Origin of the sequence: Paraburkholderia sp. BCC1884, assembly GCF_900996225.1 — a bacterium.
Lineage (GTDB): Bacteria > Pseudomonadota > Gammaproteobacteria > Burkholderiales > Burkholderiaceae > Paraburkholderia.
Window position 1 is genome coordinate 57,672 of sequence record NZ_CAAJGL010000101.1, and the last position, 113,026, is coordinate 170,697.

109 protein-coding genes, 1 tRNA gene and 1 riboswitch (2 of these 111 only partly in view) are annotated in these 113,026 nt (G+C 63.2%); of the genes, 53 read left to right on the top strand and 57 right to left on the bottom strand.

What is annotated here, in order from left to right:
• Positions 1–86, bottom strand: partial view of a tRNA 2-thiouridine(34) synthase MnmA gene (mnmA, locus tag FQ705_RS22655; protein WP_144144493.1) — the start only. Its footprint begins 1,060 nt before the window's first position; 86 of the gene's 1,146 nt are visible here — the first part of the coding sequence; the start codon lies at positions 84–86; its stop codon lies off the left edge, out of view.
• 121 nt (positions 87–207) lie between these two features.
• A complete protein-coding gene (locus FQ705_RS22660) occupies positions 208–690 on the bottom strand; it encodes an NUDIX hydrolase (RefSeq protein ID WP_144144495.1) in 483 nt (160 codons plus the stop codon).
• A 202-nt stretch (positions 691–892) separates the two neighbouring features.
• Here FQ705_RS22660 and FQ705_RS22665 point away from each other — a divergent pair, with 202 nt between their 5' ends.
• The 3 genes from FQ705_RS22665 (at position 893) to FQ705_RS22675 (ending at position 3,888) form a co-directional block, all read left to right on the top strand.
• Positions 893–2,035: a Re/Si-specific NAD(P)(+) transhydrogenase subunit alpha gene (locus FQ705_RS22665; protein ID WP_144144497.1), complete on the top strand. Its 1,143-nt coding sequence runs from the start codon at positions 893–895 to the stop codon at positions 2,033–2,035.
• Between the two features lie 66 nt (positions 2,036–2,101).
• Entirely contained in the window at positions 2,102–2,434 is a 333-nt protein-coding gene (locus FQ705_RS22670) for an NAD(P) transhydrogenase subunit alpha (RefSeq protein WP_144144498.1), read from the top strand.
• On the top strand, positions 2,434–3,888 hold the full coding sequence (locus FQ705_RS22675) for an NAD(P)(+) transhydrogenase (Re/Si-specific) subunit beta (protein ID WP_144144500.1): 1,455 nt from the start codon (positions 2,434–2,436) through the stop codon (positions 3,886–3,888). Before FQ705_RS22670 ends, FQ705_RS22675 begins: the two co-directional genes overlap by 1 nt.
• Before the next feature lie 34 nt (positions 3,889–3,922).
• Here FQ705_RS22675 and FQ705_RS22680 read toward each other — a convergent pair whose 3' ends face one another.
• The 7 genes from FQ705_RS22680 to FQ705_RS22710 form a co-directional block, all read right to left on the bottom strand.
• The gene (locus FQ705_RS22680; protein ID WP_144144502.1) at positions 3,923–4,663 is read right to left on the bottom strand and encodes a helix-turn-helix transcriptional regulator; all 741 of its coding nucleotides are present in this window, start codon (positions 4,661–4,663) and stop codon (positions 3,923–3,925) included.
• Positions 4,664–4,683: 20 nt separating this feature from the next.
• Positions 4,684–5,067 carry a VOC family protein gene (locus tag FQ705_RS22685; protein WP_144144504.1) on the bottom strand — a complete coding sequence of 128 codons (384 nt, stop codon included), beginning with the start codon at positions 5,065–5,067 and terminating at the stop codon, positions 4,684–4,686.
• 228 nt (positions 5,068–5,295) lie between these two features.
• Complete coding sequence (locus FQ705_RS22690; RefSeq protein ID WP_144144506.1) at positions 5,296–6,588, bottom strand: class I SAM-dependent RNA methyltransferase; 1,293 nt, start codon at positions 6,586–6,588, stop codon at positions 5,296–5,298.
• A gap of 164 nt (positions 6,589–6,752) precedes the next feature.
• Positions 6,753–7,475: a membrane integrity-associated transporter subunit PqiC gene (locus FQ705_RS22695; protein WP_144144508.1), complete on the bottom strand. Its 723-nt coding sequence runs from the start codon at positions 7,473–7,475 to the stop codon at positions 6,753–6,755.
• Positions 7,472–9,133, bottom strand: coding sequence for an intermembrane transport protein PqiB (locus FQ705_RS22700; RefSeq protein WP_144144510.1), 1,662 nt, complete (start codon positions 9,131–9,133; stop codon positions 7,472–7,474). The genes FQ705_RS22695 and FQ705_RS22700 overlap by 4 nt, the downstream gene beginning before the upstream one ends.
• Entirely contained in the window at positions 9,126–9,776 is a 651-nt protein-coding gene (locus tag FQ705_RS22705; protein ID WP_144144512.1) for a paraquat-inducible protein A, read from the bottom strand. The genes FQ705_RS22700 and FQ705_RS22705 overlap by 8 nt, the downstream gene beginning before the upstream one ends.
• Before the next feature lie 7 nt (positions 9,777–9,783).
• Positions 9,784–10,542 carry a paraquat-inducible protein A gene (locus tag FQ705_RS22710; RefSeq protein WP_144144514.1) on the bottom strand — a complete coding sequence of 253 codons (759 nt, stop codon included), beginning with the start codon at positions 10,540–10,542 and terminating at the stop codon, positions 9,784–9,786.
• A 440-nt stretch (positions 10,543–10,982) separates the two neighbouring features.
• Between FQ705_RS22710 and FQ705_RS22715 the strand changes: the two genes are divergently transcribed.
• From FQ705_RS22715 to FQ705_RS22730, 4 genes are all read left to right on the top strand, one after another.
• A complete protein-coding gene (locus FQ705_RS22715) occupies positions 10,983–11,543 on the top strand; it encodes a cytochrome b (protein ID WP_144144516.1) in 561 nt (186 codons plus the stop codon).
• An 8-nt stretch (positions 11,544–11,551) separates the two neighbouring features.
• Complete coding sequence (locus tag FQ705_RS22720; RefSeq protein WP_144144518.1) at positions 11,552–12,115, top strand: YceI family protein; 564 nt, start codon at positions 11,552–11,554, stop codon at positions 12,113–12,115.
• A 76-nt stretch (positions 12,116–12,191) separates the two neighbouring features.
• A complete protein-coding gene (locus FQ705_RS22725) occupies positions 12,192–12,761 on the top strand; it encodes a YceI family protein (RefSeq protein ID WP_144145752.1) in 570 nt (189 codons plus the stop codon).
• A gap of 283 nt (positions 12,762–13,044) precedes the next feature.
• Positions 13,045–14,322, top strand: a complete 1,278-nt coding sequence (locus FQ705_RS22730; protein WP_144144520.1) for an MFS transporter — start codon at positions 13,045–13,047, stop codon at positions 14,320–14,322.
• Between the two features lie 85 nt (positions 14,323–14,407).
• Here the strand turns inward: FQ705_RS22730 and secF are convergent, their stop codons facing one another.
• The 5 genes from secF to queA all read right to left on the bottom strand — a co-directional run bounded on the left by secF (position 14,408) and on the right by queA (position 20,448).
• A complete protein-coding gene (secF, locus tag FQ705_RS22735; RefSeq protein WP_144144521.1) occupies positions 14,408–15,358 on the bottom strand; it encodes a protein translocase subunit SecF in 951 nt (316 codons plus the stop codon).
• Positions 15,359–15,376: 18 nt separating this feature from the next.
• A complete protein-coding gene (gene secD, locus FQ705_RS22740) occupies positions 15,377–17,452 on the bottom strand; it encodes a protein translocase subunit SecD (protein ID WP_144144523.1) in 2,076 nt (691 codons plus the stop codon).
• Between the two features lie 116 nt (positions 17,453–17,568).
• Positions 17,569–17,898, bottom strand: coding sequence for a preprotein translocase subunit YajC (yajC, locus tag FQ705_RS22745; protein WP_144144525.1), 330 nt, complete (start codon positions 17,896–17,898; stop codon positions 17,569–17,571).
• A gap of 198 nt (positions 17,899–18,096) precedes the next feature.
• Positions 18,097–19,287, bottom strand: a complete 1,191-nt coding sequence (tgt, locus tag FQ705_RS22750; protein ID WP_144144527.1) for a tRNA guanosine(34) transglycosylase Tgt — start codon at positions 19,285–19,287, stop codon at positions 18,097–18,099.
• Between the two features lie 111 nt (positions 19,288–19,398).
• Positions 19,399–20,448: a tRNA preQ1(34) S-adenosylmethionine ribosyltransferase-isomerase QueA gene (gene queA / locus FQ705_RS22755; protein ID WP_144144529.1), complete on the bottom strand. Its 1,050-nt coding sequence runs from the start codon at positions 20,446–20,448 to the stop codon at positions 19,399–19,401.
• Positions 20,449–20,597: 149 nt separating this feature from the next.
• Between queA and recG the strand changes: the two genes are divergently transcribed.
• The 7 genes from recG (at position 20,598) to ubiA (ending at position 27,834) form a co-directional block, all read left to right on the top strand.
• Entirely contained in the window at positions 20,598–22,955 is a 2,358-nt protein-coding gene (gene recG / locus FQ705_RS22760; protein WP_144144531.1) for an ATP-dependent DNA helicase RecG, read from the top strand.
• Positions 22,956–23,054: 99 nt separating this feature from the next.
• Positions 23,055–24,014: a hydrogen peroxide-inducible genes activator gene (locus tag FQ705_RS22765; RefSeq protein ID WP_144144533.1), complete on the top strand. Its 960-nt coding sequence runs from the start codon at positions 23,055–23,057 to the stop codon at positions 24,012–24,014.
• Between the two features lie 186 nt (positions 24,015–24,200).
• Positions 24,201–24,341, top strand: coding sequence for a hypothetical protein (locus tag FQ705_RS34185; RefSeq protein ID WP_186307962.1), 141 nt, complete (start codon positions 24,201–24,203; stop codon positions 24,339–24,341).
• 76 nt (positions 24,342–24,417) lie between these two features.
• A complete protein-coding gene (locus FQ705_RS22770) occupies positions 24,418–25,872 on the top strand; it encodes a catalase (protein ID WP_144144535.1) in 1,455 nt (484 codons plus the stop codon).
• Between the two features lie 75 nt (positions 25,873–25,947).
• Positions 25,948–26,109, top strand: a complete 162-nt coding sequence (locus FQ705_RS34190) for a hypothetical protein (protein WP_186307963.1) — start codon at positions 25,948–25,950, stop codon at positions 26,107–26,109.
• Between the two features lie 154 nt (positions 26,110–26,263).
• The gene (locus tag FQ705_RS22775) at positions 26,264–26,752 is read left to right on the top strand and encodes a Dps family protein (RefSeq protein WP_027777895.1); all 489 of its coding nucleotides are present in this window, start codon (positions 26,264–26,266) and stop codon (positions 26,750–26,752) included.
• Between the two features lie 218 nt (positions 26,753–26,970).
• Positions 26,971–27,834 (top strand): 4-hydroxybenzoate octaprenyltransferase, encoded by an 864-nt coding sequence (gene ubiA, locus FQ705_RS22780; protein WP_144144537.1) that lies wholly within the window; start codon positions 26,971–26,973, stop codon positions 27,832–27,834.
• Positions 27,835–27,859: 25 nt separating this feature from the next.
• On the opposite strand, the gene proC is transcribed toward ubiA, so the two are convergent.
• The 6 genes from proC to FQ705_RS22810 all read right to left on the bottom strand — a co-directional run bounded on the left by proC (position 27,860) and on the right by FQ705_RS22810 (position 34,937).
• The gene (gene proC / locus FQ705_RS22785) at positions 27,860–28,675 is read right to left on the bottom strand and encodes a pyrroline-5-carboxylate reductase (protein ID WP_144144539.1); all 816 of its coding nucleotides are present in this window, start codon (positions 28,673–28,675) and stop codon (positions 27,860–27,862) included.
• A 48-nt stretch (positions 28,676–28,723) separates the two neighbouring features.
• Entirely contained in the window at positions 28,724–29,422 is a 699-nt protein-coding gene (locus FQ705_RS22790; protein WP_144144541.1) for a YggS family pyridoxal phosphate-dependent enzyme, read from the bottom strand.
• A gap of 41 nt (positions 29,423–29,463) precedes the next feature.
• Positions 29,464–30,690, bottom strand: a complete 1,227-nt coding sequence (glcF, locus tag FQ705_RS22795) for a glycolate oxidase subunit GlcF (protein WP_144144543.1) — start codon at positions 30,688–30,690, stop codon at positions 29,464–29,466.
• Positions 30,691–30,698: 8 nt separating this feature from the next.
• Entirely contained in the window at positions 30,699–31,787 is a 1,089-nt protein-coding gene (gene glcE / locus FQ705_RS22800; RefSeq protein ID WP_144144545.1) for a glycolate oxidase subunit GlcE, read from the bottom strand.
• A gap of 150 nt (positions 31,788–31,937) precedes the next feature.
• Positions 31,938–33,431 (bottom strand): FAD-linked oxidase C-terminal domain-containing protein, encoded by a 1,494-nt coding sequence (locus FQ705_RS22805; protein ID WP_144144547.1) that lies wholly within the window; start codon positions 33,429–33,431, stop codon positions 31,938–31,940.
• 90 nt (positions 33,432–33,521) lie between these two features.
• Positions 33,522–34,937, bottom strand: a complete 1,416-nt coding sequence (locus FQ705_RS22810; RefSeq protein ID WP_144144549.1) for an FAD-linked oxidase C-terminal domain-containing protein — start codon at positions 34,935–34,937, stop codon at positions 33,522–33,524.
• A 174-nt stretch (positions 34,938–35,111) separates the two neighbouring features.
• Between FQ705_RS22810 and FQ705_RS22815 the strand changes: the two genes are divergently transcribed.
• Positions 35,112–35,666, top strand: coding sequence for a cob(I)yrinic acid a,c-diamide adenosyltransferase (locus FQ705_RS22815; RefSeq protein WP_144145754.1), 555 nt, complete (start codon positions 35,112–35,114; stop codon positions 35,664–35,666).
• Between the two features lie 96 nt (positions 35,667–35,762).
• Positions 35,763–36,968 carry an NO-inducible flavohemoprotein gene (gene hmpA / locus FQ705_RS22820; protein ID WP_144144551.1) on the top strand — a complete coding sequence of 402 codons (1,206 nt, stop codon included), beginning with the start codon at positions 35,763–35,765 and terminating at the stop codon, positions 36,966–36,968.
• Positions 36,969–37,002: 34 nt separating this feature from the next.
• On the opposite strand, the gene FQ705_RS22825 is transcribed toward hmpA, so the two are convergent.
• From FQ705_RS22825 to FQ705_RS22855, 6 genes are all read right to left on the bottom strand, one after another.
• The gene (locus tag FQ705_RS22825) at positions 37,003–37,335 is read right to left on the bottom strand and encodes a helix-turn-helix domain-containing protein (protein ID WP_144144553.1); all 333 of its coding nucleotides are present in this window, start codon (positions 37,333–37,335) and stop codon (positions 37,003–37,005) included.
• Positions 37,336–37,338: 3 nt separating this feature from the next.
• Positions 37,339–37,677: a type II toxin-antitoxin system RelE/ParE family toxin gene (locus FQ705_RS22830; protein ID WP_144144555.1), complete on the bottom strand. Its 339-nt coding sequence runs from the start codon at positions 37,675–37,677 to the stop codon at positions 37,339–37,341.
• A 184-nt stretch (positions 37,678–37,861) separates the two neighbouring features.
• Positions 37,862–38,935 carry a 3-deoxy-7-phosphoheptulonate synthase AroG gene (gene aroG, locus FQ705_RS22835; RefSeq protein ID WP_144144557.1) on the bottom strand — a complete coding sequence of 358 codons (1,074 nt, stop codon included), beginning with the start codon at positions 38,933–38,935 and terminating at the stop codon, positions 37,862–37,864.
• Between the two features lie 332 nt (positions 38,936–39,267).
• Positions 39,268–40,734 carry a metalloprotease TldD gene (tldD, locus tag FQ705_RS22845; protein WP_144144559.1) on the bottom strand — a complete coding sequence of 489 codons (1,467 nt, stop codon included), beginning with the start codon at positions 40,732–40,734 and terminating at the stop codon, positions 39,268–39,270.
• A 101-nt stretch (positions 40,735–40,835) separates the two neighbouring features.
• The gene (locus FQ705_RS22850; protein WP_144144562.1) at positions 40,836–41,699 is read right to left on the bottom strand and encodes a carbon-nitrogen hydrolase family protein; all 864 of its coding nucleotides are present in this window, start codon (positions 41,697–41,699) and stop codon (positions 40,836–40,838) included.
• Between the two features lie 127 nt (positions 41,700–41,826).
• Positions 41,827–46,038, bottom strand: a complete 4,212-nt coding sequence (locus FQ705_RS22855; RefSeq protein WP_144144564.1) for a YhdP family protein — start codon at positions 46,036–46,038, stop codon at positions 41,827–41,829.
• Between the two features lie 186 nt (positions 46,039–46,224).
• On the opposite strand from FQ705_RS22855, the gene glnE reads away from it, so the two are divergent.
• Positions 46,225–49,017: a bifunctional [glutamate--ammonia ligase]-adenylyl-L-tyrosine phosphorylase/[glutamate--ammonia-ligase] adenylyltransferase gene (gene glnE / locus FQ705_RS22860; protein ID WP_144144566.1), complete on the top strand. Its 2,793-nt coding sequence runs from the start codon at positions 46,225–46,227 to the stop codon at positions 49,015–49,017.
• 23 nt (positions 49,018–49,040) lie between these two features.
• Here the strand turns inward: glnE and recN are convergent, their stop codons facing one another.
• Positions 49,041–50,711, bottom strand: coding sequence for a DNA repair protein RecN (gene recN, locus FQ705_RS22865; protein ID WP_144144568.1), 1,671 nt, complete (start codon positions 50,709–50,711; stop codon positions 49,041–49,043).
• An 83-nt stretch (positions 50,712–50,794) separates the two neighbouring features.
• A complete protein-coding gene (locus FQ705_RS22870; protein ID WP_144144570.1) occupies positions 50,795–51,697 on the bottom strand; it encodes an NAD kinase in 903 nt (300 codons plus the stop codon).
• Positions 51,698–52,015: 318 nt separating this feature from the next.
• Between FQ705_RS22870 and hrcA the strand changes: the two genes are divergently transcribed.
• The 8 genes from hrcA (at position 52,016) to pabB (ending at position 61,739) form a co-directional block, all read left to right on the top strand.
• Entirely contained in the window at positions 52,016–53,035 is a 1,020-nt protein-coding gene (gene hrcA / locus FQ705_RS22875; protein ID WP_144144572.1) for a heat-inducible transcriptional repressor HrcA, read from the top strand.
• A gap of 172 nt (positions 53,036–53,207) precedes the next feature.
• Positions 53,208–54,278 carry a ferrochelatase gene (gene hemH / locus FQ705_RS22880; RefSeq protein ID WP_144144574.1) on the top strand — a complete coding sequence of 357 codons (1,071 nt, stop codon included), beginning with the start codon at positions 53,208–53,210 and terminating at the stop codon, positions 54,276–54,278.
• Positions 54,279–54,286: 8 nt separating this feature from the next.
• Positions 54,287–54,694, top strand: a complete 408-nt coding sequence (locus tag FQ705_RS22885) for an RNA-binding S4 domain-containing protein (protein WP_144144576.1) — start codon at positions 54,287–54,289, stop codon at positions 54,692–54,694.
• A gap of 509 nt (positions 54,695–55,203) precedes the next feature.
• On the top strand, positions 55,204–55,779 hold the full coding sequence (gene grpE, locus FQ705_RS22890) for a nucleotide exchange factor GrpE (RefSeq protein WP_144144578.1): 576 nt from the start codon (positions 55,204–55,206) through the stop codon (positions 55,777–55,779).
• Positions 55,780–55,828: 49 nt separating this feature from the next.
• Complete coding sequence (locus FQ705_RS22895; protein WP_144144580.1) at positions 55,829–56,278, top strand: thioredoxin family protein; 450 nt, start codon at positions 55,829–55,831, stop codon at positions 56,276–56,278.
• A gap of 154 nt (positions 56,279–56,432) precedes the next feature.
• Complete coding sequence (gene dnaK / locus FQ705_RS22900; RefSeq protein WP_144144583.1) at positions 56,433–58,397, top strand: molecular chaperone DnaK; 1,965 nt, start codon at positions 56,433–56,435, stop codon at positions 58,395–58,397.
• Between the two features lie 269 nt (positions 58,398–58,666).
• Positions 58,667–59,809 carry a molecular chaperone DnaJ gene (gene dnaJ, locus FQ705_RS22905; RefSeq protein WP_144144585.1) on the top strand — a complete coding sequence of 381 codons (1,143 nt, stop codon included), beginning with the start codon at positions 58,667–58,669 and terminating at the stop codon, positions 59,807–59,809.
• A gap of 25 nt (positions 59,810–59,834) precedes the next feature.
• Positions 59,835–61,739 (top strand): aminodeoxychorismate synthase component I, encoded by a 1,905-nt coding sequence (pabB, locus tag FQ705_RS22910; RefSeq protein ID WP_144144587.1) that lies wholly within the window; start codon positions 59,835–59,837, stop codon positions 61,737–61,739.
• Between the two features lie 78 nt (positions 61,740–61,817).
• On the opposite strand, the gene panB is transcribed toward pabB, so the two are convergent.
• The 7 genes from panB to FQ705_RS22945 all read right to left on the bottom strand — a co-directional run bounded on the left by panB (position 61,818) and on the right by FQ705_RS22945 (position 68,173).
• Positions 61,818–62,633, bottom strand: a complete 816-nt coding sequence (panB, locus tag FQ705_RS22915) for a 3-methyl-2-oxobutanoate hydroxymethyltransferase (RefSeq protein ID WP_144144589.1) — start codon at positions 62,631–62,633, stop codon at positions 61,818–61,820.
• Positions 62,634–62,669: 36 nt separating this feature from the next.
• The gene (locus FQ705_RS22920; RefSeq protein ID WP_144144591.1) at positions 62,670–63,350 is read right to left on the bottom strand and encodes a deoxynucleoside kinase; all 681 of its coding nucleotides are present in this window, start codon (positions 63,348–63,350) and stop codon (positions 62,670–62,672) included.
• Positions 63,347–63,895: a 2-amino-4-hydroxy-6-hydroxymethyldihydropteridine diphosphokinase gene (gene folK / locus FQ705_RS22925; RefSeq protein ID WP_144144593.1), complete on the bottom strand. Its 549-nt coding sequence runs from the start codon at positions 63,893–63,895 to the stop codon at positions 63,347–63,349. Before folK ends, FQ705_RS22920 begins: the two co-directional genes overlap by 4 nt.
• Before the next feature lie 48 nt (positions 63,896–63,943).
• A complete protein-coding gene (gene pcnB / locus FQ705_RS22930; protein ID WP_144144595.1) occupies positions 63,944–65,557 on the bottom strand; it encodes a polynucleotide adenylyltransferase PcnB in 1,614 nt (537 codons plus the stop codon).
• Positions 65,554–66,240 carry an HAD family hydrolase gene (locus FQ705_RS22935; protein WP_144144597.1) on the bottom strand — a complete coding sequence of 229 codons (687 nt, stop codon included), beginning with the start codon at positions 66,238–66,240 and terminating at the stop codon, positions 65,554–65,556. Before FQ705_RS22935 ends, pcnB begins: the two co-directional genes overlap by 4 nt.
• The gene (gene hda, locus FQ705_RS22940) at positions 66,233–67,015 is read right to left on the bottom strand and encodes a DnaA regulatory inactivator Hda (RefSeq protein WP_144144599.1); all 783 of its coding nucleotides are present in this window, start codon (positions 67,013–67,015) and stop codon (positions 66,233–66,235) included. The genes FQ705_RS22935 and hda overlap by 8 nt, the downstream gene beginning before the upstream one ends.
• 81 nt (positions 67,016–67,096) lie before the next feature.
• A complete protein-coding gene (locus FQ705_RS22945) occupies positions 67,097–68,173 on the bottom strand; it encodes an AI-2E family transporter (RefSeq protein WP_144144601.1) in 1,077 nt (358 codons plus the stop codon).
• A 99-nt stretch (positions 68,174–68,272) separates the two neighbouring features.
• Here FQ705_RS22945 and purM point away from each other — a divergent pair, with 99 nt between their 5' ends.
• Complete coding sequence (purM, locus tag FQ705_RS22950) at positions 68,273–69,340, top strand: phosphoribosylformylglycinamidine cyclo-ligase (RefSeq protein ID WP_144144603.1); 1,068 nt, start codon at positions 68,273–68,275, stop codon at positions 69,338–69,340.
• 87 nt (positions 69,341–69,427) lie between these two features.
• Here purM and miaA read toward each other — a convergent pair whose 3' ends face one another.
• Entirely contained in the window at positions 69,428–70,390 is a 963-nt protein-coding gene (miaA, locus tag FQ705_RS22955) for a tRNA (adenosine(37)-N6)-dimethylallyltransferase MiaA (protein ID WP_144144605.1), read from the bottom strand.
• Between the two features lie 43 nt (positions 70,391–70,433).
• The gene (gene mutL / locus FQ705_RS22960) at positions 70,434–72,497 is read right to left on the bottom strand and encodes a DNA mismatch repair endonuclease MutL (RefSeq protein ID WP_144144607.1); all 2,064 of its coding nucleotides are present in this window, start codon (positions 72,495–72,497) and stop codon (positions 70,434–70,436) included.
• A 195-nt stretch (positions 72,498–72,692) separates the two neighbouring features.
• On the opposite strand from mutL, the gene FQ705_RS22965 reads away from it, so the two are divergent.
• On the top strand, positions 72,693–73,364 hold the full coding sequence (locus FQ705_RS22965; protein ID WP_144144609.1) for a VTT domain-containing protein: 672 nt from the start codon (positions 72,693–72,695) through the stop codon (positions 73,362–73,364).
• Positions 73,365–73,454: 90 nt separating this feature from the next.
• On the opposite strand, the gene FQ705_RS22970 is transcribed toward FQ705_RS22965, so the two are convergent.
• From FQ705_RS22970 to FQ705_RS22990, 5 genes are all read right to left on the bottom strand, one after another.
• The gene (locus FQ705_RS22970) at positions 73,455–74,267 is read right to left on the bottom strand and encodes a mechanosensitive ion channel family protein (RefSeq protein WP_144144611.1); all 813 of its coding nucleotides are present in this window, start codon (positions 74,265–74,267) and stop codon (positions 73,455–73,457) included.
• 234 nt (positions 74,268–74,501) lie between these two features.
• A complete protein-coding gene (locus FQ705_RS22975; protein ID WP_144145756.1) occupies positions 74,502–74,876 on the bottom strand; it encodes a hypothetical protein in 375 nt (124 codons plus the stop codon).
• Positions 74,877–75,100: 224 nt separating this feature from the next.
• The gene (locus FQ705_RS22980) at positions 75,101–76,906 is read right to left on the bottom strand and encodes a chloride channel protein (protein ID WP_144144613.1); all 1,806 of its coding nucleotides are present in this window, start codon (positions 76,904–76,906) and stop codon (positions 75,101–75,103) included.
• A 51-nt stretch (positions 76,907–76,957) separates the two neighbouring features.
• Complete coding sequence (locus tag FQ705_RS22985; protein ID WP_144144615.1) at positions 76,958–77,371, bottom strand: MarR family winged helix-turn-helix transcriptional regulator; 414 nt, start codon at positions 77,369–77,371, stop codon at positions 76,958–76,960.
• Positions 77,372–77,458: 87 nt separating this feature from the next.
• Positions 77,459–78,622 carry an HPP family protein gene (locus FQ705_RS22990; protein WP_144144617.1) on the bottom strand — a complete coding sequence of 388 codons (1,164 nt, stop codon included), beginning with the start codon at positions 78,620–78,622 and terminating at the stop codon, positions 77,459–77,461.
• 268 nt (positions 78,623–78,890) lie between these two features.
• Between FQ705_RS22990 and FQ705_RS22995 the strand changes: the two genes are divergently transcribed.
• The 14 genes from FQ705_RS22995 (at position 78,891) to FQ705_RS23060 (ending at position 91,318) form a co-directional block, all read left to right on the top strand.
• On the top strand, positions 78,891–79,187 hold the full coding sequence (locus FQ705_RS22995; RefSeq protein WP_144144619.1) for a hypothetical protein: 297 nt from the start codon (positions 78,891–78,893) through the stop codon (positions 79,185–79,187).
• Between the two features lie 17 nt (positions 79,188–79,204).
• Entirely contained in the window at positions 79,205–79,381 is a 177-nt protein-coding gene (locus FQ705_RS23000) for a Flp family type IVb pilin (protein ID WP_144144621.1), read from the top strand.
• Positions 79,378–79,968 (top strand): prepilin peptidase, encoded by a 591-nt coding sequence (locus tag FQ705_RS23005; RefSeq protein ID WP_260854594.1) that lies wholly within the window; start codon positions 79,378–79,380, stop codon positions 79,966–79,968. The genes FQ705_RS23000 and FQ705_RS23005 overlap by 4 nt, the downstream gene beginning before the upstream one ends.
• Before the next feature lie 12 nt (positions 79,969–79,980).
• On the top strand, positions 79,981–80,922 hold the full coding sequence (gene cpaB / locus FQ705_RS23010) for a Flp pilus assembly protein CpaB (protein WP_144144623.1): 942 nt from the start codon (positions 79,981–79,983) through the stop codon (positions 80,920–80,922).
• A gap of 88 nt (positions 80,923–81,010) precedes the next feature.
• Complete coding sequence (locus tag FQ705_RS23015) at positions 81,011–82,444, top strand: type II and III secretion system protein family protein (RefSeq protein WP_260854595.1); 1,434 nt, start codon at positions 81,011–81,013, stop codon at positions 82,442–82,444.
• A gap of 25 nt (positions 82,445–82,469) precedes the next feature.
• The gene (locus FQ705_RS23020) at positions 82,470–82,844 is read left to right on the top strand and encodes a CpaD family pilus assembly lipoprotein (RefSeq protein ID WP_144144625.1); all 375 of its coding nucleotides are present in this window, start codon (positions 82,470–82,472) and stop codon (positions 82,842–82,844) included.
• Between the two features lie 27 nt (positions 82,845–82,871).
• Positions 82,872–84,092, top strand: a complete 1,221-nt coding sequence (locus FQ705_RS23025; RefSeq protein WP_144144627.1) for a CpaE family protein — start codon at positions 82,872–82,874, stop codon at positions 84,090–84,092.
• Positions 84,092–85,486: a CpaF family protein gene (locus FQ705_RS23030; protein WP_144144629.1), complete on the top strand. Its 1,395-nt coding sequence runs from the start codon at positions 84,092–84,094 to the stop codon at positions 85,484–85,486. The genes FQ705_RS23025 and FQ705_RS23030 overlap by 1 nt, the downstream gene beginning before the upstream one ends.
• On the top strand, positions 85,483–86,457 hold the full coding sequence (locus tag FQ705_RS23035) for a type II secretion system F family protein (RefSeq protein ID WP_144144631.1): 975 nt from the start codon (positions 85,483–85,485) through the stop codon (positions 86,455–86,457). The genes FQ705_RS23030 and FQ705_RS23035 overlap by 4 nt, the downstream gene beginning before the upstream one ends.
• Positions 86,454–87,416: a type II secretion system F family protein gene (locus FQ705_RS23040; protein WP_144144633.1), complete on the top strand. Its 963-nt coding sequence runs from the start codon at positions 86,454–86,456 to the stop codon at positions 87,414–87,416. Before FQ705_RS23035 ends, FQ705_RS23040 begins: the two co-directional genes overlap by 4 nt.
• The gene (locus FQ705_RS23045) at positions 87,413–88,312 is read left to right on the top strand and encodes a tetratricopeptide repeat protein (protein WP_144144635.1); all 900 of its coding nucleotides are present in this window, start codon (positions 87,413–87,415) and stop codon (positions 88,310–88,312) included. Before FQ705_RS23040 ends, FQ705_RS23045 begins: the two co-directional genes overlap by 4 nt.
• Complete coding sequence (locus FQ705_RS23050) at positions 88,309–88,803, top strand: TadE/TadG family type IV pilus assembly protein (protein ID WP_144144637.1); 495 nt, start codon at positions 88,309–88,311, stop codon at positions 88,801–88,803. Before FQ705_RS23045 ends, FQ705_RS23050 begins: the two co-directional genes overlap by 4 nt.
• A gap of 86 nt (positions 88,804–88,889) precedes the next feature.
• A complete protein-coding gene (locus FQ705_RS23055) occupies positions 88,890–89,480 on the top strand; it encodes a TadE/TadG family type IV pilus assembly protein (protein ID WP_186307965.1) in 591 nt (196 codons plus the stop codon).
• The gene (locus FQ705_RS23060; protein ID WP_260854596.1) at positions 89,477–91,318 is read left to right on the top strand and encodes a TadE/TadG family type IV pilus assembly protein; all 1,842 of its coding nucleotides are present in this window, start codon (positions 89,477–89,479) and stop codon (positions 91,316–91,318) included. The genes FQ705_RS23055 and FQ705_RS23060 overlap by 4 nt, the downstream gene beginning before the upstream one ends.
• A gap of 291 nt (positions 91,319–91,609) precedes the next feature.
• On the opposite strand, the gene FQ705_RS34610 is transcribed toward FQ705_RS23060, so the two are convergent.
• The gene (locus FQ705_RS34610) at positions 91,610–92,584 is read right to left on the bottom strand and encodes a methyltransferase family protein (protein ID WP_260854597.1); all 975 of its coding nucleotides are present in this window, start codon (positions 92,582–92,584) and stop codon (positions 91,610–91,612) included.
• 35 nt (positions 92,585–92,619) lie between these two features.
• On the opposite strand from FQ705_RS34610, the gene FQ705_RS23070 reads away from it, so the two are divergent.
• A complete protein-coding gene (locus FQ705_RS23070; RefSeq protein WP_144144641.1) occupies positions 92,620–93,615 on the top strand; it encodes a phosphatase PAP2 family protein in 996 nt (331 codons plus the stop codon).
• 87 nt (positions 93,616–93,702) lie between these two features.
• Here FQ705_RS23070 and FQ705_RS23075 read toward each other — a convergent pair.
• The 9 genes from FQ705_RS23075 to ydfG all read right to left on the bottom strand — a co-directional run bounded on the left by FQ705_RS23075 (position 93,703) and on the right by ydfG (position 100,280).
• Positions 93,703–93,778 (bottom strand) — tRNA-Lys (locus FQ705_RS23075).
• Between the two features lie 172 nt (positions 93,779–93,950).
• Positions 93,951–94,700, bottom strand: a complete 750-nt coding sequence (gene ybgF, locus FQ705_RS23080) for a tol-pal system protein YbgF (protein WP_144145766.1) — start codon at positions 94,698–94,700, stop codon at positions 93,951–93,953.
• A 19-nt stretch (positions 94,701–94,719) separates the two neighbouring features.
• A complete protein-coding gene (pal, locus tag FQ705_RS23085) occupies positions 94,720–95,229 on the bottom strand; it encodes a peptidoglycan-associated lipoprotein Pal (protein ID WP_144144643.1) in 510 nt (169 codons plus the stop codon).
• A 32-nt stretch (positions 95,230–95,261) separates the two neighbouring features.
• Positions 95,262–96,554, bottom strand: coding sequence for a Tol-Pal system beta propeller repeat protein TolB (gene tolB / locus FQ705_RS23090; protein ID WP_144144645.1), 1,293 nt, complete (start codon positions 96,552–96,554; stop codon positions 95,262–95,264).
• A 138-nt stretch (positions 96,555–96,692) separates the two neighbouring features.
• Entirely contained in the window at positions 96,693–97,709 is a 1,017-nt protein-coding gene (gene tolA / locus FQ705_RS23095; RefSeq protein ID WP_144144647.1) for a cell envelope integrity protein TolA, read from the bottom strand.
• Positions 97,706–98,152 carry a protein TolR gene (gene tolR / locus FQ705_RS23100; RefSeq protein WP_144144649.1) on the bottom strand — a complete coding sequence of 149 codons (447 nt, stop codon included), beginning with the start codon at positions 98,150–98,152 and terminating at the stop codon, positions 97,706–97,708. The genes tolA and tolR overlap by 4 nt, the downstream gene beginning before the upstream one ends.
• Before the next feature lie 10 nt (positions 98,153–98,162).
• Entirely contained in the window at positions 98,163–98,840 is a 678-nt protein-coding gene (gene tolQ / locus FQ705_RS23105; RefSeq protein WP_007179119.1) for a protein TolQ, read from the bottom strand.
• Positions 98,841–98,995: 155 nt separating this feature from the next.
• Entirely contained in the window at positions 98,996–99,475 is a 480-nt protein-coding gene (gene ybgC, locus FQ705_RS23110) for a tol-pal system-associated acyl-CoA thioesterase (RefSeq protein WP_144145768.1), read from the bottom strand.
• A gap of 58 nt (positions 99,476–99,533) precedes the next feature.
• Positions 99,534–100,280 carry a bifunctional NADP-dependent 3-hydroxy acid dehydrogenase/3-hydroxypropionate dehydrogenase YdfG gene (gene ydfG, locus FQ705_RS23115; RefSeq protein WP_144145770.1) on the bottom strand — a complete coding sequence of 249 codons (747 nt, stop codon included), beginning with the start codon at positions 100,278–100,280 and terminating at the stop codon, positions 99,534–99,536.
• Between the two features lie 250 nt (positions 100,281–100,530).
• A riboswitch (ZMP/ZTP riboswitch) is annotated at positions 100,531–100,639 on the top strand.
• A 166-nt stretch (positions 100,640–100,805) separates the two neighbouring features.
• On the opposite strand from ydfG, the gene glyA reads away from it, so the two are divergent.
• From glyA to FQ705_RS23155, 7 genes are all read left to right on the top strand, one after another.
• Complete coding sequence (gene glyA, locus FQ705_RS23125; RefSeq protein WP_144144651.1) at positions 100,806–102,053, top strand: serine hydroxymethyltransferase; 1,248 nt, start codon at positions 100,806–100,808, stop codon at positions 102,051–102,053.
• Positions 102,054–102,059: 6 nt separating this feature from the next.
• Entirely contained in the window at positions 102,060–102,542 is a 483-nt protein-coding gene (gene nrdR, locus FQ705_RS23130; RefSeq protein ID WP_091796645.1) for a transcriptional regulator NrdR, read from the top strand.
• Positions 102,543–102,742: 200 nt separating this feature from the next.
• Positions 102,743–103,309, top strand: a complete 567-nt coding sequence (locus FQ705_RS23135) for a GspH/FimT family pseudopilin (RefSeq protein WP_144144653.1) — start codon at positions 102,743–102,745, stop codon at positions 103,307–103,309.
• Complete coding sequence (locus tag FQ705_RS23140) at positions 103,306–103,752, top strand: hypothetical protein (RefSeq protein ID WP_144144655.1); 447 nt, start codon at positions 103,306–103,308, stop codon at positions 103,750–103,752. Before FQ705_RS23135 ends, FQ705_RS23140 begins: the two co-directional genes overlap by 4 nt.
• On the top strand, positions 103,749–104,558 hold the full coding sequence (locus FQ705_RS23145; RefSeq protein WP_144144657.1) for a PilW family protein: 810 nt from the start codon (positions 103,749–103,751) through the stop codon (positions 104,556–104,558). Before FQ705_RS23140 ends, FQ705_RS23145 begins: the two co-directional genes overlap by 4 nt.
• On the top strand, positions 104,555–105,121 hold the full coding sequence (locus tag FQ705_RS23150; protein ID WP_409934732.1) for a hypothetical protein: 567 nt from the start codon (positions 104,555–104,557) through the stop codon (positions 105,119–105,121). The genes FQ705_RS23145 and FQ705_RS23150 overlap by 4 nt, the downstream gene beginning before the upstream one ends.
• Positions 105,122–105,131: 10 nt before the next feature.
• The gene (locus tag FQ705_RS23155) at positions 105,132–105,563 is read left to right on the top strand and encodes a type IV pilin protein (protein WP_144144659.1); all 432 of its coding nucleotides are present in this window, start codon (positions 105,132–105,134) and stop codon (positions 105,561–105,563) included.
• A 53-nt stretch (positions 105,564–105,616) separates the two neighbouring features.
• Here the strand turns inward: FQ705_RS23155 and FQ705_RS23160 are convergent, their stop codons facing one another.
• The 3 genes from FQ705_RS23160 to FQ705_RS23170 form a co-directional block, all read right to left on the bottom strand.
• Positions 105,617–106,096, bottom strand: a complete 480-nt coding sequence (locus FQ705_RS23160; RefSeq protein WP_144144661.1) for a DUF3318 domain-containing protein — start codon at positions 106,094–106,096, stop codon at positions 105,617–105,619.
• Positions 106,097–106,129: 33 nt separating this feature from the next.
• Entirely contained in the window at positions 106,130–106,516 is a 387-nt protein-coding gene (locus tag FQ705_RS23165) for a phage holin family protein (RefSeq protein WP_144144663.1), read from the bottom strand.
• A 136-nt stretch (positions 106,517–106,652) separates the two neighbouring features.
• A complete protein-coding gene (locus tag FQ705_RS23170) occupies positions 106,653–106,955 on the bottom strand; it encodes a YqjD family protein (protein WP_091796641.1) in 303 nt (100 codons plus the stop codon).
• Positions 106,956–107,297: 342 nt separating this feature from the next.
• Between FQ705_RS23170 and FQ705_RS23175 the strand changes: the two genes are divergently transcribed.
• Complete coding sequence (locus FQ705_RS23175) at positions 107,298–107,936, top strand: peroxiredoxin (RefSeq protein ID WP_144144665.1); 639 nt, start codon at positions 107,298–107,300, stop codon at positions 107,934–107,936.
• Positions 107,937–108,062: 126 nt separating this feature from the next.
• On the opposite strand, the gene FQ705_RS23180 is transcribed toward FQ705_RS23175, so the two are convergent.
• Positions 108,063–109,253: an acyl-CoA dehydrogenase gene (locus tag FQ705_RS23180; RefSeq protein ID WP_144144667.1), complete on the bottom strand. Its 1,191-nt coding sequence runs from the start codon at positions 109,251–109,253 to the stop codon at positions 108,063–108,065.
• 105 nt (positions 109,254–109,358) lie between these two features.
• On the opposite strand from FQ705_RS23180, the gene FQ705_RS23185 reads away from it, so the two are divergent.
• Positions 109,359–110,144 (top strand): IclR family transcriptional regulator, encoded by a 786-nt coding sequence (locus FQ705_RS23185; protein ID WP_144144669.1) that lies wholly within the window; start codon positions 109,359–109,361, stop codon positions 110,142–110,144.
• A 71-nt stretch (positions 110,145–110,215) separates the two neighbouring features.
• Here FQ705_RS23185 and FQ705_RS23190 read toward each other — a convergent pair whose 3' ends face one another.
• Positions 110,216–111,049 carry an EAL domain-containing protein gene (locus FQ705_RS23190; RefSeq protein WP_144144671.1) on the bottom strand — a complete coding sequence of 278 codons (834 nt, stop codon included), beginning with the start codon at positions 111,047–111,049 and terminating at the stop codon, positions 110,216–110,218.
• A 269-nt stretch (positions 111,050–111,318) separates the two neighbouring features.
• On the opposite strand from FQ705_RS23190, the gene FQ705_RS23195 reads away from it, so the two are divergent.
• Together FQ705_RS23195 and hmgA are read left to right on the top strand one after the other, a co-directional pair.
• A complete protein-coding gene (locus tag FQ705_RS23195) occupies positions 111,319–112,683 on the top strand; it encodes an MFS transporter (protein ID WP_144144673.1) in 1,365 nt (454 codons plus the stop codon).
• 33 nt (positions 112,684–112,716) lie between these two features.
• On the top strand, positions 112,717–113,026 hold the 5' portion of the coding sequence (gene hmgA / locus FQ705_RS23200; protein WP_144144675.1) for a homogentisate 1,2-dioxygenase. The gene runs 1,037 nt beyond the window's last position; the window shows 310 of its 1,347 coding nt (coding positions 1–310); it begins with the start codon at positions 112,717–112,719; the stop codon falls past the right edge of the window.

Here is a 113,026-nt window from a genome sequence, read left to right on the forward strand (position 1 = left end):
TCGTAGCCTTGTTCCTTCAGCAGCCACGCGGTGACCGACGAATCGACGCCGCCCGACATGCCTACTACGACTTTCTGCTTGCTCATAAGATGCTCACTGGGTGCTGCATGACTGCGTTGATCGTGGGGCGGGGCCGTTCGTGACGGCCGGGCCTCCTGAGGGTCTGCTATACCTGCTGGTGGCTGCTCGCGGTGGGCTTATCACCGCTCAGCTTCGCTTTTGCCCGACCGAATGCGTGTGCACGAAATCGAGCGGGAAACGCCGGCCGGCGAGGTAGTCGTCGAGACATTGCATGACGAGCGGCGTGCGGTGCCGCTCGGGGCAGGCGCGCAATTCCTCGGCGCTCATCCACAGCGTGCGGACGATGTCCGGATCGAGCGCTCGCCCGCGATCCGGCTCTCCGCTCGTGCCGCAATAGGTGAAGCGCAGGTAGGTCACGCCTTCGCTGCCGGGCCGCTCGAAGTGCGTCATGTACATGCCGACCAGCGCCTCGGGCGTGAACGGATGAGCGGTTTCCTCGAGCGTTTCGCGGATCACCGCGTCCAGCAGCGATTCGCCCGCCTCCAGATGCCCGGCGGGCTGGTTCAGGCGCAGGCCGTCGGCAGTATGTTCCTCGACCACGAGAAAGCGCCCGTCACGCTCGACGATAGCCGCGACGGTGACGTGCGGCAGCCAGGTTTCCGGTTTCATGGGTGCGCATTTTACCGTTTATAGGCCGGGGCTGCCGGGAACCGGCGCACCCAAGCCCACCGGCCACCCCCGGATTGTCCCCGATTTCTGAGACCCCCCCTGTTTCGGTTACAGTGAGGCGTTAGCCGTTGCATCTGCAAGCCGGCGTGCCTCGTCGGCCGAACTGTCGTCACCCATACACAGGAAGTCGAGGAGGAACACGATGCACATCGGAGTGCCAGCCGAGACGCGCGCGCACGAAACCCGCGTCGCCGCGACGCCCGAAACGGTCAAGAAGTATGTGACCCAGGGCCACCGGGTCACGATCCAGAGCGGCGCCGGCACCGGCGCCAGCTTCCCTGACGATGCGTTTACGGCCGCCGGCGCGGAGATCGTCGACGCGGCCGCCGCATTCGGTGCCGATCTCGTTCTCAAAGTCCAGTCACCGACCGATGTCGAACTGCCGCTGCTCAAGCGCGGCGCGACGCTGGTCGGCATGCTCGATCCGTTTAATACCGAAAACTCATCAAAGCTCGCCGCCGCCGGCGTCACGGCCTTCGCACTCGAAGCCGCGCCGCGCACGACGCGCGCACAGAGCCTCGACGTGTTGTCGTCGCAAGCGAACATTGCGGGGTACAAGGCGGTGCTGCTGGCGGCCACGCTTTATCCGCGCTTCATGCCGATGCTGATGACCGCAGCCGGCACCGTGAAAGCGGCCCGCGTGCTGATTCTCGGCGCGGGCGTGGCGGGTCTGCAGGCGATCGCGACCGCCAAGCGCCTCGGCGCGGTGATCGAGGCGTCGGACGTGCGTCCGGCGGTGAAAGAGCAGATCGAATCGCTCGGCGCCAAGTTTCTCGACGTGCCCTATGAAACCGACGAAGAGCGCGAAGCCGCGCAAGGCGTCGGCGGCTATGCGCGGCCGATGCCGCCTTCGTGGCTGACGCGTCAGTCGGCATTGGTCCACGAGCGGGCCAGGCAGGCGGACATCGTGATTTCCACCGCGCTGATCCCGGGCCGCGCCGCACCCACGTTGGTCTCGGTCGACACCGTGCAGGCGATGAAGCCCGGCTCCGTGCTGGTCGACCTCGCCGCCGGACGTGGCGCGGAGTATGAAGGCCAGCGCGGCGGCAACTGCCCGCTCACCGAGGCGGACAAGGTGGTCGTGAAGCACGGCGTGCAGATCGTCGGCTACACGAATCTGGCGTCGATGGTGCCCGCCGACGCGTCGTCGCTGTACGCACGTAACCTGCTCGACTTCCTCAAGCTGATCATCACGAAGGAAGGCGCCCTGAACATCGATCTCGCGGACGATATCGTCGCGGCCACGCTGCTGGCCCGTGACGGCGAAGTCACGCGCAAGATCTAGCAACAAGTTGCATGGGACCGGAGTAAGCGCTAAAGCGCTAACTCCGGTCGACCTAGGAGAGCAGCGATGGAAGTCATCAATCACACCGTCATCAACCTGATCATCTTCGTGCTGGCGATCTACGTCGGCTACCACGTCGTCTGGAATGTCACGCCCGCGTTGCACACGCCGCTGATGGCCGTGACCAACGCGATTTCCGCGATCGTGATCGTCGGCGCAATGCTGGCCGCAGGGCTGACTCTGGGCACGCCCGGCAAGTTCTTCGGCACGGTGGCCGTCGCGCTGGCGGCAGTCAACGTGTTCGGCGGCTTTCTCGTGACGAGGCGAATGCTGGAGATGTTCCGCAAGAAAGAGCCGAAGAAGCTCATCGCTGACAAGACGGCCAAGGAGAACGCGTAATGAGTCTGAACGTCGTCACGCTGCTTTATCTGATTGCGTCCGTCTGCTTCATTCAGGCGCTCAAGGGGCTGTCGAATCCGAAGACGGCACGCATCGGCAACACCTTCGGCATGGCCGGGATGGCGATTGCCATCGTCACGACTATCGCGCTGATCATCAAACAGGCCAACGGGCTCGGTTCGAATCTCGGGCTGGGACTCGGCTTGCTGCTGGTCGCGCTGGTGGTCGGCGGCGCGATCGGCGCGTTCGTCGCCGCACGTGTCGAGATGACCAAGATGCCGGAACTGGTCGCGGCGATGCACTCGCTGATCGGTCTTGCTGCCGTGTGTATCGCGTATGCGGTGGTGTCCGAGCCTTCCGCATTCGGTCTCATCGATCCCGACAACACGGCGCCGGGTTTCCTGCCCTACGGCAATCGCGTCGAGCTGTTCATCGGCACCTTTGTCGGGGCGATTACGTTCTCCGGTTCGGTGATCGCATTCGGCAAGCTGTCGGGCAAGTACAAGTTCCGGTTGTTTCAGGGCGCGCCGGTCGTGTACGGCGGCCAGCATCTGATCAACCTGATGCTCGCGATCGCGATGCTCGGCTTCGGCGTCATCTTCTTCCTGACGCAATCGTGGTTGCCGTTCATCATCATGACGCTGATCGCATTCGTGCTCGGCGTGCTGATCATCATCCCGATCGGCGGCGCGGATATGCCGGTGGTCGTGTCGATGCTCAACTCGTATTCGGGCTGGGCGGCGGCGGGCATCGGCTTCTCGCTGAACAATCCGATGCTGATCATCGCGGGTTCGCTGGTGGGGTCGTCGGGCGCGATTCTGTCGTACATCATGTGCCGGGCGATGAACCGCTCGTTCTTCAACGTGATTCTCGGCGGCTTCGGTAACGAAGCGGGCGCGGCGGCGGCGGGCGGTTCGGCGGAACAGCGTCCGGTGAAATCCGGCTCGGCCGACGATGCCTCATTCATGCTCGGCAACGCGGAAACCGTGGTGATCGTGCCGGGTTACGGTCTTGCCGTGGCGCGTGCACAGCATGCGTTGAAGGAGCTGACTGACAAACTGGTCGAGAAGGGCATCGAGGTGAAGTACGCGATTCACCCGGTGGCCGGACGGATGCCGGGACACATGAACGTGCTGCTCGCCGAAGCCGAAGTGCCGTACGACATGGTGTACGAGATGGACGACATCAACGGCGAGTTCGGTCAGGTCGACGTGGTGCTCGTGCTGGGCGCGAACGATGTGGTGAATCCGGCCGCGAAGACCGATCCGAAGTCGGCGATCGCTGGCATGCCGATCATCGAGGCTTATAAGGCGAGGACGGTGATCGTCAACAAGCGTTCGATGGCGGCGGGTTATGCCGGTCTCGACAACGATCTGTTCTACATGGACAAGACCATGATGGTGTTCGGCGACGCAAAGAAAGTGATCGAGGATATGGTGAAGGCGGTGGAGTGATCGGGAAGCGGGCCGCGAAGCGCGCGTTGCAACTTCAACGCGGCTTCGCGTTCACATGCCTCAACAGGTCCGCAAGCCGCCGTCCTTCCTGATCGGGATACTGTTCGAGCATCTGAAGGTCCTGCATCTTTTCCAGACTGAAATTGCGAAAGTCGCCACGCAATTCACACCATGAGCCGAGCGTCCAGCGTGCGCCCCAGTAAGCGAGCGCGAGCGGCCAGACGCGGCGCTCGCTCGCTACGCCGTTGACGTCGAGGTAGGCGAACTTCACCACGTGCCGGGCGTCGATCGCGCGATGCAGCGCATCCAGTTGCGTTGAAAAATCCCCCTTGATATGAAACGACGGCGCGAAGACCGCGAGCTTGTCGAGTGTCGCGCGTTTGTCGGCGGGCATGGCGGAGGCGATCTTGGCAAGCGCCCCGCGCGCGCCGCTTGCGAAGGCCGCGCCGCCCCACGATTCGAGCATCCGTGCGCCGGCGGCGAGCGCGGCGAGTTCATCGGCGGTGAAGGTGAGCGGCGGCAAACTCGCCGTGCGGCTTAGCCGGTAGCCGATGCCCGCTTCGCCTTCGATCGGCACGCCGGACAACTGCAGATCGCGCACGTCGCGATAGACCGTGCGCAGCGAGATATGCAGCCAGTCGGCGAGTTGTTGCGCGGTGGTCAGACGGCGTCCGCGCAACAGTTCGGCGATCTGGAATAGACGGTCGGCGCGGCGCGTCATCGTGGGCGTCTTGTAGAAGAGGACGGGAACGGTCCCGCGATGATAGCGCTGCATGCCGCGCCCCGCATCGGGCTTTAGCCGTTGGTCCGCGAATGCAGGCCGAGGCGGTTGCCTTCCGTATCGGTGAAGAACGCGATGTAGCCGATGTCCTGCGGCAGCTTGATCACCGGGCCATCGATCTTGCCACCGGCTTTCTCGACGCGCGCGAGGGTGGCGTCGACGGTGGGTTGCGCATTCAGATAGACGAGCACACCGTCGTCGGTCGGCGTCATCGACGGGCTGCGGACGATCGCGCCGCCAGTGGCCGGTTCCTCGTAGCCGAACACCGCGATCGGCTGGCCGCCGACTTCCTGCACGTTCAGTTTGACGTCGAGCGCGGCTTCGTAAAAGCGGACGGCGCGGTCGAAGTCGACGGACGGAATCTCAAACCATGCAACTACTTTGGCTGATGCGGACATGACATTCTCCTCGGGATGGCGGTAAGCCGTGCAAAGCGCCGGATGGCGTGAGAAGGAGTGTGCGGGGGTGCTACTGACAGCGTGGTGTCAGCAGGGTGTGGCAGTAGCGGCAAGCGGCGCAATTGGGCCGGTCGTGAGACGCCCCGGGTTTCAGGGCGCCAGGACGAAAAAAACCGCGGAGAAGGTCCGCGGTTTTTTACTGCGCTCCGGTGTCGGGCGTTGGCCGCTTCAGGCCGCCGGCGTGTCGGTCTGCGGTCGTTGACGCACGCTGCCCGCGATCAGATCGAAGCGGAACAGACGGCATTCGAGCGCGCCGTTGAAGAGCGGCGTCTTGGTCGATTCACGCAGACGCAACTGGCCCGGCAGCTTGCGATCCGATGTCAGGATGAATGCATGCCAGCCCGTGAAGCGCTGCTTGAGCGCGTCGCCGAGCGACTGGAAAAACTCGCTGTCGGGCGCTTCTTCCTGGACGCGGCGGAAGCTGTCGTCATCGCGGCCCTCGCGGCTGGCGCGGCCTTCGCGAATCTCGCCACGGGCGTTGCGGCCACGCACTTCGATCCGTTCGCCATACGGCGGGTTGGCCACGAGAATGCCCGCATCCGACGACGGCGAGGTCATGCCGCGCGCGTCGACCTGCTTGAGCGGGATCGACGGCAAGCCGGCGCGCTGGAAGTTGGCGCGGGCCTTGTCGAGCATATCGCCGGAAATATCGCTGCCGAAGATTTGCAGATCGGCGCGCGAGTTGCGGGCGGCGTGCTTGGCGTCGAGCGCGGCGGCTTTCAGCGTTTGCCAGGTTTTGGCTTCATATTGCTTGAGCCTTTCGAAGCCGAAGCGGCGCTCCGCGCCAGGCGCGATGTTGAGCGCCACTTGTGCGGCTTCCGCGAGGAAGGTGCCGCTGCCGCACATCGGGTCGTAGAGTGGCGTGCCGGCGGTCCAGCCGGTGAGGCGCAGGATGCCGGCTGCCAGGTTTTCGCGCAGCGGCGCGGCGCCCTTGTCGAGGCGCCATCCGCGCTTGAAGAGCGGGTCGCCGGACGTGTCGAGGTAAAGCGTGCAATCCGTGGCGGTGAGGAAGGCGAACACGCGCACGTCGGGCGCGGCGGTATCGATGTTCGGACGCGCGCCGCTGACTTCACGCAGACGGTCGCAGATCCCGTCTTTCACGCGCAACGTGGTGAATTCGAGGCTGCGCAGCGGCGATTTGATCGCGGTGACGTCGACGCGCAGGGTTTCGTTGGCGGAGAACCATTGTTCCCAGCGTTGTTCAGCGGCAAGCGCGTAGATGTCCTGTTCGCTGCGATACGGGCGATGCGCGATTTTCAGGAGCACGCGGCTCGCGAGACGCGAATGCAGGTTGGCGGCCATGCCGGCGGCCCAGCCTCCGCGGAAGTGCACGCCGCCAGGCACTTGAGCGCCGGCCGTGAATTGCGCGCCGTTCAGGTGGTTCGCAGCAATTTCGGCGAGTTCGGCCGCGAGCGAGGCTTCAAGGCCGCGTGGGCAGGGGAGGAAGAAATCGAAGGACATTGAGGTTGCCGGAAGGCGTTGGATAAGGCGCTATTGTACGCGGTGGGGTGTTGGGCAGTTTTTCCGGTTGTTGGATTGCTGGGTTTTTGGCCTTTCCGTGACCTCAAGGAAAGGCCAAACCCCCGCCGCCCACAGTCATAAAGCGCCGCGCAGGCCGCCCCAAACTAGCTAGCGCTACCCGCAGCAACACTAGCCGCCCCGCCAGAAGGACAAGCCGGCACAACCACGACCTTCCCCGTCTTCGCCGGCGGAGCCGCAGCCATCGCCTGCAAGGCCCCCGCCACCTGACTGGAAATCTCCTGCAGAGCCTTCCGATGCCCATCGACCAGCGAATCAATGCCCCCGCCGACAGGCTCACTCACCACACTCCGGCAAGTCATCACTGCGGCACTGCGCACGGCCCGCACACTCCACACCGCATCGATCAATGCATGCGAGCCAGGCCATGACTCAAACCGCTGCACATTCAGACTCACGCGATAAACCGGCGTCGTATCCGGGTAAGCGGTGCCATAAACATCAATGGTATTGAGCTGCTGCGTCAGACTCGTCGACAACGCACGCCGAATCTCATCGCCCGGCAGCGACGCCCAGCGCTCCTGTTCCAGCACCTGCACCTGGGTCGGCGCCGTCTGCACGACAAGCTGATTCTTTGCCACTTGCGGCGGCACGTCCACCGGCGCGACTTCGATCAACCATGCTGGAGCCGAAGAAGTCCGCGCGCTGACGGCGGTCGTCGATCCCGCCACGCCGCCGTCGCTCAACGTATAAAACCGGCTGGACGGCGACGAACACGCTGCCGTTGCCATCAGCGCCGCGATGCAGCCGGCCTGAATAGCGCGGCGCACGAGCCCGCGCGGTGAGCGGGGAAGCCGGGCAAACATCATGGTTTATCTCCTGATTTACCGCGCAACAGCGATTCGGGATGACGCTCGAGATAGTCCGACAACGCATTCAGCGACTGCAACGTGCGCGTCAGTTCCTGCAGCGCCTGATGAACATCCGACTGCAACGGCGAATCCTGCTGCAACGTCGCCTCGGCGGAACCGAAGGTCTGCTTGGCCGCCTCGAGCGTGTCGCGAGCCTGAGGCACGACTTCCGTGTCGAGTCGCGTGAACAGATGGTCGGCGTTCTTCAGCGCGCTGTTCAGGTTGTTGCCGATCTGGTCGAACGGCACCGCATCGAGCTTCTTGGCGATGTCGGCAACCTGCACCTGCAATTCGTCGAGCGAGTTCGGGATCGTCGGCAGTTCGAGCGGATCGCTGTTCACGTCGATGGTGGCAGGCGGCGCCTTCGGGAAGATGTCCACGGCCACGTACAACTGGCTCGTGATCAGATTGCCGGTGCGCAACTGGCCGCGCATGCCGTGCTTGACGAGCGCCTGCAGCATGGACTGACCCGCGATGCTGCCCGGCACCGGCGCGGTTTCGCGGAATCGCTTGCCGAGGCGGTCGGGGTAAAGATTCATCGTCACCGGCATGGTGAAGCTACGCGTCTTCGAATCGTAGTCGATGCCGATGTTGGTCACCTGGCCCAGCACGATGCCGCGGAAATCGACCGGCGCGCCGACCGACAGCCCGCGCAGCGACTGGTTGAAGTTCATCACCACGCGCAGCGGCACGCCGTCCGGCTCGCGCATCGCGTCCGCTTCGTCCGAGCCGAGGCGGAACGTCATGTTGTTCGGCGCCTGCGCGCCCACGCCCTGACCCGGCGGCGACTGGAACGACAAACCGCCGACGATCACCGTCGCGAGCGATTGCGTATTGAGTTTGAAGCCGCTGGAGTCGAGTCGCAGATCGACGCCGCTCGCATGCCACCAGCGCGAGTTGGTGCCGACGTACTGGTCGAACGGCGCGGACACGAACACCTGCATGGTCACGCCGGTGCCGTCCTTGTCGAGCGAGAAACCGACCACCTGGCCGACCTGCACGCGCCGGTAGAAAATCGGCGAGCCGATATCGATCGAACCGAGCGAGTCGCCATGCAGGACGAACTGGTGGCCCTTCTGGTCGCCGGTAATCGGCGGCGGCGTTTCCAGGCCGACGAAGTTCTTCTCGGTATCCGGCGAATGGCCGGCGTCCGCGCCGATATAGGCGCCCGAAAGCAAGGTGGTCAGCCCCGACACGCCGCTTGCGCCGATCCGTGGGCGCACCACCCAGAAGCGCGAATCCTTGACCGCGAAGTCTTCGCCTTCCTTGGTCAGCTGCACCTGAACCAGCACGTGCGAAAGGTCTTTCGACAGCGTGATGGTCTTCACCGACCCGACGTCGACGTCCTTGTACTTGACCTTGGTCTTGCCGGGTTCGAGGCCCTCGGCGCTGACGAAGGTGATCGTGATGGTCGGGCCGCGTTCGGTCACCGACTTGATGACGAGTGCGACGCCGATCAGTGCGGCGATCAAAGGAATCACCCAGACGAGCGACGGCAACCAGCGGCTGCGCGGCGTGATCTCGGGATCGGGGAGTTGGGGCGGCAGCTTCGGTCCGTTCGAATCGTTGCGCGGCGCATCATCTGAGGCGGGCGTCGGTCCTTGCGGGCTAGTCATGGTTGGGGTCCTGAGGTTTTTGAGTACTGCCTTCCACGTTGTCCCAGATCAGGCGTGGATCGAATTGCATGGAGGCCAGCATGGTCAGAATCACCACCGAACCGAAGGCGATCGCGCCCGGCCCGGCCGTGATGACCGCAAGCGATTTGAAGCGCACCAGCGCCACGGTCAAGGTCACGACGAACACGTCGAGCATCGACCAGCGCCCAATGCGCTCGACCATCCGATAGAGCGTGGTGCGCTGTTCCGGCCGCCAGCGCGAGCGGCGCTGTGCGGTGACGGTGAGCAGCACCAGCACGCTCAGTTTGAGCATGGGCACCATGATGCTGGCGATGAACACGATCACGGCCAGCGGCCAGTCGCCCGAGGTCCAGAAGTACACGACGCCGCTCATGATGGTGTCGTCTTCCGAGCCGAGCAGCGACGACGTGTGCATCACCGGCAGCAGATTTGCGGGAATATACAGCAGGGCGGCCGCGATCAGCAGCGCCCAGGTGCGAATGAGGCTGTCGGGGTTGCGCGAGTGAAGCCGCGCGCCGCAGCGGCCGCAATGCTGCGGCGTGACGGAACGGATGCGTGGCTCGACGCGGCCGCACGCGTGGCAGGACACCAGGCCCGCGCGTCTCGCGGAAAGGTATTTCATCGGGCGATCATCCCTGATGCGGCGCCGGCGGCGTGCGCGGCGGCAAAGCGGCTTGCCCGGCACCGTGCACTTCGGGCGCCGGTGCGGGTGGACCGGCCAGCGAGCTGACCGCGACCGCGGCGCTGTCGGCGGAAGTGCGCGGCAACGGCCGCTGGTCGCGGGCGCCGAGTTCGTCGGCGAGGTCCCACAGAATGCGCGGGTCGAACGAGACGACCACCGCGAACATCAGCGTTAGCACACCGAAGGCGAACAGTGCGGCTTCCGGAATCACGCGCGCGAGACTCACCATCTTCACGATCGTGATCAGCACGCCGAGCATGAACACCTCGATCATGCCCCACGGGCGCACGAACTGGATCGCGCGCAACACCGCGTTGAAGGCGGGCGGCACGTAACCCGAGCGCAGCGGGATCAGCACGTAGAGCAAGGCGAGGAGTTCGGTGAGCGGAAACAGAATGGTCGAGCAAAACACCATGACCGCGACGATCTGCATGCCCTCGCCCCACAGCGCGATGAGCGCGCCGAACAGGGTGGTCTGCGAGGTGATGCCGCTGGTTTCGAGTTCGACGATCGGAAAACCCTGCGCGATCAGAAAGGTGATCAGCGCGGCCAGCGTCATCGCGGCGATGGCGTCGAGCTTGCGGGACACGCCGCTATACAGCGTCGCGCCGCAGCGCGAACAACGCGCGACCGTCCGCCCGACAAGCCGTGGCTTGCGGAACAGCGTATCGCATTCATGGCACGCGATCAGATTGTCATGTTCCATACGGCAAAGGGCTAACGGAATGAGGGGTTGCGTGCGTTGCCGGTTTTTATGTCGGGTCTGACAAAAGTGTGCAGCAATAGTACCAAACGCGCCTCGCCACCGCACCGGCGATTGCGCCTCATGTCGGCTGGGCAAGGGGTCGCGCTGACGTCGAAGCAAGCTTGCGCGGATATTCGTCGATCCTTACCTCGAATCAGCATAGGTCTGACAGTCTCCGGCCCTAATTGTTCAATCCGGCTTGCGATTGCGCAAAAAACGCGGGGCGAGCGGGTTCAGATACCCGCAGCCAGCTTTTTGTGCTTGCGGTAGCATGGCGGCCTTGGCGTGTCCCTCAAGCGCTTCCGTTGTGCCGCTCGTGTTCGCCGGCGCCGTCTGTTCAGGCTTCGGGAATAGCAGGTCGGGCTGCTCCGTTAACCTCTCTTAGCTCGTGTTGACCTGTCATGGCACTCAATCCTTCATTTGGTGGCCGGGAGTCGTACACGCGGACTGCCATCGCCTTTCACTGGCTGATCGCGCTGCTGATCGTGTGCGGCTTCGCGCTCGGCTGGGTGATGACCGACATCCCCGGTTTTACGCCCACCAAGCTGCGTTACTTCTCATGGCATAAATGGATCGGCGTGACGGTCTTCGCGCTCGCCATCCTGCGCATTCTGTGGCGCGCCACGCACGCCGCGCCGGTCATGCCCCGCCGCATGCCGGCCTGGCAGCGCGGCGCCGCCCATTTCACGCATTTTCTGCTGTACGTGCTGATGGTCGCGATTCCCGCTTCCGGCTATCTGTATAGCTCGGCGGCCAATGTGCCGGTGGTGTACCTCGGGCTGATTCCGCTGCCGCGTCTGATCGCGCCGGACCCGCATCTCAAGGAACTGCTGAAGACCGTGCACATTACGCTCAATTACACCTTGCTCGTGCTGGTCGCGTTGCATGTGGCGGCGGCGCTCAAGCATCAATGGCTGGATCGAGACGGTCTGCTCTCGCGCATGCTCCCTTTCCTCAAGTAAGGACAACCATGAAGGTCTCGTTTTATCGCTACATGCTCGCCGCCTTCGCCGCGGCCTCGCTGACCGCAGCCGGCAGCGCGTTCGCGCAGGTCGACGTCGCGAAGAGTTCGGTGACGGCCACCTCGAAGCAGATGAACGTGCCGGTGGAAGGCAAGTTCGGCAAGTTCACCGCGCAGGTCAAGTTCGACCCGGCCAGGCCTGCCGACGGCAGCGCGCAATTCAGCATCGACACCGGCAGCTACGATCTCGGCGACGAGAGCTACAACGACCAGGTGCGCGGCAAGGACTGGTTCGACGCGAAGACCTACCCGAGCGCCACCTTCGTCTCGAGCGCGATTGCGCCGGCCGGCGGCAATCAGTTCAAGGTGACGGGCAAGCTGACCATCAAGGGTAAATCGCAGACGGTGGTGGTGCCGGTTACGGTGACGCAACAGGGCGCGACGCAGATCTTCGACGGTTCACTGCCGATCAAGCGCCTGCAATTCGACATCGGCACGGGCGAATGGAAGGACACGTCCGTGGTGGCCGACGACGTGGTCATCAAGTTTCATATCGTTGCAGCACGCAAGTGAGATTCGCGACGTTCGCCGCGCTGTGTCGGTGCGGCTGCTTTTTTCAAGAACCCAGGAGCACGAATTGAAAACATCCATGTTGATCGCCGTCGGCGCGCTCGCTTCTTCTTTCTCGTTCGGCGCCTTCGCGGCCGCCGATACCTATCAGCTCGATCCGACCCACACCTATCCGAGCTTCGAGGCGGACCACTTCGGCGGCCTCTCGGTGTGGCGCGGCAAGTTCACCAAAAGCTCCGGCACGGTGACGCTCGACCGCGCGGCAAAAACCGGCACGGTCGACGTGACGGTGGACCCGGCTTCGGTCGACACCGGCAACGCCAAGCTCGACGAACATCTGAAAACGGATGCTTTTTTCGATGTCGCCAAGTATCCCTCGGTGACCTACAAGGGCACCGACATCAAGTTCGACGGCGACAAGCCGGTCCAGGTGATCGGCAGCCTGACGATTCGCGGCATCACCAAGCCGCTGAACCTGACGATCGACTCGTTCAAGTGCATGCAACACCCGGTGCTCAAGCGCGAAGTGTGCGGTGTGGAAGCGAGCGCACATTTCAATCGGGCTGACTACGGAATGGATTTCGGCGCCAAATACGGTTTCAATATGGATACGAAGCTGCATATCCAGTCCGAAGGCATCAAGCAGTAACAGCGCCATGCCTGCGCACGCTGGTGCGCGTTGATGCCAGGTCGTCGCCGTTGCGGCGCAACAAAAAAACCGCTTCGTTCGCTTTTGCGTCGAAGCGGTTTTTTATTGCCGATGTGAAACGCCGAAGCCCTTGTTCAGCAGGCACCGAGCATTCGTCGCTCGCCTTGATTTATTTTTTCGGGTACACAGAGCAAAGCCACGATTTGGTTGTGCGCGCATCCAGTCGGGTCATTGGAGAGTGAAGAGATACATCAATAATATTTCGCGCGAACTGGAGATCTGCATGAACGCAACGACCGTAGCAAGCGCGGCGGGAAGCCGGCAAAACTCGTGGCGCGCGGTGGTGGCCGCCTCGATTGGCAACGCGCTGGAGTGGTTCGATCTGGTGGTGTACGGTTTTTTCGCGGTGATCATCGCGAAGCTGTTTTTCCCGGCCGGTAACGACACGGTCTCGTTGCTGCTCACGCTGGGCACGTTTGGCGTGTCGTTCTTCATGCGGCCGCTGGGCGCCATCGTGATCGGCGCCTACGCCGACCGCGCGGGACGCAAGGCCGCGCTCACGCTGTCGATTCTGCTGATGATGGGCGGTACGCTGATCATCGCGATTCTGCCGACCTACGGAAGCATCGGCATCGCCGCGCCGGTGATTCTGGTGCTGGCGCGTCTGATGCAGGGCTTTTCTGCTGGCGGCGAGTTCGGCAGCGCGACGGCTTTTCTTGCGGAACACGTGCCGGGGCGGCGCGGTTTTTTCGCCAGCTGGCAGGTGGCGAGCCAGGGGCTGACCACCTTGCTGGCGGCCGGCTTCGGCGTGCTGCTGACCGGCAAGCTGTCGCCGGAACAGATGTCGTCGTGGGGCTGGCGCGTGCCGTTCTTTTTCGGCCTGCTGATCGGCCCGGTCGCCTGGTACATTCGCACGAAGCTCGATGAGACGCCCGAGTTCCTCGCCGCCGAAACCACCGCGACGCCGCTGCGCGACACGTTCGCGAGCCAGAAGCTGCGCCTCGTGATTGCAATCGGCGTGGTGGTGCTCGGCACGGTGTCGACTTACCTCGTGCTGTTCATGCCGACCTTCGGGGTGAAGCAACTGGGGCTCGCGCCCTCGGTCGCATTCGCGGCGATTGGACTAACCGGCTTGATCCAGATGGTGTTCTCGCCAATGGTCGGCCATCTTTCGGACCGCCACGGCCGCACGACGATCATGCTGATTTCGGCGCTACTGCTGCTGTTCCTTATCTACCCGGCGTTCGTGTACCTGATCGCGCATCCGACCTTCGGCACGCTGATGGCCATGCAGATCGTGTTCGGTTTCCTCATGACGGGCTACTTTGCCGCGCTGCCCGGCTTGCTCTCGGAGATGTTCCCGGTGCAAACGCGCACGACCGGCATGTCGCTGGCCTATAACGTCGCCGTGACGATCTTTGGTGGCTTCGGGCCGTTCATCATCGCGTGGTTGATCAGTGCGACGGGTTCGAAAGCCGCGCCCAGCTATTACCTGATTTTCGCCGCCGTGGTGAGCCTCGTCGCCTTGATGGCGGCGCGTCGCAAGCTTGGGTTTCGCTAGCCTCGAAGGAGCAGGGCGGTAAACGCAAAAGGCCGGTTCTTTCGAACCGGCCTTTGTCATTGCGAGGCCTGATCGTGCAGCACAATCAGACTTGCGCGCCTGCATTAGGATCGTCCGGATCGACGCGGTCCTTCTTATCCTTGATCAGGTCTTCGCGCTTCACGCCGAACCACATGGCGAGCGCCGCAGCGACGAACACCGACGAGTAGATACCGAACAGAATACCGACCGTCAGCGCCAGAGCGAAGTAGTGCAGCGTCGGACCGCCGAACAGGAACATCGACAGCACCATCATCTGCGTACAGCCGTGAGTGATGATGGTTCGCGACATCGTGCTGGTGATCGCGTGGTTGATGACTTCGATCACCGTCATCTTGCGTTCGCGGCGGAAGGTCTCACGAATCCGGTCGAAAATAACCACCGACTCGTTCACCGAGTAACCCAGCACCGCCAGCACGGCAGCCAGCACCGAGAGCGAGAACTCCCACTGGAAGAACGCGAAGAAGCCGAGAATGATCACCACGTCGTGCAAGTTCGCGATCACGCCCGCGATGGCGTACTTCCACTCGAAGCGGAACGACAGGTAAATCACGATGCCGACCACCACGCAGGCAAGCGCGAGCAGGCCATCGGTAGCGAGTTCCTTGCCGACCTGAGGGCCGACGAACTCGACGCGCTGCAACTGCACCTGCGGCGTATCGGTCTTCAGCGCGCCCATCACCTGGTCGCTCTGTTGCGCGGACGTGAAGCCCTGCTTGAGCGGCAGACGGATCAGCACGTCGCGCGAGGTGCCGAAGTTCTGCACCTGAGCGTCGCCATAGCCGAGCCTGGCCAAGGTGCCGCGCACCGGTTCGAGCGGTGCCGCGCCTGGATACTGCACTTCGATCACGGTACCGCCGGTGAACTCCACCGACAGATGCAGCCCGCGATGCACGAGGAAGAACACAGCGGCAAGGAACGTCAGCAGCGAGATTGCGTTGAAGATCAACGCACGCTGCATGAACGGAATGTCTTTGCGAAAACGGAAAAATTCCATGGTCTTGTTCTCCGGGACTCAGCGGGATGAACCCGGTTTCTGCGGCGTATTGGACGAACCGGCGGAGGAACCCGTCGACGCGCCCTGCGCGTCGCGGCGACGCACCGTCGGCTTGCCGGTACGCGCTTGCGCGGCGGCGGCCTTGGTCTTCGGCTTGGCCGTGACGGCGGCGACGGCTTTCGCCGTGTCGGTCGCTTCGTCATCGTTGCCGAGGTAAGCGGCCGCGCCTGCGGGCGCCGTTTCCGGACGCCATACCTGACCGATCGCCAGCGACTTCAGTTTCTTCTTGCCGCCGTACCAGAGGTTGACGATACCGCGCGAGAAGAACACCGCCGAGAACATCGACGTCAGAATGCCGATACAGTGCACGATCGCGAAACCGCGCACCGGGCCGGAGCCGAACGCGAGCAACGCGATACCGGCGATCAGCGTGGTGACGTTCGAGTCGAGAATCGTCGCCCAGGCGTGCGCGTAGCCGTTCTGGATGGCCAGTTGCGGCGGCGCGCCGTTGCGCAGTTCTTCACGCACCCGTTCGTTGATCAGCACGTTAGCGTCGATCGCCATACCGAGCGCGAGCGCGATAGCGGCGATACCCGGCAAGGTGAGCGTGGCCTGCAGCATGGACAGCACGGCGATCAGCAGCAGTAGGTTCACCGACAGGCCGATCATCGAGATCACGCCGAACAGCATGTAGTACGCGACCATGAAGACGGCGATCGCCGTGAAGCCCCACACCACCGAGTGGAAGCCCTTCCTGATGTTGTCGGCGCCGAGGCTCGGGCCGATCGTGCGTTCTTCGATGATGTCCATCGGCGCGGCGAGCGAACCGGCGCGCAGCAGCAGCGCGAGGTCGGCGGCGGCTTGCGGGTTGGGCTGGCCGGTGATCTGGAAGCGGTCGCCCAGTTCCGACTGGATGGTCGCGACCGTCAGCACTTCGCCCTTGCCCTTTTCGAACAGCACCATCGCCATCGGCTTGCCGATGTTGTCGCGCGACACGGCAGCCACCGCGCGCCCGCCCGGACCGTCGAGGCGAATGTTGACCGACGGACGCTGATGCTCGTCGAAGCCCGACGAAGCGTCGATGATGCGGTCGCCCGTGAAGATGATCTGCTTGCGCAGCAGCACCGGCGTTTGCGCGCCTTGCGTGAACAGTTCGTCGCCCGGCGGGACCGGATCGGACGGAGCCGGGTGCGTGTTGACCGGATCGGCGAGGCGCGCTTCGAGCGTTGCCGTGCGACCGATGATGTCTTTCGCCTTCGCCGTGTCCTGCACGCCGGGCAGTTCGACCACGATGCGGTCGGAGCCTTGCTGCTGGATCACCGGCTCGGCCACGCCGAGTTCGTTCACGCGGTTATGCAGCGTGGTGATGTTCTGCTTGAGCGCGGCGTCCTGCACGGCTTTCTGCACGGCCGGCGTGAAGGTGCCGACCAGTTGCACGCCGCCGTCGGGGCTGGCTTGCGTGCTCCACTGGAGTTCGCCGATGCTGCGGCCCAATTGCTTGAGTGCCGTGTCCGCCGTGGCCTGATCGGCGAAATTAATCACCACCGTCTGGTTGACGCGATTCACGCCGCCGTCGCGGATGTTGTTGTCACGCAGCAGCGTGCGCGCATCGGACGCGTCCGAGTCGAGCTTCTTGTTGAGCGCGCCGGCCATGTCCACTTGCAGCAGGAAGTGCACACCGCCGCGCAGATCGAGACCGAGGTACATCGGCAGCGCATGCAGCGCGGTCAGCCAGTGCGGCGACGCGCTCTGCAGATTCAGTGCGACGATGAATTGCGGGTCGTTCGGGTCGGCATTCAGCGACTTCTGCAGGAGGTCCTTCACGCGCAGTTGCGTGTCGGTGTCCGGCAGACGCACGCGGATGTTCGCGTTAGTCGACGAGTTGTCGAACGTGACGTCGTCCGGCTTGATCTGATTGGCGGCGAGCGCGGCTTCGACTGAGGCCAGCGTGGTCGAGTCGAGCTTGACCGTTGCCTTGCCGCTCGACACCTGCACCGCCGGCGCTTCGCCGAACAGGTTGGGCAGCGTGTACACGAGGCCGATGACCAGAGCCACCAGCATCACGGCGTATTTCCAGAGGGGGTAACGATTCATGAGTGGTCCAACGGGAAGGTTGGCTTGGAAGCGATGCGTCCGGCGATGAGCGCGGGCGATTCAGCAGATTTGCATGGATCGCCGGCGAGGCCGCGCCGGACGCGAGAGAGCAGGCCTTACAGCGACTTGATCGTGCCCTTCGGGAGAATCGTCGTGACCGACGCCTTTTGCACGGTGATTTCCGTGCCTTCCGAGATTTCGACGCCGACGTAAGCTTCACCCACCTTGGTGATCTTGCCCACGATGCCGCCGTTCGTCACCACTTCGTCGCCCTTGGCCATGGCCGAGAGCATGTTGCGATGTTCTTTCTGGCGCTTCATTTGCGGGCGAATCATGATGAAGTACAGCACGCCGAACATCAGGATCAGCGGCAGGAAGCTCATCAGGTTCGATTCAATGCCACCAGCTGCTGTGCCTTGGGCAAAGGCATTGGAAATGAACTGCACGTTGGTCTCTCCGTTATAAGTCAAATCGATCGAAAAAATCAGCCGATTATTCTACCACCGGCCTGACACGCGTCGGCGAGGCGAATCGGCTTTGGGATCAATCGTTTAAAGCCAGTTTTCGCCTCTTGCGAAAGATAATTGTAAGGTTTTCCCAGCCGCTTTGAAGGATTCTTCGGTGGAATTCACGGCCGGGCGTCGTCACGGCGCCTGCTCGATGCCCCGCGCACGGTTCTCGTGGAAGCGTTTGCGGAAGGGCTCGAACATTTTGGCGTCGATCGCGTCGCGCATTTCCTGCATCAGTTCGAGGTAGTAGTGCAGGTTGTGAATCGTGTTCAGCTGCGCACCGAGGATTTCCCCTACTCGATGCAGATGATGCAGATAGCCGCGCGTGAAATTTCGGCACGTATAGCAGCCGCACTGCTCGTCGAGCGGGCGCAGCGAGTTCTTGTGCGCGGCGTTGCGGATCTTGATGTCGCCGAAACGCGTGAACAGCCAGCCGTTGCGGGCGTTGCGGGTCGGCATCACGCAGTCGAACATGTCGACGCCGGCAGCCACGCCCGCCACCAGGTCTTCCGGCGTGCCGACGCCCATCAGGTAGTGCGGCTTGTCGGCCGGCAGCTTCGGGCCGATGTGGTTCAGCACGCGCATCATGTCTTCCTTCGGTTCGCCGACCGACAGGCCGCCGATCGCCAGACCATGGAAGTCCATCTCGGCGAGACCCGCCAGCGACTCGTCGCGCAGGTCTTCGAACATGCCGCCCTGGACGATGCCGAACAGCGCGTTCGGATTGCCGAGCTTGTTGAATTCGTCGATGGAGCGCTGGGCCCAGCGCATCGACATGCGCATCGAGTCGGCGGCTTCCTGGTGCGAGGTCGGCACGTTATTGGTCGCGTACGGCGTGCACTCGTCGAACTGCATGACGATGTCCGAGTTCAGCACTTTCTGGATCTGCATCGACACTTCCGGCGACAGGAAGAGCTTGTCGCCGTTGATCGGCGAGGCGAACGTGACGCCGTCTTCGGTGATCTTGCGCAGATCGCCGAGCGAAAATACCTGAAAACCGCCGGAGTCGGTCAGGATCGGCTTCTTCCAGCCCATGAAGTTGTGCAGGCCGCCGTGCGCCCCGATCGTTTCGAGACCCGGGCGCAGCCACAGGTGAAACGTATTGCCGAGGATGATCTGCGCATGCATTTCCTCGAGCTCGCGCGGCTGGACCGCCTTCACCGTGCCGTAGGTGCCGACCGGCATGAAGATCGGCGTTTCCACCACGCCGTGATTCAGCGTGACGCGGCCGCGGCGGGCCTGGCCGTCGGTGCCGAGCAGTTCGAATTTGAGGCCGTTTTCCGGGCGCTCGTGGGTCGCGTCTTGCGATTGATGACCGAGGGTCATTGCTTAACTCCTGTGCTACCGGAAAACAGTCCGGCGCAAATAGTGGAATGCCGCCGGAGAGGTTCGCGGCGGCGTGGGGAACGGCAAAAGCGTTGAAACGGCGTGGCGATTTCAGCCGTCGCGGCGCGTCAGCAGCATCGCGTCGCCGTAGCTGAAGAAGCGGTAGCGCTGCTCGATCGCGTGACGGTAGGTTTCACGAATCGTCTCGACACCGGCGAATGCCGACACCAGCATCAACAGCGTCGACTTCGGCAAATGAAAATTCGTCACCAGCCGGTCGACCACGCGGAACCTGTAGCCCGGCGTGATGAAGATGTCGGTTTCCGTGCTGGCCGCGGCGAGCGGGTGGCCGGCGGCTTCGGCGTCGCGCGCGGCGGCTTCGAGCGCGCGCATCGAGGTCGTGCCCACCGCGATCACGCGGTTGCCGCGTGCGCGCGTCGCGGCGATCTTGTCGGCGAGCGATTGCGGCAGGTGATACCACTCGCTGTGCATCTTGTGCTCGGCGAGGTTTTCGACCCGCACCGGCTGGAACGTGCCCGCGCCGACGTGCAGCGTGAGCGTGGCGCGTTCCACGCCTCGGGCGTCGAGGCGGCCGAGCAGCGCGGCGTCGAAATGCAGGCCGGCAGTGGGCGCCGCGACCGCGCCGGGGTTCTGCGCGAACACGGTCTGGTAGCGGGTCTCGTCGGTCGAGTCGGGATCGTGCTCGATGTACGGCGGCAGCGGCAGGCGGCCGAATTGCTCGATCAGCGTCAGGCAGTCGTCGGGGAAATGCAGTGTGAAGAACGGCTCGACGCGTTCGCCGACGGTGACGTCGAAGGCGTCCGCGAGACGGATCGTGGTGCCCGGCTGCGGGCTCTTGCTGGCGCGGATCTGCGCCAGCGCCGTGCGCTCGCCCGTAAGGCGTTCCACCAGCACTTCGACCTTGCCGCCACTGGCCTTCTGGCCGAGGAAGCGCGCCTTCAGCACTTTGGTATCGTTGAACACCAGCAGATCGCCCGGCGCGATGCACTCGGGCAGCTCGGCGAAACGGCGATCGACGAGGCGCGTGGCCTCGGCCGAATTGTCCACTTCGAGCAGACGGCTGGCGCTGCGCTCGGGCAGCGCGACCTGCGCGATCAACTCGGGCGGCAGATCGAAATCGAAATCGGAAAGCGTAAACATGCGAACGACTGGAAGCGAATTGAGACTGAATTGAGCCGAAGCCGGAGCCGGGCGGCTATGATTGCGGGACGCCAGAGCGGCCCGCGAGCCCGCGCGCTGTATGGCGGCGCTACCCTTTGACAGCCGATATTGTACTTGCGAAGCAGCCCATGCCTTTGTCCGACCGCCGAATCCCCCTCGATAACGATGAAGCGAGCGCCGAGCCTGCGCGCCGCGGCTCGCGAGGCAGGGCGCACGCGGAGGTCGACGACGGCGCCTCTCGAGGCACGCGAGTCGTCTCCGCCGGCGGCACGTTGACCGAAGAGTTGGCGGCGCAGCCCGCTTTCAGCGCTGAACCGGAATCGACTGCACCGCGTGCGGCCCGATCCAGCGTAAAAGGATCGACGAAGGCCGCAGCCAAAGCCGATGCCAAATCCGCCGCCAAGCCCGCCGCCGCCAAGCCCGCTGTCAAAACGGTCGACAAGCTCGCCAAACTCGGCCTCACGCGTGATATCGATCTCGTTCTGCATCTGCCGATGCGCTACGAAGACGAGACCTCGCTGACGCCGATCGGTCACTTGCTACCGGGCGGCATCTCGCAGACCGAGGGCGTGGTGTTCGACAACGAAATCGCTTATCGCCCGCGTCGTCAGTTGCTGGTGAAATTGCACGACGAGCACGGCGACGAACTCGTGCTGCGCTTCCTGAATTTCTACGGCTCGCAGGTCAAGCAGATGGCGATCGGCGCGCGTCTGCGTGTACGCGGCGACGTGCGCGGCGGTTTCTTCGGTATGGAGATGGTTCATCCCGCCGTGCGCGTGGTCGATGAAGACACGCCGCTGCCGCAAGCGCTGACGCCGGTCTATCCGAGCACGGCCGGCGTGACGCAAGCCTATCTGCGCAAATCCATCGACAACGCCTTATCGCGCACCTCGCTGCCGGAGTTGCTGCCCGAGCCGATCGCGCGTGCGTATATGGAGCCGCTCGGCGTGCCCGCGCTGATGGACGCGGTGCGCACGCTCCATCATCCGGGTATGCAGTCCGACGAGACTACGCTGATCGACGGCACGCATCCGGCGTGGGTGCGCATCAAGTTCGAGGAATTGCTCGCGCAGCAGATGTCGCTCAAGCGCGCGCACGACGAGCGTCGCACGCGCGCCGCGCCGACCATGCCGCGCCGCAAGCTCGGCGACGAGTCCGCGCTGGTGGCGCGTCTGTTGAAGGCGCTGCCTTTTTCGCTGACGGCGGCGCAGGAGCGCGTCGGCGGCGAGATTGCGCTCGATCTGACGCAGCCGCATCCGATGCAACGATTGCTGCAGGGCGATGTCGGCAGCGGCAAGACGATCGTCGCCGCGCTAGCCGCCGCGCAGGCTATCGACTCCGGCTACCAGGCCGCGCTGATGGCACCGACCGAAATCCTCGCCGAACAGCACGCGCGTAAATTGCGCGGCTGGCTGGAGCCGCTCGGCGTGAGCGTCGCATGGCTGGCGGGCAGTCTGAAGACCCGGGAGAAGCGCGCCGCGATCGAAGCCGCCGCGTTCGGCACGGCACAACTCGTGATCGGCACGCACGCAATCATTCAGGACGCGGTGGAGTTCGCCCGTCTTGGACTCGTGATCGTCGACGAACAGCATCGCTTCGGTGTGGCGCAGCGGCTCGCGTTGCGCGCGAAAGCGCAGAACGCGGCCGACGGCGCGCGCGATTTTCAGCCGCATCAGTTGATGATGTCCGCGACGCCGATTCCGCGCACGTTGGCCATGACCTATTACGCCGATCTCGACGTATCGACCATCGACGAATTGCCGCCGGGGCGCACGCCGATCCTGACCAAGCTCGTGTCGGATGCACGACGCGAGGAGGTGATTGGCCGCGTGCGCGAAGCCGCGTTGACGGGGCGTCAGGTGTACTGGGTGTGTCCGCTGATCGAGGAAAGTGAGACCTTGCAGTTGCAGACGGCGGTCGAGACTTACGAGACGCTGGTAGCCGCGTTGCTGGAACTGAAGGTCGGCTTGGTGCATGGACGGCTGGCGCCCGCGGAGAAGGCGGCGGTGATGGAGGCGTTCACGCGCAACGAGGTGCAGTTGCTGGTCGCGACCACGGTGATCGAAGTGGGCGTGGACGTGCCGAACGCGTCGTTGATGGTGATCGAGCATGCGGAGCGGTTCGGGTTGGCGCAGTTGCATCAATTGCGCGGACGCGTGGGACGGGGGAGTGCGGCTTCGGTTTGTGTGCTGCTCTATACCGGGCCGTTGTCGATGACGGCACGGGCGCGGCTGCAAACGATGCGGGAGACGACTGACGGGTTCGAAATTGCGCGTCGGGATCTCCAGATTCGCGGGCCCGGGGAATTTTTGGGCGCCCGGCAGTCGGGGGCGGCGATGTTGAGGTTTGCCGATCTGGAGAATGATCAGTGGCTCATCGAACCTGCTCGTGAGGCGGCTGCGGTTTTGTTGAAGGATTATCCTGAAGTCGTGATGCAGCATCTGGCGCGGTGGCTAGGGGCCAGGGAGCAGTTTTTGAAAGCTTGACGGCCCAGGCGTCCCGCGCAAAAAACCAAACTTGGCGAACCGACCCTATACGGTGTATAACTAGAACCTATCAAACTCACCGCACTGATTGGTCCCCTAATGACGCTAACCGAATTGAAATACATCGTCGCGGTAGCCCGTGAACGCCACTTCGGCCGGGCCGCGGAAGCGTGTTTCGTCAGCCAGCCAACCCTCTCGGTCGCCATCAAAAAGCTCGAAGACGAACTCAATGTTCAGATCTTCGAACGTGGCACCAGCGAAGTCAGCGTCACTCCCATCGGCGAACAGATCGTCACGCAAGCTCAACGCGTTCTGGAACAAACTCTCGCCATCAAGGAAATCGCCAAACAGGGTAAAGACCCGCTGGTCGGGCCGCTGCGCCTCGGCGTCATCTATACGATCGGGCCGTATCTGCTGCCCACGCTCGTCAAACAGATGATCAAGCGCGTCCCGCAAATGCCCTTGATGCTGCAGGAAAATTACACGCTCAAACTCATCGAGTTGCTCAAGCAAGGCGAAATCGACGTCGCCATCATGGCGCTGCCGTTCCCGGAAACCGGTCTGATGCTCCGCCCGCTCTACGACGAACCGTTCGTCGTCGCGCTGCCGTCGGGCCACGCCTGGGAAAACCGTCCGAAAATCGATGCCGAGGATCTGAAGCAGGAAACCATGCTGCTGCTCGGCAGCGGCCATTGTTTCCGCGATCACGTGCTGGGCGTCTGCCCGGAACTGATGCGCTTCTCGCAGAATGCGGACGGCATCCAGAAAACCTTCGAAGGTTCGTCGCTGGAAACCATCCGTCATATGGTGGCGAGCGGCGTCGGCATCACCGTGCTGCCGCGCATGTCGGTGCATGAAGTCAAGCCGCACGCCGGCGGCATCGATGCGGGATTGCTCAGCTACGTTGCCTTCGGCGAACCCGTGCCCGACCGCCGCGTCGTGCTCGCGTGGCGCAAGAGTTTCACGCGCATGCCCGCCATCGAAGCTATTTGCGACGCCATCAACGCCTGCGATCTGCCCGGCGTCAAAAAGCTCGATCTGCCCGTCGCCGTCAACTGAGCGGCAACCGCCTGACCCGAGCCTGGCGGCCGCCTCCCACGCGGCCGCCAGGCTTGACGCAACACTTGGGCGCGCCAGCCGTCGCACCTATCGAATAGATATAATTTATCAAACACAATAATTCGATAGCATTGTTATAGTTTCCTCCATGGATCGCCCCGATCCCGCCAGACACCGGAGGAAATCATGACGCAGTCGACCCCACAGCCAATCCAGACCTTCGCCGCGCAATCGGCCAACGCCACAGCCAGCGGCTTTGCGGCGTCGATGTTGAGCGTGCGCAACGTAGCGTTGTCGCTGCTCGTCGACCGGGCATTGTCCGCCTGACGCGTCGATCGCCGGCATCTGTCTGCCGCGCCTCCTCCTACATTCCGTTTCGATAAAAGTCATTCAGGAGCCTCGCATGTCCGAACAAAAACTCACTACGGCCGCCGGCGCACCCGTTGCCGATAACCAGAATTCGATGACTGCCGGCGTGCGCGGTCCGGTCGCTCTGCAAGACGTCTGGCTGATCGAAAAACTCGCCCACTTCGATCGTGAAGTGATCCCCGAGCGCCGTGTTCACGCGAAAGGTTCGGGCGCCTTCGGCACCCTGACGGTCACGCACGACATCTCGCGCTTCACGAAGGCCAAGGTGTTCGCCGGCGTCGGCAAGGAAACGCCGCTCTTCATGCGCTTTTCGACGGTGGCGGGCGAGCGCGGTGCAGCCGACGCGGAACGCGACGTGCGCGGCTTCTCGATCAAGTTCTACACGGAAGAGGGCAACTGGGACGTGGTCGGCAATAACACGCCGGTGTTCTTCATCCGCGATCCGCTGAAGTTTCCGGACTTCATCCACACGCAAAAGCGCGACCCGTACACCAACATGCGCAGCAATGTCGCTGCCTGGGATTTCTGGGAGCGTCATCCGGAATCGCTGCATCAGGTAACGATTCTGATGAGCGATCGCGGCATCCCGCAAAATTTCCGGCAGATGCACGGCTTCGGCTCGCACACGTACTCGTTCATCAACGCGAACAACGAGCGCTTCTGGGTCAAGTTCCACTTCAAGTCGATGCAAGGCGTCGAAAACTTCACCGACGCCGAAGCTGCGCAAGTGGTCGCGCAGGACCGTGAGAGCGCGCAGCGCGATCTGATCACGAACATCGACGCGGGCAACTTCCCGAAATGGCGCTTTGCGATTCAGGTGATGCCGGAGGCGGAAGCCGCCACGTATCGCTTCAATCCGTTCGATGTCACGAAGGTGTGGTCGCAGAAGGACTATCCGTTGATCGAGGTCGGCACGCTCGAGTTGAACCGCAACGCGGCGAACTATTTCTCGGATGTGGAGCAGGCTGCGTTCACGCCGGCCAACGTGGTGCCGGGCATCGGCTTCTCGCCGGATCGTCTGTTGCAAGGCCGGCTGTTCTCGTACGGCGACACGCAGCGCTATCGCCTCGGCATCAATCACCACCAGATTCCGGTGAATCAGTCGCGGGTGGCGAATCCGCACTCGTTCCATCGCGATGGCGGCATGCGCGTCGACGGCAATCTGGGCAGCACGGCGAACTACGAGCCGAACCGCTTCGGCGACTTCACGCAGGACCGTAACGCCGCCGAACCGCCGCTCGCAGCGGGCGCCGTGGACCGCTACGACCATCGCGACGACGGCGACTACTACACGCAGGTCGGCATGTTGTTCGCGCTCTTCGACGACGCGCAACGCCAGCGTCTGTTCGGCAACATCGCACGTCATATCGACGGCGTGCCGCATGAGATCGTCGCGCGTCAGATCGAGCATTTCCGTCGCGCCGACCCGGCCTACGCGGACGGTGTGATCGCCGCGCTGGCCGATCTCGCGGAAAACAGCAAGAAGTAAGCGGTCGAAGTGATGCAGCAAAGCGAGGCGCAGCGGCGCCTCGCCGGTAACGATACGAATCGGAGGAGCACGATCATGATTCAGATGATGATGGCCACGATCGGCGGCGCGTCCGCCGCGCGCGCCGGGCAACAGCAGCGCGCCTTGATGTTGCGCAAGACGGTCGGATTCGCAATCGCCACGAGCGGGCTCGCGGTGATCGTCGCGCAAGCACTGCAGCACACGCTCGGCGGGTGATTGCCGAGCAGGCCGTGGGTGCGGCGAGCGGCCATGCGTCACACGAGCGCAGCAGATTTCTACGATAAACTGTCGAGCGTTCGTAGTGTCGGGTCTGCCATCAGCAGATCGTCACTTTGCCGACCGGTTCGTATCACTCTTCGAAGGAGTCATCATGGCCAAGAAAGAAGCCGTACAGCACGTCAATATCGGAATCAGCGACAAGGATCGCAAGAAGATCGCAGAAGGCTTGTCGCGTTTGCTTGCCGACACCTACACGTTGTACCTGAAGACCCACAACTTCCATTGGAACGTGACGGGTCCGATGTTCAACACGCTGCACCTGATGTTCGAAACGCAATACAACGAGCTGGCACTGGCGGTCGATTCGATCGCTGAACGGATTCGCGCGCTGGGCGTGCATGCGCCGGGTAGCTACAAGGAATTCGCCAAGCTGTCGTCGATTCCGGAAGCGGACGGCGTGCCGGCTGCCGAAGAAATGATCCGCCAACTGGTGGAAGGCCAGGAAGCCGTCGTGCGTACCGCACGCGCCATCTTCCCGTCGACGGAAGCCGCCAACGACGAGCCGACCGCCGACCTGTTGACGCAACGCATGCAAACGCACGAAAAAACCGCGTGGATGCTGCGCTCGATGCTGGCCTGAGCGTGACGCCGATGCGGCGCGAGGTTCATGCGCTTGCGTTGGGATGAAACAAAAACAAAGCCTCCCTGTGCGGGAGGCTTTGTTTTTTGCGGCGTAGGCTTTCGACGCGCTCAGTCACGCAAGCAAGCAGCGTGGCAAGCGGCGCCCGGCTGGAAGCGGCGCGTCGTCCGCATCCCGTAAAATAGCGGCACCGTTTTCGCACTTCACCGACTCTGCCCATGTTCGCCCGACTTCCCCTGTTTTTGCGCCTCGTCCGCATGGACAAACCGATTGGCACGGTGCTGCTGCTGTGGCCGACGCTCAACGCGTTATGGATCGCCTCGGACGGGCATCCCACATGGCCGCTACTGGTGATCTTCTGCGTCGGGACGCTGCTGATGCGTTCGGCCGGTTGCGCGATCAACGACTATGCGGACCGCGATTTCGACCGTTTCGTGAAGCGCACCGAGAATCGGCCGGTCACGTCGGGCAAGATCAAGGCGTGGGAAGCCGTGGCCGTGGCGGTGGGTCTTTCGCTGATCGCGTTTCTGCTGATTCTGCCGCTGAATGCGTTGACCAAAGAACTGTCGGTGGCGGCGCTGTTTGTCGCCGGATCGTATCCGTTCACCAAGCGTTTTCTGGCGATCCCGCAGGCCTATCTCGGCATCGCCTTCGGCTTCGGCATTCCGATGGCGTTCGCCGCCGTGCAGAACCATGTGCCGATGCTCGCATGGGTGATGCTGCTGGCAAACGTGTTCTGGTCGGTCGCCTACGACACCGAATACGCGATGGTCGATCGCGACGACGACATCAAGATCGGCATTCGCACTTCGGCGTTGACCTTCGGCCGCTTCGACGTGGCCGCGATCATGCTCTGTTATGCGGTGACGCTGGGGATTTATATCGGCGTCGGCGTGATGCTCGGTTTCGGCGTGTTTTACTGGCTGGGATGGGCAGCCGCTGCGGGCTGCGCTATTTACCACTACAAGCTGATCCGCAACCGTGACCGAATGGCGTGCTTCGCTGCGTTCCGCCATAACAACTGGCTGGGCGGCGCGCTGTTCGTCGGCATTGCTGCGCATTACGCGGCCGCTTCGTTCTAATTGCGGCCGCTTTGTTCCAACGCGCTTACTGCTTGCCGAACTCGTCGCCCATTTCTTTCGCACGGGCATCGGCGGCGAGTGCGCCGCGTACGATCGCATCCTTGATCCCGCTTGCGTCGAACGATGTCAGCGCGGCAGCCGTGGTGCCACCCTTGGACGTCACGCGTTCGCGTAGCACGCTCGGCGGCTCGTCGGAATTTGCCGCCAGCTGCGCGGCGCCGGTGAAGGTCGCCACGGCCAGTGCGCGGCCTTGGGCTTCATCCATGCCGAGTTGACGAGCGGCTTCCTGCAACGCTTCGATGAAATAGAACACGTAAGCCGGACCGCTGCCCGAGATCGCGGTGACGGCGTCGATCTTCGCTTCGTCGTCGAACCAGACGGTTTCGCCGACCGCGCCCAATACTTGCGAGGCGAGCGCACGGCCCGCTTCGTCCACACTTGCCGTTGCCGTGAGGCCCGCGACGCCCATACCGATCAGCGCGGGCGTATTCGGCATCACGCGTACGACACGCGCGTGGCCGTTCAGCCAGCGCGACATGTCGTCCATGCGAATACCCGCGACGATACTGATCGCCAGTTGCGATGCCTTCAGATGCGGTGCCAGCGCCTCGGCGACACTCTTCAGGATCTGCGGCTTCACCGCCAGCACGACAGCGTCGTAAGCGGCGAGCGCACTGTCGGCGGCTGCGCCGGTCTTGATGCCGAATTGCTGCTCATTGCGCTTGCGCGCCTCTTCGTTGGGGTCGATCGCGTAGAGGTCGGCGGGCGCGACGCCGCGTTTGATGAGTCCGCCGATCAACGCGGCAGCCATATTGCCGCCACCGATAAAAGCAATTTTCATGATGTTCCGGGAGAGGTTGTGCGCCGAGCCTGGTTCGGCCCGCCACGATCAGTTTGAATAATCTCGTGCGCCGAAAATGGCGGTGCCGACTCGCACGATGGTCGCGCCTTCCAGTACGGCGGCCTCGAGGTCGCCCGACATGCCCATGGAGAGCGTGTCGAGTTCGAGTCCGTCGTTACGCAGACGCTCGAACAACTCGCGCAGGTGACGATGCGGCACGCGCTGCTCGTCGATGCCGCCGGCCGGCTCGGGAATCGCCATCAGGCCGCGCAAGGCGAGTCCCGGCAGCGCGGCAATCTGCTGCGCGACTTCCACCGCCTCCGGAACGCTGACGCCGCTTTTCGACGCCTCGCCGCTGACGTTCACCTGCAAGCAAACGTTCAACGGCGGCAGGTGGTCGGGGCGTTGCTCCGACAGCCGCTGCGCGATCTTCAGCCGATCGACGGAATGCACCCAGTCGAACTGCTCGGCGACCGGCCGCGTCTTGTTCGATTGCAAGGGTCCGATGAAATGCCATTCGATCGACGCCCGCAAATCGGCCAGCGTCTCGATTTTGGTGAGCGCTTCCTGCACGTAGTTTTCACCGAATGCGCGCTGGCCCGCAACATAAGCGGCGCGCACGTCTTCGGCGGGGAAGGTCTTCGAGACCGCGAGGAGGGTGATCGAACGCGTATCGCGTCCGGCCACGTGCGCGGCCATGGCGATGCGCTGCTGCACCGCTTCAAGGTTGTGAATCAGATCGGGCATGGAGGAACGTAACCGGAAGTCGAGCGAAGGCGATAACCGGATTATACGGACAGCATGTGCTCGACCAATTCGATCCAGTGCGCGACCGGCGTCGGCGTACCGCTTTGCAGATGCGCGATGCAGCCGACATTGGCCGACACGATCACTTGCGGCTCCTGCGCCCTGAGGCGTTCGAGCTTCTGGTCGCGCAACGCATACGAGAGTTTCGGCTGCGTCAGCGAGTAAGTGCCGGCCGAGCCGCAACACAGATGACTATCGGCGGGCAGGCGTACTTCCACGCCGAGCGCGGCGAGCAGATGCTCGACCTTGCCGCGCACCTGCTGACCATGCTGCAGCGTGCAGGGCGGATGGTACGCGACCGTATGAATCGAACGACGGCGCGTTTTTACGCGCAGATCTTCTTCAAATTCCGGCAGGATCTCCGCGACGTCGCGCGTCAGTTCGACGATGCGGCGCGCCTTTTCCGCGTACGCCGGATCGTGACGCAGCAAGTGTGCGTATTCCTTGACCGTCGCGCCGCAGCCGGACGCGTTCATCACGATCGCTTCGACGCCTTGTTCGACGTAAGGCCACCATGCGTCGATGTTGACGCGGAGGTCGTCGAGCGCGTCGTCGTTGTAGCCGAGATGCAGGCGGATCGCGCCGCAGCAACCCGCGTCGGGCGCGATCACGGTTTCCACGCCCAGTGCGTCGAGCACGCGCGCGGTGGCGATGTTGACGTTCGGCATCATCGACGGTTGCACGCAGCCGGCCAGCATCAGCATCTTGCGCGGATGTTTCGCGCTCGGCCATTCGAGCGGACGTTGCCGTGCGGGCACCTTGTCGCGCAATTTTCTCGGCAGAAGGCGGCGGAATTGCTGGCCGAGCCGCATGGTCGGCGTGAACAGCGCGCTGTTCGGCACGAAGCTCGCGAGCAGACGGCGCGTGAGCCGTTGACCGAGCGGACGCGTGACTTTCTCCTCGGTAATCTTGCGGCCGATTTCGACCAGTCGCCCATACTGCACGCCCGACGGGCAGGTCGATTCGCAGTTGCGACAGGTCAGGCAACGGTCGAGATGGACCTGAGTGCTGCGCGTGACCGGCGCGCCTTCGACCATCTGCTTGATGAGGTAGATGCGCCCGCGTGGGCCATCGAGTTCGTCGCCGAGAATCTGGTAGGTCGGGCAAGTCGCGGTGCAGAAACCGCAGTGCACGCAATTGCGCAGTATGGCGTCGGCTTCGTCGCCGTCCGGCGTATTGCGAATGAAGTCCGCGAGGTTGGTTTGCATCGCGTCGCTCAGAAGTCGGGGTAGAGACGGCCGCGATTGAAGATGCGGGCCGGGTCGAATGCGGTTTTCAGGCCGCGATGGATTTTCATCAGCGGCGCAGGCAGCGGTGTAAAGACGCCGGCGCCGCGGTCGTAGCCGTGGCCGCTACGGAATATCGTAGCGTGGCCGCCTGCCTGTTTCGCGCTGATGCGCACGGTTTGCGCGTCGGTGTCGGTGATCCACCAGCGCTGGCCGCCGCCCCATTCCATCAACTGCGCGCCGGGCAATTGCATCGGCTCGGTGATCGTGGGCAACGCGAGTCGCCACAGCGCGGCTTTCGGCGGAATGGCGGCAAAGAATGAATCGGTTTGTTCACGTAGACCGGCCCAGAAACGCTCGGCTTCGACGGCATCGACCACCTCGCCGCCAAGCGAGGTGCGTGCCGATTTGACCGCGGCTTCCGCGCCGCCGAGGCGTACCGCCAGCGTGCCGTGACGCCAGGCGCTCGCGGTGATCGGCAGCGGCCGGCCGCCCCATTCGTTGAGCTTGCGGACCGCGTCGGTGCCGTTCATTTCGAACTTGAGGGTGGATTCGGCTTGCGGCAGCGGCAGCACTTTGATCGACAGTTCGAGGATCAGCCCGAGCGTGCCGAGCGAGCCCGCCATCAAACGCGAGACGTCGTAACCGGCGACGTTCTTCACCACCTGCCCGCCGAAATGCAGCTTCTGGCCCTGGCCGTTCATGATGACCGCGCCGAGCACGAAGTCGCGCGCCGCACCCGCAGCCGGGCGCCGTGGACCGGCGATGCCCGCCGCGATGCAGCCGCCGAACGTGGCTTGCGGCCCGAAATGCGGCGGCTCGAAAGCGAGCATCTGATGATGCTCGGCAAGCGCGGCTTCGATCTCCAGCAGCGGTGTGCCCGCGCGCGCGGTGATGACCAGCTCCGCCGGATCGTAGGCAATGATGCCGCGATAAGCGCGCGTGTCGAGGATGTCACCTTCCAGCGTCTGACCGTACCAGTCTTTGGTCCCGCCGCCCCGGACGCGCAACGCACGACCTTCGGCGCTGGCCGAACGCACGCGTTCCGACCAAACGGTGACGATGTCGTCCTCTTCCATGGTGTCCTGCTTCGTTGTGTTTCGATCGATTGTACCGGGCGGGGGCGCGCTGGCAACCAGGAGCGGACCCGCATCGGGTAATCAGGGTGATGGGGCAGAAAGCCGCGCCGCAGCAGGCTATGCGCGGCGCGTGGCCGATGCGTGCGTGCGCTAGAAGCGCGGCAGGTCGGGATGCGGCAGCAAGCCGCCGCGCACGTGCATCTTGCCGTACTCCGCACAACGTGCCCGGGTGGGAATGCCCTTGTCGGGATTGAGCAGACCGGGGGCATCGAAAGCACGTTTGACGGCGTGAAAGGCGTCGCGCTCCTCGGGCGAGAACTGCACGCACATCGAATTGATCTTCTCGATGCCGACGCCGTGTTCGCCCGTTACCGTGCCGCCCAGTTCGACGCAGGCTTCGAGGATGTCGCAACCGAACGCTTCGGCGCGGTGCCACTCGTCCTGATCGTTGCCGTTGAAGAGGATCAGCGGATGCATGTTGCCGTCGCCGGCATGGAACACGTTGATGCAGCGCAAGGCGTACTTCTGCTCCATGACTTCGATGCGCGCCAGCAGCGGCCCGATACTGCGGCGCGGCACGGTGCCGTCCATGCAGTAATAATCCGGCGAAATTCGACCGGCCGCCGGAAAGGCGTTCTTGCGGCCGGACCAGAAGCGCAGCCGTTCGGTTTCCGTGCGCGAAATCTGGATCCGCGTGGCGCCCTGTTCGCGCAGCACCGCGGTCATGCGGACGATTTCGTCGGCAACTTCTTCCGGTGTGCCGTCCGATTCGCATAGCAGGATCGCTGCCGCATCGAGGTCGTAACCCGCTTTGACGAATTCTTCGACGGCGCGCGTGGCGGGTTTGTCCATCATCTCCAGGCCCGCCGGGATGATGCCCGCCGCGATGATTTCGGCGACCGCGGCGCCGCCTTTCACGACGTCGTCGAAGCTGGCCATGATGACCTGTGCGGTCTGCGGCTTCGGGATCAGCTTGACGGTGACCTCGGTGACGATCGCGAACATGCCTTCGCTGCCGATCAGCACCGCCAGCAGATCGAGGCCGGGTGCGTCGGGCGCGAGCGAGCCGAATTCGACGACCTCGCCTTCCATGGTGACGGCGCGCACGCGCAGCACGTTGTGCACGGTGAGGCCGTATTTGAGGCAATGGACCCCGCCGGAATTCTCCGAGACGTTGCCGCCGATCGTGCAGGCGATCTGCGACGACGGGTCCGGTGCGTAGTACAAGCCGTAAGGCGCGGCGGCTTCGGAGATCGACAGGTTGCGCACGCCCGGTTGCACCGTGGCGGTTCGCGCATACGAATCGACTTCGACGATCTTTCTGAAACGCGCCAGCGACACTACCACGCCATGCCGAATCGGCATGGCCCCGCCGGACAGGCCGGTGCCCGCGCCGCGCGGCACGATCGGCACATCCAGCCGATGACAGATCTGCACGATGCGCTGCACCTGCGATTCCGTCTCCGGCAAGGCGACCGCGAGCGGCAAACGCCGGTAGGCGGCCAGACCGTCACATTCGTAAGCGACGGTGTCTTCTTCGCGGTACAGCAGGCAGTGGGTCGGCAAGACGGCCATCAATGCCTGCACGACTTCGCGTTGGCGCCGGGCGAGCACTTCGGCCGTAAGTTCAGCGGGTGCGTTCATGTAACTTGTCTCCTCGTGCCTGTCACCCATCGTGTTTTTTTGGTCTTGCGCGGATGCGTCCGCGGCCAGGCGGCGGACCCGTTTAACGCGTCACGCTGCCCAGCTGAAAATCTTGCCGGGGTTCATCAGATTGTGCGGGTCGAGCGCGTGCTTGATGGAGCGCATCGTGTCGACCGCGACGTCGCCGTGTTCTTCGAGCAGAAAGCCCATCTTGTGCAGGCCGACGCCGTGCTCGCCGGTACAGGTGCCGTCCATGCGCAGTGCGCGTTGCACGATGCGATGATTCAGGCGCTCGGCTTCGGCGAGTTCTTCCGGCTTGTCGGGATCGATCAGGATCGCCACGTGGAAGTTGCCGTCGCCGACATGGCCGACGATCGGGCAGGGCAGCGGCGACGCTTTTAGATCCTCCTCCGTCTCCACCACGCATTCGGCGAGACGCGAGATCGGCACGCAGACATCGGTCGTGACGGCGCGGCAACCGGGCTTCAGTTGCAGCATCGCGAAATAGGCGTTGTGGCGGGCGTTCCAGAGACGGCTGCGATCTTCAGGACGGGTGGCCCATTCGAAACCTTCGCCCGAGTTTTGCGCGGTGATTTCCTGCACCGACTCCGCCTGCTCTTTCACACCGGCTTGCGTGCCGTGGAATTCGAAGAAGAGCGTGGGTGCCTCGCGCAACGTCAGATTCGAATGACGGTTGATCGAGCGGATCGCGAGGGCGTCGACGAACTCGACGCGCGCGATCGGCACGCCGATCTGGATCGTTTCGATCACGGCGCGCACGGCATCGCCCATCGACGGGAATGCGCAGACTGCGGCCGACACCGCTTCCGGTTGCGGATACAGGCGCACGGTGATTTCCGTGATTACGCCGAGCGTGCCTTCCGAGCCGACGAACAGACGCGTGAGGTCATAACCCGCCGACGACTTGCGTGCCCGCGTGCCGGTTTTGATCACGCGGCCATCGGCCAGCACGACGGTCAGTCCGAGCACGTTCTCGCGCATCGTGCCGTAGCGTACGGCATTGGTGCCTGACGCACGCGTGGCCGACATGCCGCCGATACTCGCGTCCGCGCCGGGGTCGATCGGGAAGAACAGGCCCGTGTCGCGCAGCGCTTCGTTCAGCTGCTTGCGCGAGATGCCGGGTTCGACGGTGACCGTGAGGTCTTCGGCGTTGATCGACAGTACCCGGTTCATTGCCGACAGATCGATCGACACGCCGCCTTGCACGGCCAGCAAATGGCCTTCGAGCGACGAACCGTTGCCGTAGGGAATGATCGGCACGTTGTACTGGCCGCACAGCGTGACGATGGTTTGCACGTCTTCGGTCGTATGCGCGAAGACGACGGCGTCGGGCAGTTGGGGATCGAACGGCGACTCGTCGCGGCCATGATGGGCGCGCACGGCTTCGGCAACCGACACGCGTTCAGCGAAAGCGGCCTTGAGCGCGTTCAGCAATTCAGCGGGAAACGGCCGGCGCAGCGGGGCCGGCGGCACGGGATGGTTCACGCATGTCTCCTGATTTCTGGGCAGAGCGGTATTCACAGCAAGTACTTCATTTTACGCCGTCCGCCCGTGGGCCGGCGTCGGCGCCGGCTTGCGCTCCTATAATGGCGGCGACTTCACGATGCGCGCAATATGGATAAACGCGATGGCATCGTCACTGAATGCATGGGAGACATCATGGGCAATCGTTTGAGCAAGATCGCAACCCGCACGGGCGACGACGGCACCACCGGACTCGGCGACGGCGCACGCGTGCGCAAGGACAGCGTGCGGATAGCCGCGATTGGCGATGTCGACGAACTCAATTCGAACCTCGGCGTGCTGCTGTGTGAAACGTTGCCCGACACGGTGCGCTCGGCGCTGGTGGCGATCCAGCACGACCTGTTCGATCTGGGCGGCGAATTGTGCATTCCCGGTCATACGATGATCACCGAGCGGCATCTTGCCCAACTCGACGGTTGGCTCGCCGACTACAACGCCGACTTGCCGCCGCTGAAGGAATTCATTCTGCCGGGCGGCTCGCGCCCGGCGGCGCTGGCGCATGTCTGCCGCACGGTTTGTCGTCGTGCTGAACGGGCGATCGTCGCGTTGGGCGAGAAGGAACCGCTTAATGCTGCGCCGCGTCAATATGTGAATCGCTTGTCCGATCTGCTGTTCGTGCTTGCGCGCGTGCTCAATCGCGCGGACGGCGGCATGGACGTGCTGTGGCAACGCGAGCGCCCGCCCGCCTGACACGCTTCCAACAGCGGCTTTGCCTGCGACAATCTGTCGTGGCGAAAGCGTCTCCTTAAAGATGTATTGTAAATGCATCTTTAAGGAGACGTACCCATGACCACTCTCACTGCTGATCAGATTGCCCGCGTCAAGGCCACCGTTCCCGTGCTCGCCGAACATGGCGCGACCATCACGCGGCATTTCTACAAGCGCATGTTTGCACATCATCCCGAGTTGAAGAATGTCTTCAACCAGACGCACCAAAAGAGCGGTAGTCAGCCGGAAACGCTGGCGCGCGCCGTGTACGCCTATGCCGCGAATATCGACAATCTCGGTGCGCTAGGGCCGACGGTGACGCGCATTGCCAATAAGCACGTCAGCCTGAATATCCGCCCGGAGCACTACCCGATCGTGGGACGTCACCTGCTCGGCGCAATCGTCGATGTGCTCGGCGACGCCGTCGATCAGGAGACGCTCGGTGCATGGGAGGTCGCGTACGGCCAACTGGCCAATATCTTTGTCGGCACGGAGGCGAAGTTGTATGAAAGCGCGCCGTGGAGCGGCTTCCGTCCGTTCAGGGTGGCGCGTAAGGAAGTGGAGAGTGACGAAATCACCTCGTTCTATCTGACGCCTGCGGACGGCTCGCCCGCGTGCGGATTCGAACCCGGCCAGTATCTGAGCGTGAAGCGTTTCGTGGACGAACTGGGCGTGGATCAGCCACGGCAATACAGTCTCTCCGACGCACCGAACGGCAAGTGGCTGCGGATTTCGGTCAAACGTGAAGCGGGCCGTGAGGACATCGCGCCCGGCCACGTGTCGAACCTGATGCACGACGGTGTCGAAGTGGGCGCGATCGTGCACGTGAGTGCGCCGATGGGCGATTTCATGCTGGATCGCAAGAAAACGACGCCGGTGGTGCTGATGAGCGGCGGGGTAGGCGTGACGCCGATGACTGCGATGCTGTCCACGTTGCTGGCCGATCAAAGCGCGCGCAGCGTGACCTTCGCGCATGCATGCCGCAACGGACGCGTGCACGCATTCAAGCAGTGGCTCGACGACGCGATTGCTGCAAGTCCCAACGTAACCCGCGCGATATTCTACGAAGCGGTTGATGCGGCGGATCGCCTTGGCGTGGACCATGATTTCGAAGGTCGCCTCGACGTGACGAAGATTGCCGACAAGGTGATCCTGCCCGACGCGGACTACTACATCTGCGGCCCGGTGCCGTTCATGCGTGCCCAATGCGATGCGCTGGCGGCGCTCGGCGTGGACGCCGCGCGCATTCACACGGAAGTGTTCGGCTCAGGCGTGGTTCAGTAAATCAATACCGGTGACGCATGGCGAGTCGCGCGCCTCAGCCGACCGCCAGCGTGACCGGCTTGCCGATGCGTCCCAACATTTCGACCAGCGTATCGATGGTGAACTTGGTGGTCTTTTTGTTAACCACGTCGGATACGCGCGGGCGCGAGACCATCAGAATCTCAGCGGCCTCAGCCTGCTTCAATTGATGCTGGTCGATCCAGCTCGAGAGCTCGGTCATGAGTTGCTCCTTGAGCAGGCGCGTGTCGTTGATTTCCTTTTGCGACGCGGCGTGCAGGCGTCTCGCTTCTTCCGTGGAAAAGCCGAGTTCGAGAAACACATTGGCACCGGGCTTGGTCACGTGACGAATTTTTGTGTCGATCGTCATTTCTTAAGGTTTCCTATGGTTAACGATGGCGCGATACCGCGTTTCCGCAATCTCTCTATCACGGTGACTCAACTGCTGAGTCTTCTTCTGGAAGCAATGCAGTACATAAAACGCTTCGGGAAATTTCGATATGTACATCACGCGAAAAATACCGTCTGGATCTCTGATGCGGATTTCACGCGTGCCCGCGCCAATCGAGTCCAGTGCCTTCCAGTCGTCGGGGTCTAAACCTGCCTGAATCTTGCCAAGCTGAAACCCGGCAAGTCGACGCGGCTCGATGGGGAAGGCGAGTAAATCGCGATAGCTGGAACCTAACCAGCGAATTTCTTTTTCGTCCCGCATGACATGCCATCCATGTACAAAATATTATACGTAACAACCCGCCAGGTCAAGTCATCCACGACCCGGCGACGAGTCGTTACGGTACCGAGGCAGTCCGCTTCCCACCATTCGTCCGTTCGGCCAATAAAAAAGCCCGGCTCATCGAGCCGGGCTTTTCAACTACAGCAGTTGGGCAGTGAGTCAGTCAGTTACCGCTGCCGCGCGCCACTCGGCGTTGCTTGACCGCCTCCGCGAGACCTTCCAGCACGGCGATGCTTTCGTCCCAGCCGATGCAGGCATCGGTGACGCTCTGGCCATACGTCAGCGCGCAACCGTCCTGCAGATCCTGGCGACCGGCCACGAGGTTCGATTCCACCATCACGCCGACGATTCGTTCGTCACCCGAAGCAATCTGGCGGCCGATGTCCGCGCACACCGGAATCTGGTTCTCATGCTTCTTCGAGCTGTTGGCGTGGCTTGCGTCGATCATGAGACGCGCAGCAAGACCGGCTTTGCCGATATCCGCGCACGCAGCGTTCACGCTGTCCGCGTCGTAGTTCGGCGTCTTGCCGCCGCGCAGAATGATGTGGCAATCCTCGTTGCCGGCGGTCGAGACGATCGCCGAGTGCCCACCCTTCGTCACCGACAGGAAATGGTGCGGTTGCGACGCGGCCTTGATGGCGTCGACGGCGATCTTCACGTTGCCGTCCGTGCCGTTCTTGAAGCCGACCGGGCACGACAGGCCCGAAGCCAGTTCGCGATGCACTTGCGATTCCGTCGTGCGCGCGCCGATCGCCCCCCACGAGATCAGATCGGCGATGTATTGCGGACTGATCATGTCGAGGTATTCGGTACCGGCCGGCAGGCCGAGTTCATTGATACGCAACAGCAACTCGCGCGCGGTGCGCAGGCCGTCGTTGATCTTGAAGCTGTTGTCCATGTACGGGTCGTTGATGAGACCCTTCCAGCCCACCGTCGTGCGCGGCTTTTCGAAGTACACGCGCATCACGATTTCGAGCTCGCCGGCAAAGCGCTTGCGCTGCTCGACGAGACGTCCGGCGTATTCCAGCGCTGCCTTCGTATCGTGAATCGAGCACGGTCCGATGATGACGATCAGGCGGTCTTCCATGCCGTGCAGAATGCGATGCATCGCGGTGCGCGAGTGATAGATCACGTTCGACGCCGTTTCATCGCAGGCGAATTCGCGGATCAGGTGAGCGGGCGGCGTGAGTTCTTTCAATTCGCGGATACGGACATCGTCGGTGTTGTGCGGGGGCATGGTTGTTCTCCTGAATCGGTTCGTAGCGTGTTCGCGGTCGAATAGGGTTTCAAAGGCATGAGGCAAAAAAAAACCGCCAGACTCAGCTGGCGGTTTTTCGGGAATTCTGGTGTCCTGCGTGCACTAACACCCCTCTCGATCCGCCAGCGGTCTGAGATACCAAAAAAAGTAAAAGTAAAACTTGGCGGACATGGCGAAATGGGTCGCTGGTCAAATAGGGTGAGTGACTTTATAACCCGTGCAGGCGGCGCGTGCAAGCTGCAAGGGTTAAAAATGCGGGGAATCCGCATACTTCGCGCGTTGTATGCACGAAGTATGCGTTTGCTACAAAATCAGGCAGTGCCGCCAACCGTCATCCGGTCGATCCGCAGAGTCGGTTGGCCGACGCCCACCGGCACGCTCTGACCTTCCTTGCCGCATACGCCGACGCCCGAATCGAGCTTCATGTCGTTGCCGATCATGCTGACGTACTTGAGCGATTCCGGGCCGCTACCGATCAGCGTTGCGCCCTTCACCGGGTAGGTGATCTTGCCGTTTTCGATCATGTACGCCTCGGAGGCCGAGAACACGAACTTGCCGTTCGTGATATCGACCTGGCCGCCGCCGAAGTTCACCGCATACAAACCGTTCTTCACGGATTCGATGATTTCCTGCGGGTCCTTGTCGCCGTTGAGCATGTAGGTGTTGGTCATGCGCGGCATCGGTAGCGCCGCGTACGATTCACGACGCGCATTGCCCGTGACCGGCATCTTCATCAGACGCGCGTTGAGCGTGTCCTGGATGTAGCCCTTCAGGATGCCGTCTTCGATCAACGTGGTGCATTGGGTCGGATTGCCTTCGTCGTCGATATTGAGTGAGCCGCGACGGTTCGGCAGCGTGCCGTCGTCGACCACCGTGACGCCCTTGGCCGCAACCTGTTCGCCGATGCGTCCGGCGAACGCCGACGAACCCTTGCGGTTGAAGTCACCTTCGAGACCGTGGCCGATCGCTTCGTGCAGTAGCACGCCAGGCCAGCCCGGTCCAAGCACGACGGTCATCGCGCCGGCCGGCGCCGGACGCGCGTCGAGGTTGACGAGCGCCGCATGCACGGCGTCGTCGACGTAGCGCGACAGCACTTCGTCCGTGAAATAGCCGTAGTCGAAACGGCCACCGCCGCCGCCGCTGCCGATCTCGCGACGGCCGTTCTGTTCGGCGATCACCGTGACCGAGACGCGCACCAGCGGACGGATGTCGGCCGCAAAGCCACCGTCGCTGCGGGCCACCAGTACCACGTCGTATTCACCGGCAAGGCCGGCCATCACTTGCTGGATGCGCGGATCGCGGCCGCGCGCCATTTGCTCGACGCGTTCGAGCAGCTTGACCTTGGCGGTGGCGTCGAGCGAATGCAGCGGATCGGACGGCAGGTAAAGATCGCGCCCGGCAATGCCGGTCAGCGACGAAGCCACCTTGATCTTCTGCTTGCCGCCGCCGGCCTTGGCGATCGAACGCGTGGCCAATGCGGCCTGGCGGATCGCTTCGGGCGAGAGGTCGTCCGAGTACGCGAACGCCGTGCGGTCGCCCGATACGGCGCGCACGCCGACGCCCTGGTCGATGCTGAAGCTGCCCGACTTCACGATGCCTTCTTCGAGACTCCACGCTTCGCTGCGGGTCGCCTGAAAGTACAGGTCCGCGTAATCGATGCGGTGCGTGAAGATTTCGGCGAGCGTGCGGGTGAGCAGCGATTCGTCGAGGCCGTAGGGCGTCAGGAGGATGTCCTTGGCGGTCGCGAGATTACGGATACCGGGTTCGATGATGTTCATGCGAAGTATGTTCTGCTCGATACGAAGGATTCGGTTAGCGCCACCTTCCCTATATGAGTCGGGGACGCCGCAGTTTCAATGTCAGGCGGTGATCGATGGGATCAACTCAGCACGCGGTGACGCCAGGCCGGCAGACTCTGCCGCACTTCGTCGATGCGCGCCCGTTCGAGATCGCCGATGACGACGCCGGCGCCTTCGTCACGCACCGCGACGATTTCGCCCCACGGGTCGATCAGCATGCTGTGGCCCCAGGTCCGGCGGCCGTTTTCGTGTTTGCCGCCTTGCGCCGCGGCCAGCACGTAACACTGGTTTTCGACGGCCCGCGCGCGCAGCAGCATTTCCCAGTGCGCGCGTCCGGTGGTGTAGGTGAACGCCGACGGCACCACGATCAGCGCGCAGTCGCCCATACGCCGGTACAGCTCCGGAAAGCGCAAATCGTAGCAGACCGAAAGGCCGACCCGGCCGAACGGGGCCTCGAAGGTGCGGACCTCGCCGCCGGGGCAGATGGTGCGTGCCTCGTCGAACGATTCCTCGCCTTTTTCGAAGCTGAACAGATGGATCTTGTCGTAGCGCGCGGCTTCGTTGCCTTGCGGGTCGAACACCAGCGTGGTGTTCAGCACCCGCGACGCTTCCGGCGCGGTAATCGCCAGCGTGCCGCCGATCACCCACACCTTGTGACGCCGCGCGGCGTCGGCGAGAAAGCGCTGGATCGGGCCGTCCTGATAGGCTTCGCGCACGGCCAGCTTGTCCGTGTCCTTGAAGCCCATGAAGCAGAAGTATTCCGGCAGCAGGACCAGTTGGGCGCCGTCGGCGGCGGCTTCGGCGATGAGGCGCTCCGCCTCGGCCAGATTGCGTTCGCGATCCGGCGTGCTCACCATCTGCAGGGCGGCGACGCGGAAGCTGGTTTCCGGGTTACCGCTTGCGACCGCCTGGGCCGCGTTTGAAGAGACGTGTGTTTCGCTCATGAGCGTTTCGAAAAACTCCCGGCAAGGCGGCGGCGCGAATCATTTGCGCCGCATACGTCGTTCAAGGCTGGCTGGGCCGCCGGTGCGGCACTGCGCTCGTTCGACCAGGCAAAGGGTCGAATGCGGCTCAGTGCGCTTCCACGGTCGAAGCCGGAGCGTCCATCTTACCGCGATCGCCCTTCACCCGCTCGATGTGCGGTTTCGACCAGGAGCCGGTGATGTCGTACTCCCGTGCGAACACATGCGAGACCGAGTGACTGAAGGCCAGATCGGCCACCAGCGCGCCCAGCCCGAGCAGCGGGTTGATCACGGTCGCGGCGACCACGGCGGCACCCGCGCTGACGGTCGGGATGATCTGCACCTGCAGGTTCTGCGTTTCCTGCGCGAGGTCGACCGAACCCTTCATATTGGCGCGCGCCGGGGCGGTCACCATCTCGAAGTTCTCGGTGCGGCCGATCCCGTTATGGATCTGCGCGGTGCCGGTGACATGCTCGAACGGCAGGCCTTCGCCGATCACGTCGCGGAAATTCAGCGTGGCAAAGCGAGCAAGGCTTTGCAGGCTCAGCACGCCGAGCAGCTTGGCCACACCCGGATCGACCTTGAGAATCTGCCCGTGGCGCAGGTCGACGGCCAGATTGCCGTTGAAGGTCGGATAGTCGATCTTGGTCGGGCCGCCTTGCCACACCACCTTGCCCGACAGCGAGCCGCTGCCCGCCTTGAGCGTGCGCGGCTGGCCGAAGCGCTCCAGCAGCGCGCCGGCATCCTTGATATCGAGCTTGAAGTCGAACACCGTGCGGCGCGGGGTGGTTTCGTCGGCGTTGTTGCCTGCGTCCGTCGAGGTCCGCCAGTTTGCCGTGGCGGTCAGCGTGGCGGCCGGGTTGGTGATGTCGAGCTTGTCGAGTTGCCAGACCGGCACACCGTCTTCGTCGAAGTTGTGCGCGTCCACTTCGAGCCGGCCGATATTGCGATCGCGCACGATCAGCTCGTTGACTACCAGATCGATCGACGGCATGTTCTGCGCCGGCGCCGACATCGCCTGGCCGAGCAGGTCCTTGTCGGTGGCCGACGGAATCACGACGCGGGCAAAGCGCGCCTGCAGCGTGCCCGGCGACTCTTTGGTCGCGCCGGGCAGCCAGGAGACGTGGCCGGACACCTGGTTGGAGGCGATATTCGCCTGCCATTTGCCGTCCGCATGCGAGGCGCCGACGATCACGCTGTCCCAATGACGCTTGAGCAAGGTCAGCGTATCGATATGGACGGCGAAGCGGCTCGGCAGGAATTGCGTGAGCGTCGGATTCGGCGCGGGCGGCGGGACCGCGGCCGCGGTAGCCGTGCCGCTGACGGCGGCAGGCGCTTCCTTGCTGCGCATCTGCGCGATGAGCGCACGCCAGGCATCCGCGTCGAGTGCTTCGATGTCGACGGCGGCGATCACGCCCTCGGTCGGCAGATCGGCCGGCTTGTTGACGCCCACGGCGCCGCGCACGACCACGGGCGGCGTTTTCGGTTGATAGCGCAACAGATAGGTCGCGGCGATCGGCCCGAAGGTGAGATCGGCGCGTTCCAGACCGGCGTCGCCCATCGCCTTCGATGGGCTGACGTCGAAGTGCAGCGGCATCGGCGTGCCGACCGGCTTGTTGAACGGCGCCGGAAAGTCGAGCGCGAGGCCCGTCAGGTCGGAGTTCGCCGTCACTTCCGGCAGTTTTCCCTTGGCGCCGCGTACGTTCAGCGCATAAGGCGCGCTGCCGCTCATGCGCGTGAGCACCTGCGCGGCCGGACCGTGCAGATTGAGACTGCGCGCGGCATCCACGGCGATGTGGCCGCCGAGATCCAGCGCATACGTACCGTTCTGGTTCATGCCGCCGTTCGCGTGGACGTCGCCGCCGAGAAATTGCCCGGAGAGGCGGTCGACTCGCGCCGTATGTTCGGTGAATTGCACCTTGCCGTTCAGTTGCGAAAGCGGCGGCACGTTGTCGACCGTCAGACGGTTGTTCTGGAAGCCGACCGCGCCTTCCACGCCGATATGCGGCATCGGCGTGCGCGGCACGGTGAGCTTGAGCGCGAGCGACGCCGCGCCTTCGGCATGCACTTTCTCGGTCTGGTGTTTCGCCATGATGCCGAGCGAGCTGTCGTTGACGTAGTCGAGCATGTCGGCGAGCGGCCCGCGCCCGTTGCCTCTGATGATAAGACTCGACGCCTTGGTGCCGAGGTCGTCGATCTTACCGTTCACGCCCGTGAGCGCGACCTGCTTGTAATGCGCGCGGTCGATGTCGAAGCGCATCACGTTCTGCTTCAACTCGAACACGCCGTCGATGCCGTCGAGCGCCGGCCAGAAGTTCGGCGTGCCGTTGCGCATCTTGCGCGGCGGGAACGGCGTCGGGTCGAACTTGCCGCCCTTGAACGGCGCGACGATATGGAAGAGCCCCGCGCCGGGGTCGCGCGAATAGGGGAATTTGGTCAGGTCGCCGTGTATTTCGATCGTTGCGCCGTGCGACACGCCGGCTTGCAAACCGTGGCCCAGATAAATGCGCAGCTTCTCGGTGATGCTGGTCGGCAGATAGCGGGCGATGCGCGGAACCTGCGCGCGCTGGAAGTCGGCCTTCAGGTCGAGCGAGCCGCGTCCGTGGCCGGGGTTGCTGTAGTCGGCGGTGGCGGTGGCCGCGACATCCGCGTTGGAAACGCCGAAGTCGGCCAGCTTCACCGTGAAGGCCGGATGATTTTCGCCGGGCGCTTTCGGGGTGATCGTCCAGTCGGCGCGACCGTGCAGGTGGTCGAGCTTCAGACGCGGATCGTCGAACACGCCCGGCAGCGTGATGGCGACGTTCGACGTGTCGAGCAGGGCGCTGCCGTGGTTTTCGTCCGCGTCGACGGTGCCCCACAGGTTTTCGATGCCGGGGATGCCCGCGCGCGGGTGATTGAGCGGCGTCAGACCCGGCGGCGGCTCCTGCGCGGCGACGCTGATCCCTTGCAGATCGCCCTTGAAGCGATAGCGCTCGATCGGCTCGGCGCCGGTCGGATAACGGTCGCTGCCCGCTTCGCCGGACTCCGGCTTGCCGCGTTCGACCTCGATCACATAGTTGGCCACGAGGCCGCGCGGATTGAAGCGCACCAGATTGTTCAGCAGACGGCGCGGGAGCGGCAGCGCGCGGCTGAATTCGGCGAGGATGCCCAGGTCGACCCGGTCGCCGCTCACGCTGAGCAACTGGCCGCGTTGCTGCGTGGCGGTCCGGTAGCGGCCGTCGAGCGCATCGAAGACCAGCGTGCGGGTGAGCGGCGTGCCGTCGTCGAGCGGCGGCTGGCCGAGTTCGGCGTGCATGTTGCTCAGTTGCACCTTGTAGTCGCCCTGATCGGCTTCGACACGCCACGAGAAGTTGGCCATCGGTACGAGCAGCTTCGGCTGGGTCGGGCGCACGCGCATCGCGATGTCCGTGCCGGCCAGCTGGCCGCTCGCCGAGGTCATGCGACCGTCGGCGAAGTCGGCCCAGATGGCGTTGTCGATACGGCCGGCGAATGTCTCGATCGGCAGGTTGATGTAGCGCGCGAGGGTCGGCAGATCGACCGGGCCGGTCGACATGTAAACCTGGCCGGCCCAGTTGATCGGCTTGCCGATCGCGGAGAGCGGAGCGTGGCGGAAGTGCGTGCGGAAATCGATCGGACCGTGCAGGACGTGGCCGTCGGCGGGGGCTTGCAGCGCTAGCCGGTGCTCATAGCCGTCGTTGAGAATGGCGATGCGGATGTCGCGCAGCGCGAGCTCCGGCGCGTCGTGCTCCGCATCGCGCCAGCGCAGCACGCCGCCGCGCACGACGATGGCCTGTTGACGCAAGAGGTAGGTGGATAAGGTGTCGTTGCCGCTGTGCCGGGTCGGAATCGGCACGCCAGCCACCGACATCACGCCGTCGCTGCTGCGCGAAACCAGCACGTCCGGTTCGTCGACGATCAGGCTCGACAGCGCTGGATGAAATTGCCAGAGCGACTTCCACGAGAGCGTAGCGGTGGCATGCGGAATCGTCAGCGCGGCGTTGCCTTCATGATCGCGGATGACGATATTCGTGACGTCGAGGCCGGGTTGAAAGCCGCTCCAGTGCGGCGCCAGCTTGCCGATGGTGAACTGCGTGTGCAGCTTGTCCGAGACGGTGGCTTCGATGCGCGGGCGGAACGAGTCGACGCGCGGCAGCACCACGTAACGCAGGCCAAGAAAGAGGGCCGCCGCGATGAAGTAGAGGACGAGCGCGATCGCCAGAACCACGTGCAAGGTCCGACGCAGCACGATGTGGTCGCTTCCGCTCACAGGCCGGACCTGCCCTGTTTCGTGCGGGTCGGCGGATTCGTTTCGCTCGGACATGCTGCGGCGGGTGGGCGTATGGTAGTTTTGCGAATTAACGACGAAATGTAACACACGGGAAAGCCTCTACGGACTTCCGGCAAACCCTGTCTGCATGCCGCCTCGCGACCTGCGCGACGGTGCTTGACCCGTGTGTTGCGGCGAACTGACCAACGCTGACCAAGCAACGAGCGAGCCAGACCCCTGATGACCGACGCTACTCTCCTGAGTTCCAGCTATTCACACTATGCAGCACGCGCCGTGACGGCCCGTCCGTCACTCATGGCGCAAGTAGAGGCGCTCGCCTGCGCCCCGCTGACGCGCGAGCGCATCGACGCGCGCTTCGACGTGTTGTGTGCCGAAGCCGCCGGCGCGGCCGCTGCGCCGCTGAGCGAGGATGCACTCAAACGGGCCTTGCGTCAGTTGCGAACCGAGGTGTTTTGCGCCGTGATGGAGCGCGATCTGGCGGGTGAGGCCGATGTCGCCGAGGTCACCGGTGCGATGACGGACCTGGCCGAGACGACGATCCAGCGGGCGCTCGCGGTGTTGTCCGCCGAACTCGAAGCGCTGTTCGGCGAACCGCGCGGGCCCGAAGGCGAGCGGCTCTCGCTCGGCGTGGTGGGCATGGGCAAGCTGGGCGGCCGCGAACTGAACGTGTCGTCGGATATCGATCTGATCTTCGTTTATGAAGAGGACGGCGAGACCGCCGGCGCTCAGCGTTCGCCGATTGCGACGCAGGACTTTTTTTCGCGGCTCGGCAAACGGCTGATCGGCGCGCTCGCCGAAGTGACCGCCGACGGCTATGTGTTCCGGGTCGATATGCGCTTGCGGCCGAATGGCGATTCGGGGCCGCTCGTGTGCAGTCTCGGCATGCTGGAAGAATATTTTTACGTGCAGGGCCGCGAGTGGGAACGCTATGCGTGGATCAAGGGGCGGCTCGTGTCCGAGGCGGCGAGCGATTCGGCGCAGCGTCTGCAGAAGCAACTCGACGCGATCGTCATGCCGTTTGTCTACCGCCGGTATCTCGACTTTGGTGTGATCAGCGCGATTCGCGCGCTGCATCTGCAGATTCGTCAGGAAGCGCAGCGCCGTGCGTCGATGCGGCCGGATAAGGCCGACGACATCAAGCTCGGGCGCGGCGGTATCCGCGAAATCGAATTCAGCGCGCAGGTGTTCCAGTTGATTCGCGGCGGCCAGGACGCGGGCTTTCGGGTCCGGCCGACGCTGGCCGTCCTGCGCCACGCGGCCACGCACGGCCTGATCGACACGACGGTGTGCGTGAAGCTCTCGCAGGCGTATCGCTTCCTGCGCGAACTCGAGCATCGTCTGCAATACCGTAACGATGCGCAAACCCACGCCATGCCGGTCGATCCCGAAGAGCGCGTGGCGCTGGCTCACGCGATGGGTTGCGACGATTACGCGGCATTGATGACGCGGCTCGACGCGCATCGCGAGTTCGTCGAACAGCAGTTCGACCAGATTTTTGCCGACAAGGTGAACGGCCGCGACGGCTGCGGCGCGCCCGAAGACGGCGCCGCCGCCTGGATCTGGAGCAGTGCGCTCGCCGACGACAGTGCCGACGAAGCGCTCCACGCACGGCTCGTCGAACTGGGGATCGCCGAACCGGCCGACCTGCTGGCGCGGTTGCGCGGGATCTGGGGCTCGTCGCGCTATGCGGGGCTGGCCGAGCGTAGCCGGCAACGTTTCGACGTCGTCGCGCAACGGGCGCTCGAAGCCGCGCGCACGCTGGAGCCGCCCGAGCGTCGCGGCGATACCGTCGCGCGCTTTTTCGACCTGCTCGAAGCGGTGAGTCGGCGCGGCGCGTATCTGGCTCTGCTGACCGAATATCCGCAAGCGTTGCATCGGGTGTTGTCGGTGCTGGGCGGTTCGCGCTGGGCGGCGGGCTATCTGATCCGCCATCCGCAGTTGCTCGATGAATTGCTGGACGACGAGGCCATCAACAGTCCGTTCGACTGGCCGGAGTTCAAACGCACGCTGCGCCTGCGGCTCGCGGCGGCCGACGGCGTCGAGCAGCAGATGGACCTGTTGCGGCACGCGCATCAGGCCGAGGTGTTCCGCATTCTGCTCATCGATCTGGCGGGCAAGCTGAGCGTCGAGCATGTGAGCGACCGCTTGTCGGAACTTGCCGACGCGGTGCTCGACGTCACGCTTCAGGCCGTCTGGAACCAGTTGCCGAAGCGGCATCGCGAAGTGCCGCGCTTCGCGGTGATCGCATACGGCAAGTTGGGTGGCAAGGAACTGGGTTATGCGTCGGACCTCGACGTGATCTTCCTCTACGACGACCCCGACGATGCCGCGGCCGAGATCTATTCCACCTACACCCGCCGGCTCATCACCTGGCTGACGACCGCGACGGGCGCCGGCACGCTGTTCGACGTCGATCTGCGTTTGCGGCCGAACGGCGAGTCGGGGCTGCTCGTCACCGATCTGGACGCGTTCCGCCGCTACCAATTACGTGAGGGCGATGCGGCCAATACAGCGTGGGTCTGGGAGCACCAGGCGCTGAGTCGAGCGCGTTACTGCGCGGGCGATGCCGAGATCGGCGTCAGGTTCGAGGCCATCCGCGAACAGGTTTTGACCACGCCGCGCGAAGCCGCGCCGCTCGCGAAGGAAATCGTCGAGATGCGCGCGCGCGTGGAGGCGGGGCATCCGAACCACACGGCGTTGTTCGATCTGAAGCACGACAGCGGCGGCATGGTCGATATCGAGTTCACCGTGCAGTATTGGGTGCTGTTGCACGCGGCTGGCGATGCCGAGCTGATCCGCAATACCGGCAACATCGCGTTGCTGCGGGAGGTGTCGCGCTTCGGGCTGATGAGCGAAGCGGAAGCCGAGACGGTTGGGGCGGCGTATCGCACGTACCGCAAGTTGCAGCACAAGCTGCGGCTCGACGGCATGGAGAAGGCGCGGGTCGATCCGGCGCGGGTGACGACCGAGCGGGAAGCGGTGCTGGCGTTGTGGAAGCGGGTGTTTGGCTGAGGCGGGGGCGCCGCGTTCCACCCCTAAGCCGCCAGCATTTCCTTAGCGTGCTTCCGCGTGGTCGGCGTGATCTCCAACCCGCCGAGCATGCGCGCGACCTCCTCCACGCGGCTCGCCTTGTCGAGCGAAGTCACGCTGCTGACCGTGCCGCCCTTGCCATTGCCGGCCTTGGCCACCTGGAAGTGGTGGTCGCCGCGCGCCGCGACTTGCGGCAAGTGCGTGACGCACAGCACCTGGCGCGCTTGCCCGAGTTGATGCAGCAAGCGTCCAACGACCTCGGCGACACCACCGCCGATGCCCGTGTCCACTTCGTCGAAAATCAGCGTAGGTGTCGGACTGGCGGCGCTGGCGATCACGGCGAGCGCAAGACTGATCCGCGCCAGTTCGCCGCCCGAGGCCACCTTGGCGAGCGGCCGCAACGGCACACCCGCATGACCGGCGACGCGGAATTCCACCTGCTCCAGCCCATGCGCGCCACCCTCCGGCAGCGGCACCAGCGCGACTTCGAAGCTGCCGCCTTTCATCGACAGTTCCTGCATGCCGGTGGTGACCGCCGCGCCAAGCGCCTTGCCGGCCTTGGTGCGCGCCTTCGAGAGTTTTTTTGCGTCAGCGAGGAATTCTTCTTTCGCGCGCACTTCGGCGGCGTGCAGGCTGGCAAGGTCGGCCGCGGCGTCGAGCGCGGCCAGTTGTGCGCTGCGCGCTTCATGTTCCTCGGGCAGCGTTTCTGGCTGCAGGCGAAATTTGCGCGCAGTTGAATGCAGCGCGTCGAGACGCTTTTCCACCTGGGCGAGACGCTGCGGATCGAGTTCGAGCTTCTGCGCGTAGTGACTCAACGAATACGCCGCTTCCTGCAACTGGATTTCGGCGGGTTCGAGCGCGGCCAGCACGTCGTTCAACGCCGGATCGATCTCCGCCAGGTCGCGCACCTTCGATACGATCGACGCCAGATGCGTGATCATCGCCTCGTCCGACTCGGACAGCGCGCTCAACGCGCCCTGCACGCCGTCGATCAGATTCGCGGAGTGCGATAGCCGCCGATGCTCCGCGTTGACCTCTTCCCATTCGCCGGGCTGCGGCGCGAGCTTGTCCAGTTCGGTGAGCTGCCAGGCAAGGCGCTCGCGCTCGAGTTGCAACTCGCGGTCGCGCGTCTGCGCGTGTTCGACGGCCTGCACCTTGTCGCGCCACGTACGCCATGCCCGCGTCACGCCGGCCGCCGTCTCCGTGAGCCCGGCGTGCGTGTCGAACAGTTCGCGTTGCGCATCCGGGCGCATCAACAGCTGGTGGGCGTGCTGACCGTGAATGTCGACCAGCATCTCGCCGAGCGCGCGCAACTGCGCGAGCGTCGCCGCCGTGCCGTTGATGAACGCCCGCGAGCGCCCGTTGGCGTCCACCACGCGCCGCAACATCACGGTGCCGCCGTGCGGGTCTTCTTCCGCGGAGGTGCCGAGCGCCTGCTCGTCGAGCCATTGCTCGACTTGCGCATGCGTTTCGAACTCCGCGGTGATGTCGGCGCGGCTTTCGCCGGTGCGCACCACGTTCGCGTCGGCGCGGGCGCCCAGCGCGAGCGCCAGCGCGTCGATCAGGATCGACTTGCCGGCGCCGGTTTCGCCGGAGAAAACGGTAAAGCCGCTGTCGAATTCAAGGTCGAGCGCGGCGACGATGACGAAGTCGCGTATCGAGAGATGGCGCAGCATGGAAGTGGTCTGGTGAGCTTGAGGTTCGGGTTCGGCTACGACGGGCGGCGTTCAGCGTTCGTGTTCCAGGCTTCGCTCGCCGCTCAGGGCTTGGGGTCTTCTTCGTGCGACGGGTATTCGTTCCAGTGCAGCTTCTTGCGCAACGTGGCGAAAAAGCTGTAGCCGACCGGATGCAGCATTGGCACGGTATGGCGGGAGCGGCGTACTTCGATGGTGTCGCCCAACTCCAATGAGGTGAACGACTGCATGTCGAAGTTCACGTTGACCTCGCGCCCGGACACGATCTGAATGCTGACCTTCGAGTCGTCCGGCAGCACGATCGGCCGGTTCGACAACGCATGCGGCGCGATCGGCACCAGCACGATGCCCTGCAGTTGCGGATGCAGGATCGGCCCCTGCGACGAAAGCGCGTAAGCGGTCGAGCCGGTGGGCGTGGCGACGATCAGGCCGTCCGAGCGCTGGTTGTACATGAAGCGGCCGTCCACCGAGACGTGCAGCTCCGCCATGCCCGAAAAGCCGCTGCGGTTGACCACCACGTCGTTGAAGGCCAGGGCGTGATAGATCGCATTGCCGTCGCGCATGATGCGCGCTTCGAGCAGCACGCGTTCTTCGCGCTCGAAATTGCCGGTCAGCATTTGCGGCACGATCTCGCGCATGTCGGAGATCGGGATGTCCGTGATGAAGCCGAGCCGTCCGTGGTTGATGCCGATCAACGGCGTGCGGTAGGGCGCGAGCTGCCGTCCGATACCCAGCATCGTGCCGTCGCCGCCCAGCACCACGGCGACGTCGGCGCGCGCGCCGATCTCGGCGGGACGCAGCGCCGGATAGTCGGTGACGCCGATTTCGGCAGCGGTATCGGCTTCGAACACGACCTCGAAGCCGCGTTTGGCGATGCACGAGGCGAGCGCGGTCAACGGCTCGGCAATACCCGGCGTATTGTTGCGCCCGACGAGCGCGACGGTCTTGAACTGACTGGTCACTTGCATGCCGGCATTACACCATAGGTAGGGCCTGAAAAGAACCGCGCACCGGCCCGTTGATGAGCCGGTCTACACGGGCCGTCAGCGTAGCGCGCGATTATCGATAGAATGGTGAAGCCTTGATGACACGCGCGCCGCTGGAAATGCGGCGGCGTGCCGGCAGCCGGGCCGCCCAGAAGGCGTCCGGTGATGCGCCGGACTGAACGCCGGGGAACCTGCCGGACCGGAGGCAACGCGCCGCAGCGGCAAAGCGTGGCGCGTTCGTCAGGGATGGGCGCCCTTCGCGCTCGCGGTAGTCGTGCCATTAAGCTAAAATTTTCCGTCATGCTAGATCCTCGCGCACAAACCCTCCTCAAAACGCTGATCGAGCGCTACATCGCCGAAGGTCAGCCGGTCGGCTCGCGCACGTTGTCGCGCTACTCGGGCCTCGAACTGAGCCCGGCCACGATCCGTAACGTGATGTCCGATCTCGAGGACCTGGGGCTCGTGATCAGTCCGCATACTTCCGCCGGCCGCATTCCCACGCCGCGCGGCTATCGCCTCTTCGTGGACACGATGCTGACGGTGGAGTCTGCCGCCGACGAAGAAGCGGTCATGCGCACCATCAAGACTACGCTGCAGGCAGGCGAGCCGCAGAAAATCGTGGCCGCCGCGGCGAGCGTGCTGTCCAGCCTGTCGCAGTTCGCCGGCGTGGTGCTGACACCGCGGCGCAGCCACGTGTTCAAGCAGATCGAGTTCATGCGTTTGTCCGACAAACGCATCCTGCTGATCATCGTGACGCCCGAGGGCGACGTGCAGAACCGCATCATGGCGACCCAGCGCGACTTTTCGCCGTCGCAACTGGTCGAGGCTTCCAATTACATCAACGCGCATTTCGCCGGCCTCTCGTTCGACGACGTGCGCCGCCGCCTGCGAGAGGAAATCGACGAACTGCGCGGCGATATGACCACGCTGATGCACGCCGCGGTCACGGCCAGCACCGAGGAATCCGATACGGGCGAGAACGTGCTGATTTCCGGCGAGCGCAATCTGCTCGAAGTGGCCGACCTCTCCTCCGACATGGCGCGCCTGCGCAAGCTGTTCGATGTGTTCGACCAAAAGACCAGTCTCCTTCAATTGCTCGACGTGTCGAGTCACGCGGCGGGCGTGCAGATTTTCATTGGCGGCGAGTCCAATCTCGTGCCGATCGAAGAAATGAGCGTGGTCACCGCGCCGTACGAGGTGAACGGCAAGATCGTCGGCACGCTCGGCGTGATCGGCCCGACCCGCATGGCCTACAACCGCGTGATCCCGATCGTGGACATCACCGCGCGCCTGCTTTCGCTCACGCTCAGCCAGCAGTAATCGCCGGCGCTTTCCCGCTGAGCAGGTTCACGCCGTCCATGATGCGTGACGGCGCGCGGCTTGCCAATTGGCCGAATGGCCAGGGGTGTCCGGCGGACCGGGCGGCATACCGCGCCGCTATAATGATTCCCATCTGAATCGACTTTTCGCCTACTGGTTAAACCCGCTGCCTATGCGCTTCGACCTCGAGCGACCTTCACAGAACGCCACGTCGCACCGCGTCGCCGTGCTGCTGATCAATCTCGGCACGCCCGACGCGCCGACGCCGCGCGCGGTTCGCCGCTACCTTGCGCAGTTCCTGTCCGACCCTCGGGTGGTGGAAATTCCGGCGTTGCTCTGGCAGATCATTCTGCGCCTGCTGATCTTGCCGTTCCGGGGCCGTTCTTCGGCCAAGAAGTACGCCGCAGTCTGGATGCCGGAAGGTTCGCCGCTGCGCGTCCATACCGAAAAGCAGGTGGAAGGCTTGCGTCATCTGCTGCAACTGAATGACTACACGGTGCTCGTCGATTACGCGATGCGCTACGGCACGCCCGGTATTCCGGCCATGCTGAACCAGTTGAAGCTGGCTGGCGCCGAGCGCGTGCTGCTCATGCCGATGTATCCGCAGTATTCGTCATCGACCACCGCCACCGCTTTCGACGACGCCTTCTCGGCGCTCAAACGCATGCGCAATCAGCCGGAGATCCGCACGGTGCGTCAATACGCCGATCATCCCGCTTACATTGCGGCGTTGGCGGCGCAGGTGCATCAATATTGGCATCAGCACGGCCGCCCGGATTTTGCGGCGGGTGACAAGCTGGTGCTCAGTTTCCACGGCGTACCCAAGCGCACCCTCGATCTCGGCGATCCCTATCACGAGCAGTGTCAACAGACCGGCGCCTTGTTGATGCAGGCGCTCGAGCTGACGCCGGTGGAATGCCGGATCACCTTCCAGTCGCGCTTCGGCAAGGCGGAATGGTTGCAACCCTACACGGCACCGACTCTGAAAGAATTAGGCGCGGCAGGCGTGCGGCGTGCTGATGTGTTCTGTCCGGGCTTCACGGCCGACTGCCTTGAAACGATCGAGGAAATCGGCATGGAAGTGCGTGACGAGTTCGTGCATGCGGGTGGCAAGGAGTTTCACCGGATCGCCTGCGTGAACGCATCGCAGCCCTGGATTGCCGCGCTCGGCGAAATCGTCGCGCAGAATCTTCAGGGCTGGCCGGTGCAATCGGTGCCGGTGCCGCATATCACTGGGGCTTGAGCGGACACATGAATTACAAGGTCTTGACCGAAGCGGGCGCGAAACTGCGCATCGACAAATGGCTTTGGGCGGCGCGCTTCTTCAAGACGCGCTCGCTGGCGGCGCACGCTGTCGAAAAAGGTCATGTGCGCATCGGCGGCGCCAGTGTGAAGCCGGCCAAGGACGTGCGGGTCGGCGACCTGGTGGAGATCGAGATCGAGCGGATCGTGTGGCAGGTGGAAGTGCTGGGCGTGTGCGATGTGCGCGGCCCGGCGAGCATTGCGCAGACGCTCTATGCTGAAACCGGGGAGAGCAAGGTAAAGCGGCAGGTCGAACAGGAACGGCGCAAGACTTATCGCGAGCCGGCCGCCGCCCTGCATGGGCGACCGACCAAGCGCGACCGGCGCACTATCGACAAACTTTCAGGTGGGGATTGAACAGTTGTTCCATGGTCGCGTGCACGCCGCCGTATTCGGTAGTGTGATCGTTGACCGCCCCAGACATACAGATGGTCGTGGTGCCCGCAATCAGTACCAATGCGACCACCGAGATTGCAAAGGTCAGTTTCACGGTACTCCCCTTGGGAAGATTCAGGATTAAGACAGTTGAATCAGGTGGAAATGCAGAATGTCGGAAAGGCTTACGTCAGATTAGGGTTAACGCGTCTTTTCCGATGCTTTAATGGAGCATAGGCCACTTGTTGACGGCACTCAATCTCAATCTGATTGCGTCGCAATAATGGTTGTAACCGGGCATTTCTGCCGCACGGCCATGGTGCGAAAACTTCCGGGAGAGCCGCTTGAAATGGTTCTTTCCGGCCCTATCTATCGTTTCAATAGGCGGAGGGGCGTAAGGTCGTCTGTCGCTATTTTGCAACGCAGCAATTACGACTGCTCTGACTGGCAACCGCCACCGTTGGCTTTTACTTTTTAACGACTTCAGCGATATGGAAAACACGCAAGAAAACCCGACGAGCCAGAATCCCACGCCCGCGGACGAAGCCGCGCGCCAGGCCGCCGAGGCAGCAGCGCAGCAGGACGCTGCGGCCGCGACGGACAGCCCGGTTGGCGGCGAGCACTCCGCGCTGGCGGAAGCCGAAGCCAAAATCGCCGATTTGCAGGAAAGCTTCCTGCGGGCGAAAGCCGAGACGGAAAACGTGCGCCGCCGCGCGCAGGAAGACGTCACCAAGGCGCACAAATTCGCGATCGAAAGCTTTGCCGAGCATCTGCTGCCGGTGGTCGACAGCCTCGAAGCCGCCATGGCCCATTCGTCCGACGACCTGCAGAAGGTCCGCGAAGGCGTGGAACTCACGCTGCGTCAGTTGACCGGCGCGCTCGAAAAGGGCCGCGTCGTCGCACTGAATCCGGTCGGCGAAAAGTTCGATCCGCATCGTCACCAGGCTATTTCGATGGTGCCGTCCGACCAGGAAGCAAACACCGTCGTTGCCGTGCTGCAAAAGGGTTTCGTGATCGCCGACCGCGTGTTGCGTCCGGCGCTCGTCACCGTCGCCGCACCGAAGTAAGCGCAACGCGGCTTGTGTAAGCGTTTCGCCTGAGCAGGCGGGTACCGTCATGGCCAACATTCCTGTCGACAGTTCCGCGTTCAAGGTCTTCGACATGCAGGAGCTCAGTGCCGGCTCGTTCGACGCGGCACTGGCCGGAGCAGGGGATGAACTGGCCGTGGTGTTTTTCTGGGGTCTCGACTGCTTCAACTGCGAGATCGCCAAGAAAGCCATGCTCGCGCAGCCGGAAGCCGTCCGCGCGCTCGGCCTCACGTGGTTTCACAGCAATGTCTACGAGCACCGCGAACTGGGCCGGCGCTTCATGCTTCATGGCGTGCCTACGTGGTTCTTCTTCTACCGAGGCAAACGTCTTGGCCGGGCAACCGGCTGGCACGGTCTCGGGCAGTTCGAGGCAGCGGTGGCGGCGGCTCGGGAAAAGATCCGGGTGTTGAATTCGGGCGCATCGGCTGGCAATCCAGTCGATCGTGACCCCGAAAGCGGCAAAAGTTCGACCGATTGAAAAAAATTAAAGACCGCATCGTAAAAGAGGTCTTGAAAACGATGCGGACGCACTTATGTTGAGTGCAGGTTAGGAACTCAGAGCGGATCGCCTTGCCGCCAGATAGGCAAACAGGGCGATTCCCGCAGCGATCAAAGTCAGGAGAACAGTAAAAATGGGCAAAATCATCGGCATCGACCTCGGCACGACCAACTCGTGCGTGGCGATCATGGAAGGCAACACGGTCAAAGTGATCGAGAACTCGGAAGGCGCGCGCACCACGCCGTCGATCATCGCTTACATGGAAGACGGCGAGATTCTCGTCGGCGCGCCTGCGAAGCGTCAGTCGGTCACGAACCCGCGCAACACGTTGTACGCGGTCAAGCGCCTGATCGGCCGCCGCTTCGAAGAAAAAGAAGTGCAGAAAGACATCGGTCTGATGCCGTACAAGATCATGAAGGCCGATAACGGCGACGCATGGATCGAAGTGCGCGACCAGAAGCTGGCGCCGCCGCAAATCTCCGCAGAAACGCTGCGCAAGATGAAGAAGACCGCTGAGGACTACCTCGGCGAAGAGGTCACGGAGGCCGTCATTACGGTTCCCGCGTACTTCAACGACAGCCAGCGTCAGGCCACCAAAGACGCCGGCCGCATCGCCGGTCTGGAAGTCAAGCGCATCATCAACGAACCGACCGCAGCCGCGCTGGCATTCGGTCTGGACAAGGTCGAAAAGGGCGATCGCAAGATTGCGGTGTATGACCTGGGCGGCGGTACGTTCGACGTGTCGATCATCGAAATCGCCGACGTCGACGGTGAAATGCAATTCGAAGTGCTGTCCACGAACGGCGACACGTTCCTCGGCGGTGAAGATTTCGACCAGCGCATCATCGACTACATCATTGGCGAGTTCAAGAAAGAGCAAGGCGTCGATCTGTCGAAAGACGTGCTCGCGCTGCAACGTCTGAAGGAATCGGCTGAAAAGGCGAAGATCGAACTGTCGTCGAGCCAGCAAACCGAAATCAACCTGCCGTACATCACCGCAGACGCATCGGGTCCGAAGCACTTGAACCTGAAAATCACGCGCGCCAAGCTGGAAGCGCTGGTTGAAGAGTTGATCGAACGCACGATCGAGCCGTGCCGCGTCGCCATCAAGGACGCAGGCGTGAAGGTCGGCGAAATCGACGACGTGATTCTGGTCGGCGGTATGACCCGCATGCCGAAGGTGCAGGAAAAGGTTAAGGAATTCTTCGGCAAGGACCCGCGCCGTGACGTGAACCCGGACGAAGCCGTCGCCGTGGGCGCCGCGATTCAAGGTCAGGTTCTGTCGGGCGACCGCAAGGACGTTCTGCTGCTCGACGTGACCCCGCTGTCGCTCGGCATCGAAACGCTCGGCGGCGTGATGACCAAGATGATCAACAAGAACACCACGATCCCGACCAAGCACGCACAGGTCTACTCGACGGCCGACGACAATCAGGGCGCCGTGACGATCAAGGTGTTCCAGGGCGAACGCGAAATGGCAGCCGGCAACAAGCTGCTGGGCGAGTTCAACCTCGAAGGCATTCCGCCGGCACCGCGCGGCACGCCGCAGATCGAAGTGAGCTTCGACATCGACGCGAACGGCATTCTGCACGTCGGCGCGAAAGACAAGGCGACCGGCAAGGAAAACCGCATCACGATCAAGGCCAACTCGGGTCTGTCCGAAGCCGAAATCGAGAAGATGGTGAAGGACGCTGAAGCGAACGCCGAAGAAGATCACAAGCTGCGTGAGCTGGCCGATGCCCGCAATCAGGGCGACGCGCTGGTCCACAGCACGAAGAAGGCGCTCACGGAATACGGCGACAAGCTGGATGCCGGCGAGAAGGACACGATCGAAGCCGCGTTGAAGGACCTCGAAGAAACGCTGAAGAGCGGGTCGAGCGACAAGGCCGCAATCGAAGCCAAGATCGAAGTCGTGGCAACCGCCTCGCAGAAGATGGGCGAGAAGATGTACGCGGACATGCAGGCTGCGCAAGGTGCCGAAGCTGCGGCAGCGGGTGCGGCAGGCCCGGGCGCGGGTGCGGGTGCATCGGCGGGCGGCGCGAGCCAGCAGCAGGACGACGTGGTCGACGCCGAGTTCAAGGAAGTCAAGAAAGACTAAAGCCAGGTCGCATTTCGACCGTAAAGCCGCACACAGGACTGTGTGCGGCCCGGCTGCATAAGGGACTGCGCCCATCCGGGTGACAGGAACGTGCAAGAGCGGTTCTCGCGCCTGGCGAGCCCTTTGGGCTCTCCGGGCACATTTGTTTTATGGAGGGCGTTGTTTTTAGCCGTATTCGAGCGGCAAGAAATAGCGGCCGGACGAGTCGCAAGACTCCAGCATTCAAGAGGAGCCACCGCGTCGCATTGCGCGAGTGGCGTTGAACCGATATGGCGAAACGGGATTACTACGAGGTTCTGGGCGTCGCAAAGAACGCGAGCGACGACGAAATCAAGAAGGCTTATCGCAAGCTGGCGATGAAGCACCACCCTGACCGCAATCCGGGCAACAAGGATGCGGAAGGGCATTTCAAAGAGGTGAAGGAAGCCTATGAAATGCTGTCGGACTCGCAAAAGCGTGCCGCGTACGATCAGTACGGTCACGCGGGTGTCGACCCGAGTATGGGCGCCGGCGGTGCGCAAGGTTTTGGTGGTTTTGCCGATGCATTCGGCGATATTTTCGGCGACATCTTCGGCCAGGCGGCCGGTGGCGCCGCGCGAGGCGGTGGCGGACGCGCCGGCCCGCAGGTGTATCGTGGCGCCGATCTGCGCTACAGCATGGAAATCACACTGGAACAGGCCGCACACGGTTACGACACGCAGATTCGCGTGCCGAGCTGGGTGTCGTGCGAAATCTGTCACGGTTCGGGCGCGAAGCCCGGCACCAAGCCGGAAACCTGCCCGACCTGTAGCGGTTCGGGTTCGGTGCGCATGTCGCAAGGCTTTTTCAGCATCCAGCAGACTTGCCCGAAGTGCCACGGCACGGGCACCTATATCCCTGATCCGTGCGGCCACTGCCATGGCGCGGGCAAGGTAAAGGAAACCAAGACGCTGGAAGTGAAGATTCCCGCAGGTATCGATGACGGCATGCGTATCCGCTCCGCCGGCAACGGCGAGCCGGGTATCAACGGCGGTCCGTCGGGCGATCTGTACGTCGAGATTCACATCAAGCAGCACTCGGTATTCGAGCGCGACGGCGACGATCTGCATTGCCAGATGCCGATTCCGTTTACCACGGCGGCATTGGGCGGCGAAATCGAAGTGCCGACTCTCGCGGGCCGCGCGAGTTTCACGGTGCCGGAAGGCACGCAGTCGGGCAAGACATTCCGTTTGCGTGGCAAAGGCATCAAGGGTCTGCGTTCGAGCATTGCCGGCGATCTGTACGTGCACGTTCAGGTCGAAACGCCGGTCAAGCTCACCGATTCGCAGCGCGATCTGCTTCAGCAGTTCGAGAAGGCGCTGGTGGAAGGTGGTTCGCGCCATAGCCCGCAAAGCAAGAGCTGGTTCGATCGGGTGAAGAGCTTCTTCGATTAATGGCAGTTTGAAGTTGGCGGTAAGCATGACGGCAGATGAGCGCGGCGCGGTGTTCGCGCTGCTCGACGATTGCGACGCAACGGCGGCGCGCCGTTCGAGTCGTCTGTACGAGGGTTTTGTGCACGAACGGGTTTGCGCGGACGCCGCGCAGCTCGAAGCCGTGTGCGAAACCGTCGCCGCGGACACACGGCGTGGTCTGCACGCCATCGTGCTTGCCGACTATGAGTTTGGCCGACATCTCCTCGATGGAGGTTCGGAGCAGTCTTCGACAACGCAGCGTGGCGATGCCACGCTGCGTTTTTTATTGTTCGAGCGCTGTGCGAAGAAGTCGCGTGAAGAGGTCGATGCGTGGCTGATGGCGCGTGACGGCGGCACGGACGAACCGTCGGTGGCAGGCGCGGCGAACGTGCGCGCGAGCGTCGATGCGGCGCAATTCAACGACGGAATCGAAGCGATCCATACTGCGCTCAAAGCGGGCGATTCGTATCAGGTCAACTACACGTACCGGCTCGGTTTCGATGTGTTTGGTTCGCCTGCGGCGCTTTATCGGCGGCTAAGGGCGCGTCAGCCGGTGCCGTATGGTGCGCTTGTGGCATTGCCGGGAAGCAGGTGGGTGCTGTCGTGTTCGCCGGAGTTGTTCGTCGAGAAGCAGGGCGCCTCGTTGCAGGCGCGGCCGATGAAAGGCACGGCACCGCGCTCCGACGATCCAGCAGTCGATCAGCGCAACGCGGCGTTTCTCGCTAGCGATCCAAAAAACCGCGCCGAAAACGTGATGATCGTCGACCTCTTGCGCAACGACTTGTCGCGCGTGGCGCAAACCGGGTCGGTGAACGTGCCGGCGCTGTTTTCGGTCGAGACTTATAAGTCGGTGTGGCAGATGACCTCGACCGTGCGTGCGACGTTGCGCGAGGGCACTTCGTTCGCCGAGATTCTGCGAGCGCTGTATCCGTGCGGTTCGATTACCGGCGCGCCGAAGCATCGCACGATGCAGTTGATCGAGGAGCTTGAAACCACGCCGCGCGGTCTTTATACCGGCGCGATCGGGTGGCTCGATGCGGCTTCCGCTTCCGCTTCCGCTGCAAGGAGCACCGTTAGCTGCGGCGACTTCTGCCTCTCGGTCGCGATTCGCACGTTGACGCTAACGCCGACGACCGGCACCGGCACAACGGGCGCGTTTCAAGGCGAGATGGGCGTGGGCGCGGGCATCGTGCTCGACAGCATCGCTGTCGACGAACACGCGGAGTGTCAGTTGAAGGCCAGCTTTCTGACCGGCGCCGAGCCGGGTTTCGAGCTATTCGAAACGATGTATGCGACGCGCGAGGGCGGCGTGCGGCATCTGGCGCGCCATCTGAAGCGCCTTGCTGCAAGCGCCGCAACGCTGGGTTTCAAACTCGACAGCGAAACCGATATTCGCGCGCAAATTGCCGCGACATGCGCGTCGCTGACGACGCAAACGCCGCATCGTATGCGGCTTGCATTGAGCAAGGACGGTATGACGCAAATCAGTGCAGCGCCACTTGCGCCGTTGGCCGATTCAACCGTCGCTGTCCAGCTCGGGCCGGACCAGCATTTTCCCGCGACCCGGGCCGACGATCCGCTGTTGCTTCACAAAACTACGCGTCGTGCGGAGTACGACCGCGGCTGGCGGGAAGCAGAAGCAAAGGGCGCTTTCGACACGCTGTTCTTCAACGAGCGCGGTGAGTTGACCGAAGGCGGCCGGTCGAACGTATTTGTGAAGCTGGCGGGGCGGTGGTGGACGCCGCCGCTTACGTGCGGTGTGCTACCGGGTGTAATGCGTGGCGTTCTGCTGGAGGACAACTCGGAACTGCAGGCGGCTGAACGTGTGCTGAGCCGTGACGATCTGCGCAACGCCGAAGCGCTTATGATCTGCAATGCGCTGCGTGGCGCGCTGCCTGCACGGATTCTCTAATGAACCTGAGAAGGCGAGAGGGCGAACGCGCTAAACCCACGCGTCCAACCCGTCGCGCCTAATAACAATGGCCCAGACTCAGAACGTATGCTCCGGCCCAGGAAACGAGCCATCCTTCACCGCGCGCACGTACGCTTCCACCGCAGCCTGAATGCTCGGCTGCCCCTGCATGAAATCCTTGACGAAGCGCGGCCGCTTGCCGGGAAAAATCCCCAGCATGTCGTGCAGCACCAGCACCTGACCCGAGCAATCCAGTCCCGCGCCGATGCCGATCGTCGGAATGCGCAACTGCCTGGTGACTTCGCTGGCGAGGAGCGTCGGAATCGCTTCCATCACGATCAATTGCGCGCCGGCTGCTTCGACCGCGAGCGCGTCGCGCAACACCTGGCTTGCGCCTGCTTCCGTCTTGCCTTGCACCTTGAAGCCGCCGAACGCGTGAACCGATTGCGGCGTCAGACCGATATGCGCACACACTGGAATCGCTCGCTCCACCAGGAACCGCACGGTGTCGGCGAGCCATGCGCCGCCTTCGAGCTTGACCATCTGCGCGCCTGCGCGCATCAACTCCACTGAGCTCCGGAACGCGTCTTCCGGCGTGCCGTAAGTCCCGAACGGCAGGTCGGCGACGATCAGCGCCGAAGGCCGCGCACGCGCCACGCTAGCCGTGTGATACGTGATGTCGGCGAGCGCCACCGGCAGCGTCGTCGTCTGGCCTTGCAGCACGTTGCCGAGCGAGTCGCCGATCAGCAGCACGTCGACGCCCGAACGATCGAGCAGCGCCGAAAAGCTCGCGTCGTAGCAGGTGAGCATGGCGATTTTGTCGCCGGCGTCGCGCATTGCCTGCAGTTTCGGCACGGTGATGGCGCTCCGGCTCGCTTCCTGCAAATAAGTCATGGTCAATCCGTTGGAAAAAAGAGGTGGCGACGCCGCTCAGAGCGACGTGCCTTTGACAAAGAATTCCTTGCGGCCGCGCATGGTTTCGATGCGTTCGGCGAGTAGCGCAAGGTCCGCGTCCGAGTCGAGCGGATTCAGATGTTCGGCATTGACCGTCAGCACGGGCGTGCGATCGTAGTGATAGAAAAACTCGTTGTACGCGTCGCACAGGGCGTGCAGGTAGGCGTCGGAGATTTGCAGTTCCATCGGCAGCGCGCGTTTCTGGATGCGCGCGAACAGCACCTCGGGACTCGCCTGCAAATAGACCACGAAGTCCGGCGCCGGCGCGCTGACTTCGAGTTGCGCGGCGAGCGCGCGATACAGTTGCCACTCGTCGGCCTGCAGCGTCAGACGCGCGAAGATATCGTTCTTCTGCGTCATGAAATCGGCGATCAACGGCGTGCCCGACAGATGCGCCGCGCTCACTTCCTGAGCCTGCTGAGCGCGTTGCAAGGCGAAGGTCAACTGCGTAGGCAACGCGTAACGCGCGGTGTCGCGATAAAAACGTTCGAGAAAGGGATTGTCCTGCGGACGTTCGAACAGCTCCTGCATCGACCAGCGCTGCGCGAGCCGGCGCGCCAGAGAAGTCTTGCCGACGCCGATCGGCCCCTCGATCGCGAGATAGCTGTACGGCGGCCGCAGTTGCGGCGCCGTGACGGTGAGCGGTGTGGCATTCATTCGCAGCGACCCTTGCCGGTATCGTCGCTGCCGGCAGTCAATGCATTAAGCATCGGACATTGGCATGGGCCCTTCACTTTTTCGATGCGCTGATCGCTCACGGCGTCGAGCAGGGCGTCGGCGCGGCCGCGTAGTGGAATGACCAGTGTGGCGTCGATTTCGACCAGCGGCACCAGCACGAACGCGCGCTCTGTGAGTCGCGGATGCGGCACGATCAGATCGGCCTCGTCGATCGATTGATCGCCGAACAGCAGGATGTCCAGATCGAGCGTGCGCGGTGCATTGCGAAACGATCGTTCCCGGCCGAACTGATGCTCGATCTTGTGGCACAGCGCGAGCAGATGCCGCACGGGGAGTGTGGTGTCGACCTTCACGACACAATTGAAGTAATCGTCACCGCCCGCGTCGATCGGGGCAGTGCGATACAGGCTCGACTTGGCGAGCACGGAGATGGTGTGCTGTTGTGCGAGGCACACCACTGCGTCTTTCAGGGTCTGGCGCGCGTCCCCGAGATTCGCGCCGAGGCCGAGATAAGCAACCGTCATGGCATAACTTCCTGCAACTATCGTTCGACGACTTCAGCGAACGCTGGTTCAGTCTTCGTGCGAATCGTCATGACCCGCATCGTCGTCTGGTCGTTCGGCTGGCGTGCCGCCCTCCATTCCGTCGCCCGGTTTGCGGTTTCTGGCGCTGCTGCTGCGCCGCCGTCGTTTTCGGGGGCTCCGGTCCTTCCCGCCTTGCGTGAGCAATGTCTCACGTGCGGCGACGTCTCCTTCAATGAACTCCGTCCACCACGTACCGACCGACTCATCGAGTTCGCCTGATTCGCAGCGCAACAGGAGGAAATCATACCCCGCTCTAAATCTTTGGTGTTCCAGCAGCTTCAGCGCACTTCTTCCCGAGCGTTTTTCCAGGCGCAACTGCAGGCCCCAGATCTCGCGCATATCCGCCGAGAAGCGCTTGTGGATCGCGAGTTTCTCGGTTTGCATATCGAGCACCTCGTCCATCGCGCGATGCAAGGCGGGGACGGGATACTCGCCGCTCGCTTCGAATTTCTGCCAGCGCGTCTGCACGTCGTGCCACAACAGCGTGGCGAACAGGAAGCCCGGCGACACCGGTTTGCCGGCACGCACGCGAGCGTCCGTGTTGTTCAACGCCAGCGTAATGAATTTTTCGCCGATGGGTTGCTCGAGCACCACGTCGAGTAGCGGCAGCAGGCCATGATGCAGGCCTTCCTGGCGCAGCCGTTTCAAACAGGCGAGCGCGTGACCCGACAGCATCAGCTTGAGCATCTCGTCGAACAGCCGCGCAGCGGGCACGTTGTTGATCAGATCGGCCATCTCGACGATCGGCGCGCGGGTGGTGTCCTCGATCTCGAAGTCGAGCTTCGCGGCAAAACGCACCACGCGCAGCATGCGCACCGGGTCTTCACGATAACGCGTGGCCGGGTCGCCGATCATGCGCAGCAGACGCGCGCGCATGTCGGCCATGCCGTTGTGATAATCCAGCACGGTTTGCGTGGCCGGATCGTAGTACATCGCGTTGATCGTGAAGTCGCGGCGCGTGGCGTCTTCGTGCTGCTCGCCCCACACGTTGTCGCGCAGCACGCGGCCGCTGGCGTCCACCGCATGCGTGCGGCGGTCGAGCTCGTCGCGCTTCAGACGACGCGGCGGCGCGGCGTCGGCCGCGGGCGGATCGACCAGCGCGCGGAACGTCGAGGTTTCGATGATTTCCTGACCGAACTGCACGTGCACGATCTGAAAGCGCCGGCCGATGATGCGCGCACGGCGGAACAGCTTCTGCACCTGCTCGGGCGTGGCGTCGGTGGCGACGTCAAAGTCTTTCGGCTTGATGCCGAGCAGCAGATCGCGCACCGCACCGCCGACGATGAACGCGCGGTGTCCCGCCTGTTGCAGCCCTTCGGTCACGCGAATCGCGTTTCGTGAGATCAGCGACTGGTCGATGCCGTGTACGTCGTGAGGAATGATGACGGGCACGTCCGGATCGCGCACGGCCGTGGCGGCGGTGCCGCTGGCGCGCGCCGGTTTGCGACGCGCCCTGGTGGCGTTCTGCGACGCGTCCGAGGCGCCGGACCTGGTGCGAGCCGGTGCGCTGCCGGATTCGTCTGCTTCGGCTTCGGCGGGTGCGGCGTCGTCAGCGGGCGCCGAGTCCTGGCCGAATAGCTTGCGGATAAGTTTTTTGATCACGAGGGTTGAAAGAGTTCGAGGATGCGCCAGCCTTTGGCCTGCGCATGAGCGCGCAATGTGTCGTCGGGATTCGTGGCGATGGGGTCCGTGACTTTCTCGAGCAACGGGATGTCGTTGTGCGAATCGCTATAGAAATAGCTGTGCTCGAAGTCGCCCAGGCTTTTGCCGAGCGAGGCGAGCCACGCTTCGGTACGGACGATCTTGCCTTCCTTGTAGCTCGGCGTGCCGGTGGGGCGGCCGGTATACGGCGAATGCGGCTGACCGTCGACGGTCTCCGCTTCGCAGGCGATCAGGGCGTCGACGCCGAACGCCTGGGCGATCGGGCGCGTGATGAATTCGTTGGTGGCCGTGACCACGCAGCAGAGGTCGCCCGCCTCGCGATGCTCGCGCACCAGCTCGAGCGCGACCGGGAAGATGGCCGGCGTGATGACTTCATGCATGTACTGGGCGTGAAGCCCGGCCAGTTGCGCGCGCGTGTACCTGGCGAGCGGCGTGAGCATGGCGATCAGATAGGCGTGGATGTCGAGCTTGCCGGCTTTATAGTCGGCGAAAAAGCGGTCGTTCTCACGGGCGAAATTGTCGGCGTCGACCATGCCTTGTTTCACCATGAAGCGGCCCCATTCGTGGTCGCTGTCGGTGGGAATGAGCGTGTGGTCGAGGTCGAAGAGTGCGAGATTAGCCATGGGGGCCTATTTTACTTGAAGCGGATGACGCGGCGTGTGAACCCGGCGGCGAGCCTGCTGCGGCGGCCGCCCCGCGCCGCTCTTCGGCGTCCGGCGAGGCCAGCATGGTACGCAGCAGCGGCAGCGTGACCGCGCGTTTCTGTTCCAGCGAGAAGCGGTCGAGCGCGTCGAGCAGCGCCATCAGGCTCGGCATGTCGCGGCGGAAATGCGTGAGCAGGTAGGCGGGCACGTCGTCGGCGAGCATGATGCCGCGTTCGCGCGCCGCGTGCTTCAGCACGGCGGCCTTGCCTTCGTCCGGCAGCGGCGCGAGATGGAACACGAGGCCCCAGCCGAGGCGCGTGCGCAGATCTTCGCGGACCGTCATGCCGATCGGCGCCGCATTGCCCGCGGCGACCAGGGCGCTGGTGGGATGCGCGCGCACTTCGTTGAACAGGTTGAAGACGGCGATCTGCTGGGCGGCCGAGAGCGCGTCGCAGTCGTCGATCGCATACAGCGCGACGCGCGGATCGAAGCTGAACGCGGCGAGGCTGCTTTGCGGACCGGCATAGCGCGCGTGGCCCGGCGGCGCTTCATGCACCAGTGCCTGCAGCAGATGCGTGCGGCCGCTGCCCGATTCGCCCCAGATGTAGAAGGTGCGATCGGCGACCGGCCCGACGGCGAGCGCGTTGTCGAGCTCGCGCAGGCGCGTGACCAGCTCGGCGTTGGCGCCGGCGAAGAAATTGTCGAATGTCGAGGGCGGCGGGGTGCCGAGATCGAGCGTCAGTTGACGAAGCACAGTAGGTTAATGCCGAAAATGGAGCTACGGCCGCAAACGGCCCTGATGACTGTTGTCGCCCGGACGACGGGTCGACGACGGTCAGTTGTTGTAAAGCGTGCTGGACAGATAGCCTTGCCGCAACTCGCGCGTCGCTACCGAGAGGATCGCGCTGACCGGCAACGCCAGCAACACACCGAAAAAGCCGAACAGCTGGCCGAACGCGAGCAACGCAAAGATCACCGCGAGCGGATGCAGGCCGATGCGCTCACCGACCAGGCGCGGCGTGAGATAAAAGCTCTCCACGATCTGTCCGAAGCCGTAGATCAGCGCAACCGCGCCGAAACCGTACCAGCTACCGAACTGTAGCAGCGCTGCGAGCAGCGCCAGCGCCAGCCCCGTTGCAAAACCAATGTACGGGATGAACACCGCGAGTCCGGTGAAAATCCCGACCGGCAGCGCAATCTCGAAACCGGCGATGGTCAGCGCGATCGCGTAAAACACCGCCAGCACGGCCATCACGAGCAACTGGCCGCGTAGATATTGCGACAGCATCTGGTCCATGTCGCGCGCGAGTTGCTGCGTTTTATCGAGCCAGCGGCGCGGCACCAGTACCTGCACGCGTGCGAGCATGCGGTTCCAGTCGTACAGCAGATAGAACAGCACGAGCGGCACCAGCACCAGATTCGCGACCACGGTCATCATCACGTTACCGCTCGTGCGGATCGACGTCCACGCGTACAACGCGACCGTCTGCGCGCTGCCTTCCAGCTGGCCCATCACCAGATCGCGGATACTCGCGAAATCGAGCGAATCGGCCAGACCCAGCATGGCCAGCTTGGGTTGCAGCCATGCGCTCACATGCATGAAGAAAACCGGCACCTGCAGGCGCAACTGCGGCCCTTCTTTCTGGATGACCGCGAGCACCAGCAGCACCAGCAGGGTCATCAGCAGCGTGAAGAACAGCATCATCAGCAGAGCAGCGAGTCCGCGCGGCACGCGGCGGCGTACCATCCACGCGACGCCCGGCTGCAGAATGTACGCGAGAATCGCGCCGAGCAGAAACGGTGTGAGGACCGGACTCAGCAGCCAGAGCAGAATGCCGACGCCCAGTCCGATGGCCAGCCAGATAAAGGCGCGGCGCTGCACAGGCGTCAGAATCGAGGTGTTCTCTTGCAAAATCGCTTCCCAGGTGTCGTCGGACCGGATTAATCAAATTCCAGCCAGCCGGCCGGCATCGGGTAAAATCGCATTTTACCGACCTTCGAGCTCCGCCCCATGAATCAACCGAAATCCGCCCCGAATTCCACTGATTCGGCCCAAGGTTTGTCGTATCGCGACGCCGGCGTGGACATCGACGCGGGCGACGCCCTGGTCGACGCAATCAAGCCCTTTGCCAAAAAGACGATGCGCGACGGCGTGCTGGGCGGCATCGGCGGGTTCGGCGCGCTGTTCGAAGTGCCGAAGAAGTACAAGGAACCCGTGCTCGTGTCGGGCACCGACGGCGTCGGCACCAAGCTGCGCCTCGCCTTTCAGTTGAACAAACACGACACGGTCGGCCAGGATCTGGTGGCGATGAGCGTGAACGACATTCTCGTACAAGGCGCCGAGCCGCTGTTCTTCCTCGACTATTTCGCCTGCGGCAAGCTGGACGTCGCCACGGCGGCCACGGTCGTGAAGGGCATCGCGCAAGGTTGCGAATTGTCGGGCTGCGCGCTGATCGGCGGCGAGACGGCGGAAATGCCGGGCATGTACCCCGACGGCGAGTACGATCTGGCCGGTTTCGCGGTCGGTGCGGTCGAAAAGAGCAAGATTATCGACGGCAGCACGATCGCCCCGGGCGACGTGGTGCTGGGTCTGGCATCGAGCGGTATCCATTCGAACGGTTTTTCGCTGGTGCGCAAGATCATCGAGCGCGCGCAGCCGGATCTGAACGCGGACTTCGACGGCCGCTCGCTGGCCGATGCGTTGATGGCGCCCACGCACATCTACGTGAAACCGCTGCTGGCCTTGATGCAACAGATCGCAGTCAAGGGCATGGCGCACATCACGGGCGGCGGTCTGGTGGAAAACATTCCGCGCGTGCTGCGTGAAGGTCTGACGGCCGAGCTGGATCATCGTGGCTGGCCGCTGCCGCCGCTGTTCTCGTGGCTGCAGAAACACGGCGGCGTGGCGGATGCGGAAATGCATCGCGTGTTCAACTGCGGTATCGGCATGGCGGTGATCGTGTCGGCTGCCGATGCGGATGCGGCGATCGGTCTGTTGTCCGCCGCTGGCGAACAGGTCTGGAAAATCGGCGTGATTCGCGAAAGCGCGGCTGGTGAAGCGCAGACGGTCGTGGTGTAAAGCCTGGATGGCCTGCGCGGTGTGCCGGAAGGCGCGTCGCGCGGGTTGAGCATCCTGAGGCTCCAACGCCTCAAAGCTTCAAGGTCTTCAAGCTTTAAAGTCTCTCAGCAACGCCTCGATCTCTTCCAGTACCCGCGCTGTCGCGTGCGGATCGCAGCAATCCACCACCACCCGCTCTGGCATGCTTCGCAGCCAGGTCAACTGCCGCTTGCACAACTGACGGGTCGCAAAAACGCCCTTGTCACGCATCGTCGCGTAATCGCACCCGCCATCCAGATATTCCCAGGCCTGCCGATAGCCCACGCAGCGCATCGACGGCATGTCCGGCGACAGGTCACCGCGTTCGCGCAACTTCACCACTTCATCGATAAAACCACCAGCCAGCATCGCGTCGAAGCGTTTCTCGATGCGCGCATGCAGCACGCTGCGATCGGATGGTTCGAGCGCGATCGGCACATAGCGCCACTGCGCGGCGGTGTCGTCCACGCGAGCGGGGGCGGCGAGCAGGGCTGACATCGGTTGTCCGGTCAGCATGAAAACTTCGAGCGCGCGCTGGATTCGCTGCGAGTCGTTGGGCGCGAGACGCGCGGCGGTCACCGGATCGACTGCGGCGAGGCGTGCGTGTAAAGCGGGCCAACCGTCGCGGATCGCGTCGGCGTCGAGCGTCGCGCGGATCTCGGCGTCGGCGGCGGGCAGGTCGTTCAGGCCTTGTGTGAGCGCCTTGTAATACAGCATGGTCCCGCCGACCAGCAACGGCAATCGCCCACGTGCGTGGATTTCCGCAGTCAACCGCAAGGTATCCGCGCGAAACTGCGCTGCTGAATAAGCGTCGGTCGGGTCGACGATATCGATCAGATGATGTGGCGCGATAGCCCGCTCGTCGAGCGTCGGCTTGGCCGTGCCGATATCCATCTCGCGATACACCAGCGCGGAATCGACGCTGATGATTTCCACCGGCCGCTTCGCGGCCAAAGCCAGGGCGGCGGCCGTCTTGCCGGAGGCAGTCGGGCCGAGCAGGCAAGGGATGGGCGTAGGCGTGCGGAAGTTCATCGGCAAGCGGGCGTGTGCCGGTCGAGCGTAATCGAATGCACCGTCACTGCCCGCGCATGAACAGCCGATCGAGATCGGACAGCGTCAGTTGATACCACGTTGGACGTCCGTGGTTGCATTGATCGGCGCGCTCGGTCGCCTCCATCTGACGCAGCAGAGCGTTCATTTCATCGAGCGTGAGACGCCGGTTCGCGCGTACCGCGTGATGACACGCGAGCGTGCCGAGCATTTCATGCTGACGTTCGGTCAACACACGCGATCCGCCGAAAGCGTGCAGATCGGAGAGCACGGCGCGCGCCAGCACTTGCAGGTCCGCGTCCTTGAGCAGCGCAGGCACGGCGCGAATGGCGAGCGTGGTCGGCGACAGCACGGCGAGATCGAAGCCGAGTGCGTCCAGCGTGTCGCGCTCTTCTTCCACCGTGCCGATTTCGATCGGATCGGCTGGCATGGTCTGTGGGATCAGCAGCGGTTGCACGGCGATCGTGCGATCGGCCAGCGCGTTCTTGAATTGCTCGTACAGAATGCGCTCGTGCGCCGCGTGCATGTCGACGATCACCAGCCCGTGTGCGTTCTGCGCCAGCACGTAGATGCCGTGAATCTGGCCGAGCGCGAAGCCGAGCGGTTGCTCGTCGGCGGCGTTGAAAGCAGGCGATCCATAGGGCGCGCCTGGGTTGTAAGCCGAGGGCGCCTCCGAGGCCGAGTCGCGCGCTTCGAACAGCGTGGCGCCCTCTGCGGTGCCGACGCTGTTATCTTTGCGGCCAAACAGAGCGTCGTAAAACGCGAGCGGTTGCGCGACCGGCAGCGTGCCTTGCGTCATGCGCGCCTGCCGCATCCACGTATTGCCGGACTGCGACGAACCGAAGCCGCCGCCAAGGCCGCTACCACCTGCGCCGGCCATGCCTGCCATTCCCGCGCCGAAGCCGCCGGCACCACCAGAACCACTGCCGCCGATACCCGCACCGCCAAGCGGCGTCGCACCAAACGAAGCCGGTCCGGCCGACGGCGCCAGATGTGCCGCATGCCCACCCGCCGTCGTTTCCGGCGAGGCACCCGCATGCCGCGCCAACGCACGTTGCACGGCGTGAAACACGAACTGATGAATCGAGCGTGAGTCGCGAAACCGCACTTCGATCTTCGACGGATGCACGTTCACATCGACCGCTTCAGGCGGCAAATCGAGAAACAGCACGTACGACGGATAGCGCTCGCCATGCAACACGTCTTCATAAGCGGCTCGCACGGCGTGGGTGAGCAGCTTGTCGCGCACGAACCGGCCGTTGACGAAGAAATACTGCTGATCGGCTCGTCCGCGGCTTGCGGTCGGCAGGCCCGCGCAGCCATAAACGGCCAGTGGTCCGGCGGACTCATCGAGCGGCAGATGGGCCATGGCGAACGTGTCGCCGAGAATTTTCGCGACCCGCACGGGCGGTTCGCTGGCGTTCCAATGCTCGACCGCCTTGCCGTTATGCAGAACCGAAATCGCGACATCCGGCCGCGCCAGCGCCGCGCGGCGAATCTGTTCGAGGCAGTGGCCGAGTTCGGTTTGTTCGCTTTTCAGGAATTTGCGGCGCGCGGGCGTGTTGAAGTACAGCTCACGGACTTCGATCGTCGTGCCTTGCGTGCCGGCGGCGGGGCTCAGCACGCCGGTTTGCGCGTCGACGCGCACGGCATGCGGCGCGTCGGCAGTGCGGCTCGTGATCGACATTTCCGCCACCGAGGCGATCGACGCCAGCGCTTCACCACGGAACCCCAGCGTTGCAACCGCTTCCAGTTCGGCAAGCGAGCGGATTTTGCTGGTCGCGTGGCGCATCAGGGCGAGCACCAGCTCGTTTTCGGGGATGCCGCAGCCGTCGTCGGTGATCGAGATACGCTTCACGCCGCCTTCGTCGAGCAGAATGCGCAGCGTTTGCGCGCCCGCGTCGAGCGCGTTTTCCAGCAATTCCTTCACCACCGAGGCCGGCCGCTCGACGACTTCGCCTGCGGCAATCTGGCTGATCAGCTGATCGGGAAGGGGCTGGATCGCGCGCAGCGGGCGCGGGGAGGGCGTTGCGCTGGAAACCGGGGCCGCAGCGGCGGTGCCGGCAGGCGTTTCGAAGAATTCGGACATGGCGAAATTATAGCGATTCGGCGCGCGAGACCCGGACGCCCCACGCGCGGCGGCAGATTTTTAATCGACGCCAGGCACTTTCTGTATCATGACGCGGTCAATTTGCGGCGGCGTGCTGATGCTCGCCGTCCTCATCGCCGAGCGGCTGTCAGGCCGTTTCCGCCACGCTCACATTCGCTTAATAAAGGATGCTTCTTGGACACGTTGCTACATTTCGTCAACCTTGTCTTGCACATCGACAAGTTCCTGGGAGACTTTATTCACGTGTACGGCGCCTGGGTCTACGCGGTGCTGTTCCTGATCGTGTTCTGTGAAACCGGGCTGGTCATCCTGCCGTTTCTGCCGGGCGATTCGCTGCTGTTCATCGGTGGCGCGTTCTGCGCGACCGGCGAAATGAACCTCGGTTTGCTGATCGTGCTGCTGCTGGTGGCGGCGATCGGCGGCAATACCGTGAACTATATGATCGGGCGGGCCATTGGCCCACGCGTGTTCAATTCGCACATCCCATTTCTCGAACGCTTCCTGGATCGCAGCGCGTTGCAGAAGACGCACAACTTCTATGAGAAGCATGGCGGCAAGACCATCGTGCTGGCGCGCTTCATCCCGGTGGTGCGGACTTTCGCACCGTTCGTGGCGGGTGCATCGGAAATGACCGTGAGCCGGTTCCAGTTGTTCAACTTCGTCGGCGCGCTGTTCTGGGTGTTGCTGCTGGTGTTGCTCGGCTACTTCTTCGGCAATATTCCGTTCATTCGCCAGTACCTGAACATCATCGTGCTGGTGGGTATCGGCGCGGCAGTGGTGCCGGTCGTGCTCGGCGCGCTGTGGAAGATGATGCGCAAGAACGCGTCGCAGGGCGGCGCGCGCTGAGTCCGTCTTGCCCCGCTTGCTGTACATAAAAACGGCGTCGCGAATCTCGCGACGCCGTTTTCCATTGGTGCGCCGGAATCGCGCCAGCGACTAACTGATCACGCGCGGTGCGAGCGGTGTCTCCGGCGTCGGATAGCCGGCTTCCTTGAAGGTCTGAACGATCGCGCGATTGGTGTCGAAATAGACTTGCCAGTAGTGGTCGGTGTGCGTGTAAGGACGCACGCACAACATCGGCCCTTCCGGTGTGAAGCTCAACACTTCGACGTCCGGTGCAGGCGATTCCACCACGTTGGGAATCTGCGCGACCGCTGCCTTCAGCCGGTTCATCGCATCCGTTGGGTCGACGCCATTGGCGATCTTCGCCGTCAGCTCGACGCGCCGTACCGGCAGGACGCTGTAGTTCGAGATCGTGTCGGAAAAGATCTTATTGTTGCCGACGATGGTGGTCACGTTGTCCGGCGTAATGATGGTGGTGCCGAATAGCCCCAGTTCCGAGACCGTGCCCGTTACGCCGCCCGCCATCACAAAGTCGCCGACCTTGAACGGACGCAACACCTGCATGAAGACACCGGCGGCAAAGTGCGCGAGCAGTCCGCCCCAGGCGGTGCCGATCGCGAGGCCGAGGCCCGCGAGCAAGGCGGCGAACGAAGTCGTCTGGACGCCGAAAACCTGCAGGATCGCGAGGATCAGAATCAGGTTTAGCAACGCACCGAGAATCGAGCCGAGGTAGTGAGCCAGTGTGGGGTCGACGCGCCCATTGCGCGCCAGCACTTTGCGCAGCAAGCCGGTGATCAGACCGATCAGCCAACGGCCTACGACCCACAATACGATTGCGCCAAGTACCTTGGTGCCGAGGTCGACGCCTCGGGTCATGATGAAGACACGGACAGTTTCGAGATCCAAGATGTTCCTCGTTGGGTAAGTTGCCTTCGACTGATTGAACGACGGTGGTGCAATACAGCGGCAAATGCCCGGCGACGGGCGCAAACGGTAACACTCGGTCTTCGGGAGTTATAGGCGACGGCGCGCGCATCCGCAAGTAGCGTTCCAGTTACCCATGCGCCATGCCTGGCGGGAAACGACAGGCGCGCTGGCGGCTATGTCTTGATGCCTGGCGACGCTAAAGCGTGCTGTGGCTCACATGGGCAGATGCGACTCCGAATACGGCGACGTGCGGATGACCAGCACCTTGCGCGAGCGGACTTTCCCGACGTGCAGGCGGCGCGCGACGAAACGCCACGCGAAAGCGGCAAGCGTGGCAAATCCATATGCGCTCGCGCGTTCGAGAAACGCCCCCGGCGTGCTGAACTCGCCGTAGCGATGGCGAGCGTCGGCGAATACCAGAAATGTCAGTGCTGCGTCGAATAGCAGCGCGGCGATCATGAGTGCGGTGAAAACATGCCGGCCGTCGAGTGCGGTGCCGGGTATCAGGTGATTGAGCAAATGGCAGGCAATCAGCACGACGGCCAGTAAAGCAAGATTCGAGAGGATATCGAACAAAAAATGAGTCATGTCGACGAAATGAAAGCGCAAAGGAATGCGGCGTTGCCGGGACGTCTGCTGGTGCAGCGCCGCGGCGAGTTGCGCCGGACAGGCGGCGATCATTGCACGTGTTTATGTCTCAATAAATATTCGGAATCGAAGCCTGTGGTATCTGTCAGTGATGGCGAAGTTAGGCGTAGGAAAGCTTCAGTCGCGCGTCTGTTCGCTTGTTCGCCAGTTCACCGCAAGCGAAGTCAGCCGGCGCGTCGCGTCGGCGAAAAGCGTCGCTTTGACGGGTGCAGGGCAATGCGCCGAAAGCGCTCTTTCTTATGCTCTTCGTCGAAGTGGGCAAGCGAGGGCTTCACCAGATCGCTACGCGACACGATGCCGACGATGCGTCGCGTGCCGGCGTGATCGACCACCGGCATACGCTCAAGCCCGTGAACCGCCAGCCGGGTCGCGACGAGACGACAGGTTTCGCCCGGCAAGGCGAAAGCCGGTTCCTGCGCCTGCCTCTGTAGCAAGCCGAGCAGCGTCGTCGAAGCTGCTTCGGTGGGTTGTTTTGCGCACTCGCGCTCGAGTGTCGCGCGATCGATCACACCGATCACCTTGCCATCGAGCAGCACCGGATACGCGCGATGCATTTGCCCGCGGCCGAACCAGGTCGAGAGCGTGTCCTCGAGGGTAAGTTCCGCATCGATCGTCTGGACATCGCGCGTCATCACTTCGTCGACGAAATGCCGCTCCAGTGGATCGACGCCGTATTCCCGGTAGATGTGGTAACCGCGTCGCGCGATTTTCTCCGTCATGATCGAGCGCCGCATCACCACCGTAGCGAAGCCGTGCGCGACCAGCGTGGCCGCAAGCAGCGGCAACAGCGCATTGCTATCGTGCGTCAATCCGAACGCGAACACGATGGCGGTCAGCGGCGCGCCCAGCGTCGCACCGAGTGTCGCGGCCATGCAGACGAGCGGCCAGAGCGCCGGGTCGCTGCCCGGCAAAAGATGGCTCAGGACGACGCCGAGACCCGCACCCAGCATCAGCAGCGGCGCGAGCACGCCGCCCGAGGTGCCGGAGCCGAGCGCGACGACCCACATCACGGCCTTCACGAGCAACAAGGCGAGCGCGACCTGCAAGGCCAGATGCAGATGCAGCAGATCGCCGATGACGTCATAGCCGACTCCCAGCGCGCGTGGCTCGAAATAGCCGCCGATCCCGACGACGAGGCCGCCGAGCGCGGGCCACCACATCCAGTGAATAGGCAGTTTGCCGAACAGATCTTCGGTCTTGTAAAGCGCGGCGGACAAGCCCGCCGCCAATGCGCCCGAAAGCAGTCCCGCTATCACGCAGGTGATCAGCGAGGTCGCGCCGGGTGGCGCCGTTTCGAGCGGGAACAACGGCCCCGCACCGAACAGGGCGCCGCGCGCAAAGCCCGCCACCGCGCAGGCGAGCGCGACCGGCAAGAAGCTGCGCGGCCGCCATTCGAACAGCAGCAATTCGACCGCGAGCAGTACCGCCGCGACGGGCGTGCCGAACACCGCGGTCATGCCCGCCGCCGCGCCCGCCACCAGCAACGTCTTGCGCTCTGCCGCGCTCACGCGCACGCATTGTGCAATCAGCGAGCCTAGTGCGCCGCCCGTCATGATGATGGGGCCTTCGGCGCCGAACGGTCCGCCGCTGCCGATCACGATGCCCGACGACAAGGGCTTGAGCACGGCAACCTTCGGCGACATGCGGCTTTTGCCGAACAGGATTGCCTCGATCGCTTCCGGAATGCCGTGGCCGCGAATCTTCTCCGATCCGTAACGCGCCATCAGCCCGACGATCAAACCGCCCGCCACGGGCACCAGCGCGACCCAGCCGCCCAGCGTGTTGTGCGCGGGCGAGCGATCCGCAAACGACAGCGAGCCGAAGAAAAACAGGTTGGTGAACAGGTGAATCAGACTCAGCAACACGAAAGCAGCCAGCGTGCTGAGCGCGCCGATACACGCCGCAAGCAGGGCGATGCCGGGCAGCCGGCGATTGGTGGCGAAGTCGCGTTTATGCGTGTCGGTGGTCATGATTGGGATGCCACGAAATGATTGGGTAGCTAGCGGAGGGCTGGACGAAAACTAAAGGTCGATCTGCGGCACGTTGAACGCGCCTTGGAGCGATTTCAGCTCGGCGCGATGCAGTGCGGCGAGTTTCGCCAGCGTCTTTTCGCCGAGATTCTCCAGATGCACTTCGACCTGACGGCGATCGGTCTCGCTGACTTTGCGCTTGACGAGCCCGAGCGCCTCGCAGCGCGACACCAGCGCCACGACGCCGTGATGCTGGGCCTGCAGACGTTCGGCCAGTTCGCCGATGCTGGCCCAGTCGCGCTGCGGATAGCCCTTGATGTGCAGAAGCAGCAGATATTGCAAGGGCGTGATGCCTTCGGATTGGGCGGCCTGTTCGGAGAAGCGTTCGAAGCGCCGCATCTGATAGCGGAACTCGGACAGCTGTTCGAAATCGCTTTTGGCGAGATCGCGGCGTGGTTTCTTCATGGGTAGCTCGATGAGGCAGAGATGGCATTTATATCACGATGTGATGTATTTGCGTGCAATGAGGCCGTTGACGATGTCATGGCCGCGTCAGGCGGCGCGATGTTGCATGGGTTCCTGCTTACGCGGCTGGCGATGCAGGCCGGCAATCAGATTCGCCTGAGTCACGATGCCCGCGAGCTGCTGCGTTCGACTGTCGAGCACCGGAATGTGGTGATGTCCAAAGTCGGCGAACAGCGGCACCAGGTCGGCGATCGGCGTGGCGGTTTCGACCGTGCGGACTTGCGTCGTCATCAACGTGCCGACGGTGGATTCGCTGGCGCGCTTGCGGCCGAACAGTGTGTGCCTGAGCCGGGTGAGCGTGGATGGCCGCTGGGCACCGGCGAGATCGGCTCGCGTGACGATGCCGATCACGTGCTGCTGCTCGTCCGTCACCGGCAGTGCTTTCACGCCGTGGCGTTGCAAGATGCTCCACGCGGTAGCCGCACGCGTTTGAGCCGAGACGACGATTACCTCGCGCGACATGATGCTCGCGCAGGTGAGTTCGTCGAAGCTGCGTGCGTAGGTTTGCAGCTGCAATGCCCGCAGCAGCGATTCGAGATCGTCGGGTGCGATATCGAGCAGTTCGCCCTGGCGCTTGAGCACGGCGTCGAGATCGGCGCGCGTGAAGCCCGGCCGAGCCTGACCGGCGGCGTCGGCGATGCCGGTGCTTTGCTTCGCCGAATGCGGATATCGGTGCCCGGTGAGGGCGTGATACACGATCGCCGAACCAAGCAGCGCTGCGGATTGAAGTGCAATGGGCGCGGCGACGAAACGGTAGCCGAGCGCGTGCACGGCCGGTCCACCGAGCACGGCCGTCAGCGCGACCGCACCGGACGGCGGGTGCACGCAGCGCAGCATGAACATCGCGCAGATCGCGGCCGCGACGGCAAGCGGCGCCGCCAGCAGCGGGTTGCCGATCCAGTGCGCGCAGGCCACGCCGACCGCCGCCGAAACCAGATTGCCGCCCATGATGGACCACGGTTGCGCCAGCGGGCTCGACGGCACCGCGAACAGCAGCACGGCGGAGGCGCCCATAGGTGCGACCAGCAATGGGATATTGCCACTCGAGCCCAGCAGCAGATACGTGATCGATCCGGTGAAGCCAATGCCGATCAGCGCACCGATGCACGAGCGCAGGCGCTCCTTCCAGGCGAGGGCAATGGGAGGCGGGGCGAAGCGGGCGAGCCAGCGTGTGAGGGTGGAGCGGTGCAAGATCGAATCGCGCAGATGGGTTGAACGGGACAGCGAGCCTAAGCGACAGGGCCTGGGTCGTGCGTGCATGAGCGGGTGGGGGCGATTATATCCGATTGTGATATAAATTTCCGATGCCAGGCTCGACGACGAGCCAATCGCTTATGGCCAATCCGTCATGACGTTTAAAACGTAGGAATCAGAAGAAGTTACCGGTTGCTGGTCGGTGGCTGGCTTGTCACCCTCGGTTTTCTTTCCGTTCCTTACGGTTGGCAAAGCACGTAGCTCCATGGCCGACAACGATTTTTTAACCGTCAACCCGCGCCAAAACGACCTCGCAAACGTTTTACCGCGCACATCGTCGGTCTTTCGGAAATTGCCAAGGGTTCCGAAGTATCTCCGGCTTAAAAATAATCAGCGCGCATCGCTCAAGTTCCTCCTCAACTCGCCGTTAGATCACTCACCGGCCGTCCCGGCTCGTATCACGCAGCACTGCTTTGTCGTCCTTTCCCATTATGTGGGCAAGAAGGGCGCGGGATGCGGCTGGCCAATCCCGGTTGTTGGCCTTCCCGGGGCAGTCTTCTAACCGTTTACGGGGAAAAAATGAGCAAATTTCTTAAAGCATTCGTACGCGACGAACGTGGTGTCAGCGCCATGGAATACGCAATTCTTGCCGGCATCATCGTGGTCGCGCTGACGGCAGTTAGCGCAACTTTCACCAGCAGCGTGAGCTCCATGTTCACCAACCTGTTCACGAAGATCACGAACGCAGCTGGTTGATCGCGTGTGTCCGGGGTCTGGGCCAGTTGGCCCGGGCCTCGTCCTCGCCTGTTTCATTTTCCGATTCGTCGTCCATCGTGCACCTACTGTCTCTTGCCATCCGACTTGCCGTGCTGGGCGCGCTGATCTGGCTCGCGGTCATCGACGTCCGTTCCAGACGTCTGCCCACCCGCGTCGTGCTGGCGGTCGGTGCACTGTTTTTCGTGGACGCGCTCACCCTGCGCCTGAGCTTTGATCAGGTGGTCACCCATCTGGGGCTGGCGTTGGGCGTTTTTCTCGTCTGTGCCGCGTTGTTCGCGGCCAGGATGCTGGGCGGCGGCGACGCCAAGCTCGCCGCAATCATTTTCCTGTGGGTCGGCTTGAGTCTCGCGCTGCCGGCCCTGACGCTGATTTCCGTGATCGGGACGGTGGTGTCCCTGATCAGTCTTGCCACGCGAAACATGAATCCGGACCAGCCTTCGCGGCCCTTGCGAATGCTGGCGATGTTTTCGGGTGCGCGCGGCGTCCCTTACGGCGTAGCGCTCGCGGTCGGCGGCGGTGCTGTGATCGTGTTGCCTGCCTTGCTGCCCTTGATTCTGAAGCGATAGGACGTCGTCCCCATGTCAAACGTCATTAAGTTCGCCGTGCTCTTCGTCGGCGCCCTCCTGATCGCCCTGATCGTGCGCGTGGTGGTCGCAAGCGGCTCGCATCAATCGAAGCCGGTCGTCGATACCCAGAAGGTGCGGGTCAGCGCTGCCGATCTGCCGCAAGGCCTGCTGCTGCGCGACGAAGACCTCGCATGGAAGGCCGTGCCGGTTGCCGAGGTGCCGCCGGGCGCGATTGTTTCCGGCACTCCCGGTGCCATCGAACTGAAGGGTGCGTTGCTGCGGCACGCGGCCACCAGCGGCACGGTACTGATGGCCGACGACGTGATCCTGCCCAACGCGCCTGGTTTTCTCGCGGCCACGCTCAAGCCCGAAATGCGGGCCGTGTCGGTGGCCGTTGACGACGTCTCCGGCAACGCCGGTTTGATCCAGCCGGGCGACTACATCGACCTGTTGCTGACGCAGCAGATGGACCGCCGCACCGATTCGCCCGATCTCGCGGTCGCCAGCGAAACCGTCGTCGAACACGTGCGGGTGCTGGCCGTGGGCTCGGAAATCAGCCGACCCAAGAGCGGCGACACGCCCGACGCGATCGGCAGCCGCGCCGTGCGCACCGTCACGCTGGAAGTCACGCCGCGCATGGGCGAGGTCGTGTCCGTCGCGGCGCGCCTGGGCAGCCTGTCGCTCGCGCTGCGCAGTTTCGCGACGGCCTCGCGCGACCCGGTCGCTTCGATGCCCGCCACCGTACAGCCCGCGCCGGTGTGGGCCGGCGACATCTCGCGCGCCGTGCGCGAGCTGCCGCGATCGCATGCGGTCCAGGTCGCGGCTGCGCCTGCGGTTGCGGTGCCACGGTCGGTGACGATCTACCGGGGTTCCGAGAAATCCGACTCGACGCCGGGTACGGCCGCGGCCGGCGAGAACACGCCGCCGCTGCCGACGCTCCCGCCGGGGCGCTGAAGCCGTTCATCACGCTGGACCCGGTCCATTCGCCAGGATAGAGAGAAGTCACATGCCGTTCAGTCAGTTTCGCAAAGCAACCTGGATCATGACGTGCGCGATCGCGTGCGGCGCACCCGCATTCGCGGCGCCGCCGCATGCGGCCAAAGCGCACGCTGCCGCCTCGCGCGCAACCGCAGCACCGTCGGCCGACATGGCCTCGGCCAGTGCCTCGGGACCGCTGACGATCAGCGCGAGCAAGGGCACGCTGGTGCGCTTGAACGAGGACGCCAGTTCGGTGTTCGTCGCCGATCCGACCGTGGCGGACGTCCACGTACCGTCGCCGCGCGCCGTGTTCGTGCTCGGCAAGAAGACCGGCACGACGACGCTCTACGTACTGGGCGCCGGGAACAGGACCCTGCTGCAGCGCACCGTCGTCGTCGGCCGCGACATGGACGGCCTGCGCAGCATGATCGCTGCGCGCTTTCCCGGCATGGACGTGCAGTTGAGTACGAGCCAGGGCTCGCTGCAACTGTCCGGCAAGGCGGCCAACTCCTCTGAGGCCGATGCCGTGGTCCAGGCGGTCACGCCGTATCTGGCGGAGAAGGAAGTCCTGATCAATCGCATGACGATCGACCGCCCGCTGCAGGTGCAGTTGCGCGTGCGTATCACGGAAGTGGACCGCAACGTCACGCAGCAGCTTGGGATCAACTGGCAGGCGATGGGCAACGCGGTCGGCAATTTCTACGGTGGCGTCTTCAGCGGACGCCCGATCTACAACCTGACCCAGCCGATCACCGGCGCGAATGGCCAGACGATCTATCCCGTGAATCTGCCGACCAACAACGCGTACTCGCTGTTCGGCGCGTTCAAGACCAACAACGTCGACATTCGCGCGCTCGTCGATGCGTTGAACCAGGAAGGGCTGCTGACCGTGCTCGCGGAACCGAACCTGGTGGCGTTGTCCGGTGAGACCGCCAGCTTTCTCGCCGGCGGCGAGTTTCCCATTCCAGTCTCGCAGACCAATGGCGCGATCTCCGTCGAGTTCAAGCAGTTCGGCGTGAAGCTCGATTTCACACCGACTGTGCTGAGCGATCGCCGCATCAGCCTGAAGGTGCGCCCGGAAGTGAGCCAGATCGACACCTCGGTGAGCGTGACGACCGGCGGCATCACCGTGCCGGGCCTGAGCGTGCGGCGTGCGGATACCACCGTCGAACTCGGCAGCGGGCAGAGCTTCGCGATCGGCGGCCTGCTGCAGAGCAATACCACCGACATCATTTCGCAAGTGCCGGGTGTGGGCTCCATTCCGATCCTCGGCAAGCTGTTCTCGTCGACCAACTACCAGAACAACAAGACCGAACTGGTCATCATGGTCACGCCTTATCTGGTCGAGCCGACCGACCCGTCGAAATTGCGCACGCCGCTCGAATCGCTGGTCTCGCCCAGCAGCGACGTCGAATACAGCTACGGGCGGCAGGCCGGCGATAGCGCGTCTGCGTCCGACCAACCGCGTCTGGTCGGCGCGGCCGGCTACGTCTATTGAGCGGCATCTCGAGCCCGACATCATCATGAAAACCGTCCGTCTTCTCACGCTCCTTCTCGCCTGCACCGTCGCGGCGAGTGTCAGCGGATGCTTCAAGCCACCGCGCGGCATGCCGGATCAGTCGACCATCGGTTTCGACGGTCACTCGGCCCTGCCGCCCGATTGCGCAAGCCTCGCGCGCCCGTCCGTGCTGACCGATGCCGGCTGGCATCGCCCGAGCATGGAGTGGGGCTGCGCGACCTACACCAATCTCGCAGCGCAGGTCGCGCATCCGCAGGACCTGGTCAAGCCGCAGCCGATCGGTCCGGCCGATGCAGCGGTTGCCGCGAGCGCCGTACACCGCTATGAAACCGGCCACGTGATTCCGCTCGACACGGCGACCTCGCGCGATTCCAAGTGACGCTAGCGACACTCACAGAAGAACACCATGAGCACGACTGAGTTCAACTTCACGAAGAGCAACGCTGGAGCGCGGGTCGCCGACTTCATTGCCTTCGTCAGCGATCGCAAGACCGAGCAGGTGCTCCGCAGCTTCGTGCTCGATCAGGCGATGCCGCATACGCACATCGCGCTCGGCGGCGTCGACGACGCGATTGCCTATCTGTCGAAGATCGAGCGTTCGCCGCAATTCCTGCTGGTCGACCTGCACGATTCGGCGATGCCGTTGTCCGACCTCGGCCGGCTGGCCGAAGTGTGCGAGCCCTCGGTTCAGGTGGTAGCGCTGGGTGAGCGCAATGACGTTGGCCTGTTCCGCAGTCTGCTGAAAATCGGCATCCGCGACTATCTGGTCAAGCCGCTCACGGTGGAGTTGCTCAAACGCACCGTGAACGTCGCCGAGGGCAAGGTCAGTCCCGTGATGCTGGCCCGCGCCGGCAAGACCATCGCCTTCGCCGGAACGCGTGGCGGGGTCGGCACGACCACCATCGCGCTCAATCTGGCGCGTCACCTTGCCGAGGAAACCCATCGGCGCGTGGCTTACGTCGATCTGAACCTGTATGGCGGGGCGGCGAACAGCATGCTCGGCATTCAGAGCAACAACGGTTTGAGCGACGTGCTGCAGAACGTGCACCGTCTGGATCCGCAGTACGTGGAACGTACGCTCGTGGCCAAAGGCTCGCGGCTCTTCATGCTGTCCGCCGAGCTCGACTATGGCAGCGCCGCGCCCTTCAAGGAGGGCGCGCTCGGGCGCGTGCTCGAACTGCTGTGCGACAGCTTTCACTATGTGATTCTCGACGTCGGCAACGTGACGGGTCCGCTTGCGAACGACGCGTTCGATTTCGCTTCGCGCGTCTATCTGGTCGCGGACCGCTCGGTCCACTCGACGCGCGAGACGATCCGTCTGCTGCGCTTCATCGAGGACCGTGACAACAATCCGCCCACCTCGCTGCTGCTGAACAATCCCAATGCGGCCAGCGCCGGCAAGGTTCAGCTCGCCGACTTTACGTCGGCGGTTTCCCGCGCCGCGCTGTACGAGATTCCGTTCGAGGTGAAGGCGATCGCGATCGCCGAAAACCTCGGTGAAGCGCCGCGTGAAAAAGCGCCGAACGGTTTCAATCAGAACATCACGCGAATCGGGCATGACCTGACCGGTCAACACGCGACGGCCGAACGCACGTTGTTCCAGAAGCTCCGGCTCAGGAGAGGCTGATGTTCGGGCAAAAACAGATCCGTACGGCCGAGTCGGTGGACGACGCCGCCGTCGAGGCCACCGTCGCGTCGCCTGAAGCGCTTGCGGCCGTGGCCAGCGCGCCCCGCGTCACGACGCCGGAGGGCAACGAGACGCTGGTCCGCTCGGATCTGTTCAGGACGATCCGAACCGGCGTGTTCGGTCTGATGAACGCGTCGGCAGTGGTGGGCCGCACGCGTGAGCAGATGAAGCCCGGCATCGAACAGCTCGTGCTGGAAATTGCCGAGCGCGAGCATCTGAATATCACGATCGCCGAGCAAGGACAGATTGTCGGTGAGCTGTTGAACGACATGTTCGGGCTGGGGCCGATCGAGCCGCTGCTCGCCGACGAGACCATAACCGACGTGCTGGTCAACGGTCCGGATCAGGTCTATGTCGAACGACATGGCCGGCTCGAACTCACGCCCTACAAGTTCCGCGACAACACGCACGTGATCAACGTGGCGCAGCGGATTGCGGCGGGAGTCGGGCGGCGCGTCGACGAAAGCAGTCCGATGGTCGATGCGCGTCTCGCCGATGGCAGCCGGGTCAACGTCGTGTTGCCGCCGCTGGCGATTCACGGTGCGACCATCTCGATCCGGAAGTTTTCGAAGCGCAATATCACGCTGCACCGCATGGCCCAGCAGGGCAACATGTCGCAGCAAATGGCCAACCTGCTCAAGCTGGCGAGCACCTGCCGTCTGAACATCATCGTGTCGGGCGGCACGGGCTCCGGCAAGACGACGCTGCTCAACGCCCTGTCCCATTTCATCGGACTCGGCGAGCGTACCATCACGATCGAGGATGCGGCCGAACTGCAACTCGTGCAGCCTCACGTCGTGAGTCTGGAAACGCGGCCCGAAAATGCCGAAGGGCTGGGCGGGGTCGCCCAGCGCGATCTGGTGCGCAACGCGCTGCGGATGCGGCCGGATCGCATCATCCTTGGCGAAACGCGCGGCCCGGAAGCCTTCGACGTATTGCAGGCGATGAACACGGGCCACGACGGCTCGATGACCACGATCCACGCCAACACGCCACGCGACGGCATCACCCGGCTCGAAAGCATGGTCATGATGGCGAACGGCAATCTGCCGTTGCTGTCGATTCGCCGGCAGATCGCGAGCGCGGTACACCTGATCGTGCAGATCGAGCGCATGCGTGACGGGATGCGTCGCGTCACGCGGATCACCGAGCTCGTCGGCATGGAAGGCGACGTCATCATCACCCAGGATCTGTTCACGTTCCGCTACGACGCCAGTGCGTATAGCGAAGAGGTCAAGGGCGTGTACGAGTCCGCGCTGGTGCGGCCGGCCTTCTCGGCGCGCGCGGCCTATTACGGGCTCGAAGAAGCCTTGCTGGAGGCGATGCGGCCATGAGCCAGGTCGACCTCGTAACCGTGTGCGTTTTTCTGATCGTGCTGATGCTCGGCGTGATGTGGCTGGTCGTTCAGGACATGCGAAAAAATCAGCCTCATGCGCGGATCAAGACCCGCATGGAAGCGACCTTCTTCGCGCACGTGGGCCGCAACAAGGACGCCAGGGCACTCGAGGCACACCTCTTCACGGCCAGCAAGAAGGACAATATTTTCAGTCGCTGGTATGGCCCGAAGGCGGCGCGCCTGCGTACGGTCGCGGGCAAGAACGGCATTCGCTCGGTGATCGCGGCGGGCGTAGCGGGTGAACTGGTGGCGCTGGTCATGACGAACGTCATGCCGCTGCCCAGCTTTGCCAAGCCCCTGCTGATTGGCGTGCTGCCTACGTTTGCGGCAATGCGCACCTATGGCTTTCTGGTGCAGCGCTTTCGCCGGCGGTTTCTCGACGGCTTTCCCGATGTGATCGACCTGATCGTGCGCGCGGTGCGCGCGGGTGTCCCGGTGACGCAGGTGATCGGCACCGTGTCGAGCGAATGCGTCGAGCCGATCCGCAACGAATTCAAGCTGATGAGCGATTCGCTCCAGGTCGGTCTCGATCTCGAAGAAGTGCTGGCGGTCGCCGTCAAACGCATCGAAATCGCGGACTTCTCGTTTTTTTGCGTGTGCTTGCTGCTGCAACGTGAAACCGGCGGTCAACTCGGCGAGACGCTCGAGGGCCTGGCGACGATCGTGCGTACCCGGCGCGAGATCCGTCAGAAGACCAAGGCGCTGACCGGTGAGGCCCGCATCACGACCAAGATCATGGCGTCGATTCCGGTGGTCATCATGCTTTCCATGTATGTCCTGAATCGCAATTACCTGTTCATCCTGTTCAACACGCATTCCGGACAGAAGCTTCTGACGTTCGGTGTGATCTCCATGGTCTTCGGTCTGATCGTGATCGGCAAGATGTCCAAACTGGATACGTCGCGATGAGTCCGGCTAACGTCCAAACCCTGATCAACCTGCTGATGCTGCTGGCGCTGTTCGCCGCGCTCGCGATCTGGTGGGCCACCAAACACGGCGGAATCCGCGGACGGATCGGCGAGCGCGCCCGGCAGGCCGCGCAGACCCAGCGTACGAACGGCATGACCGTGGAGGAAGTGGAGGAGGGCAACGGCTTGCGCGTGCGCGTGGTGCGGCGCCTCGCGACCATTGGCGATCGGCTGCCGCTGTTCGATGCGAAATACCGTCTGAAGCTGCAGAAGGAAATGCTGCAGAGCGGCTACCGTGGCCGCAACGCCGTATCGATCCTGCTCGCCATCAAATTCGCGGTCGGCCTGGTTTGTGCCGCGTTGACCGTGATGCTGGGCTCGCACATTCCGGTCATCGGCGCGTACCCCGCCTTCCGTGGCCTGATGATGGTCTTCGTGTTCATCGTCGGGATGATCGTTCCGGAGACGCTGATTTCGCTGCGTGCCTCGCGACGCCGCAAGGCCATGGCGGCTTGCCTGCCGGACGCGCTCGATCTGCTCGTGATCTGCACCAACGCCGGCAACAGCCTCGGCGTGAGTATCCGGCGCGTGGCCGACGAACTCGCCGCCATTTGCCCACCGCTGGCGAGCGAATTCGCGCTGACGGCCGACGAACTGAAACTGTCGGGCGACAGCTCACGCGCGCTGTATGGCCTGGCCGAGCGCATCAACCTGCCGTCGATCAGCGCGCTGATTGCGACGCTGACCCAGTCGATGCGTTACGGCACGCCTATCACGCAGGCACTTCGTACGCTGTCGCGCACGGAACGTCTCGCTCACATCGTGTCGCTCGAAGAGAAGGCCGCCAAGCTTGCTCCGAAGATGGTCGTGCCGATGATGCTGTTCATTCTTCCCGCTGTCGTCGCGATCGCGGCCGGCCCGGCCGTTATTCAATTGATGGACGCCATTTCGAAACAATGAAAAACGCTCATTTCACCTTCGCCCGACGCACGCTCCCGACGCGCGGAGCCCGGCTCCTGCGCGCTGGTCTGCTAGTGTGCGGCGCATCGCTGCTGGCGGCGACCGCAGCCTGTACCACGACGATGCAACAGGTTTCCGATACGCGGCCCGTGATGCGCAACTCGACGCCCAGCAGTATGAGCGAGCTTCACATCGCGGATACCGCGCTCGATTCGGGCAACCTCGAACTCGCGACGACGCTCTACGAGAAGATCGTCAAAGCCGACCCGCGTTCGGTGGACGGCCTGACCGGACTCGGCAACACGCTCTATGCAGTGGGCGACTTCACGCGCGCGGGGGTGTACTACGAACACGCGGCCCAAATCGATCAGGCTGCGCCGGCGCCGCTAATCGGCATTGCACGGGTGGCGATTCATCAGCGCCGTTTCGACGACGCCATTGCCACCTATCACCGCGTGCTTGTGGTGACGCCCAACGATCCCATCGCGCTGGCGGGGCTAGGTGCCGCGCTCGACCTCAAGGGCGATCATCAGGGCGCGCAGGCCGCGCTGCGGGACGCACTCACCAAAAATCCGGGCGATCCGATGTTGAGCGTCAATCTGGGTTTATCGCTGGTCTTGAGCGGCAATCCGCGTGAAGGCGCGAACGTGCTGCTCGACGTGACGCGTTACCCGGCTGCGCCGCCGCAAGCCCGCCAGGATCTCGCGCTGGCCTACGGCATGCTCGGCAACAACGAAGCTGCCGCAGAAATTCTGGGTAGGGACTTGCCCAAAGCGTCGGTGCAGGACAACCTGCGCTTCTACGAGATCCAGCGCGAGCGTCTTGCACCCCCGCGCGCGGCGCCGAAAATTGCGGCCGTACCGAGCGTACCGGTTCAGGCCGCGAGTCTGCGATGAAGGCAGCGGTGCAGGCCTGGCGGCGTCGGCTGATCGAAGCGCTTGCTGATGACAGCGGGCTGTCGTCGATCGAGTTCGTGTTCCTGTCGCCGGTGGTTTTCTTCCTCGTGCTGGGCACGGTAGAACTCGCGCTCGACATGATCGTGGACGCTTCGGTACAGATCGCTGCGCAGTCCGCATCCCGGGTTGGCTTGACCACGACGAATCCCGCCACCGGCACGCGTGCCACCGAGGCACAAGGCATCGTCATGAACGCGCTCAGCGGCTGGCAGAAAATCGGCGCAACGGTTTCGATCAACACGCTCAACTACGGCACTTACAGCAATATCGGCTCGTCGACCTACCAGTCGAACATGGGTGCCTTCGGCGATGTCGTGTCCTACCAGATCACCGTTTCGTTGCCGACCGGATTCACCGGCTTGCCCAAATATTTCGGCGTGCCGTTGCCACTGGTTTTTCAACGCAATTACCTCGTGCAGAACGAAAAATGACCAGCACGCCACAGACATTGCCGTCGACCACGCGCCGCAGCCTTCGACGGAGGCTGCGTTCACTTCTGCGGTCGGATCGCGGCAGCGTGACCGTCGAGTTTGTGATTATCGTCCCGCTGATGCTGCTGGCAATGCTCGGCTTCAGCGAAATCTACATGTATATGCGGGCCGTGAGTCTGATCGAGCATACGGCGTTCACGCTGGCTGACTCGATTGGACAGATGTCGTCGGTCATCAACGAAACGACCACCGGCGATTCGAACAGTCTGGGTTCGATCTGGAGCGCCGCCACGCTCATCGCCGCGCCGAACACGTTGCAGGCAAAAGGTGGCGTGATCATCACGTCGATCTGCGATCAGACCGTCGGCTGCGATCCGACCAACCCGCCGAATCCGCCCTCGATGGCCGCGGGCGCGCCGCAGCAGTACTGGCAGCAAAGCGCGCCGTGGAACCTGTCGGGCATGAAGTCGAAGGAAACCGGCAGCAGTCTCCTGCCGGCCACGTGGCCGTTTCGCAATGGCGATTCGGCCGTCGTGGTCGAGGTGTTCTATTCCTACACGCCCTTCTCGATGACGATGCCGTTCTGGACCAATGCACCCGGCACCCAGACTATTTACGAGCGCGTCTATGTCCGCCCGCGTTCGGGCAGGCCGCTCGCGTTGGTGGCGGCGTCATGATGCGCGACCCTGGCACGGCACGCACCATGGCTTCGTCGACAGCTCGTCAAATTCCGTCGCAGCCGCGCTCGCTCTCGACGTTGCTCAAAGGCGATGAAGGCGCCATTACCGTGATGTTCGCGTTGTGCGCGACCCTGATGATCGGCTCCATGTGTACGGCCATCGACACGATTCACTATGAGATGACGCAAACGCGCGTTCAGATGGCGCTCGACGTGGCGACCCTGTCCTCCGGTGTCGACCTGCTGCACTACAACACGACCACCGGAACCAGCCTGACCCAATGGCAGGCCGACGCGCGCGCTTATTACAACGCGAACATGCCGTCCGGCTATATGGACTTTTCGATGCCTGACGCGCAGTTCTCGGCGACCGTCAGCGGGACGCCTTCCGCCGGTCAGACGATCAAGCTTTCGGCGACGGGGTCCGCGCCGCTGCTGGCGCCGATCATCTTCGGGACGGGCACGGCGAACAATGGCTCAGGTTCCGGGTCAGGTTCGAATTCGCAATCGCCCGACACGGTGACGATTGCTGCCAGCAATACCGCCTTGCGGCTGCCGCAGAGTTTGCTGGAACTGGTGCTGGTGCTGGACAACACCACCTCGATGGCGGATTACGCGAGTAGCGACAAGACGCAGGGCACCAAGATTCAGGGGGTGCGAGCAGCGGCCAGCAATCTGGTGACCAACATTCTCGGCGTGCAAAACAACAATTCCTACGTGGGGCTGGTGCCGTTCACGACGATGGTGAACGTCGGCGGATCGCTGCTGCCGAGCGGCAGCTGGATGACGCCCAACTTTACGTACAACTCGAACAATGTCTGGATGACGGCCCATTCGGGTGTCACCGGTTCAGGTTGGGGCGGATGCGCCGTCGAGCCGCGCGACGCGGGGTCCAACATGTATCCGAAAGCCTATGCACCTAAAGACGTGCCCGGTTTCACGCCGTTCTTCTACAACGTCCCCAGCGCCGGCTTTACGGTGAAGACATACCCGACCACGAAGACTGGCAGTATCAATTGCAGCGGCGCCCCGAGTGTCAATACAGTCACCGGTGTTCCGCTGACTTTGCAGACTAACGGTTCGGCGACGACCTGCAGCGTGGGGACGGGCACGGGCATCACCGCGGCCTGGGCGCAGGCGGCATCGACCACCTCCAACCCGAACCCCAGCACGAAAATCTACGATCAGAACGGCAACATTAACGGCACGGGCAGCCCGTGCTCGATTGCGCCGGTGAAATTCCTGACCAAAGACGCGAGCTCACTGACGACCGCCATTGGCAACATGCAGGCGGCCGGCTCGACGATCATTCCGACCGGCTTGCTGTGGGGCTGGCGAATGTTGTCGTCGGACTGGTCAAACAACGTGTCCAACGGCAACGGCTGGGTGTCGTCCGACAGCACCTTGCCGCGTCCCGAGATCACTCAGGGCTTGCAGCGCGTCGCGATTGTCCTGACCGACGGCGAAAACGACCCCGGCAGTCCGAACGGGATCATGCCGCCGCCGTCGTTCAATGGTTTGACAGGCGTCGGCAGTAGTGTGATAAAAGCGCCGACCGTGACGGGCTCGAATGGCAGTCCACTGACCGCAGGCTCGGCGGCATCGGTCACCGACATCAACTCGTTCCAGCTCGGCGTGTGTACCGCCATGAAGAACAGCGGCATCACCATTTACGCGATCACATTCGGCAGCGACGCGTCGAGTGCGGTGGCGCAGCAGGCCATGCAGAGTTGCGCGTCGCCGGGGGATTACTACCACGCGCCCACCAATGCCACGCTCAACGCGATCTTCGAGGAGATCGCCGGCAACCTCGGCGTGCTGCGACTGACTCAGTGAACGCGTAGACCACGCTGGTCTGCATCAGGCCGCTGGCATACGCGAGGCTCGATTTGAAAAGAGCAGAGGGTGTTGCCGTACGACTCATACCAGGCCACGCAGTTGAGGCCGATCGCTTCGTCGATTCGGCTGAGTTGCGGGTCGACCAGCGGCTGCGCTGACGCGACCGACACATGACTCAAAATACCGGCGGCGACGCAGAGCGGCGGGCGCGCCCAAGGTCATGACGAAGATAGGCGCTGCGCCGCCGTCCGCGTGCCGGTTCGCTCGCCTGCCTTCTATGCAGACCGCTCAGAGCAGGCCGAAGATCACCCGATATCGCACGCGGCGCGTGTAGTCCTGATAGGCGTTGTCCTTCGACAGCATGCGTTCTTCCCGAACGATGCGACAGAACTGCAGACCGAGATGCAGGGCGAGCACGGCAAGATTCTGCACGCCGAAGTTGGGCAGCAGAAATCCGATATCGCGGATCGCATAGCCGAGGTACATCGGGTGACGAACAATCCGATAGGGGCCGCCGACAACCACGCCGCGATTCGCGGGCAAAAGTCCGAACGAGCGCCGCAGCGTGAGCTTGGCCGAGATCTGGATCAGGATGCCGGTGATTTGAACGCCGACAGCGACCGTCTCGGGGATGAGATGGACGCCTGGATCCATCCGAAAGGCAATGTAGTAGAACGTTCCGAACATCGCCGTGACGATACTGAGCGGCGTCCAATCCCGCTCGCGGGCGACACGGCTGGAGATGATCAGGCCAATGTCCAGCATGGCGGTGAAGACGAGGAACAACAGCGTGATCCGCGCGGGGTTCTTCATGAACTGGCTGAGCGCAGAGATGAGAAATAGCGATAGCGCTGCCAGGCTAAAGAAACGCGCCGCGATCTCGATGCTCAACTGCTTGCGCGTAAGCGGCGCGCTGGGAACTGTAGGCGTCTTCGACTTTTTGTCATCGAAGCCGATGGAGGGGGTGGGCACGTTCGCCGGTCCCAGGATTTCTGGTGTCATGAGATAAAACGCGTTGGCGGTGATATCGATTTTTAAAGCGGCCGTCGCGGAGCGCGCCGAAATGCGTGCTCTAGAGTCCGGCTTTCGTACCAGGAAGGTAGTAATTGCCGGTCTGATGTGGTTTACGGTCGAGTTCGGTGTTCTAACTTTTTTAACGGCGTTGGGTAAATTTTCTTTAGCGCCGCATGCGGATACTCGCGGTGGAGTGAGGCTAAAGTTTGATTGCCCGGCGCCGTTACAGATTAAAGCCAGGGTCTGCACCTGGCTGCTCGATTGTCTCGGCCAAGGTGGAGCGTATGCGTCAACAAAGGAGTAGCGATGTGCGCTTCGCGCAGCCGCTCTCATCTTCGATGAAAAGCTATCTGTCTGGATGGCTGATCACCGGCGTTGTACTTATCGTCGATATGGTCTGGCTCGGCTTGACCGATTACACCCTGAAACCCGGCAGCATGACTGCCGCGAGCGAAGGCGTGCTGGTCCTGCTGAGCATTGCTGCCCTGTTGCGGGGGCTAGGCTCGATTCCTCGCTACAAGACGATCACCGCGAAGTTTCGCTACGTGAACGTGTCGGACATCGCCGCCTGGTGTGCTGTGCTCGTGTGCTTCGTGCCGGCGATGTGCGTTCTGTCTTATCTCTGTGTGACAGTCGATGCGCCGCTGATCGAAAAGACGCTGATTCGCTTCGATCGCGCAGTCGGCTTCGATTGGATTAGCACGTATCGATGGGTTCACGCGCATCCGCATGTACAGCAATTTCTGGCGCTTGCCTACGAAAGTGGCCGGTGGCAACTGATTGCGCTCCCGCTCATTCTCGGTTTGTCGGGTAGGCGCGAGGCACTACCGGATTTTTTCTTTCTGATTGCGCTGGCGAGCGTTCTGCTTCTCGTGTTGTCGACGCCTTTTCCCGCATCGAGTGCCTTCGTCTATTTCAACGTCAACGACCCGAACACGGCGGCTACGGTGTCGGATTTTGCGGCGTTGCGTGAGGGCACCTTACGCGTGATCGATCTCGCGAACCCGCAGGGCCTGATTTCGATGCCGTCGTTTCATACGGCGCTGGCGGTTTTATTTACGTATTCGCTTCGGCATGTCCGCGGGCTTTTTGGCGTTGCAGTCGCGCTCAATGCCGCGATGATCGTGTCGACGCCGACGCAAGGCGGTCACTATTTGGCCGATGTGGTGGGGGGTGTGGTTCTCGCCGCCGTCACGATTCAGATATCGAAGGCGCGCTTCTATCGTCGACGAACCGACAATGTGCCGGGCATTCCGACGATTGGACGGGGTGTTCTGTAGTGCCCTCGGCCTGGCTCGACTTGGCTGAGGCGACAAAAGCAAAAAGGCCTGCTTGCGCAGGCCTTTTTGCTTTACTACAAGAATCTTTGGTAGGCCGTACGGGATTCGAACCTGTGACCAACGGATTAAAAGTCCGCTGCTCTACCAGCTGAGCTAACGACCCAAAAGAGAAGCGAAATTATAGCGATAGGTGCCGTAGGCTGTCAACCCATGGTGACAATCGGGCCTGTCGACACTGCAGATAGTGAAAAGCCCGGGTAGCGATACCCGGGCTTTCCAGCGAGAGGCGCGCGTGACTATGAAGTCGGACACTGCGCGTTACTGCCTACCAGCACTTACTTGATCTGCGAGAGCTTGCTCTGTGCCGACTGCGCGACGTCCGAGCCGCTGTATTGCGCAACGATCTGCTCGAGCGTCTTCTTGGCCGCAGCCTTCTGACCTTGCTCGAGTTGATTGTTGGCGATGGCCAGCAATGCCTCAGGCGCACGCGGATGCTGCGGGTAGTTCTTCACCACACCTTGCCAGGTTGCCGTCGAGCCCTTGTAGTCGCGCAGTGCATAAAGCGCGTTGCCGAGCCAGTATTGTGCGGTCGGCTGGTAAGGGCTGTTCGGAAACTTGGAGATGAAAGTGCGGAACGACGCCGCCGCATTCTTGAAGTCGCCACTGCGGAACTGCTGCGAAGCCGCGTTGAACGATTCGGTTTCGCCCGGCTGCACCTCACCCTGGACGCCGTCCACCGTCTGTTGCTGCGGCTCGAATTTCTTCAGGCGCGTATCCAGATCGGTGTAGTAGTCCTTCTGCTGCTTTTGCAGCGTGGTGAGCTGATTGCCCAGATCCTCGTTCTGTCCGCGCAACGTCGCAACCTGCTGATTCAACTGGTCGAGACGGTTGGACTGATCGAGAATCGTGCGCTGTGCGGCCGACAGTTGACTCGACAGACTATCGGTCTTCGTACGCAGATCGAGAATGGCCTGGCGGGCCTGATCGTCGTCGAAGATGCCCGCATGCGCAGGCACAGCCACGAAGGCCGTGCCTGCGACGCAGGCCGCTGCGGCGAACCGCAGCCAGGAGAAACGATGCGTCATTCGGCTCATCACCCGTTACTTACTGTTGGTACACGAGGTCGGCGCGGCGGTTTTGTGCCCACGACGCTTCGTCATGACCGTCAGCTTGCGGCTTTTCCTTGCCGAGGCTCACGGCTTCCATTTGCGAGTCCGTGACGCCCATCAGCGACAGCGAACGGCGCACAGCTTCAGCACGCTTCTGGCCGAGTGCCAGGTTGTATTCGCTCGTACCGCGTTCGTCGGTGTTGCCCTGGATCAGGACGTGACGTTGCGGGTGGCTCTTCAGGTATTGCGCGTGTTGTTGCAGCAGCGATTGGTAATCGTCCTTGACCGAGTAGCTGTCGAAGTCGAAGTAGACGCTGCGCTTGGCGAGCGGGCTGTTCGGATCGTTCAGCGGATCGACATTGACCTGTGCGACGTCGGTCGGGTTCGGTTGCGTCGAGACTGCACCGCCCTTGTTGGCGTTTTCGTCGAGCTTGACGCCCGAGTGACATGCGGCCAGCGCACCGACCATCAATACGGCAAAAGCGAAACGAAGTTTGGACATCATTTGGTTACTCTCCTTGTGTTATTGCATCAACGTTATTGCATAAACGGGCCCCAGGATGGCTCGCGTACGCTGCCACCCTGAACGGACAGGACCTGCCGAGTGCGACCGTCGGTCGATACTGCGGCCAACACGCCACGGCCGTTCACCTGTGTGGCGTAAAGAATGTACTGACCGTTCGCCGCGAAGCTCGGCGATTCGTCATGTGTCGTGTCCGTCAGGCCTGTGGCAGTGTTGCCTTGCAGGTCCTGGATATAGAGCTTGAACCCTCCACCGACGCGCGAGATATAGGCGAGTTGCTTGCCATCGGGGCTCACGCGGGGGCTGGTGTTGTAGCTGCCCGTGAATGTAACGCGTTGTGCGGCGCCGGCGTTTTCGCCTTGGGCCGACATCTTGTAGATCTGCGGTTGGCCGCCACGGTCGCTGGTGAAATAGATCGACTGGCCGTCCGGCGAGAAGGCCGGTTCGGTGTCGATCGAGCTTCCCTGAGTGAGGCGGCGCAGGCCGCTGCCATCGGCATTGACGGCGAAGATCTGCGTGTTGCCGGTGCGCGAGAGCGCGATGGCGAGCGTGCGGCCATCCGGCGACCAGGCCGGCGCACTGTTATTACCCTTCTGGTCCGATACGACCACGCGACGGCCCGTAGGCAGATCGTGGATATAGACGATCGGCTTCTTCTTTTCAAACGAAACGTAAGCGACCTTGGTGCCGTCAGGCGACCATGCCGGCGAGATGATCGGCTCGGGGCTCGACAACGCGATGTGCGCGTCCTGGCCATCCGAATCGGAAATCTGCAATTGATAGCGCCCACCCGTCTTGATGACGTACGACAGACGCGTGGCGAACACGCCGCGGCCGCCCATCAGCTTGCCATAGATGTAGTCGGCAACCTTGTGTGCGCTCATGCGCAAGCCGCTTTCCGGGCTCACCAGCACGAGGCCGCCGAGGCTTTCGCCCTTGACGGTGTCGTACAGCTTGAAGCGCACTTCGTACTGGCCGTTCGGCAGGCGGTTCACACTGCCCGACACGAATGCATTGGCGCCCTTGGCCTTCCAACTGCCGAGGTCGACCGAATCCGTCTCCGACACCGGCGTCGCGCCCGCGTCGATATTCGTGAATTTGCCGCTGCGTTGCAGATCCTGACGCACGATCGTGCTGACCTGCTGCGGCGAGTTCGCTTCATTGGCGAAATTCGCCGTTGCGATCGGAAACTGGGTGGACCCGACGCCTGTCACGAGGACGTTGAGTTGTGCGTGGGCGGCGCCGCCGACGGCGATCAGGCACGACGCTACAAGTGTCCGCAGGCCTAGCTTGGTCATCAAACTCATGCTGTATGGATTCCCCAAAAACGTTTTACCAACACTTCACGACAGCAGACAGACCCGAAAAGCATTAATTCGTTCCCGAGTGCGCGACGCTGAGCGGAGCGTCGTGTCTACTGTCAACTGACTGTCAAATTGCTGAACTCAACCTGCCGGACGAAGCGTAATCAGGAAATTCGTCGGCGTCTTGCCATTGATGTCCTGAGGCATCGGATTGGTCAGATCGACCGCCCGCTTTGCGGCGTCGTCCCACGCCGAGTTGCCGCTGCTGCGCGAGATCGAAGAATCCAGCAATGTCCCTGTAGGCGAGCAACGAACGGAAATCACGGTCACCAGACCAGCCGTGTCGCCAGACCATGACACATGCGGGAGAACCGCGCGGCGTACTTTGTCCGCGTAACCCGGCGATGCTGCATTGCCGCCCGAGCCGCTACCCGTACCGCTCTTGCCGAGGCCGTCGGTCGAACCCGTACCACCGGCCGTGCCTTGCATCATCTGCGCGACCCGTGCGCGGCGTTCAGCATCTGCCTTCTTCGCCTGCGCCGCAGCGTCCGCCTGAGCCTTCGCTTTTGCCGCTTTCTGCGCGTCCGCCTTCTTCTGCGCTTCGGCCGCGTCGGCCTGCTTCTGCTGTTCCTGCTGCTGTTCTTTCAACTGTTGCTGCTTCTGCTGATCAGCCAGTTGCTGTTGCTTGAGCTTGTCAGCCTGCTGTTGCTGCTGCTGTTTCTGCTTCGCGGCGGCGGCTTTTTGAGCGGCCAGTTGTGCGGCCTGATCGGCGGCCAACTGTTGCTGGCGTTTCGCCTCGGCTTCCTGCTGAGCCTGCAGCTTCTGCTGGCGTTGCTGTTCAGCCAGTTGCGCCTGACGCGCCGCTTCCTGTTGCTGCCGCTTCTTTTCCTGCAACGCGATGTCAGCCTGTTCGTCCGGCAGCGGCGGGGCAGGGGCGACCGGTGCGGGCGGCGGCGGCACGGGACGCGGGATCGCCGCATCCGGCACCTCGGTCCACAACTCGGCTTCCGCGCCTTCGGGCGTACTGTTTTGCCACTGGATGCCGTGATACAGGAAGAACCCGAGCAGCGCGTGCATCACCAGCGCGAACGCAAAGGCTCGCCCGGTGCCGCGTTCACGCGGTGGCTGGAGCGGGTATTCGGGATTCTTGCGGATCATTGCGATTTGACGAGCAATCCAACGCGTTTGACGCCGCGAGCTTTCAGCTCGGACATCACGTTCATCACGACTTCGTACTTGACGGTTTTATCCGCGGCGATCACGACGGGCTGATCCGGATGCGACTGCGCGCGCTCGGCGATGAAGCCGTTCAGGTCGGCCTTCGTCATGTCTTCCTGTTGCTGTGCGCCGGCATCGTCCTTGTACTTGACGCTCATGTTGCCGTCTGCACGAATGTTCACGATGACGGGCGGTGTTTGCTGCTGCGGCGCGGCGCCACCGACGGTCGGCAGATTGACGATCGACGGGGCGACGAGCGGCGCCGTCACCATGAAGATCACGAGCAGCACGAGCATCACGTCGATGTACGGCACGACGTTGATGTCGGCCATCGCGCGTCGCTGACGGGAGCCGCGCATGCTGGATGTACGAGAGCCTGCCATCGTGGACTCCTTACTGTGCCTGGCGCTGCAGGATGTTCGAGAATTCTTCGATGAAGGTCTCGAAGCGGATCGCCAGACGGTCGATGTCGTGCGCGTAGCGGTTGTAAGCGACCACGGCCGGAATCGCGGCGAACAGGCCGATTGCCGTAGCCGTCAGCGCTTCCGCAATACCCGGCGCGACGTTCGCCAGCGTAGCTTGCTGAACGTTCGCGAGACCGCGGAACGCGTTCATGATCCCCCACACCGTGCCGAACAGACCGATATACGGGCTGACCGAGCCGACCGACGCGAGAAACGCCAGATTGGCCTCGAGCACGTCCATTTCACGCTGGAATGCGGCACGCATGGCGCGGCGGGCGCCGTCGAGAATCGCACCCGGATCGTTCAGGCGTTTTTCCTTGCCTTTCAGGAATTCGCGCATCCCGGACTCGAAAATCCGCTCCAGGGCGCCGATCGTGTGGCGATTGTTCGCGGCGCTCTGATAAAGCGCCTGCAGGTCGCCGCCCGACCAGAAATCGCGTTCGAAGCGCTCAGTTTGCGCGCGCGCCCGGCGGATCGCAAACCACTTGCGGAAGATGAAAGTCCACGACAGCAGCGACAACAGCAGCAGCAGAGCCATGACGGCCTGCGCCAGCAGGCTCGCGTTGAGTACTAGAGAAACGATCGACAGATCTTGTGTAGTGTTCATAAAGGTTCGTTTTAACGTCCCGGAAGGGGGCGTCCGGCTGCAAGGTCACTCGAAGCTTGCCGTGAGCAAAACGGAAGCATCGGCGATATTGCAAGCCGAACCATGCTTTGTGTTGCTTGATCGATGCGAGTTCACTGGCCCCGTAACAACGGAGCTCAGTTGTTATTCGTTGACACGCCATCGTCTTTGACGCCCGGCCCACGCCGCAAAGCGGCGAGAACCGGCGGAGGAATCGCGGCTGGCCGAAGCGCGACGCGATCGACGCAGCCGACCCGGATGGAACCGGTAGCAAGCAGCGTGCCGTCCCGCCAGGCTTCCTGCGCGAAGTCCACCGACGCCCGCCCGAGCCGCTCGATCCGGCTGACCACCTGGACGACGTCGTCAAGCCGGGCCGGCGCCCGATAGTCGACTGCGGTGCTGCGCACGATAAAAATTGCGCCGGTTTCGTCTGCCAGCCGGTTCTGGTCGACGCCGCACGCGCGCAGCCATTCGGTGCGCGCCCGTTCGAAAAATTTCAGGTAATTCGCGTAAAACACGATGCCGCCGGCGTCGGTATCTTCGTAATACACGCGAATGGGCCACGTGTAGCCTATTTCCGCGCCGGGCTGGCTGGTCGACATATTCATGCGGCGCATTTTACCGGAACGCACACACCCAGGTCTGTTTCAAGATGTGTGCGCCGCCTGGCGGGCTTCAGCCGCGATGAATGGTCAATCCGGCGAAGGTTTGAGCCACCGGCATGAGCTCGATCGTGTTGATGTTGACGTGCGCAGGCCGCGTGGCGATCCAGTAGATCGAATCGGCGATGTCTTCGGCGGTCAGCGGTTCCACGTTTTCGTAGACCTTGCCGGCTTTTTCGTCATCGCCGCGAAAACGCACGTTCGAGAACTCGGTGCCTCCGCACAGCCCCGGTTCGATATCGGTGACGCGTAGCGCGGTGCCGGCGAGATCCGCTCGCAGGTTCAGGCTGAACTGGCGCACGAATGCCTTGGTGGCGCCGTAGACGTTGCCGCCGGCGTAAGGCCAGCGGCCGGCTACTGAGCCGAGATTGAAAACGTGGCCACGATTGCGTTCCACCATGCCCGGCAGGAGCGCGTGGGTTACTTGCACGAGGCCCGTGCAGTTGGTCTCGATCATCGTGGTCCATTCGTCGAGACTGGCCTTCTGGGCCGGTTCGACGCCGAGGGCGAGACCGGCGTTGTTGACCAGCACGTCGATGGCCGCGAATTCGGGCGGCAGTGCGGCGGGCACCGCTTCGACGGCGGCGCGATCGCGCACGTCGAGTTCGAACGGCAGAAGCGCGTCGCCGAGTTCGTCGGCGAGCTCCTGCAGGCGATCTTTACGGCGAGCGGTGGCGACGACACGGTGGCCGCCCTTGACGAAGGCGCGGGCGATAGCGGCGCCAAATCCTGCGGACGCTCCGGTGACGAACACGATCATTGCAGTTCCCTGGTCGGTGAGAGAGAAAGGCCCCAAGCCTACTTCCATTGCGGCGCTGCGGCAAGGTTGCACCAGCCGGATGAGTTCCTGTGGCAGGGCTGCGCAGCGGCTTACACAGTAACTTGCAAACCGGCTTTCTTCCGATGTTTGTGCACCGCGTGCAAGCGTGCGGGATTCGGCCCCGCAAGCGCTCCGCCCAGCGCCGGCGGGCTGGTTGCCTATTCGACCCTCTTCCAATAAACTAACGCGCTCATCCCCGCGTGACTGGCGATAGAACCGATTCAACCAATCGGGTTCAAGGTGGAACAACCCACCGTGAAGCGCGGGGTGCCGTTTTGCCGTTCGCCTGGGCAGCCGTGATCCGCGCGCATTGATCTGCGCTGACGGTGGCTGTCCTGCCTCGCGTGTGCGGCGACTCTCCATCCGCCACGTCAGGGCTGGCCCAGCCGCCAGCAGCGCTGCGTACCCTCTACGCAAGATTCGGCACACGATCCGGTCAACCTGAACACATTCAACGGAATCCGTATGTTTGACAGAGCCCAAAGCACCATCGCCAACGTCGATCCTGAACTCTGGAAAGTCATCGAGCAGGAAAACCGCCGTCAGGAAGAGCACATCGAACTGATCGCGTCGGAAAACTACACGAGCCCGGCCGTCATGGCTGCGCAAGGCTCGCAACTCACCAACAAGTACGCCGAAGGGTATCCCGGCAAGCGCTATTACGGCGGCTGCGAATACGTCGATATCGTTGAGCAACTCGCGATCGATCGTGTGAAGCAGCTGTTCGGCGCCGAAGCCGCCAACGTGCAGCCGAACTCCGGGTCGCAGGCGAACCAGGGCGTGTTCTTCGCCATGCTCAAGCCGGGCGACACGATCATGGGCATGAGTCTCGCGCACGGCGGTCACCTCACGCACGGTTCGCCGGTCAACATGTCGGGCAAGTGGTTCAACGTGGTGAGCTACGGCCTGAACGAAGCCGAAGACATCGACTACGAAGCTGCCGAGAAGCTCGCGCAGGAACACAAGCCGAAGCTGATCGTGGCGGGTGCTTCGGCGTTCGCGCTGCGCATCGATTTCGAGCGCCTGTCGAAGATCGCCAAATCGGTCGGCGCGTATTTCATGGTCGACATGGCTCACTACGCCGGCCTGATCGCGGCGGGTGTGTATCCGAATCCGGTGCCGTTCGCCGACTTCGTCACCACGACCACGCACAAGAGCCTGCGCGGCCCGCGTGGTGGCGTGATCCTGATGAAGGCCGAGTTCGAGAAGCAGATCAACTCGGCGATCTTCCCGGGCATTCAGGGTGGTCCGTTGATGCACGTGATCGCCGGTAAGGCGGTGGCGTTCAAGGAAGCGCTGGCGCCGGAATTCAAGACCTATCAGCAGCAGGTCGTCGACAACGCACGCGTGCTGGCTGAAACGCTGGTCAAGCGCGGTCTGCGTATCGTCTCCGGCCGCACTGAAAGCCACGTGATGCTGGTCGATCTGCGCGCGAAGAAGATCACCGGCAAGGCAGCGGAAGCGGCCCTCGGCGCGGCGCACATCACGGTCAACAAGAACGCGATCCCGAATGACCCGGAAAAGCCGTTCGTGACGAGCGGAGTGCGTCTGGGTTCGCCAGCCATGACCACGCGTGGTTTCGGTGTCAAGGAAGCGGAGCAGGTGGGTAACCTGATCGCCGACGTGCTGGACAATCCGGAAGACGCCGCCACGATCGAACGTGTGCGCGGCCAGGTTGCCGAGCTGACCCAACGCTTCCCGGTTTACCGCTAAGCCGCCATGCACTGCCCTTTCTGCCGTCACGCCGATACGCAGGTTGTCGACTCGCGCGTATCCGAAGACGGCGCAACGATTCGCCGGCGCCGCCGTTGCCCGGCCTGCGACAAACGTTTCACGACGTATGAGCGGGTCGAGCTGGCGTTGCCGTCGGTCGTCAAGAAAGATGGCAGCCGCACGGAATTCGACCGCCGCAAGATCGTCGCGAGCATGCAACTGGCGCTGCGCAAGCGCCCGGTCGCAGCAGACGCGATCGACGCGGCCGTTGCCCGCATCGAGTACCAGTTGCTCGGCAGCGGCGAGCGCGAGGTGCGCAGTGAGCGTCTCGGCGAACTCGTGATGAACGAGTTGCGTGCGCTCGACACGATCGCCTACGTGCGCTTTGCTTCTGTCTACAGGCGCTTCGAGGACGTCTCCGAATTCGAAGACGTGATCGAAGAATTCCGTCGCGCCTCGTCGCCTCCCAAGCCTCCTCGCAAACGCTGAGCGCACTCGCGCCTCGCGGTGCGCCTCAGCCGTTTTCTCCCGCGTTCTTTCACGCATCCGTATCTCCCCGTTTCCGTAATGTAATGAATGGTCGCGTGCATTTTTGCGCGGGATAACGCCTGAATGCCACCTGGCCATTCGGCCGATTGTTGCGCCCTCGGTGAATCGATACATTGGCGGCGTGTTCGAAACGATCAGGGATGCAGATGAAATACCTTGGACTCTGTCCGCCGCCGCGTCGCGGCTTCACGCTCATCGAGGCGCTGGCTGTCGTCGCGTTGCTCGCGGTGATGACGGTGATGGTGGCGCCCACCTTTGTCGCGTGGCGGGTGCGGGACGCGGTCGACGCGCGCGCCAGGGCGCTTATCGAGTCGCTCGCCTATGCGCGCAGCGAAGCCTTGCGCCGCGGTTCGCGCATTACCGTTTGCCGTATCGACGCGGCCCGGCATTGTCTTGCCGCAGGGCAGCCGTGCGGCAATGGCATCGTGGACTGGGCTTGCGGCTGGGGCGTGTTCGCTGAACGGAATGGCGCTCTCTCGCTGCTGCGCGCTCAGCCGCTGCTTGCCTCGGTCAGCATCGCCGGAGCGCAAACCAATCTCACATTTACGCCGCCCGCCGGGCAGTTGATCGGCACGTTCCGTAGTTTCGATATTGCTCCGCGTGTCACCTCCAAAGCGGTGCAGGGAGATAAATGGCGACGCTGTATCCGGATCGCGGCGGGTGGTCGCTCGCGGATCGTCGACGGCGCGTGCGGGGCCACGTCATGAGGCGGCGTTCACGGGAACGGCGTTCATGCCACCACGCGTTGAAGTGCTGCGGCAGCTCGCTGATCGAGGTCATGCTGGCCGTTGCATTGATGTCGGTGACTACGTTTGGCCTCATCGCCGGCCAGTTGTGGACGGCGCGCGAAGCCCGCGCCATGTCGCTGCGTGAGCACGCCGCGTGGCTCGCGGATTCTGTCGCGGAGGCGGCGAGCGCGTCGACCTCGGGCGATGCAGCGATGGGCCAGTTGAACGCGCGTGCGGCGGCGCTGCTGCCACATGGTCAGGCCGTGCTCAGCGAGAGCGGTGGCGTGTCCGTCGCGCGAGTCATGTGGCTCGCTCCGCTTGATCTGCCGCGCACCGGCGACGTCATCGACAAGCCGGAACCGTGTGGTGGGGTGGATGCGCCAGCCGGCTCGTCATGTGTCGCGTTGGCATTCGCAAGATGAGGCGGCTTTCCTCTCCTTTGCACGGCCATACGCTGCTCGAGTTCGTGATCGCAATGGCGCTCGGACTGTTGGTGACAGCGGCCGTCGTGTCGCTGTATTCGGCCCAACGCATTGCATTCGACCACGCGAGCGACGCGACGCGCATCCGGGAGGCGGGTTTGACCGCGCTCACGTTGATCGGTCAGCAGTTGCAAATGGCGGGCTTCGTGCCAGCGGACGTCGCACGCTATGACGCCGCACCGCCGTTATTCGGCTGCTCGGGCGGACGCCCAACAGGTGCCGACGACGCCGCGGCATGCGAGACGTTGACGGGGCGCTCCGACGGCGTGGCTGTCCGCTACGTCGGGGACAACGTTTCGACGTGGCCGTCGGCCGCTGGCCAGACCACCGACTGTCTCGGGCAAGCGGTCACCAGCAGCAACGCGGCGCTGGGTGACCGGGGTGTGCCGATCGTCAACCGTTACTTTGCCAAGGCGAGTGGCTCGACCGGCGAGCCGGAGCTTTATTGCGAAGGCAATGGCAAGACAGGATCGGCTCAACCGCTGGTCGAGGGCGTGGAGCGCCTCCGGGTCAAGTACTGGCTGGCGGGCAGGCTCGAGGCGATCGACGCATCCGTGCTCACGGCCGATCAGTGGACGAAAGTCGTGGCCGTGGATCTTTGCGTACTCGTACGCGGCGCACCGCAAGGGCGACATGTGCGCTACGTCGATTGCGACGGCGTCGCGAGTGTCGGCGCTGATGCTCGGCCGCGTCAAGCGTTCTGGCGACGAGTGGCGCTTCGCAATCAGGGGGAGGACGCGCTATGACAAGGCTGCACAGCAGGGCGGTGCGTCGCCGTGTTTCCGTGAGACTGGCGCTACGCAGCAATCGTCATCGCGGCACGATCTTGCCGATCGTCCTCCTTATCTCAGCGATGATGCTCGCCACCTCCGCCGCCTGGTTCGAAACAACGCTTACGGCGGCACGGAGCACCACCAATGTGGGCGACTACCTGCAGGCCTTCCATGCCGCGGACTCTGCGTTGAACCTGTGTGTACGGAACGTCATTGCGTCGATCGGCGACGGGGCGACGTCGCTATCGCCGTCACTGCCGGTCGCCGCGACTGAACCGGCGCAATGGAAAACCGAAGCGGGCTTCGAGGCGAACGCCATCGCGCCCATTGCTCAATGGCCGGGATCGCTGCGCCCACCACAATGTCTGATCGAGGCATGGCGCCTCGCCACTCGCGCCGACGCGCAAGCCTATCTGCTGACCTCGCGTGGCTTTGGCCGAAGCAGGGACTCGCAAGTATGGTTGCAGTTGGAACTGGTGATCGACGGCGAGAAGATCGAGCGTCACTGGCGACGTGTGGCCGCGAGGCCATTTTGATGGAGGCTCCATGACCAGGCGGTCGGCATACGCATTCACGCTGCTTGAACTGGTGATCGCGCTGGCGATCGCCGCGACGCTGGCGGTCTTCGCCATCCCGACGTATCGCAGCCATATTGCCCGAACGCATCGAATCGATGCGTCGGCGGCACTCTACAGGGCCGCACAGTTTGTCGAAGCCGCAACGAGCGATGCTCCCGCCACGCTGCCACCGGGCCTCGATCAGGCGCCGCAATTCGGCACGCCGGTCTATCGATTGCAGGTGCTACCAGCGGACGAAACGAATGGAGGTTATTCGCTTGAAGCCGTGCCCGGCGAAACCAGTCCGATGCGCAATGATCCGTGCGGTGTCTTTACGCTCGATGCGACAGGGCAGCGAGGTAACCGAAACGGGACGAACAGTGGAATGCCGGCAAGCGGCGAATGCTGGAACACGCCTTAGCCCGAGCGCCGCCGTTTGCAACGCCCCTTAGCCCGAGCACCGCATCGCCGCAATCAATACCCGCTATCGGTCGACTCGCTCGTCGCACCAGTCGACATTGCGCGATCGCGCTTCATCTGCTGCCAGATTCGGTACGCTTCCCAAGCGGTCAGTCCAATGCCGCCCCACTTGAGTGCGGGCTTTGCACTGGCGACGACAGTTTCGCGCAACGGCTTGGCGAGCACGAGCGAGGCGATCGAGCTGATAAGCGGATATTGCTTGAGCAGCGCACCGATGCTGCCGGCATTGAGCACGCTTGCCTTGGAGCCGCTGCCCATGCGCATGCCGCCGAAGCCCGGCACGAAGAACTTGAGCCAGCTGAAGTGGGTCACAGCCTGGCGCAACTCGATGGTCGCCTGAGCAAGTTCGAGGCGCTCGACATCCGCGCGAACCAGCAGCAGTTCCTTGCGCAGGGCTCGCAAATGCGGCGCGCTCAAATCTTTAGCCTGGTGGCGCTTGTTACGAAACGCGGTATCGGAATGGGTCTGGCTCATGGCGTGTCGGCGGCAGTTGAAAGGGAGCGGGGGTTACGGCTTGCGAAACACGTCGCGATCTTTTTCGAACTCCGCGATGGTCGCTTCGAACACCATGGGCGCATTGCGCAAGCCGCTGCGAGCTTTCAGCGCGCAAGCCAGTCCCGCAATGGCGTACACGGCGGTGATGGTGGCCAGCGCCTGCCATCGGTAGGTGTCCCAGAAGGCGATGGCGATCAGCGCCGTCAACGCTATCAATGCCATGGTGGCGAGCATCATCGCGGCGAGGCCCAGAAATAGAACCGCGAGCAGTCGGTCTTTTTCTTCGGCGAGTTCGATGCCGACCAGTTCAAGCCGCGTCTGCAGGATGGCAAACACGGAGCCGATAATGCGGCGCAACGGACTATGTTCTCCGCGCTGCGATTGTGTGTCGATCGTCATAGCTGTGGACGTTGCGCGTAAATGCCTAACCGGCGGCGCGAGCGCGCGCCAAGAGGAGCGGGCCAGCCAGTCACGCACCGGTCCGCTCGATTCGCTGATGCGCCGGACGCAGTCGCGTCCGGCGTTCTCAACAGCGTTACTTGCGATTGATCAACAGGCCCAGCAGCACGCCGGCGCCTGCAGCAATGCCGATGGAAGCCCACGGATGCTCATGCACGTAGTCGTCGGTCGCGCGAGCAGCTTTCTTGCCCTTCTCGACCACCACGACCTGCACGTCAGCCGCTTTTTCCCTGGCCTGCTTCAGGCGCGTGAGCGCCGTTTCACGCAGTTCCGAAGCGCGCTCGCCCGTGGCGCTCGCGGCTTGTTTCAGCAGATCTTCAGCGTCCGCGAGGACGGTTTTGATATCCGACATCAATCTCTCCTTGTTGACTTCCGACATTTGACAGCTCCCTTTCTTTTCACGTCACGCGTGAATCGTAACTAAAGAAACGGTCGCTGGCGAGCGCAGTGCCCGGTTGAGTCGAATCGACGCACGAACCGTTCCCGGCTGAAGCAAAGCCCAGAAATGCTTCCTCCTGCGGAACCTTACAGGCAAAGTTTGCCTAAGATGGAGTTGATCTGTCCCGCAAAGTTTCCACTATAGCGGTGAAAATTACAAAAACGCATAACGGTGTGACGCGATGTTCGTTCGCCGCAGGCGCCTGCTCCCGTATACTTTAGTTTTGCCGGGGCTGCGGGCGATCAACCGCACTAAAAGTCCGAACACTTCAAGGAGATGGTTATGAGTCTACGTCTTGGCGATATTGCGCCGGATTTCGAGCAGGAATCGAGTGTCGGTCGAATCAAGTTCCATGAGTGGCTGGGCGATAGCTGGGGCGTGCTGTTCTCGCACCCCGCCGATTTCACGCCGGTCTGCACGACCGAGCTCGGCCTGACCGCCAAACTGGCTAGCGAATTCGAAAAACGCAACGTGAAGACCATCGCGTTGTCGGTCGACAGCGCCGAATCGCACAAGGAATGGATCAAGGACATCAACGAGACTCAGGCGGCCAGCGTCGGCTTCCCGATCCTCGCCGACGGCGACCGCAAAGTGGCCGAGCTGTACGACATGATCCATCCGAATGCCAACGAAACCCTCACGGTTCGTTCGCTTTTCGTGATCGACCCGAAGAAGAAGGTGCGCTTGATCATCACGTATCCGGCCAGCACCGGCCGCAACTTCGACGAAGTCCTGCGCGTGATCGATTCGCTGCAACTCACCGACAACTACTCGGTGGCGACGCCGGGCAACTGGAAGCAGGGCGATGACGTGGTGATCGTCCCGTCGCTGAAAGACGAGGAAGTCATCAAGCAGAAATTCCCGAAGGGCTACAAGGCATTGCGCCCGTACCTTCGCCTGACACCGCAGCCGAACAAGTAAGCAGGGCGGCACGCGGTAAAACAAAAGGCCGGTTCATGACGAACCGGCCTTTTGTTCCTGATGAGCCCGACTCCGCCAGCCTCGACGGAATCGGCGCATCGCAACAGCACGACGCCAACGGCTGCGTCAGAAAAACGCCTGAATGCCCGTTTGCGCGCGCCCGAGAATCAGCGCGTGAATGTCGTGCGTGCCTTCATAGGTGTTCACCACTTCCAGGTTCACCAGATGCCGGGCGATGCCGAACTCGTCCGAGATGCCGTTGCCGCCGAGCATGTCGCGTGCGAGCCGCGCAATGTCCAACGCCTTGCCGCACGAGTTGCGCTTCATGATCGAGGTGATTTCCACGGCTGCAGTGCCTTCGTCCTTCATGCGGCCGAGGCGTAGCACGCCTTGCAGACCAAGCGTGATTTCCGTCTGCATATCAGCGAGTTTCTTCTGGATCAACTGGTTCGCCGCGAGCGGCCGGCCGAACTGCTTGCGATCCAGCACATACTGGCGGGCGGTATGCCAGCACGCTTCGGCCGCACCGAGCGCGCCCCAGGCGATGCCGTAGCGCGCCGAATTCAGACACGTGAACGGGCCACGCAAACCGCTGACTTCCGGGAAGCGGTTTTCTTCCGGCACGAACACTTCGTCCATCACGACTTCGCCGGTGATCGAGGCGCGCAGGCCCACCTTGCTATGGATGGTCGGCGCCGACAGGCCCTTCCAGCCCTTCTCGAGAATGAAGCCGCGAATCGAATCCTTGCCGTTTTCCTCGAGCTTGGCCCACACGACGAACACATCCGCGATCGGCGAATTGGTGATCCACATTTTCGAGCCCGACAGCGAGTAGCCGCCGTCCACTTTCTTTGCGCGCGTGACCATGCTGCCCGGATCGGAACCGTGATTCGGCTCGGTCAGGCCGAAGCAGCCGATCCATTCGCCGGTGGCAAGCTTGGGCAAGTATTTCTGTTTCTGCGCTTCGGAGCCGAATTCGTAGATCGGCACCATGACGAGCGACGACTGTACCGACATCATCGACCGATAGCCGGAGTCGACGCGCTCCACTTCGCGCGCGATCAAACCGTATGCCACGTAGTTCAGACCGGGGCCGCCGTACTGTTCGGGGATGGTCGGGCCGAGCAGGCCGAGCTCGCCCATTTCGCGGAAGATCTCGATGTCGGTCTTCTCATGGCGAAACGCTTCGAGCACGCGCGGCTGCAGCTTGTCCTGCGAGTAAGCCGCGGCGGCGTCGCGCACCATGCGCTCGTCTTCGGTGAGCTGCTGATCCAGCAGCAACGGATCTTCCCAGTGGAACTGCGCGGCTTCGGCCATGACCTATCTCCTGATTCTTTGCTTGACGAACAACTTGTCCATGCTTGACTTAAGTTCCGCTATGCGAAACAATGTTTTGCAAACCACGTCCGAGTGTACCATCCCATGAGTCCTGCATCTACTCTCTCCGAACCACTCGATGAGCGCAAATTCGTCGTCGCGCTCGCGCGCGGACTGGATCTGCTGCGCGCATTCAAGCCGGGCGAAACGATGCTCGGCAATCGCGATTTCGTCGAACGCACGGGCTTGCCCAAGGCAACGGTGAACCGTCTCGCCTACACGCTGACGGTGCTGGGCTATCTGCGGCTCGACGAAACACTGGGCAAATATGCGCTCGACGCAGGCGTGCTGTCGCTCGGCTTCGCGCTGCTTTCGGGCACCGACACGCTCGAACTGGCCCGTCCGCACATGCGCACGTTTGCGCGCGAGGTGGGCGCGGCGGTCTCGCTAGGTTGCCGCGACGGCCTCGACATGATTTATCTGGAGACGATCCGCAGCGAAACCGCATTGACGCTGGGCCTCGCATCCGGCTCAAAACTGTCCATGCTGACGAGTTCGATGGGCCGCGCGTATCTCGCGGTCGAAACGGCCGAGGTGCGCGCTGCCTTGCTGGTCGAACTGAAAAAGTCGGCGGGAAAAGAAGGCGCGGCGCTGGTCGCCGACGCCGAAAAGGAAATCGGGGCCTTCGCGACAGAGCGCTGCTGCTACTCGTTCCGCGCGTGGCACGACGACGTGAATGCGGTCGCCGTGCCGTTTCGCGAACCGCGCGAGGGGCGTTGGCTGGTGCTCAGTTGCAGCGGGCCGGCCTCGTCGATGGGCGAAGAGGTGTTTCGTGAGACCGTGGCGCCGCGCTTGAAGGCGCTGGCGCGAAGGCTGGGCGACACGGGCTGAAAGAGCGCCGCAAGCCGCGCGCGTCTATCGATCACTCAGCGGATCACTCAGCGCAATCCCCAGGCAAAAACTCAAACCGCCCGATCGTGATAATGCGCATTGAAAAGCGGCCCTTGCACGAAGCGCACGTCGTATTGCTGCAGTGCTTCGAACTGCGCTTCATCCAGCACGCGATTGAAGATCAGCGGAATCTTGAGACGGCCCGCGTAACCCACCAGGGGTTTCACGGTCGCATCGCGCAATGCGATGCCCGCATCCATCTTGATGAAGTCGAGCCGCGCGGTCTCCGACACCGACAGAATCTGCCCGGCATTGGACAGATTGCCCGCCACCTTGAACCCATAGCGCTGATAGCTCTTGGTCAGATAGCCGAGAAAGGTCTTGTGTGCGACTGCGGCCGCCGGCAACTCGATCACCACCCGTGACGGGTTCAATCCGAACGACACCAGCACGGTCGAAAAATGCCGTCCATGGTCGTACTTCACGCTCTTGAGCAGCCGTTCGTGCACGCGCAGAAAGAGCAGCCCATGCCGCTGCGCACCGAAGAAATTGATTGCATGCAGCGCTCGCGACATGCGGTCGAGCGCGACCAGATTCTGGTCGTCGGCAATCCGGTCGAATGGATCGAACACTTCGAAAGGCGCGGCTTCGAGCAGATGCGTGACGGCCTGAAAACCGAGTTCGTCGCCGAAACGATCGACGCCCTCGGCGCCCGAGGAAAGCGACTGCGCCAGCGCATGCACGCTGATATCGAAGATCGGCTCGTAGGCGCTGGCGAGTTCGAGTCCGTCGAACCGCGCTACTGCGACGTCGTGATGCACGCCTTGTCCCATCGCCAGATGCTCGCCGAGAAACGGGTGATCGGCGGCGCGGGCGATGAGGTCGGGAATGGTCGGCGGAATCATGTAGGCGATGGAATGACGATAGATGCGCGCTTGGCGCCCGGCAAGGTTGCCGCATCCATTGATGGTAGCAGTCCCTATCACGATCACATGAACAAAATGCTCATAACGTTATCGGCCGAACGCTACTACCGGCGGGCCGCCGGGAGATTCGCAGCGGCGCTTCAGGGTATACGTTAATTTCACTATACGTAATTCGTTTTACCATACGTAACTTGCGCCGAGCTGGCGCCCTCAACAATCCAGTCCTGTCAGGATGAGGAGACACCCCCATGAGCGCCACCCCGGCTCCGGCCGCCGCTAATGTGATCGAAGTCGAGCGCGTGCTCGGCGAGACGCATCACCCGGCATTCCAGATCTTGCTGCTCGCGCTCTGCGGGCTGTGCCTCATGATCGATGGCTTCGACGCCCAAGCCATGGGTTATGTCGCGCCGAGCGTGATCGGCGAATGGCATGTGTCGAAGACGGCGCTCGGGCCGGTATTCAGCGCGAGCCTGTTCGGCATGCTGCTGGGCGCGCTCGGGTTGTCGGTGCTGGCCGACCGGGTGGGCCGTCGTCCGGTGCTGATCGGCGCGACCTTCTTCTTCGCGCTGTCGATGCTGGCCACGCCGTTCGTGTCGACGATCCCCACGTTGATCGCGTTGCGTTTCATCACCGGACTGGGGCTCGGCTGCATCATGCCGAATGCGATGGCGCTTGTCGGCGAGTTCTCGAGCCCCGCGCATCGGGTGAAGCGCATGATGCTGGTGTCGTGTGGCTTCACGCTCGGTGCGGCGCTCGGCGGCTTCGTCAGCGCCGCGCTGATTCCGGCCTACGGTTGGCGCGCGGTGTTCTGGGTGGGCGGCGCGGTGCCGCTCGTGCTCGCCTTCGCGATGCTCGCGGCCTTGCCGGAGTCGTTGCAGTTTCTCGTGCTGAAGGGGCGCAGCGAGCGGGCCTTGCAGTGGCTCGCGAAGTTCGATCCCGCGCTGCCGATCGATGCCGGCACTCGCCTCGTCGTGCGCGAGAAAGGCAATGGCGGCGCGCCGGTCGCTGAGTTGTTCCGCGCGGGTCGCGGTCCCGTCACCCTGATTTTGTGGGCGATCAGCTTCATGAACCTGATCGATCTGTACTTTCTGTCGAACTGGCTGCCGACGGTCATGCGCGATGCGGGCTATTCGCCGTCCACGGCGGTGATCGTCGGCACGGTGCTGCAAACGGGCGGCGTAGTTGGGACCTTGCTGCTTGGCTGGTTCATCGAACGCTTTGGGTTTGTGCGGGTGCTGTTCGTGTGTTTCGTGGGCGCGGCGCTGGCGGTCGGTACCATCGGCACGGTGGCGCATGCGTTGCCGTGGCTGCTGATCGTGGTGTTCGCGGGCGGTTTCTGCGTGGTCGGCGGACAACCGGCGGTCAACGCATTGGCCGGCCATTTTTATCCGACCACGCTGCGCTCGACCGGTATTGGCTGGAGTCTCGGCATCGGACGGATCGGTTCCGTGATTGGACCGCTGGTCGGCGGTCAACTGATCGCGCTGAACTGGTCGAACGCGTCGCTGTTTCACGCGGCCGCCGTGCCGGTGCTGTGCTCCGCGTTGCTGGTGATCGCGCTCGCCGCCGCGACGCGCCAACGCGGCCGCCCGTCCGAGCCGCAAACGGCCTGATTGAACAGATCGAGTATCAACGGAGAATTTTGCATGGATACGTCAACACGCACGCCGACTACCGCCAGCTCGCGGCTCGAAATCGAGCCGGGCTATCAGTCGGGTTTCGCTAACGAGTTCGCCACCGAAGCGTTGCCGGGCGCGTTGCCCGAAGGCCGCAATTCGCCGCAACGTGCGGCCTACGGTCTCTACGCCGAACAGATTTCGGGCACGGCCTTCACTGCGCCGCGTGGACACAACCGGCGTTCGTGGCTGTACCGGATTCGTCCCGCGGCCGTGCACATGCCGTTCACGCAATTGCCTTCGGAGCGGCTCGTCGCCAACTTCGCCGAGGTGCCACCCA

Coding starts and splice junctions, on each gene's coding strand:
- FQ705_RS22660 (WP_144144495.1), bottom strand. CDS start 690: ATGAAACCGGAAACCTGGCTGCCGCACGTCACCGTCGCGGCTATCGTC.
- FQ705_RS22665 (WP_144144497.1), top strand. CDS start 893: ATGCACATCGGAGTGCCAGCCGAGACGCGCGCGCACGAAACCCGCGTC.
- FQ705_RS22670 (WP_144144498.1), top strand. CDS start 2,102: ATGGAAGTCATCAATCACACCGTCATCAACCTGATCATCTTCGTGCTG.
- FQ705_RS22675 (WP_144144500.1), top strand. CDS start 2,434: ATGAGTCTGAACGTCGTCACGCTGCTTTATCTGATTGCGTCCGTCTGC.
- FQ705_RS22680 (WP_144144502.1), bottom strand. CDS start 4,663: ATGCAGCGCTATCATCGCGGGACCGTTCCCGTCCTCTTCTACAAGACG.
- FQ705_RS22685 (WP_144144504.1), bottom strand. CDS start 5,067: ATGTCCGCATCAGCCAAAGTAGTTGCATGGTTTGAGATTCCGTCCGTC.
- FQ705_RS22690 (WP_144144506.1), bottom strand. CDS start 6,588: ATGTCCTTCGATTTCTTCCTCCCCTGCCCACGCGGCCTTGAAGCCTCG.
- FQ705_RS22695 (WP_144144508.1), bottom strand. CDS start 7,475: ATGATGTTTGCCCGGCTTCCCCGCTCACCGCGCGGGCTCGTGCGCCGC.
- FQ705_RS22700 (WP_144144510.1), bottom strand. CDS start 9,133: ATGACTAGCCCGCAAGGACCGACGCCCGCCTCAGATGATGCGCCGCGC.
- FQ705_RS22705 (WP_144144512.1), bottom strand. CDS start 9,776: ATGAAATACCTTTCCGCGAGACGCGCGGGCCTGGTGTCCTGCCACGCG.
- FQ705_RS22710 (WP_144144514.1), bottom strand. CDS start 10,542: ATGGAACATGACAATCTGATCGCGTGCCATGAATGCGATACGCTGTTC.
- FQ705_RS22715 (WP_144144516.1), top strand. CDS start 10,983: ATGGCACTCAATCCTTCATTTGGTGGCCGGGAGTCGTACACGCGGACT.
- FQ705_RS22720 (WP_144144518.1), top strand. CDS start 11,552: ATGAAGGTCTCGTTTTATCGCTACATGCTCGCCGCCTTCGCCGCGGCC.
- FQ705_RS22725 (WP_144145752.1), top strand. CDS start 12,192: ATGTTGATCGCCGTCGGCGCGCTCGCTTCTTCTTTCTCGTTCGGCGCC.
- FQ705_RS22730 (WP_144144520.1), top strand. CDS start 13,045: ATGAACGCAACGACCGTAGCAAGCGCGGCGGGAAGCCGGCAAAACTCG.
- secF (WP_144144521.1), bottom strand. CDS start 15,358: ATGGAATTTTTCCGTTTTCGCAAAGACATTCCGTTCATGCAGCGTGCG.
- secD (WP_144144523.1), bottom strand. CDS start 17,452: ATGAATCGTTACCCCCTCTGGAAATACGCCGTGATGCTGGTGGCTCTG.
- tgt (WP_144144527.1), bottom strand. CDS start 19,287: ATGACCCTCGGTCATCAATCGCAAGACGCGACCCACGAGCGCCCGGAA.
- queA (WP_144144529.1), bottom strand. CDS start 20,448: ATGTTTACGCTTTCCGATTTCGATTTCGATCTGCCGCCCGAGTTGATC.
- recG (WP_144144531.1), top strand. CDS start 20,598: ATGCCTTTGTCCGACCGCCGAATCCCCCTCGATAACGATGAAGCGAGC.
- FQ705_RS22765 (WP_144144533.1), top strand. CDS start 23,055: ATGACGCTAACCGAATTGAAATACATCGTCGCGGTAGCCCGTGAACGC.
- FQ705_RS34185 (WP_186307962.1), top strand. CDS start 24,201: ATGACGCAGTCGACCCCACAGCCAATCCAGACCTTCGCCGCGCAATCG.
- FQ705_RS22770 (WP_144144535.1), top strand. CDS start 24,418: ATGTCCGAACAAAAACTCACTACGGCCGCCGGCGCACCCGTTGCCGAT.
- FQ705_RS34190 (WP_186307963.1), top strand. CDS start 25,948: ATGATTCAGATGATGATGGCCACGATCGGCGGCGCGTCCGCCGCGCGC.
- FQ705_RS22775 (WP_027777895.1), top strand. CDS start 26,264: ATGGCCAAGAAAGAAGCCGTACAGCACGTCAATATCGGAATCAGCGAC.
- ubiA (WP_144144537.1), top strand. CDS start 26,971: ATGTTCGCCCGACTTCCCCTGTTTTTGCGCCTCGTCCGCATGGACAAA.
- proC (WP_144144539.1), bottom strand. CDS start 28,675: ATGAAAATTGCTTTTATCGGTGGCGGCAATATGGCTGCCGCGTTGATC.
- FQ705_RS22790 (WP_144144541.1), bottom strand. CDS start 29,422: ATGCCCGATCTGATTCACAACCTTGAAGCGGTGCAGCAGCGCATCGCC.
- glcF (WP_144144543.1), bottom strand. CDS start 30,690: ATGCAAACCAACCTCGCGGACTTCATTCGCAATACGCCGGACGGCGAC.
- glcE (WP_144144545.1), bottom strand. CDS start 31,787: ATGGAAGAGGACGACATCGTCACCGTTTGGTCGGAACGCGTGCGTTCG.
- FQ705_RS22805 (WP_144144547.1), bottom strand. CDS start 33,431: ATGAACGCACCCGCTGAACTTACGGCCGAAGTGCTCGCCCGGCGCCAA.
- FQ705_RS22815 (WP_144145754.1), top strand. CDS start 35,112: ATGGGCAATCGTTTGAGCAAGATCGCAACCCGCACGGGCGACGACGGC.
- hmpA (WP_144144551.1), top strand. CDS start 35,763: ATGACCACTCTCACTGCTGATCAGATTGCCCGCGTCAAGGCCACCGTT.
- FQ705_RS22825 (WP_144144553.1), bottom strand. CDS start 37,335: ATGACGATCGACACAAAAATTCGTCACGTGACCAAGCCCGGTGCCAAT.
- FQ705_RS22830 (WP_144144555.1), bottom strand. CDS start 37,677: ATGCGGGACGAAAAAGAAATTCGCTGGTTAGGTTCCAGCTATCGCGAT.
- aroG (WP_144144557.1), bottom strand. CDS start 38,935: ATGCCCCCGCACAACACCGACGATGTCCGTATCCGCGAATTGAAAGAA.
- tldD (WP_144144559.1), bottom strand. CDS start 40,734: ATGAACATCATCGAACCCGGTATCCGTAATCTCGCGACCGCCAAGGAC.
- FQ705_RS22850 (WP_144144562.1), bottom strand. CDS start 41,699: ATGAGCGAAACACACGTCTCTTCAAACGCGGCCCAGGCGGTCGCAAGC.
- FQ705_RS22855 (WP_144144564.1), bottom strand. CDS start 46,038: ATGTCCGAGCGAAACGAATCCGCCGACCCGCACGAAACAGGGCAGGTC.
- glnE (WP_144144566.1), top strand. CDS start 46,225: ATGACCGACGCTACTCTCCTGAGTTCCAGCTATTCACACTATGCAGCA.
- recN (WP_144144568.1), bottom strand. CDS start 50,711: ATGCTGCGCCATCTCTCGATACGCGACTTCGTCATCGTCGCCGCGCTC.
- FQ705_RS22870 (WP_144144570.1), bottom strand. CDS start 51,697: ATGCAAGTGACCAGTCAGTTCAAGACCGTCGCGCTCGTCGGGCGCAAC.
- hrcA (WP_144144572.1), top strand. CDS start 52,016: ATGCTAGATCCTCGCGCACAAACCCTCCTCAAAACGCTGATCGAGCGC.
- hemH (WP_144144574.1), top strand. CDS start 53,208: ATGCGCTTCGACCTCGAGCGACCTTCACAGAACGCCACGTCGCACCGC.
- FQ705_RS22885 (WP_144144576.1), top strand. CDS start 54,287: ATGAATTACAAGGTCTTGACCGAAGCGGGCGCGAAACTGCGCATCGAC.
- grpE (WP_144144578.1), top strand. CDS start 55,204: ATGGAAAACACGCAAGAAAACCCGACGAGCCAGAATCCCACGCCCGCG.
- FQ705_RS22895 (WP_144144580.1), top strand. CDS start 55,829: ATGGCCAACATTCCTGTCGACAGTTCCGCGTTCAAGGTCTTCGACATG.
- dnaK (WP_144144583.1), top strand. CDS start 56,433: ATGGGCAAAATCATCGGCATCGACCTCGGCACGACCAACTCGTGCGTG.
- dnaJ (WP_144144585.1), top strand. CDS start 58,667: ATGGCGAAACGGGATTACTACGAGGTTCTGGGCGTCGCAAAGAACGCG.
- pabB (WP_144144587.1), top strand. CDS start 59,835: ATGACGGCAGATGAGCGCGGCGCGGTGTTCGCGCTGCTCGACGATTGC.
- panB (WP_144144589.1), bottom strand. CDS start 62,633: ATGACTTATTTGCAGGAAGCGAGCCGGAGCGCCATCACCGTGCCGAAA.
- FQ705_RS22920 (WP_144144591.1), bottom strand. CDS start 63,350: ATGAATGCCACACCGCTCACCGTCACGGCGCCGCAACTGCGGCCGCCG.
- folK (WP_144144593.1), bottom strand. CDS start 63,895: ATGACGGTTGCTTATCTCGGCCTCGGCGCGAATCTCGGGGACGCGCGC.
- FQ705_RS22935 (WP_144144597.1), bottom strand. CDS start 66,240: ATGGCTAATCTCGCACTCTTCGACCTCGACCACACGCTCATTCCCACC.
- purM (WP_144144603.1), top strand. CDS start 68,273: ATGAATCAACCGAAATCCGCCCCGAATTCCACTGATTCGGCCCAAGGT.
- miaA (WP_144144605.1), bottom strand. CDS start 70,390: ATGAACTTCCGCACGCCTACGCCCATCCCTTGCCTGCTCGGCCCGACT.
- mutL (WP_144144607.1), bottom strand. CDS start 72,497: ATGTCCGAATTCTTCGAAACGCCTGCCGGCACCGCCGCTGCGGCCCCG.
- FQ705_RS22975 (WP_144145756.1), bottom strand. CDS start 74,876: ATGACTCATTTTTTGTTCGATATCCTCTCGAATCTTGCTTTACTGGCC.
- FQ705_RS22980 (WP_144144613.1), bottom strand. CDS start 76,906: ATGACCACCGACACGCATAAACGCGACTTCGCCACCAATCGCCGGCTG.
- FQ705_RS22985 (WP_144144615.1), bottom strand. CDS start 77,371: ATGAAGAAACCACGCCGCGATCTCGCCAAAAGCGATTTCGAACAGCTG.
- FQ705_RS22995 (WP_144144619.1), top strand. CDS start 78,891: ATGGCCGACAACGATTTTTTAACCGTCAACCCGCGCCAAAACGACCTC.
- FQ705_RS23000 (WP_144144621.1), top strand. CDS start 79,205: ATGAGCAAATTTCTTAAAGCATTCGTACGCGACGAACGTGGTGTCAGC.
- cpaB (WP_144144623.1), top strand. CDS start 79,981: ATGTCAAACGTCATTAAGTTCGCCGTGCTCTTCGTCGGCGCCCTCCTG.
- FQ705_RS23015 (WP_260854595.1), top strand. CDS start 81,011: ATGACGTGCGCGATCGCGTGCGGCGCACCCGCATTCGCGGCGCCGCCG.
- FQ705_RS23020 (WP_144144625.1), top strand. CDS start 82,470: ATGAAAACCGTCCGTCTTCTCACGCTCCTTCTCGCCTGCACCGTCGCG.
- FQ705_RS23025 (WP_144144627.1), top strand. CDS start 82,872: ATGAGCACGACTGAGTTCAACTTCACGAAGAGCAACGCTGGAGCGCGG.
- FQ705_RS23030 (WP_144144629.1), top strand. CDS start 84,092: ATGTTCGGGCAAAAACAGATCCGTACGGCCGAGTCGGTGGACGACGCC.
- FQ705_RS23035 (WP_144144631.1), top strand. CDS start 85,483: ATGAGCCAGGTCGACCTCGTAACCGTGTGCGTTTTTCTGATCGTGCTG.
- FQ705_RS23040 (WP_144144633.1), top strand. CDS start 86,454: ATGAGTCCGGCTAACGTCCAAACCCTGATCAACCTGCTGATGCTGCTG.
- FQ705_RS23045 (WP_144144635.1), top strand. CDS start 87,413: ATGAAAAACGCTCATTTCACCTTCGCCCGACGCACGCTCCCGACGCGC.
- FQ705_RS23050 (WP_144144637.1), top strand. CDS start 88,309: ATGAAGGCAGCGGTGCAGGCCTGGCGGCGTCGGCTGATCGAAGCGCTT.
- FQ705_RS23060 (WP_260854596.1), top strand. CDS start 89,477: ATGATGCGCGACCCTGGCACGGCACGCACCATGGCTTCGTCGACAGCT.
- FQ705_RS23070 (WP_144144641.1), top strand. CDS start 92,620: ATGCGTCAACAAAGGAGTAGCGATGTGCGCTTCGCGCAGCCGCTCTCA.
- ybgF (WP_144145766.1), bottom strand. CDS start 94,700: ATGACGCATCGTTTCTCCTGGCTGCGGTTCGCCGCAGCGGCCTGCGTC.
- pal (WP_144144643.1), bottom strand. CDS start 95,229: ATGATGTCCAAACTTCGTTTCGCTTTTGCCGTATTGATGGTCGGTGCG.
- tolB (WP_144144645.1), bottom strand. CDS start 96,554: ATGAGTTTGATGACCAAGCTAGGCCTGCGGACACTTGTAGCGTCGTGC.
- tolA (WP_144144647.1), bottom strand. CDS start 97,709: ATGATCCGCAAGAATCCCGAATACCCGCTCCAGCCACCGCGTGAACGC.
- tolR (WP_144144649.1), bottom strand. CDS start 98,152: ATGGCAGGCTCTCGTACATCCAGCATGCGCGGCTCCCGTCAGCGACGC.
- tolQ (WP_007179119.1), bottom strand. CDS start 98,840: ATGAACACTACACAAGATCTGTCGATCGTTTCTCTAGTACTCAACGCG.
- ybgC (WP_144145768.1), bottom strand. CDS start 99,475: ATGCGCCGCATGAATATGTCGACCAGCCAGCCCGGCGCGGAAATAGGC.
- ydfG (WP_144145770.1), bottom strand. CDS start 100,280: ATGATCGTGTTCGTCACCGGAGCGTCCGCAGGATTTGGCGCCGCTATC.
- glyA (WP_144144651.1), top strand. CDS start 100,806: ATGTTTGACAGAGCCCAAAGCACCATCGCCAACGTCGATCCTGAACTC.
- nrdR (WP_091796645.1), top strand. CDS start 102,060: ATGCACTGCCCTTTCTGCCGTCACGCCGATACGCAGGTTGTCGACTCG.
- FQ705_RS23135 (WP_144144653.1), top strand. CDS start 102,743: ATGCAGATGAAATACCTTGGACTCTGTCCGCCGCCGCGTCGCGGCTTC.
- FQ705_RS23140 (WP_144144655.1), top strand. CDS start 103,306: ATGAGGCGGCGTTCACGGGAACGGCGTTCATGCCACCACGCGTTGAAG.
- FQ705_RS23145 (WP_144144657.1), top strand. CDS start 103,749: ATGAGGCGGCTTTCCTCTCCTTTGCACGGCCATACGCTGCTCGAGTTC.
- FQ705_RS23150 (WP_409934732.1), top strand. CDS start 104,555: ATGACAAGGCTGCACAGCAGGGCGGTGCGTCGCCGTGTTTCCGTGAGA.
- FQ705_RS23155 (WP_144144659.1), top strand. CDS start 105,132: ATGACCAGGCGGTCGGCATACGCATTCACGCTGCTTGAACTGGTGATC.
- FQ705_RS23160 (WP_144144661.1), bottom strand. CDS start 106,096: ATGAGCCAGACCCATTCCGATACCGCGTTTCGTAACAAGCGCCACCAG.
- FQ705_RS23165 (WP_144144663.1), bottom strand. CDS start 106,516: ATGACGATCGACACACAATCGCAGCGCGGAGAACATAGTCCGTTGCGC.
- FQ705_RS23170 (WP_091796641.1), bottom strand. CDS start 106,955: ATGTCGGAAGTCAACAAGGAGAGATTGATGTCGGATATCAAAACCGTC.
- FQ705_RS23175 (WP_144144665.1), top strand. CDS start 107,298: ATGAGTCTACGTCTTGGCGATATTGCGCCGGATTTCGAGCAGGAATCG.
- FQ705_RS23180 (WP_144144667.1), bottom strand. CDS start 109,253: ATGGCCGAAGCCGCGCAGTTCCACTGGGAAGATCCGTTGCTGCTGGAT.
- FQ705_RS23185 (WP_144144669.1), top strand. CDS start 109,359: ATGAGTCCTGCATCTACTCTCTCCGAACCACTCGATGAGCGCAAATTC.
- FQ705_RS23190 (WP_144144671.1), bottom strand. CDS start 111,049: ATGATTCCGCCGACCATTCCCGACCTCATCGCCCGCGCCGCCGATCAC.
- FQ705_RS23195 (WP_144144673.1), top strand. CDS start 111,319: ATGAGCGCCACCCCGGCTCCGGCCGCCGCTAATGTGATCGAAGTCGAG.